This is a genomic window from Burkholderia sp. Bp8984 (assembly GCF_003853755.1).
Taxonomy (GTDB): Bacteria; Pseudomonadota; Gammaproteobacteria; order Burkholderiales; family Burkholderiaceae; genus Burkholderia.
Genome location: NZ_QTQN01000012.1, coordinates 1 through 115,343 on the forward strand (window position 1 = coordinate 1; position 115,343 = coordinate 115,343).

Sequence of the window (115,343 nt, forward strand, 5' to 3'; positions counted from 1 at the left end):
ACCACCGATTCCGGCAGCAGCGCGTCCGATCACGTCACCAATGTCGGCACGTTGAACCTGACCGGTGTCGAGACCGGTGCCACCGTCGAATATTCGACCGATGGCGGCCATACCTGGAACACCAGCTTCAATGCCGTCGAAGGCCTGAACGATGTGCAGGTCCGGCAAACCGATATCGCCGGCAACACGTCCGATCCGACTTCGTTCAGTTTCACGCTCGACACGTCGGCCGCCGCGCCCGGTGTCGCGCTCACCACCGACTCCGGCAGCAGCGCATCCGATCACGTCACCAACGTCGGCACGCTGAACCTCACCGGTGTCGAGACCGGCGCCACCGTCGAATACTCGATCGACGGCGGTCACACCTGGAACACCAGTTTCAGCGCGACCGAAGGCCTGAACGATGTGCAGGTCCGGCAGACCGATATCGCCGGCAACACGTCCGATTCGACGTCGTTCAGCTTCACGCTCGACACGTCGGCCGCCGCACCGGGCGTTGCCCTCACCACCGATTCCGGCAGCAGCGCGTCCGATCACGTCACCAATGTCGGCACGTTGAACCTCACCGACATCGAAACTGGCGCGACCGTCGAATATTCGATCGACGGCGGTCATACCTGGAACACCAGCTTCAGCGCGACCGAAGGCGTGAACGACGTACAGGTTCGGCAAACCGATATCGCCGGCAACACGTCCGACCCGACGTCGTTCAACTTCACGCTCGACACGTCGGCCGCCGCGCCCGGTGTTGCGCTCACCACCGATTCCGGCAGCAGCGCGTCCGATCACATCACCAATGTCGGCACGTTGAACCTGGCCGGTGTCGAGACCGGCGCCACTGTCGAATATTCGACCGATGGCGGTCATACCTGGAGCACCAGCTTCAGCGCGACCGAAGGCCTGAACGATGTGCAGGTCCGGCAGACCGATATCGCCGGCAACACGTCCGATCCCACGTCGTTCAGCTTCACGCTCGACACGTCGGCCGCCGCGCCCGGTGTCGCGCTCACCACCGATTCCGGCAGCAGCGCGTCCGATCACGTCACCAATGTCGGCACGTTGAACCTGACCGGTGTCGAGACCGGCGCGACCGTCGAATATTCGATCGACGGCGGCCATTCGTGGAGCACCAGTTTCACCGCCGTCGAAGGCGTGAGCGACGTACAGGTCCGGCAAACCGATATCGCCGGCAACACGTCCGACCCGACTTCGTTCAGCTTCACGCTCGACACCTCGGCGGCTGCGCCGGGCGTTGCGCTCGCCACCGATTCGGGCAGCAGCGCGTCCGATCACATCACCAATGTCGGCACGTTGAACCTCACCGGTGTCGAAACCGGCGCCACCGTCGAATATTCGATCGACGGCGGCCATACGTGGAACACGAGTTTCAGCGCGACCGAAGGCGTGAACGATGTGCAGGTCCGGCAAACCGACATCGCCGGCAACACGTCGGCGGCGACTTCGTTCAGCTTTACGCTCGATACGTCGGCTGCCGCGCCGAGCGTTGCGCTCACCACCGATTCCGGCAGCAGCGCGTCCGACCACATTACCAATGTCGGCACGTTGAACCTCACCGGCATCGAAACCGGCGCCACGGTGCAGTACAGCGTCGATAACGGCGCGCACTGGAACACCAGCTTCAGCGCCGTCGAAGGCACGAACAACGTGCAGGTTCGCCAGATTGACGTCGCCGGCAATACGTCGGCCGCGACATCGTTCAGCTTCACGCTCGATACGTCGGCTGCCGCGCCGGGCGTTGCCCTGACCACCGATTCCGGCAGCAGCGCTGTTGATCACATCACCAATGTCGGTACGTTGAACCTGACTGGCGTCGAAACCGGCGCCACCGTCGAATACTCGATCGACGGCGGCCATACGTGGAACACGAGTTTCAGCGCGACCGAAGGCGTGAACGATGTGCAGGTCCGGCAAACCGACATCGCCGGCAACACGTCGGCCGCGACATCGTTCAGCTTCACGCTCGATACCTCGGCTGCCGCCCCCGGCGTCGCGCTGACCACCGATTCCGGCAGCAGCGCGTCCGACCACATCACCAATGTCGGCACGTTGAACCTCACCGGCATCGAAACCGGCGCCACCGTGCAGTACAGCGTCGATAACGGTGCGCACTGGAGCACCAGCTTCGGTGCCCTGGAAGGCGCGAACAACGTGCAGGTCCGGCAGATCGACGTCGCGGGCAACACCTCGGCGGCGACGTCCTTCAGCTTCACGCTCGACACGTCGGCCGCCGCGCCCGGTGTGGCGCTCACCACCGATTCCGGCAGCAGCGCGTCCGATCACGTCACCAATGTCGGCACGTTGAACCTGACGGGTGTCGAGAATGGTGCCACCGTGCAGTACAGCGTCGACAACGGGGCGCACTGGAGCACCAGCTTCGGTGCCCTGGAAGGCGTGAACAACGTGCAGGTCCGCCAAATCGACGTGGCGGGCAATACGTCGGCCGCGACGTCGTTCGGCTTCACGCTCGACACGTCGGCCGCCGCGCCGGGCGTTGCCCTGACCACCGATTCCGGCAGCAGCGCGTCCGACCACATCACCAATGTCGGCACACTGAACCTGACCGGCATCGAAACCGGGGCCACCGTGCAGTACAGCGTCGACAACGGGGCGCACTGGAGCACCAGTTTCGGTGCCCTGGAAGGCACGAACAACGTGCAGGTTCGCCAGATTGACGTCGCAGGCAATACGTCGGCCGCGACGTCGTTCAGCTTCACGCTCGACACGTCGGCGGCTGCACCCGGTGTTGCCCTGACCACCGACTCCGGCAGCAGCGCGTCCGACCACATCACCAATGTCGGCACGTTGAACCTCACCGGCATCGAAACCGGCGCCACCGTGCAATACAGCGTCGACAACGGGGCGCACTGGAGCACCAGCTTCGGTGCCCTGGAAGGCGCGAACAACGTGCAGGTCCGGCAGGTCGACGTCGCGGGCAATACTTCGTCGGCGACGTCGTTCGGCTTCACGCTCGACACGTCGGCTGCCGCGCCGGGCGTGGCCCTCACCACCGACTCCGGCAGCAGCGCCTCCGACCACATCACCAATGTCGGCACGTTGAACCTCACCGGCATCGAAACCGGCGCCACCGTGCAGTACAGCGTCGATAACGGTGCGCACTGGAGCACCAGCTTCAGCGCCGTCGAAGGCACGAACAACGTGCAGGTCCGCCAGATCGACGTCGCGGGTAATACGTCGGCCGCGACGTCGTTCAGCTTCACGCTCGACACGTCGGCGGCTGCACCCGGTGTTGCCCTGACCACCGACTCCGGCAGCAGCGCCTCCGACCACATCACCAATGTCGGCACGTTGAACCTCACCGGCATCGAAACCGGCGCCACCGTGCAGTACAGCGTCGACAACGGCGCGCACTGGAGCACCAGCTTCAACGCCATCGAAGGCACGAACAACGTGCAGGTCCGCCAGATCGACGTGGCCGGCAATACCTCGTCGGCGACGTCGTTCAATTTCACGCTCGACACGTCGACCGCCGCACCCGGTGTTGCCCTGACCACCGATTCCGGCAGCAGCGCGTCCGACCACATCACCAACGTCGGCACGTTGAACCTCACCGGCATCGAAACCGGCGCCACCGTGCAGTACAGCATCGACAACGGCGCGCACTGGAACACCAGCTTCAACGCCATCGAAGGCACGAATAACGTGCAGGTCCGGCAGGTCGACGTCGCGGGCAATACTTCGTCGGCGACGTCGTTCGGCTTCACGCTCGACACGTCGGCTGCCGCGCCGGGCGTGGCCCTCACCACCGACTCGGGCAGCAGCGCCTCCGACCACATCACCAACGTCGGCACGTTGAACCTGTCCGGTGTCGAATCCGGCGCCACCGTGCAATACAGCGTCGACAACGGTGCGCACTGGAGCACCAGCTTCGGCGCCCTGCAAGGTACGAACAACGTGCAGGTCCGCCAGATCGACGTCGCGGGCAACACCTCGTCGGCGACGTCCTTCAGCTTCACGCTCGACACATCGGCCGCGGCGCCCGGCGTGGCCCTGACCACCGATTCCGGCAGCAGCCCATCCGACCACATCACCAACGTCGGCACGCTGAACCTCACCGGCATCGAAACCGGTGCCACCGTGCAGTACAGCATCGACAACGGCGCGCACTGGAACACCAGCTTCAGCGCCGTCGAAGGCACGAACAACGTGCAGGTCCGCCAGATCGACGTGGCAGGCAACATCTCGAACGCGACCAGCTTCAATTTCACGCTCGACACCACCGCCCCGTCCACGCTGTCGTGGCAATACAGCGGGAACACGCTCACAGCCAACACCGACACGTCGAACGTCTGGAAAGTGACGGTCCACGACAACACCACCAACGCCGACTACAGCGCAACGCAACAAAGCGCCGGTACCTGGGCCTTCACGCAACAGAGCCTCAACCTCAACAAGGACTCCCTCACCGTGACCGAGTGGGACACGGCAGGCAACACGCGATCCTCGACGCACACGGCGCCCGCCGGCGTCGCCGGATCCGAGATCAATCTGGCGCTGGCCGATCCGTCCGGCCATGCGTCCGACCTCGCGGTGACGATCGCCGGCATCCCGTCCGGCTGGACGCTGAACGCCGGCACCAACCTCGGCAACGGCGCATGGCTCGTCCCGACGAACGATCTCGGCGCACTCACCGTCACGCCGCCCGCGTCCTTCACGGGCGCCACGGTGCTCACCGTGACCGAAACCTGGACCGCCGCGGACGGCAGCCACCAGGCCGTCACGGTCGCCGACAACGTCGAAGCGTTCGCGGCCAACGCGCCGATCTTCGCGTGGTCCGGCGACGATCAGCTCACGGGATCCGCCGGCCACGACCTGTTCGTGTTCGCGCAGCCGATCGGCAACGACACGCTGCACAATCTCGACCTCGCCGCCGACAAGATCGACCTCGTCGGATTCACCGGCATCACGAGCTTCAGCGACGTCCAGGCCCACATGACGGACGACGCCAACGGCAACGCGGTGATTGCACTGGGCGACGGCGCGACCATCACGGTGGCGGGCGTTCACGCCACCGACCTCACCAGCGACAATTTCGTGTTCGACCAAGAGGCGGTCACGACCAACGCCGGCGTCATGACGGTCAACGACGGCGCGATGCTTCCCGTCGGCGGCACGATCGACAACACGGGCACGATCGCGCTCGGATCGACGGGCGACCTGACCCGGTTCGAGGTGCTGGTCAGGAGCGCGACGCTGGAAGGCGGCGGTCACGTGACGCTGTCGGACGACAGCCACAACGTCATCTTCGGCAGCACGCCGGACGCGACGCTCGTCAACGTCGACAACACGATCGCCGGGGCCGGCCAGCTCGGCGCCGGCCAGCTGACGCTCGTCAACGAAGGGACGATCGTCGCCAGCGGCGCCAACGCGCTCGTGATCGACACGGGCGCCCACGCCGTCGTCAATACGGGCACGCTCGAGGCAACCGGCAGCGGCGGCCTCGTGCTCGACAGCGCCGTAGCGAACACGGGCAACCTGTGGGCCAACAACGGCAACCTGACGATCCACGGCGACGTGACGGGCGCCGGCAGCGCGACGATCAGCGGCACCGCGACCCTGGAGTTCGGCGGCGCGTCCGCGGAAAACACGACGTTCGCCGACGGCGCCGCCGGTACGCTCAAGCTGGACCAGTCCGCCGGCTTCACCGGCACGGTCAGCGGCTTCGGCGCGGCCGATACGCTCGATCTCGCGGATGTCCTGTTCAACGACCACACGACGCTCAGCTTCACGGCCAACGACACCGGAACGGGCGGCACGCTGACCGTCAGCGACGGCGCCCACACGGCGCAGGTTGCGCTGCAGGGCAACCTGTCGGCCGGCGGCTTTCAGCTTTCGCACGATCAAGGCAGCGGCACCGTCGTCACTTACACCCCGCCGCCGCTGCCCCACGTCCAGGAGGTCTAGCCGGCCGGAACGCCCCGCGAGCGACGCGTGCACGCGCGATCGAATGCAGCACGCCGTCGCTCGCGGCGGCAGGTCCGACGCATCCTGCGCAGCGCACCGACGCGAATATCTTCACGGGAAATCCGTCGAATGGACTAAGCTGCCAGAAGGCGCAACGTGATTCCGGCGAGCTGCGCCGGCCGCATGATTCCGAGCATCGCGAAATATCCGATCGTGCCTGAGCCGTGCTGCTTGCTGGCAGCCGTCAGGCGACAGGCGACAGGCGACAGGAAACCGAGTCGATGAACCGAAACTACCCGCTGCTAGCCGTGCTCGCACTCGCGTCGGCGCTTGCCGCCGCCTCGTCGCTCGCCGCCGCGCAAAGTCTCCAGGAAGCAGTCGAGCAAGCGATCAGAACCAACCCCGAAGTCCGCGCCACCACGTATAACCGCGAAGCGGCCGATCAGGGCCTGAAGCAGGCGCGGGCCGGCTACTGGCCGCGCGTGGACGTCGACGCGTCGATCGGCAAGGAGCAGCGCGACGATGTGGAGACCCGCCTGCTCGGCCTGAACCGGACCACGTTCACGCATCGCAATGCCAACGTGACGTTGTCGCAGATGCTGTTCGACGGCTTCGCGGTCAGGAGCGAAGTGGCGCGTCAGCAGGCGCGCATCGACTCGTCCGCCAATCGCGTCGCCTCCACGTCCGAGGACGTGGCGCTGCGCGTGGTGGGCGCCTATCTCGAGGTGCTGCGCCGCCGGGAGACGACGGCCGCCGCCGAGGACAACCTCGAATCCCATCGCCGGATCCACGACCAGATCAAGCTGCGCAGCGACCGCGGCGTCGGGCGCCGCGCCGACCTTTACCAGGCGGAAAGCCGGCTGGCGCTGGCCCAGGACAACTTGCGCACCGAGCAAAGCAGCCTGAAGGATGCCGAAGTGGCTTACGCCCGTCTCGTAGGCTCGGCCCCGGATGCGCTCGTCAAGCCGGTGGCGCCGGAAGGCGCGCTGCCGCCGACCGAACGCCTCGCGCTGGACGCGGCGCTGGCGAACCACCCGTCGCTCGCCGGCGCCGAGGCGGACGTGGCCCAGGCACGCGCCCGGTACGACGGCGCCAAGGCCGCGCTGTGGCCGCGCCTCGACCTGGAGCTCAGCGCGAGCCACGACCGCGACGGCGTGCTCGGCCCGACCAACGACCGCCGCGTGATGCTGCGTCTTCGCTACAACCTGTTCCAAGGGGGCGCCGACAAGGCGCGCATCGGCGAAGCGCACGCGCAGATCCGCGAAGCGGAAGAGGAACGCAATCGCACGCGCCTCGAGATCCAGGAAAGCGTTTCGCATGCGTACAACGCGTACCTCACCGCGCGCGACCGGATGGTCGTGCTCAAGCAGTACGTCGATTCCAGTGCGGCGACGCGCGAAGCGTACATGCTGCAGTTCGGCATCGGACAGCGCTCGCTGCTCGATCTGCTCAATGCCGAGAACGAGTATTACAGCGCGCGCATCGATTACATCGGCGGCCAGTATGCGGAAGCCGCGAGCGCCTACCGGGTGTTCGCCGGCATGGGACAGTTGCTCGATACGCTGCACGTCGGGCGGCCGGCCGAGGCGTGGGGAGCCGGCAGCGCGCGGCCGGCGGTCGCCTTCAATCGCGGCGCCCAGGACACCGGGAAATGACACTCGCCCGGGCGGCGCGGCTGACTGGACCCGGCGCGCTCATGGGGGATGAACACGGGAAGCGCAATTTTCTATCATAAGCCTTGAAGTTATGAAATCTATTGTGCTTATGCTTAAGGTGCCATAAGCAGACCTACTGCTTGAAATCCCGAGAACGAAACGCCTGATCGAATTGCCAGGCTCGCTGCACCTCGTCGCTGTGCAGGTAGGTGGACGTCGTCGAGATCGAGCCGTGCTGCCGGTTGTCGCGCACCATGATCAGCTCAGCACCACGCGCCAGCGCGTGCGACGCGTGGGTGTGCCGCATCCAGTGCGGGCTCGCGCGGCGCAGCTTTTCGGCGGTCGCCGGCCGATCGTCCTGGATTGCATCGGCCACCAGCATGAAGAACCGTCGCAGCACGCGCCAGAGCCGTCTGGGTTCGATGCCCGCGCCATCCTCGTCAAGGCTCGCAACGAGCGGCGTCGCCGGGTCCCAGCGTGCGAGCGTGATCGGCAGCCCGCGCTGCACGAGATATTGATCCAGCGCGGTTCGAGCGAGTGACGGTAGCGCCATCTTGCCGAGCTTGCCATCCTTGCCAAGCACGTGCAGCCAGTGATCGCCGTGCTCGTCCCGGCGGATGTCGCCGAGCGTCGCGCCGACCAGCTCGCTCGCGCGCAGGCCGGTCGCATAGCCGAAGTCCAGCAGGAAGCGGAGGCGCTGCACGGCCGGCAGGCTCCAGCCGTACGACCATTCGAGGCCCTCGGCAAGTGCGCGGATCAACAACCACTCGCCCTCGGAGAATCCCCGTGACCACGATGACGATGCGCGAGCCGGACCGATTCAAGGTCATTCAGGATGTATCCCATCGCCATAGACTATTTGAAATTTTTATTCAAATTGATGCAATTGCACCTCCGAATATAATTGACTCCATAAGCGAGAAAAGCGTGACTGCGCCAGATATGCCGGCATCTCCGAATAGACGAAGAACGGAGTCAGCCCATGGCGTACGCCCTGTCGATCACATTGCCGCAGAAACGTCGGCCCCGCCTGTGTCGCCGCCTCCAGCAAGCTGCGTAGCGGCATGCCCGCGGTCTCATTGAGCACGACGTGAAGAATCGGATAGAGTGCGTCACGCTCACGGCACTCGGTTTGGCGACATGCTTCGCAATACGCCTCCTAGCCTTCGTCGGTGTGGTCGATCGGTGCAGGAACGGCCGCGCGGACGTGCGCGGAGACGACGTCATAGAGACATTTCCGATTGCCCTCCAGCACCGCGAGATTCTTACGCCGAAACGCATCTTCGATCAGCGCGCGTTCGGCGTCGTCGATTGTCCGGAAGCCCGCGTAATCTTTATCGCCCCAGGCTTCAGCGTAGTCCCAGTCATACAGTGACCGGATATCGTTCAGTCTCTGCCCTTCGACGACATAGCACACGAGCGTCAGACACATGTCCATGACGAACAGCCTCTGATTCAACGCGTCCATGATCCTTGCCGGCATTCTGTCGACGAGGTACTCCAGCGACTCCGCGTTTGCGCGCCGGTAGACGCGCACCGCCCGGCTCGCCACGTCCGGTGCGGCGGCCCGGTCATTTAACGGTCCTGCCACGGTCAACAGTTTGACCAGTGACCAGGTCGTCACGGCGGCATAACCCGGATGAAAAGCCACGATTGAAGCGCGATCGCCATAGCCAAATCGCGCGAGCACGTCGAGGTACTGTTCGAGCCGCTCCAAGGTGCGCACGCACGCATCAAGCGATTGATTCAATACTGGTTTATCCGGTGTTCAAGCGAAAGGCGATCCCGTTCGCGCGCCCGGGCATGCTTATTTCCGTCGACTCAAGTTGTCGGATTTGATCAAGAATCCGGCGCAGATTGCGCTTCCGGTTTCCACTAGACTTAATCGCATATAGGTAACGATCCGTAATACAGCGGCGAGACATGCGAACCCATGGGAAGCGCACGTCTGAATGAAACGATTGCCCGCGGACGTGTACCGCACGGCGTCGGCCCGATCGCCGGACGCATGAGCATGGGGTGAAAGTCGGTCTAATTATAAGTTATACGAATGAAATGATATTGACGACACCCGGTGCCGATTGCGGTCGCCGGGCTTGATTGCGCGAGCGAGTCGCTTCGGGGAACGGTCCACGCGGCAGGACGCGGTGGGCGCGCCAAATCGCTAACGGGCGCGCGATGTTGGGGGGGCGTTGCCATGTGTCGATCACGGTGCCATGTGTCGATCACGGTCCCATGTGATCGGCGCGCGACAGCGATCGGAGTTATGCATACCAGTGCGTCGCGGGTGATGCGGGCACTTCGCCGTTCCGCGGGACGGGGTTGGGTAGAGGATCGAGAGGGATCTTCGATCGCATCGTCGCCGCATGAGCGTTCACGGCCACGAGCGATGCCAGTGCCGCGGCGGTGCATGTCGACGTTCGGCGATGTCGGATGCCACACACGATACGAACAATCAAGTACACGACCGATGACGATCAAGCTACGTGCGAACGCGACCACGAACAAGCCGGCGGCCATTGCCCTGGGGGCAGCGGTGGCATTTTCCCTGCCGGCTGGTGCGGCGGGCACGCCCGTGCTGACATCGCTGGGGCAGTCCGGCGGGCTATTGATTCCATACGGATTCACGCTGCCTGAAGGAACATTCGAGGGGCAATACAACAACTACATCGATCCACGGTTCGGGAAGCAGACGACGAGTTCGGACATCGTCTGGGGCGCGATCGGCCTGTTTCCGCACGTGGAGATATCCGGCGGTCTGGCGAACTATCCAGGCGACGTACGCACGACGGTGCCGGGCTACGACCACATCGTGCTTCGACATCTGATGGCGAACGCAAAGGTCTCGATTCCGAAGGTCTTCACGTACCAGCCGGACATCGCGATCGGCATCAATGACGTTGGCGGGCAAACGCATTACTTCCGGTCCACCTACGGTGTCGTATCGCAAGTGCTCGGGCCCGCGACGCTGACGGTCGGCTACGGGCACGGCGACCGGCTCGACGGGGTGTTCGGCGGCGCCGAGCTTCGGCTGTGGCACACGGGCCTGTCGCTGCTGGCGGAGCACGATTCGAAAACGCCCTATGCGGGCATCCGCTTCCAATCGCCGCCGATCAAGTGGCTGGCCGACGCGAGCCTCGTGGGCACCGTGATGCGCTCGCTCAGGCATACGGACGGGATCGCGCCGCGCACGTCGTTCTCGATCGGCGTGCAGATTCCGCTCGGCAGGCGGTTCGATGCCGCGCGCTGCGGCGACGGCTTGTGTAGCGACGCGCCGGTTGTCGCGGCAGGCACATCGGCGCCGGACGACACGCTGCGCCCTGCGGCCGCGCTCGCGCCGCTCAGCGCATTCACGCGGATCGAGCCTGCCACGCCTGCGGCGGCGGATGCGTCACGCGACGATCGAGTCATGCCGTCGCTTCACACGCCGCCGGATCTCGTTCGGACCGCCGCGCCGGCAGTCGACGCGGCGCCGGACCCGGCGGCGCTCGACAGGATCGTGCGCGCGCTGACGGACGCCGGACTCGAGCGCGTGCGCGCCGGCATGGCGGGCGCGGATCTCGTCGTCGAATATGAAAACCACCGCTACAACCAGAACGAGGCGGACGCGCTGGGCATCGCGCTCGGCGCGGCGGCGGAGTACGCGCCGAAGGGCGTCGAGACCGTGCGCATCGTAATCAAGAAGGCGAACGAGCCGGTGGGCGAGGTGAGCGTCGATCGGGCGGACTACGCGCGCTTCGTCGCGGGTGGCGCGTCGACCGCCGCCGGCGCGTCGCTGTCGATGCGCACGCGGCCGACGCACAACGCTGATTCGATTGCGTGGGTAGGCAACGCCCGCGCGCACGGGCTCGTACGGATCCAGATCGCGCCGGTCACGCACTACCTCTACGGCACTGAGTACGGCAACTTCGACTACTCCGTGGGCGCGAAGATCCAGGGCTTCGTGCCGCTGTGGCGCGGCGCGGAACTGTATTCGAGCGTGATCGTGCCGATTGCGAACAGCAAGAACATGGACTACGGCCGCGTCTACGACCAATACCGCTTGCGCGGCGGGCTGTCGACCGTTGCGCTCGTGCAGAGCTTCTGGATTGCGCCGCGCGTTTTCAACGTGACCGCGCTCGGCAAGTTCGACCTCCAGTACCTGGGCGTCGAGAACGAGACGACCGCGTTCGTACCGGGCCGTCCCGACGTGGTGCGGCTGAAGCTCGCCTATCTGCATCACGAGCCGGGCAAGGATGCGCTGCCGGCGGAGAAGAACGCGCTGCTCACGTACCGGTGGGTCGAGCCCGCATGGAAGATGTGGATCGAGGCGGGCGTCGCGCGCTATGTCGGTGGCGACAAGGGCCCGCTGATCACGTTGACGCGCTGGTTCGACGACGTGTCGTTCAGCGTGCAGGGATGGCATAGCGGCCACGGCTCGTTCGTCGGCGCGTCGGTCAGTTTCCCGTTGACGCCGCGCCAGGGCATGAAGCCGGGGATCGTGCAGATCAACGGGCCCGAGCAGTTCTCGCTCAATTTCCGCACGCGTGTCGGATCGTCGAACTATCTCGCGCAAGACGGCGCCGAGAATCTCGACTTTGCCTACAACGCGCAACAGTTCCTGCTCAACCAGGGGCGCTTCAGCGCCGAGTACTTCGCGACGCAGCTTTACCGGATGCGCGATGCCTACAAGCGCTACGCGCATTCCGCCGGCGTGGCGCCGCCCGCGACGGAGGCGGCGCTGCCGGCTGACGGCGTGCAGCCGTCGACCGCGCGCGAGGCAAGCATTCAATGATCGAGGGACCGGAGAGTCCTCGGGAAAATCGGGTTGATCTAACGGAGAAAATCAATGAAGACCATGAAGAAAGCGGCACTGAGGGCATTGCAAGTCGGCACGTTTGCGCTCGCGGGTACGCTCGCGGCCTGTGGCGGAGGTGACGACAGTCCGAGCACGACGCCTTCGAATGCGTCGTCGGCCACGATCAACGGCACGGCCGCGACCGGCGCAGCGATGGCGAACGCGGCGATCACGATCGTGTGCGCGACCGGCAACGGTTCGGGCACGGCCGACGCGAACGGCGCTTTCTCGGTCACGTTTGTGCTCGCGGGGCCGTGCGCGATCACCGGCACGAACGGGACGACCACGCTGCACTCGTTCGCGAGCGGCGGCGGCACGTTCAACGTGACGCCGTTGACCGAACTGCTGCTGGCCTATCTGGCGGGGCAACTGGGCACGGACCTGAACGGGCTGCTGTCGGGCCTCGCGTCCAATCCGACGTATCAAAGCGCGTTGACGAACCCCGCTGTCGTTGCGGCTGCGGCGAATGGGGTTGCCCAGACCATCAAGAACGAAACCGGCGTCACGCTGTCGACGTCCGCGTTCCTGACGACGCCGTTCAAGCCAGGCCAGGCCGGCCAGGATTCGGACCTCGAAGCGCTGAAATCGAAGGGTGCGCTCGGAGGAAACGGCCAGCCGTCTGCGACGTTGCTCGGCAAGGTGGGTGACGCCGGCAAGGCAGCTGGCAAGCCCACCGGCGGCACCGGCGGCAGCGGCAACCCGGCGTAACGGCGAGCGAAGCCGCGCGCGGCGCCGTGCGCGGATTCACACCCGGCGCGTTGCCCGCCACGCGGTTCGATGTCGAACGCGCGCCCGGGCAACCGTGCCTTGGCGGCTGATATGACGCCCCGTGTCAATCGGGTTCGTTTTTTCAGTTTTCGAAGGCACGTTGCCTGAATTTCCCGAGGGCGACGTAGCAGCAAATCTCGCCGGGCATGCCGCCTGCCGACTTGTTCCGGCCAGCGAAGTGAGTTCGAGGGTGAAAGACGAAATTGCCTCAGCGCTCAAGAAAGGGCCTGAGCTTGTCTGCACGGCTGGGATGCATCAGCTTGCGCATCGCCTTGCTCTCAATCTGACGGATCCGCTCGCGGGTCACGTCGAACTGCTTGCCGACCTCTTCAAGCGTGTGATCGGAGTTTGTGTCGAGCCCGAATCGCATCCGCAGAACCTTGGCCTCGCGCGGCGACAACCCGGCGAGTGCTTCGTCGATCGCCGCGCGCATGTTCGCGTGAATCGCCGCCTCAGCCGGTGAACTCGCCGAGACATCCTCGATCATGTCGCCGAGTGTTGCATCGGCGTCGTCACCCACCGGGGTTTCGAGCGAGACAGGTTGCTTGGCGATCTTGAGGATACCGAGCACTTTCTCCTCGGACATCTCCATGCGCTTTGCCAGCACTGCGGGATGCGCTTCCTGCCCTGTCTGTTGCAAGATTTCGCGCGATATCCGATTCAGCTTGTTGATCGTCTCGATCATGTGGACCGGCACGCGAATGGTCCGCGCCTGATCGGCGAGCGCACGCGTGACAGCCTGCCGGACCCACCAGGTCGCGTAGGTCGAGAACTTCCAGCCGCGCCGGTATTCGAACTTGTCCACGGCCTTCATCAGGCCGATATTGCCCTCCTGGATCAAATCCAGGAACTGCATGCCGCGGTTCACGTATTTCTTGGCGATTGAAATGACAAGACGAAGGTTCGCCTCGATCATCTCGCGCTTGGCCTGCCGCATTTTCAGTTCCGCGGCACTCATCTGGCGGTTGATCTGCTTGAGCTGCTGGAGCGGCAACGAGACCCGGGACTCGATGTCGACGAGTTTCTGCTGCGCCGCCTGAATCGCCGGCTGATGCCGCTCGAGCGCCGCGCCAAACTGCTGCGAGGTCGCCGCCGCCCGGGTCGTCCATTCAAGATCGGTCTCGTGGCCCGGGAACGAGTCGACAAACGCGTCGCGCGGCATGCCGCAACGGTCGACAGCAATCGCCAGGATACTGCGCTCGATCGCGCGAACCTCAGTCACTTGCCCATGGACAATTGCGCACAGGCGGTCGATGGTCTTGGCGGTAAAGCGGATCGGCGCGAGCTCACACTGGATCGCGATGCGCACTTGCGCAGCGGCTGCGGAACGGGCACCGCCAGTGACAGGCACATCCGGCAACTGCTCGAACAGTGCACGCACGCGTGCGAAAATCGCAAGACTGTCGTTCGTGAGTTCTTCGAGGCGCGCCGCGTTCGCCTTCTCCGAATCCCCGGCATCCGTTTCGACGTCGTCTTCGTCCGAATCATCGTCGGCGGCGAGTGCTTCCGCATCCTCTTCTTGGGACTCCGGCGTCATTTCGCTTTCATCGGCGTCGACACTGATGCCATCGACCAGTTCGTCGATGCGGAGTTCGCCTGCCACGATGCGGTCGACATCGGCAAGAATCGTGGACACGATCGACGGACACGCGGCAATCGCTTGAATCATGTCCTGTAGACCATCTTCGATCCGTTTCGCGACCTCGATTTCACCGGCGCGGGTCAGCAGTTCGCTGGCCCCCATCTCACGCATGTACATCCGAACCGGATCCGTGGTGCGGCCGAATTCGGAATCGACGGTCGATAGCGCAGCTTCCGCCTCCTCGTCCGCCTGATCGTCGGATGCCACGGCCGGCGCAGCGTCGGTGAGCAGGAGCGCTTCGGCGTCCGGCGCTTGTTCGTACACGGCCACGCCCATGTCGCTGAACGTGCTGACGATGGTGTCCATCGCCGCCGTTTGAGCAAAGTTGTCGGGCAGGTGATCGTTGATGTCCGCGTGGGTGAGATAGCCGCGCTCGCGACCGAGCGCGATCAACGCGCGCATCTGGTGCTGGCGCTCCTCATTCTGGCGTGCCAGTGACGCGATGTCCGTCGGCGTCAGGGCCTGTGGCTTTCCCTTTGACACACGGCGGCCGGCTTTTGCCGTGGCCGTGATTTCAGGGGATGTGGAATCGTTCCGATCAGAAATTGCCAATACATGCTCCTCGACAGATGAGCCGACGATCGTCGCGAGCATGACGCCAGAATGGGTTGCCTGCCGGGATGCGAACGGAATCGTGATACGCAAAGATGGTCGAGGCCGGGACGCCTCGCTCGAAATCCGTATGCGCAGCTTGTGGGGGGCGTGAATGATACCGGAAAGTATTGTGCGGCACAACACGGGGCCCTTGGATTTCCATGCACTTTACCGGTGTAGCCCGCTATAGCTGCGATTAAGGGGGTAGCAGTCGCCTCCCCCAACCGCCCCTGCACAGGAACGAGTTCGGTCACCTTGCCCCTGCAAGGATGAGCGGCGATACGTCGATGGCGAGGTTGAAATTGACGTTTAGAGAAAACTCATCTGCCGAGGATCCCGCTCCGGCATCTTGACCGACAGCACATCTTTCGCGGCTCTACGCATTCGTGCAATTAGCGGTACGCCGACACCGTCAATCGTGAGCCCGAAGCCATACGCTTCGATGTCGACTCGCTTAAGCTTAGGAATGGGTTCCCACATCGGCTTCCAACCGTGCGTCGCGGTACGAGCGAGCAACCGACGCCTCGAAGGTTGGTTAGCAGACCACCATCAAGCACTTATGATCGGCCAACTGGCGGTATGGCAAAAAGTCGCTCGTCCCACACGACCGGTTGTGGATCCGTCACGATGATCCGCGCGGTGTCAGGATGCGCCAGATTCACGAGCACGTTGAACTCTGCACGGACGACGACGGAAGGGACGATCAGGAGTGCTGTACGCGATTCTGCCATCCATTCGTCGCCGAACTGCCGTGCTGCCTGCAGTGCCGCCGCACCCCATTCTCTCGGCAACGTTTCTGCCGTATGGCGTTCGACGCTGACGTCGTCGGGAACGGTTGCTTCGACCCATCCGTGGGTTTTCGGCACCTTGCCGATGCGTGCATGCACGAGCACCTCGAGCATCGCACCCGCGAAGGTCGACGCCGCGTAGATGACAGGCCGGCCCGGACTATTAAAGCGGCCACCGACCAGCATCGCGCCGGTGCCGCTCCAGATCGTGTGTCGCGTGTCACCGATGCGAAACAACTTCATGCCGGTAGCCCGTAGAACAGTTTCCAGAGCAACTCTTCAACCCTGCGCGCACCGAGCTCGGTCAGCGCGACGTCGAGCGGCGCCCGTCCCTCAAGTTCAGGATGTGGCGTCGACAAAAATTCCCGCGCGTCCTCTTCGTCGTTCCAGACGTAGGTGGTCGTTGCAACGATCCGGGCCAGACGCTCCGTCTTCTCCGATTCGTCTTGCGTTAGTCGATCGCGGCGGCGCTTGTAGGTCGCTTCGGGGATGATGCGGGCGAGCAGCGCGCGCCGAGCATCGGCGCCTTGCGTCGCGTGTTCGACGCCCGCGCGCAGCGCGGACTTCGGCAGACCGCCGCGCACAAGCGCTTCCAGCTCCGCCAGCGTATGCGGGAGCGGCCGCAGCCCCATGACCGCAGCCACGGCCTCAGGGGTAACGAGTAACATGGCGACTCCCATTCAGTATCATTTGATACTTCATTCTAGCGCAAATGATACCGCCCGCAAGGCGTTCTTGAAAGTTGAGACGCGGAGACGCCTCGCAAGCCGACTGTCGATGTTTGGTGGATCCTTGTGCAGCGTTAGAATAGCGCCCCTTCTCATGGGAGACGACAATGTCCTGGTTCGTTTATGAAGTGCCCGAATACCACGAAGACGCTGCGCGCATCGAACCCTTCAGCGAGCTGCGTAGCCGTGTGCTGAAAGTCGGTGGCCCGGCCATGGCTGACGACCTGGAAAGCGTTCGCGAGAACGCCGCAGCGACAGCGGACACGCCCGAGCGGCCCCTGCGGACGCCGGAGAATCCGCAGGTCTTTCCGATTCCCTACGCCGACTCCATGATCCTGGTCGGGTTCATCTTCGATCTGAAGCGAGAATTCCGGCAACTGGTCGTGTCGCCCGTGGAAATGCCCTGGTTGAACGACGCGTAAACGGTGGTGCGACCGGAAGTCGACGGGAGAGTGACTGCTGTTCCGGGGCCGGGTCCGACTATTCACTGCACGCTTTCGGATACACATGCGTGGAGTGGGACCCGCGCCAACGCTTATGCGCCCTCCTTCACCGCTGCTTACCACACAGGCTTCGCGAAGTCGCCGAAGAACGATTTCAATGCGCATCGGCCGTTGCGGGATGACGAGCATCTGGACACAGTGTTGACCTGGCGTGAAATACGCCGGGTATCAAAATCGCCGGCAGTGCTGCGCGATCGAGTGCTTTACTTGCTGGATGACACACCGGTAAACCGGAAGCTGATTCACCGCACCGGCTGCCGTCGCTCTTCCTCGCGCGCGTCGGATGCATGATGAAACTCCCGGGAAAGACTCGATGAGGGCGCACCGAAGGTGCGCCGCCGGCACGCCCGTGCGTGCGATGTACTGCCCGACACGTTCATTCTCACGATCGCGGCGCGCACGGCGCCGACCGGTAGATGACGCATTCGAAATCCGCGGCCGCTTCCTTCGGGCCGCGGATGGCAGTTGAAAATCGGGCTCAGTGATGCTCGTACGGCTGCTCCGTATCGAGCGACGCGAGCGATTGCGCGGTCGTCTCTGCGGCGACGCTCGGCCGTGCAGCCACCGATTGCGATGGCTGCGCGGCGATCTTCGCTTCCGCGGCCTGGATGTCGGCGGGATAGTAAGGATCGCTACCGACCGGCTTATAGCCGGCCTTCTCGACCCGCACGAGATCGGCGCGCACGTCGGCCCGCGTGACCGCATGGTCGGTGGTTTGCGCAAATGCGAAGACCGGTGCGCTCAGCGCACAGGACAGCAGGACCGCACGAATCAGGTTGTTCATGATGTTCACCTCTCAAGATGGCATGTTCGCGTCCGCAGATCAGGCCGGACATCCGCTCCGCATCGATGTGATGAAGAGTTGTGTCCATTCTGCGATTCGCGCGCTTTCCGGAAGGTGAGGCTTCGATTACGGTCTTGTCATCTGATCGCGGCCGCATGTCGGTCACGGGCCGGCCCGTCCGGTCGGACACTGCGCACCTGCGCGCCAGCACAGATAACGGTTTCGTAATCCTCGGGTCAGGGTCGGGTCAACGCCGCGCCGGCAGACTGCACGCTCGCCGCATCGCACGCGGCATCCATGCCCTGCTTCGAGGAGCACCATCATGTGGATCGTCCGGCTGGCGTTACGCAGGCCCTACACGTTCGTCGTACTCGCACTGCTGATCTTCATCGCGGGACCGCTTGCGCTGCTGCGCACGCCAACCGACATTTTCCCGAGCATCGACATTCCGGTCGTCAGCATCGTCTGGTCATACAACGGCTTCTCCGCGGAGGACATGGCCAAGCGGATCACGTCGAACTACGAGCGCGCGCTCACGTCCGACGTCGACGACATCGAGCACATCGAGTCGCAGTCGCTGAACGGCGTGTCGGTCGTGAAGATCTTCTTCCACCCGGGCGCCGACATCAATCGCGCGATCGCGGAAGCCGCGAGCAACGCCGCGTCGATCCTGCGCATCCTGCCGCCCGGCACGTTGCCGCCGAACATCATCACGTACAACGCGTCGACGGTGCCGATCCTGCAGCTCGGGCTGTCGAGCGACACGCTCGCCGAGCAGCAGCTGTACGACCTCGGCAACAGCTTCATCCGCACGCAGCTCGCGACCGTCCAGGGCGCGGCGGTCCCGCTGCCGTTCGGCGGCAAGATCCGCCAGATCGTCGTCGACCTCGATACGCGCGCGCTGCAGGCGAAGGGGCTCGCGCCGATCGACGTCGTGAACGCGATCAACGCGCAGAACCTGATCCTGCCCGGCGGCACCGCGAAGATCGGCACGCACGAATACAACGTGCAGATGAACGGCAGCACGCAGACGGTCGCCGCGCTGAACGACCTGCCGGTGAAGACGATCGGCGGCAATGTCGTGTACGTGCGCGACGTCGCGCACGTTCGCGACGGCTACGCACCGCAGACCAACATCGTGCGGGTGGACGGCAAGCGCGCGGCGCTGCTGACGGTCGAGAAGACCGGCAGCGCGTCGACGCTGACGATCATCGACCAGGTGAAGGCGATGTTGCCGAAGATCGCGGCCGGGCTGCCGAAGGCGCTGCACATTTCGCCGCTTGATGATCAGTCGGTGTTCGTGAAGGCGGCGGTCCAGGGCGTCGTGCGCGAGGCGCTGATCGCCGCGTGCCTGACCGCGCTGATGATCCTGCTGTTCCTCGGCAGCTGGCGCGCGACGCTGATCATCGCGATCACGATCCCGCTCGCGGTGCTCACGTCGCTGCTCGCGCTGTCCGCGCTCGGCCAGACCATCAACATCATGACGCTCGGCGGGCTCGCACTCGCGGTCGGGATCCTCGTGGACGACGCGACCGTCGCGATCGAGAACATCACGCATCATCTCGAGCTCGGCGCGCCGCTCGAGGACGCGATCCTGACCGGTTCGGGAGAAATCGCGGTGCCGACCTTCGTGTCGACGCTGTCGATCTGCATCGTGTTCGTGCCGATGTTCCTGCTCACGGGCGTCGTGCGCTATCTGTTCGTGCCGCTGGCCGAGGCCGTGATCTTCGCGATGATCGCGTCGTACTTCTTCTCGCGCACGCTGGTGCCGACCCTCGCGATGGCGCTGATGCGCGCAAAAGGAAACGGCCGGCCGCCGCGCGGCGTATTCGCGCCGCTCGTGCATTTGGCGCGTTTCCAGGCTGCGTTCGAGCATCGCTTCGAGGCCGTGCGGCTGCGCTATCGCACGCTGCTCGCGGCGGCGATCGCGCGGCGCCGCCGCTTCGCGGCCGCGTTCCTGCTCGCATGCGTCGCGTCGACGGGCCTCTACGCGTTCGCCGGGCAGGACTTCTTCCCGTCGGTCGACACCGGCGAGATCCGCCTGCACCTGCGAGCACCGACCGGCACGCGGATCGAGGAAACCGCGCGGCTGACCGACGAGGTCGAAGCGAAGATCCGCAGCGTGATTCCGGCGGGCGAACTCGCTGGCGTGATCGACAACATCGGCGTGCCGGTGAGCGGGATCAACCTCACGTACGATTCGTCGGATCCGATCGGCACCGAGGATGCCGACGTGCTGGTCACGCTGAAGCCGAATCACGCGTCGACCGCCGCATACGTCGCCAGGCTGCGCAACGTGCTCGCGCAGTCGTTCCCCGGCGTGACGTTCGCGTTCCTGCCGGCCGACATCGTCAGCCAGATCCTCAACTTCGGGCTGCCCGCGCCAATCGACATCCAGATCGTCGGCAACAAGCTCGACCAGAACCGCGCGGTCGCGAATACGCTGCTCGCGAAGCTGCGCGGCGTGCGCGGGCTCGTCGACGCGCGTATCCAGCAACCCGGCGACGAACCGGCGATCGACGTGAACGTCGACCGCACGAAGGCGATCCAGGCCGGCCTCGAACAGCGTGACGTCGCGCAAAATCTGCTGATCGCGCTGTCCGGCAGTTCGCAGACGACGCCGAACTTCTGGCTCGATCCGCGCAACGGCGTCAGCTACCCGGTGCTCGTGCAGACGCCGCAATACACGGTGAATTCGCTGCAGTCGCTCGCGAACGTGCCGCTGCCCGCCGGCACCGCGCGCCCGCCGCAGACGCCGGCCGGCGGCCCGGCCGCGGGCGCGCCCGCGCAGAACCTGCTCGGCGCGCTCGGCACGTTCTCGCGCTCGACGCAGCAGGCCGTGGTGTCGCACTACAACGTGCAGCCGGTGCTCGACATCTTCGCGTCGGTGCAGGGGCGCGATCTCGGCGGCGTCACGGCCGACGTGACGAAGCTCGTCGACGCCGCGCGCGCGCAGCTGCCGCCCGGCTCGTCGATCGTGCTGCGCGGCCAGGTGCAGGCGATGCACGAGTCGTTCGCGGGCCTGCTCGGCGGCCTGGTACTCGCGATCTCGCTGGTCTACCTGCTGATGGTCGTCAATTTCCAGTCGTGGCTCGATCCGCTCGTGATCGTCGGCGGGCTGCCGGCATCGCTCGCCGGCATCGCGTGGATGCTGTTCGTCACGCGCACCACGCTGTCGGTGCCCGCGCTGACCGGCACGATCCTGTGCATCGGCATCGCGACCGCGAACAGCATTCTCGTCGTGAACGCGGCGCGCGAGCTGCTCGCGGGCGGCGCGTCGCCGTGGCAGGCGGCGCTCGACGCCGGCTTCAGCCGCTTCCGGCCCGTCGTGATGACCGCGCTCGCGATGCTGATCGGCATGTTGCCGATGGCGCTCGGCCTCGGCGACGGCGGCGAGCAGAACGCGCCGCTCGGCCGCGCGGTGATCGGCGGCCTCGCGTTCGGCACGTGCTCGACGCTGCTGTTCGTCCCGGTGCTGTTCGGCTTCGTCCACGCATGGCTCGCGCGGCGCCGCGACGCCTTGGCCACGCGGCGCACGCAGCACGCGCCCGACACGCCGGCGCTGCGTTGAGCTCGGACGGCCGCCCCTTCTCATCATCCTTCGATTCGCCCGACCCCGGACCCATCATGAACGACTCGATCGAACCCGTCGCCCCGCCGCCCGCCGCCGAGGCGGCCACAGCAGCCACCGCCGTGACGTCCGCCGCGCGCGGCGCCGCGCCCGACACCCCGCCGGCCCGCCGCGGCCGCAAGCTGGCCGTGCCCGTCGCGGCCGTCGCGCTGGCCGCCGCGCTGCTCGCGCTCGGCATCGTGCCGCGTATCGATGCACGCGCCGCGCAGCGTGCACAGGTTGCCGCGCAACAGGCGCTGCCGGTGTCGGTCATCGTGCCCGGCACGGCGCCGGCCGACCAGACGCTGACGTTGCCCGGTTCGGTGGCGCCCTATGCGGACGCATCGATCTACGCGCGCACGAGTGGCTACATCGCGCACTGGAGCGTCGATCTCGGCACGCACGTGAAGGCCGGCCAGACGCTCGCGCAGATCTCGGCGCCCGATCTCGACGCGCAGTTGCGCCAGGCGCGCGCCGACGAAGCGAGCGCGCAGGCGAACTACGACTACGCGAAATCGACCGCGCAGCGCTGGCAGGACATGCTGAAAACGCAGTCGGTCTCGCAGCAGGACACCGACACGAAGGTCGCGGACATGAACGCGAAGCGCGCGATGCTCGCGTCCGCGCAGGCGAACGTCGCGCACCTTGCCGAACTCGTGTCGTACGAGTCCGTCACCGCGCCGTTCGACGGCGTGATCACCGCGCGCGGCGTCGACGTCGGCACGCTGGTCACCGCGGGCGGCACGCCGGGCAGCCCGGGCCTGTCCGGGGAACTGTTCCATCTCGAACAGACGGACACGCTGCGCGTGTTCGTCGACGTGCCGCAGGACAGCGCGACCGGCGTATCGACCGGCACCTCCGTCTACCTGACGACGCAGCAGTATCCGGGGCGACGCTTTGCCGCGCGTGTCGCGCGCACCGCGGGCGCGATCGATCCCGTCACGCGCACGCTGCGCGTCGAGATCGACGTCGACAACCGCGACGGCGCGCTGATGCCCGGTGCGTATGCGCAGGCGCATCTCGTCGTGCCGAGCGCGGCGCCGGCGCTCGACCTGCCGGTCAGTGCGCTGTTGTTCCGCCCGAACGGCGTGACGGTCGCCACCGTCGGTACGAACGGGCGAACCGTGCTGAAGACCGTGCAGATCGGGCGCGATTTCGGCACGCGCGTGGAGATCGTCGCGGGGCTCGCGGCGACGGATCGCGTGATCGACAACCCGGGCGATGCGATCACGGCCGGCGAAGCCGTGAAGATCGTGTCGACCGTGCGCGCCGCGGCTCCGGTGGCCGCTTCGTCCCCTTCGTCCCCTTCATCCGCGCAGGTCGCGCAAACAGGGGTGGCGGCCATTGCCCGCGACGTGCCGCCGCTGCGCGCGGCCGGCACCGCGCCGGCCGCGTCGACGCCCGCTCCGGCGCCCGCCCGCGGCTGACCCATCGATGACGACTCACGAGATACCTGCCATGCGCCTTCCTCACCCGCTCCCGTTCGCCCGCCACGCCGTCGCGCTCGGCGCCGTCGCGGCATTGGCCACGTTGACCGCGTGCTCGACGTTGCCACCCTATTCACCGCCCGCCGTCGCGGTCCCCGCGCACTACGCGGGCGCACCGGCCGCGCAGGCCGGCTGGCACGTCGCGATGCCGGCCGATGCGGCCGCGCGCGGTGCGTGGTGGACCGTGTTCGGCGACGCCGACCTGAACGCGCTCGAAGCGCGCGTCGACGTGTCGAACCAGACAGTGAAAAAAGCCGTCGCCGATCTGCAACAGGCACGCGCGATGGTCGACTACCAGCACGCCGGGTTTCTGCCGACGATCACGGCGGGCGCCGCGCAGAGCCGCGCGCGCGTGTCGCAGAACCGGCTCGGCTCGTCGCTCGCCGGCAAGACGACGCCCGACTATCAGGCCGGCGTCGCCGCGAGCTGGGAACCCGACGTGTTCGGCCGCGTGCGCGACGCGGTGACGGGCGCGCAGGCGAACGCCGCGGCGAGCACGGCCGACCTGCAGGCCGTGAAGCTGTCGGTCACGGCGGAACTCGCAACCGATTATTTCGCGCTGCGCTCGCTCGACACGCAGAAGCAGTTGCTCGATGACACGGTGCGTGCATACGCGAACGCGCTGACGCTGCTCAGGCAGCAGCTCGCGGCCGGTGCGATCGATGCGTCGGCGGTCGCGCAAGCCGAGACGCAACTCGAATCGACGCGCACGCAGGACACCGACATCGACGCGTCGCGTGCGCAGTTGCAGCACGCAATCGCGACGCTCGTCGGCGAAAGCGCGTCGACGTTCGCGCTGCCGCCGCGCGTGCAGGCGTTCCGTGTGCCGGCCATTCCGGCCGGCGTGCCGTCGGAACTGCTCGAACGGCGACCCGACGTCGCGGCGGCCGAGCGCCGTGTGGCGGCCGCGAACGCGCAGATCGGCGAGGCGCGCGCCGCGTTCTTTCCCGATCTCGTGCTGTCGGCGAGCGCAGGGCTCGAGAGTTCGTTCTTCGCGCCGTGGCTCGCCGCGCCGAGCCTGTTCTGGTCGCTCGGCCCGCAACTCGCTGGCACGCTGTTCGACGGCGGTCGCCGCAGCGCGTCGCTGCGCGGCGCGCATGCGCAGTACGACGGCGCGGTCGCAGATTACCGGCAGACCGTACTCGTCGCGTTCCAGCAGGTCGAGGATCAGTTGTCGACGCTCGATGCGCTCGCGTCCGAAGCCGGCAGCCAGCAGCGCGCGACCGACGCGGCCGACCTGTCGCTGCGGCTGACGACGAATCGCTTCAACGCCGGCGCCGTCAGCTATCTGGACGTGGTGACCGCGCAGACGATCGCACTGACGAACCAGCGCACGGCCGATCAGATCGACGCGCGCCGGATGGAGGCCGCGGTCGGGTTGCTGAAGGCGCTGGGTGGCGGCTGGCAAGCGAGCACGGATGAGGAATCGAACACCGGCACGCACGAACGCCCGGTCGCCGCGTTACCCGACTCCGCGGTCACGCAGCCGACGGCCGGTTGAACGTGAGCACGAAGCGCGTGCCGCGCGCGTCGCTTTCGACCTGCGCGGTGCCGCCATGCAGCTCCATCACCGAGCGCACGATCGCGAGGCCGAGCCCGGCCGTGCCGCCCGGCGCCCCGCCGCTGCGGGCGGGATCGCCGCGCACGAACCGGTCGAAGATCCGCGGCAGCAGCGCGGAATCGATCGGCTCGCCCGGATTCGCGACGACGACGCGCACCGCGTCGGCGGCGTCATCGACACTCAGCGTAATGACGCCGCCGGCGGGCGTGTAACGCAGCGCGTTCGCGAGCAGGTTGCCGACGGCGCGACGAAACAGCTCGACGTCGGCGGTCAGTTGCCCCCGCCCTTCGACGCGCAACGTCGAGCCCGCTTCGTCCGCGAGCCCCTCGAAATACTCCGCGATGCGCTCGAGTTCGTCGTGCACGTCGAACGCGCGCTGTCGCGTGACGAAGCTCGGATGCTCGGCGCGCGCGAGAAACAGCACGTTCTCGATCATCCGCGCGAGACGATCGTATTCCTCGAGATTCGATTCGAGCAGTGCCTGATACTCGTCGGCCGCACGCGGCCGCGCGAGCGCGACTTCAGTGGCGCCGCGCATGTTGTTCAACGGCGTGCGCAGGTCGTGCGCGAGATCGGCGCTGAATTGCGACAGGTGCGCGAATGCCTGCTGCAGGCGGCCGAGCATCGCGTTCTGCGCATCGACGAGCGCGCGCAGCTCGCTCGGTGCACGCGACGCGTCGAGCCGCGTGTCGAGCTTGTCGACGGTGATCCGGCCGGTGTTGTCGACGATCTCGCGCAGCGGCGCGAGCGCCGTGCGGATCAGCCAGTAGCCGAGCAGCAGCGCGAACAGCGCGCCGAGCCCGCCGGCGATCTCGAGCCGGTCGCGGTAGCCGTCGAGCAGGTCGGCGCGGTCGTGCATGTTGCGCGCGATCGCGATGCGGATCGGCGTGCGGTCGCCGAGCGCGGCCTCGATCACGACGCCACGCATCGGCGTGCCGTTGTCGGCCGTCCACGTGACGAGCCGCTCGGCCGTGATCCGCTCGTCCGCCGGAACCGGCGCCGCATGCGGCGCGAACAGCTGTGCGTCGGCCACCGGAACCGACGCGGCGGCAGGCGCATCGTCGAGCGCGGCGAGCCGCACGTTGTGGCGCACGAGCACGTCGCCGCGCGCATCGACGGCGGCCATCGACAGCGCCTCGTTGCCGAGCACCTGGCTCGTCAAGCGCTCGGCATGCGTGCGGACTGCATCGAGCGACTCGAGCTCGCCCGCGAGCCGGCGCGTGTGGCGCGCGGCCAGCACGATGTCGAGGTCGTCCTGCGTGTTCACCTGCCGTTCGAGGCCCGCATACACGTATGCGCCGACCAGCGCGAACGCGGCGAGCGTGGTCGCGGCGAACGCGAGCGCGAGCGTCGCGGCAAGCGAGCGTGGCCGCGTCATGCGTCGTCCTTCGGTTCGAGCACGTAGCCGACGCCGCGCACGGTATGGATCAGCTTGACCGGAAACGCGTCGTCGATCTTCGCGCGCAGGCGCCGGATCGCGACCTCGACGACGTTGGTGTCGCTGTCGAAATTCATGTCCCATACGTACGATGCGATCTGCGTGCGGCTCAGCACCTCGCCCTGCCGGCGCGCGAGCAGCTGCAGCAGCGAGAATTCGCGCGGCGTGAGGTCGATGCGCGTGGCGCCGCGCTTCACGCGGCGGCGCACCACGTCGATTTCCAGATCGCCGACCGCCAGATGTTCGGTCTCGCGCGGCGGCCCGCGACGCGCGAGCGTGCGGATGCGGGCAAGCAGCTCGACGAACGCGAACGGCTTCACGAGGTAGTCGTCGGCGCCGAGTTCGAGGCCGTGCACGCGATCCTGCACGTCGTCGCGCGCGGTCAGGAACAGCACCGGCGTCGTATGCGTGTCGCGCAGCCGCTTGAGCACGCCCCAGCCGTCGAGCACGGGCAGCATCACGTCGAGCACGATCACGTCGTAACGCTCTTCCTGCGCGAGCGTCAGCCCTTCGCCGCCGTCCTTCGCGAGATCGACGCTGAAGCCCGATTCCTCGAGCCCCTTCTTCAGGTATGCGCCCGTCTTCGGTTCGTCTTCGACTATCAGGATACGCATGGCCGGCTCCGTCGCTTTCGTGATGACATCCGGCGATGTTACCGGCAAACGGCGACAAGGGATCGCTGCGTGCGGGCGCAAGCGCCTTTGATTACAAAACGGTAATCGGGCGGTCAGCGTAGCGTGCGGTTGCGAAGCCGTGCACGGCGGAGTCGGTAACCTGCATAAACCCTCCGCCACATCGCCATTCCAGCCGCTAGAGCGTCGCCTTCCTCTGCGTAAATCTAAGGACCAGATAACGGTATGAGAATTTCTTGGTTCTTGGATGCGTTCCACATCCCGAAAATACCAGCTCCCGACAACCGGGCGCGCGATGCGCCGCCCCGCGTCGCTCAAACAACGTTCCTCTTTCCCATGTTCAGCAGATCGTTTCGCACTACGTCGGGCCACGCGCTGTGCGTCGCCGCCCTCCTTTCCGTTTTTTCCGGCGTCGCCCGCGCGGACAGCACGCTCGATCGCATCCATCAACGTCACACGATCACGATCGGCGTGATCCTGTCGGGCCCGCCGTTCGGCTCGCTCGATCCCGCGACGCAAAAGCCGGTCGGCTTCAACGTCGATCTGGCGAACGACGTCGCGAAACGACTCGGTGTCGACGTCGAGCTGACACCGGTTCAGCCGTCGAACCGCGTGCAGTTCCTGCAGCAGGGCAAGGTCGACGCGCTGATCGCCAACATGGAGCTGACGACGGAGCGCGCGGAGATACTGTCGTATGCGCCGACGCCGTTCGAATCCATCGGCGGCGCGCTGATCGCGCGCAAGGACAGCGGTATCAAGTCCTGGGCCGACTTGCGCGGCAAGCCGGTCTGCGTGTCGCAAGGCAGCAACTACACGAAGCCGCTCGCGACGGAATACGGCGCGCAGGTGAAGGCCTTCCGCGGCCAGCCGGAATCGCTGCTCGCACTTCGCGGCAACAACTGCGTGGCCGCCGTGCACGTCGCGCCGACGTTGCGCATGCTCGTCGCGCGCAACCCCGACTGGAAGGACTACACGACGCCGCTGTCGACCGACCTGATTCCGTCGCCGGCGGTGATCTGGGTCCGCAAGGGCGAGACCGACACGCAGGGCGCGCTCGACCGGATCGTTCAGGATTGGCACCGCAGCGGCTGGCTGCTCGACGTCGAGCGCAAGAACGGCATGACGCCGTCGCAAGCCGTGCTCGACCTGCACGCGAAGCTCAAGGCGCAGCGCACATGACGGTGGCCGCCGCCGTCGATGCGCTCCGCAAGCTCGGCCTCGATTACAGCTTCGTGCTCGCCCCGGACGAACGCGCGTCGTTCGTGCACGGGATGGGCGTGACGCTCGAACTGTCGATCGCGACCGTGGTCGGCAGCCTCGCCTGCGGCGTCGTGCTCGCCGCGCTGCTGGTGTCGCCGCGCGGGGCGCTCGCGCGCCCCGCGCGCGCATTCGTCGAGGTCACCCGCAACACGCCGACGCTCGTGCAATTGTTCTGTGCATTCCTCGTCGTCAACATGCTGATCAGCGCCGCACTGCGCAATCTGGGCGGCAATCCGCTGACGCCGTTCATCTGGAGCGTCATCGTGATCTCGCTGCACAAGGGCGCGTTCCATGCGGAAGCGCTGCGCGCCGGCCTCGAAGCGGTACCGCGCGCAACGCTCGAGGCCGCGCAGTCGCTCGGCTACAGCCGCCGCCAGCGGCTCTGGCACGTGCAGCTGCCGCTCGCGATACGCTTCGCGCTGCCCGCGCTCGTCAACAACCTGGTCGACCTCGTGAAGATGACGACGGTCGCCTCGGCGATCGCCGTCGGCGACGTCACCTATGCGTCGATCATGATCTGGACGCAACGCGACAATGTGCTCGAGTTGATGATCCTGATCCTGCTCTTCTTCGGCGCGCTCACGTTCACGGTCAACCTCGCGGGACGTTGGCTGGAACACCGCCTGAGGATACCCGGCTATGGCCATTGACATGCACGCGCAGCCCGCGCGCCTCGTGCGATGGCGCGCCGTCGCGGCAACCGTGGCCGCGCTGGCCGTCGTCGCGCTGGCCGTCGCGGGCCGCCGTCACCCGACCCTCGTCGCGCTCGCCACATGGCTGCCGGCGCTCGGCAAGGCGATGCTGGTCAACATCGGCATCAGCGCGATCGCGATCGGCACGCTCGCCGGCCTCGTACTCGGCCCGCTGACGCTGTCGCGGCTCGGCATCGCGCGCGTGCTGGCGCGCGCGTACGTGCAGTTGTTCCGCAACGCGCCGCTGCTCGTGCTGATCTATTTTTCGACCTACGTGTTCCCGTTCGAAATCAGGTTCGGCCATGCGTCGCTGCCGTTTCCGGACTGGTTCAAGGTAACGCTCGGCCTCGCGCTGCCCGCGAGCGCGAATTTCGCGGAAATCTTCCGCGGCGCGATCCAGTCGATTCCGCACGCGCAGTGGGACGCCGCACGCTCGCTCGCGTTCAGCCGCGCGCAAGTGTTCCGCTGGATCATCCTGCCGCAATGCGTACGCCGCATGCTGCCGCCGTGGATGAACCTGTATGCGAGCATCGCGATGGCCACCGCGCTCGCGTCGCTGGTCGGCGTGCACGACCTGCTCGACACCGCACAGGTCGCGAGCAACACCGTCGCGCGAGCCGACTTCACCGTCGTCGTCTATTTCACGGTACTCGGCCTGTTTTTCGCGTACTGCTACCCGATCGCCCGTTTCACCCGCCTTCTCGAAAGACGTCATGCATTCCACTGAAACTCCGCGCGGCGCGGACGAGCCGCTCGTCCGCCTGCGCGACGTGCACCTGTCCTACGGCACGACGCCCGTGCTGCGCGGCATCGATCTCGACGTGCACCGCGGCCAGGCCGTGTCCATCATCGGCCCGTCCGGCTCCGGCAAATCGACGATCCTGCGTTGCATCACCGGGCTGTTGCGGCCGCAGCGCGGCCTGATCGAGGTCGATGGCACGCGCGTCGACCTGCTCGCATCGGAGCGCGACGAAATCGCACTGCGCAAGCGGGTCGGCTTCGTGTTCCAGCAATACAACCTGTTTCCGCACCTGAGCGTGCTCGACAACCTCGTCGTCGCCCCGGTCCGGATTCTCGGCCGCGATCGCAACGATGCGGTGCGCACCGCACACGCGCTGCTCGAACGCGTGCGTCTCGCGGACAAGGCGCACGCCTACCCCGGCGAGCTGTCGGGCGGCCAGCAGCAGCGCGTCGCGATCGCCCGCGCGCTCGCGATGCAGCCCGACCTGATCCTGTTCGACGAAGTGACGTCCGCGCTCGATCCGGAAACCGTCGGCGACGTGCTGTCGGTGATTCGCGATCTCGTGCGCGACGGCATGACCTGCGTGCTCGTCACGCACGAGATGCGCTTCGCCGAGGAAATCAGCGACGTCGTCTATTTCACCGAGGCGGGCGTGATCGTCGAGCACGGGTCGGCCACGCAGCTGTTCCGCGCGCCGCAAAGCCCGCGCACGCGGGCCTTCCTCGCGCATGCGCTCGGCCCGGCCGGCAGCCCGCACGCAAGCCGCGACAGCGCGCCGGTCGCACTCGACCTGACGCGCTTCGCGGTCTGACTCAACGCGCTGCGTAGCGGCTCGGCGGGCGCGCGAGCCCGAGATGGTCGCGCAGCGTCGTGCCCTCGTATTCGGTGCGGAACAGGCCGCGCCGTTGCAGTTCCGGCACGACATGCGCGACGAAATCGTCGAGTCCGCCCGGGAAATACGGCGGCATGATGTTGAAGCCGTCCGCGGCGCCGCCGTCGAACCATTCCTCGAGCGCGTCGGCGACCTGCGTCGGCGTGCCCCACACGATCCGGTGCCCGCGCGCGCCGGCGACGAGATAGTAGAGTTCGCGCAGCGTGAGGTTCTCGCGGCGCGCGAGATCGGTGAGCAGCTTCGCGCGGCTCTTCAGCTGATCGGATTCGGGCAGGTCGGGCAGCGGGCCGTCGAGCGGATACTTCGACACGTCGTGGCCGAGACGGTCGGACAGCAGCGTCAGCGCGCCCGACGTATCCGTCCATTGCTGGAGCTGCGCATACTTGTCCTTGGCCTCCTGCTCGGTGCGGCCGATCACCGGAAATACGCCCGGCATCACGGCAAGCGCGTCCTCGGCACGGCCGTATGCCGCGAGCCGCCCCTTCAGGTCGCGATAGAAGGCCTGCGCTTCCTCGAGCGTCTGCTGCGCGGTGAACACGACTTCCGCGGTGCGCGCGGCAAGCTCCTGGCCGGGGCCCGACGAGCCGGCCTGAATCACGACCGGATGGCCCTGCGGCGGGCGCGACGCGTTGAGCGGCCCCTTCACGTTGAAGAAGCGCCCGGCGTGATCGAGCGTGTGCACCTTCGCCGGGTCGAAATACACGCCGCGCGCCTTGTCCCTGACGAGCGCGTCGTCGTCCCAGCTGTCCCACAGCCCCTTCACGACATCGACGAATTCGCCGGCCATCTCGTAGCGCTGCGCGTGATCCGGATGATTGCCGCGCGTGAAATTCGCGGCGGTGCGGTCATACGAAGTCGTCACGACGTTCCATGCCGCGCGGCCGCCGCTCAGGTGGTCGAGCGATGCGAACACGCGCGCGATATGGTAAGGCTCGCTGTACGTCGTGGACGCGGTCGCCGCAAGGCCGATGTGCCGCGTATGCATCGCGAGCGCCGACAGCAGGCTCAGCGGCTCGAAGCGCATCGCCATCGACGGATGCGCGTCGGGGCCGCTCGTCAAGCCGTCGGCCAGGAAGACCATGTCGAACTTCGCGCGCTCGGCGGTCTGCACGACGCGGCGCAGCAGATCGAAGTTCTCGCTGCCGGATTCGGCATCGGGATGGCGCCAGCCGGCGACGTGGTGTCCTGCGCCCTGGAGGAACAACCCGAGGCGCATCTGGCGGCGGGAAGGTGTGCTGCGTTCGGTGCTCATGATTGAAGCGACGTAAAGGTGTGGAAAAGTCGGGCAAGATCGGCCGTGCTTCGCATCGTATCGATCAGTTCCGGGACGAACGCGAGTGCGGGATCGTGGGCGGTCGCGTCCGCGAACTTCGCGGCAAGGTCGTCGGCACCGACGAGGCGTTCGGTGCGTTGCCGCAGCGTGTCGCCGTTGCGCAGCGCAATCTCGACGACCGAGAAGCGCGTCGCGGGATCGGTCGACGCGCGCGGCGCCGCGGCATCGTGGCGCCGCGTCACGCGTGCGGCGAGCGCGATCAGGTCGTCGCGCACGGGCACGTCGGCGAACGTCGCGACGCCGGGCGGCCCGTCCGTCAGTGCGGCGGCCACCGCGTATTCCACGCTGAAGCGCGCTTCGAGGCCGGTGGCCGGCAGTCGGTCCGACAGCGGCGTGTCGCCGCCCGGCGGGAACGTGATCACGATGCCCTCGATGTCCGCCGGCGCGATGCGGTGGCGCTCGCGCAGATCGAGCGCGGCCTGCACGGCGTAATGGGTTGCCGTGCAGCACGGCCACGGCTTGAAGTACAGGCCGGGCGACACGATCTGCCACGGCGCGCCCCAGTCGGCCAGCACGCGCGCCGGCTGCGACGCGCCGCCGCCGAACACGGCGAAGAATCCTTCCGGGCCGTCGAGTGCGCCCGGTGCGCCGGTCAATCCGGCCTCGGCGAGCGCCACGGCGAACAGCCCGGCGCGCGCGGCAAGGCCCGCGTGCAACGGCTTGATCTCGCTGCCGAACTGCAGGCGCAGCCCGGCCGATTGCGTCGCGGCGATGCCGAGCGCGTTTTCGGTGGCCGCCGCATCGAGCCCGACCAGACGCGCCGCGGCGGCGGCCGCGCCGAGCGTGCCGAGCGTCGCGGTGTTGTGGAAACCGAGTTCGTAGTGGCGGCTGCCGAGCGCGAGACCGACCCGCGCCATCGTCTCGACGCCGACGACGTAGGCGTCGAGCAGTTCGAGCGCGCTGCGTGCGCGCACCTGCGCGAGCGCGAGCAACGCCGGCAGCAGCACGGTGCCGGGATGGCCGCGCACGCTGCTGTGCACGTCGTCGTAATCGAGCGCATGGCCTGCATAGCCGTTGAGCAGCGCGGCATGTTGCGGCGACGCCGGTATCGCGCTGCCGATCACCGCTGCGGCGCCGGCCGAATCCCGACCGCACGCCGCCAGCAGCTTGCGGTAACCGTTGTCGCGAGCGCCGGCGAACGCGGCGGCAAGGAAGTCGAGCAGGCCGCGCCGCGCGGCAGCGATGGCGGGCGGATTGCGCGCGGGCTCGGCGCACGCGATCGCTGCGGCCAGCCGGCGCGTGACGTCGCCGGCCGTGCCGTCGGGATTCAAGTGGGGAGACATGTCAGCCGTTGGAAAGTCGCGAAATGCCGCAACGGGCGGCGCAACCGGGAACCTTCCGGTTCCTGCTCGCATGGGAGCGTTGGATACTAGCGAAGCATCCTTGCGTGCCCAACCAAGTATTCGAGCTTTCGATATCGCGTATTCAGCGTTGCTTGAACGGAGGTCGGTGAGTTCGCTCCCATGAGCGGTTCCCGGTAAACACTGCCGTCGTGTGAGCGAGTTTTCGGCGGACTGACCCGGGCCCGGGCCCACAAAACTGCCGCGGTTGAAAGTGAAAAATTCTGGCATGGCGTTTTTATCAACGACTGGACCGCTGCCGAATTGATGCTAGAATTGATGCATAAAGGCATCAAAGGATGCATCATGCGTACTACTGTTACCGTCGACGACGCGCTCTATGCGCGCGCACTCGAACTCGCCGAGCCGGGCACGTCGCCGGCCGACCTGTTCCGGGCTGCACTCGAAACGTTCGTGCGTGTCCAGGCTGGACAACGCCTAGCCGCGCTTGGCGGTCGCGCCCCGGACATGCCGGATGTGCCACGCCGTAACCCGGAGGCGGCTACCCGATGAGCGTTCTGATCGACACATCGGTCTGGGTCGAGCATTTCCGGCGACCGCTACCAGCGCTTGTCCAGCTGCTGCGTGTCGATGACGTCTTGACGCATCCATTGGTGATACTCGAGCTGACGTGCGGGACGCCCCCCGAACCGCGGGCCCGAACGCTGGGAGATCTCGCGTTATTGCGCCAAACGCGGCTCGCGACGCCAGCCGAAGTAGCGGACTGGATCGAGCGGGAACGGCTGTATGGGCGCGGATGCGGCGCAGTGGATTGCACGCTGCTGGCGTCGGTGCTGTTGACCCCGAGCACGTGGCTCTGGACGCGCGATCGGCGGCTCGCCCAACTGGCGGAGCAATTCGGGGTTCATTACTTACCGCCTGACCTGCATTGAGCGAAGCCAGTGCCTATGGCTTCCAGTTCGATGTCTCCCACGTCAGGCTCTATTGCCGCTTCTTGAGTCGCTCCTTCGCATCGCCGAATGATGCCTGTGTCTTGCCGACGATCTGTTCGGCCTTGCCCGTCAATCTGTCCGTTGGATTTCCCACGACCTTGCCAACCAGCTCCTTCAGTTTGCCCTTTGCTTCCCTGAGGCGGCCCTTTACCTGATCTTTGTTCATGAGTTGCTCCTTGAAACTGACGGATGCGGGAACTGCGAATGCCCGTCCGGCACGCTGAGCGAATCGCGATGGAAACGTCGGTGCAGGCACGGCGCTTGCGTCGGCTGAAGCGTTCGCGCTTGTGGCCAGCGAGTTGACGGTCGAAGGCCGGACGCTCGCCAGGCTCGCGCGTCGGAAGCGGGTGGCGGAGGCAAGGCAGGCTGTGGCCACTCGTTGCCAATCTTGCGGAGGAAGCATGAATATCGTCACTAGCGCCGGCCCGCTGGTTTCGCTGATCGCCGGCATTCTCATCCTCGTGGTACCGCGCCTGCTGAATTACATCGTTGCGCTCTACCTGATCATCATCGGGCTGCTCGGTCTGTTCGGCGGACGTATCCATTGAATTGACATGAGCACGAGATAGCCGGTTACGGACGCGCATCAGTCCATCGTGACGCCATGCTTGCGTTCACGGCGGCGGACACCGCCAGCGCAATGAGCAACACCTATGCCGTCTGCATATGGATGAGTGAGCGGGAGAACGACGACCTCGCGCGTCCTTCCTCGATGCTATGATTCGCCGCCTCTGCGCCGGCGGCCTGGTGCGGAGAACCGTGATGCCGACAAGTGCGCACGTCTTCTCGCAAGGCCGCGCAGGGGCCGGCCCTTCGGATCGAAGCGAATTCGACCCGACATCGGCATGGCAGGAACGGGGGATTTTCACGCCCCTCGATCGCAAATTCGATTCCCCGTGGTCAGACTTTTCCCCGTTTCCCTCCATTTCGTTTCAATCCGATGTAAGTGTTCCTTTGTCGGATCGCAACCGAAATGACGAGTGCGCCGTATACCTTGTCCGCGTGTGCGTACGCTTCGCATCATCATGCTCTGCACTCCTTCCCCTTAAGCGTCGCACTGTGCCTCGAAGCGATTGCATGTCAAATCCGCAGCGACGATGACGTCGTGCGTGCGGCCACCGGATCGGTGCTGGCTACGAAGCAACGCGGGGGCGTGGTTGAAATGGCAACGAAGCGCCGCCGCTCCGTATGGGAACGAAACGTGCGCGTTCTCGGGTATTGAATGGAGGACAGCGCTATGAAGCCCATGACCATTGCAAACCGCCGAATTCTGGCGACACTCGTGGCAGGCGGCGCGCTCGTCGCGGCCGGCACGGCCTTCGCGCAAACCTACGTCGTACCGCCACCGAGGTACGAGGAGCCCGCCCCGGCGCCGGGTGTGTCGGTCACGATTGGCATGCACGGCGACCGCTACTGGGACGGCCATCGTTACTGGGAGCACGAGGCGTGGATGCATCGTCATCCACGTGAACGTGATCCGTGGCGCGAACACGAGCACGAGCATGAACACATGCACGAACACGAGTATCGTGAATAGTGAAGACGGGCCACCGGAAACTGCGGAGACCTCCCCGGCTTGACACGCTCGTTGCTTGCGCACGGACTTGCCTGATCGCTTCGGACCATTTCAGTCCTGGTTCGTGCGCACGGCGATTCGCCGTCCACCGCGTTCGCTGAACGACCTGCCGAAGGTCGAGCAACCGGCGCGCGCGGTCGGCATGCACGAAAGCGCCTGTCTCGCGCGTTTCGCGGGCAACCTCGGACCGACGATATTCGAGTCTCCGCGGTACGAGCGCCTGCGAATCGCGCGGTTTCAGCCGGATTGGATCCGACGTCGCCCGCCGTTGCGGCACGCACTCACGACGATCGCGTGAAGTAACGCTGTGCCAGGGCGACCCAGTAGCGAACGCCAGCCGGAATGATGTCGTCGTTGAAATCGTACGTCGGGTGATGCAGCGCCGGCGCGGCCGCTCCCGCCGGCGCATTGCCGATCAGCACGTACGCGCCCGGGCGCTCCTCCAGCATGAAGCCGAAGTCTTCGGACGTCATGTTCGGCGGCACGTCGGGGTGAAGGCGTTCGTCGCCGAACGTGTCGCGAATCACCGCTTCGCAGAGTGCGGTCTCGGCCGGCGTGTTGACCGTCGCCGGATAGTACTGAAAGAACTCGATGTCGACGTGCGCACCATAAGCCGCGGCCAGCCCTTCGCACACGAGCCGGACGTCGCGCTGCAACTGTTGCTGCAGTGCCGACGACAGCGTGCGGATCGTCCCGCGCAACTCGGCGCTGTCCGGAATGACGTTGTCCGTCGTGCCCGCATGGAACATGCAGACGGAAATGACGGCTGGGTCCACCGGATCCTTGTGCCGCGCTGCAATGGTCTGACACTGCAGCACCATCGAACAGGCGAGCGGCACGGGGTCGATGCCCAGGTGCGGCTGCGCCGCATGCGCGCCCTTGCCCGTCACCGTGATCCTGAAGCGGCATCCGGCCGCCATGATGGCGCCGGTGCGCAACCCGAACTGCCCGGCCGGCAAACCGGGCCAGTTGTGCATGCCGAACACGGCTTCCGTCGGACATTGCTCGAACAGCCCGTCGTCGATCATCTTGCGCGCGCCCGCGCCGCCCTCTTCCCCGGGCTGAAACACGAAATGCACGGTGCCCGGCAACTGCGGCAGGTCTTTCAGGATGCGCGCGGCGCCGAGCAGCATGACGGTATGCCCGTCATGCCCGCACGCATGCATGACGCCTTGCGCGCCCGATGCGTGCGCGAAGTCGTTGGCCTCCTGGATCGGCAACGCATCCAGGTCCGCGCGGAGCACGATTCCGCGGCCCGGGTCCGCACCCGGCAGGCTCGCGACGACGCCCGTGCCGCCCAGCCCGCGCGACACCGCATAGCCGAGATCTTCAAGCTCGCGGGCGACGACGTCGGCCGTCCTGTATTCCTCGAACCGCAACTCGGGATGCGCATGCAGGTCGCGACGCAAGGTCGCCCAGTGTGCGCAATGGGCTTTCAGGGACATCTCGGGGAGGTCGGGGTTATCCAATGTCGGCACCTTCGGAAAGTAGACGGCTTCCATTCTGTACTGCGGCCGCGCTCGCGCGCTGCGGCTGCGTCAATCGCCAAAACCCACGATCGACTTGACCTCCATGTACTCCTCCATCCCTTCGATCCCGTACTCGCGGCCGTTGCCCGACTGCTTGTACCCGCCGAACGGCGCCTGAGGATCCCATGCCGGGTAGTTCAGATGGACCTGACCCGAGCGCAGGCGCGCGGCCACCGCGCGCACGCGTTCCTTGTCGGTGCCCTGCACATGTGCGCCGAGCCCATAGACCGTGTCGTTCGCGATGGCGACGGCCTCGTCGACGGTATCGTAAGGCAGGATCGCGAGGACCGGACCGAAGATCTCCTGCTGCGCGATCGTCATGTCGGTGTGGACGTCGGAAAACACGGTTGGCTGCGCATAAAAGCCGCGGTCGAATCCCGCCGGCCGCCCGGGGCCGCCGGCGATCAGTTTCGCCCGTTCGTCGAGGCCCGCGTCGATCATCTGCGCGACCCGGCCGAACTGCGCGCGATTGGCCAGCGGACCATGCGTCGTCGTGTCGGCGAACGGATCGCCGACGACCAGCTGCTGCGTTGCCGCGACGGCCAGCGCCTCGACGCGGCCCAGCACGCTGCGCGGCACGATCATCCGGGTCGGCGCGCTGCACGACTGGCCCATGTTGCGGAACGCGGCGGCGACGCCCGGCGCGATGGCGCGCGACAGGTCCGCATCGGGCAATACGATGTTCGGCGACTTGCCGCCAAGTTCCTGCGCGACGCGCTTGACGGTCGGCGCCGCGGCCTGCGCGACCAGCACGCCGGCACGCGTCGAGCCGGTGATCGATACCATGTCGACCTCCGGGTGCGACGCGAGCGCCGCGCCCACTTCGGTTCCGCTGCCGCTCACCAGGTTGAACACGCCGGCGGGCACGCCCGCATCGGCGATCACTTCGGCAAACAGCAACGCGCTGAGCGGCGACAGCTCGCTGGGTTTCAACACCACCGTGCAGCCTGCCGCGAGCGCCGGGCCGACCTTCGCCGTGATTTGATAGATCGGCCAGTTCCACGGTGTGATCAGCGCGCAGACGCCGATCGGCTCGCGCACGATCGCGGTCGTCCCGCGCAGTGTTTGGAACGGATAACTGGCCAGATTGTCGCGCGCGACCCGGATATGTTCGGCCGCGAGCGGCACATGGGCGCCGCGCGCGTAATTGATCGGCGCGCCCATTTCCATCGCGAGCGCGAGCGCGAACCGTTCGGCACGCTCCAGCATCAACGCGTGAACGCGGTCGAGCAGTGCGGCGCGTTGCTGCGGCGAAGTCGCGGCCCAGCGCTCGAAAGCGTTGCGCGCGGCCTGCACCGCGCGGTCGGCGTCGCGTGCATTGCCGAGCGGGATCTCGCACAGCGTGTCTTCGGTGGACGGGCTGACGACCGCGAACCGGTCGCCGCCGTCAGGCAAGACCCAGTCGCCGTCGATGAAGAAGCGCTCCAGCCTGCCGGCTTCCATCAGGTGACGAACCGGTGAATCGATGGGTGAATGCATTGCGGGGTGTCCTTGAATCGATACCATGCGCCGGCGAACGGCGGAAGCCCGGAGGCCGCCACCGTCGTCCGCGAGACGGCCTCACACTAGAAATCGGCAACCTTGCCCCAGGCGGAATCGGCGAACCGGCCCGGCTGATACGGTACCGGGTCCACGATCGGCGGCGCCCCGGTGGCGAGATCCGCGATCAGGTGACCGGCGCCGGGGCCGATGCCGAAACCGTGTCCGGAAAAGCCCGCCGCCAGGATCAATCCCGGCACGCCCGGCACTTCGCCGATACCCGGGACGCCGTCCGGCGTGCTGTCGACGTACCCGGCCCATGCGTGCGTGATCGTGGCTTCGCGCAGTTCGGGCAGCAGTTCGACGGCACGACGATAGGTTTCGGTGACGGTCGGCATGTCGGGCTTCGGATCGAGGATGCGCACCGCCTCCATCGGGGTCGGCGCATCGAGCCGCCACCGCTTGAGCGTTTCGTGGCCGCCGCGCATGCCCTCGAGGCCGCCCGGCAGCAGATTGCGCCAGCGCTTCGCGAACATCGGCACGAACTGCGGGGCGAACCGCAGGAACTGCGGCGTCACGTCCACGCGCGCGCGGCCGCTGATGGCGAGTGCGTAGCGTCCGTCGTCGCGGCGCGTGACGGACACGCCGGAGGTGTACAGCGCATCCGGCAAGCGCTGTTCGACGGGCGACACGCTCAGGATCGACTGACGGATCGACGCCTGCGGAAAGCGGATGCCGAGCTGGCGGCAGAACGACGACGCCCACGCGCCGCCGGCGAGCACGACCGTCTTCGTCCTGATGACGCCGGCCTCGGTGACCACGCCGCCGACGCGCCCGCCCTCGAGTTCGATCCCGCGCGCAGCACAGTGCTGGTGGACGCTGCCGCCCAGCTTCATCAGTGCTGCCGCCACGGCCGGCGCGGCCTTGCCCGGGTCGGCCGTGCCGTCGGTCGGCGAGAACACGCCGCCCTTCCACTGCCGGCCCGTCACGCGCCCGCGCTCGCCGGCCTGCTTGCTGTCGAGCATGTACGTCGTCACGCCCGCGGTCTTCGCGAAGTCGCCCCAGCTGGCCCAGCGGGACAGCTCGGCCTCGTCATTGCTCAGATACAGCAGCCCGCAGCGATGAAAGCCCGTGTCTTCGCCGGATTCGGCGGCGAATCGTTCCCACAGGTCGATGCTCTTGCTCGCCATCGGCAATTCGCGCGCGTCGCGGTTCTGCTGCCGGCACCAGCCCCAGTTGCGGCTCGACTGCTCGGCGCCGATGCGGCCCTTCTCGACCAGCGCGACCGACATGCCGCGCCGGGCGAGGTAGTACGCGGTAAAGACGCCGATGATGCCGCCGCCGATCACGACGACGTCGGCCGAGGCCGGCAGCGTGGGCGAGGTTTCGATAAGGCGCAGCGGAGGGGACATGGTCAGTCTCGTTCGGTAGATACGTGGACGTTCTGCACGACGTAGAATTTCGCCACGCGCTCGCTGCTTTCCCACCCGATCGACGCGCCGCGCGGCACGAACAGCGCGTCGCCGGCGCCGAGCGACAGCACGCTGCCGTCGGGCGCCGCGAACCGGACGCTGCCGGCCAGCAGGAGCATGAACTCGTTCACGCGATGCGGGCGAACGATCCGGTGATACGGCGTCGAATCCCACGTGCCCGCGCAGTACGCGGCGCCGTCGTCGACGAACACGTTGTCGCTGCGGCATTGCGGCGCGGGGCCGAGCAGGACCTCCGGCGGCAGCGTCGCGGACGGCTTGAAGTCGGCGTCGGCGCGCAGCGCGAACACGCCGCGCTTCGTCGGTGTCGCGCACGCGGCCGCGCAGAACGTGAACAGCACGCGCGATGCCGCGGTGACGCGCAGCGCCGTGCCGCCGCCGATCACGGCCCCTTCTCCCGGGCCCAGCACGAGCGGTGCGGCGCCGGCCGCTTCGAGCGTCAGCTCGCCTTCGATGATCGCGATGGTTTCGATGTGCGGAAAGCTCGCCACGTCGAGTTCGCCGGCGAAGGCGATACGTCCGGCGGCCATCGCGTCGGGCCCTTCCCAGGCGATCTCCCGATGGCGCGCGAACGGATCGTTCGCGCCGAACGCCTGCTGGCGAAACGCGGTTGACGAAGGTGCGCCGTCGGCACGGTGCAACACGAAAGCTGCGGTCATTTCTGCTCCTGTGCAGTGCGCGGCGGCCGGGTTGAAAACCGTCGCGCGATATCGGAAATGGTCGTTCGCCGGCGCGCTCGCCGGCCATCCGTCAGGCGTGCCCGTCGCCGTTGCGCCTACGCGGCGTGACACGACGCTGCGCGGCGCTCGGTGTGCGGGCGCATCGAAGACGGTCGCGCAGGCGTGCCCGGCCGCGCGACCACGTAATCGCGCGGCGTGATCCCGAGTACCCGCCGGAAATGCCGGCACAGGTGGCTCTGATCGAAGAAGCCGACCTCGGTCGCGACGACCGAAGGCGCGAGGCCGGCGCGCAGCAAGTCCTGCGCACGCCGCACGCGCACGAGGCACAGATACCGGTGCGGCGACAACCCGACTTCGCCGCGAAAGCGTGCGGTGAAACGCGACACGCTCAATCCGGCCACCGCCGCGAGCGTGTCGAGGTTCAGCGGCTGCTCGAACGACGCATCGATCGTGCGCAGCACGTCGCCGATCGCCGGCGATACGGGCTGCGGAACACGCGGTGCGCGAGGCGTCGCGCCTTCGTCCGCGTCGTGGAACGGAGTGACCATGCTCGCCGTCCTCATGCGGCCGCCTGCGCGTCAGCGCGCGGCGCGGCGCCGGGCGCGCCCGGCCCGGCCATCGTGTCCCCGCCGGTCCCGTCGCGGCGGCCGTTGCCGGCGGCGAGCGGGCAAACGAATCGTGCGGTCATATCCAATCCTCCGGGGGCAGTCGCTTCAGTGCAGGAAATCCTGGATCCGGTAATACGCGCCGACGATCGGCAGAAACCACGCGTGCCCGAAATGGCCGGGCATCGCCGGCCATTCGAGGTCGCGCCACGGATTCGACGCGGCGGCGCCGTACAGCACGTCGGCCATCACGCGGCCCATGTGCACCGACATCTGCACGCCGTGGCCGCTGTAGCCCATCGAGTAATAGAGCCCGTCGTGCTGGCCCGCGCGCGGCAGCCGGTCGGCGGTGATGTCCACCAGCCCGCCCCAGCAGTAATCGAGCCGCACCTTGGCCAGTTCCGGGAAATACCCGGCCATGCCGGCGCGCAGGATGTCGCCGCTTTTCGCGTCGGAGCGCGGGCTCGACATCGCGAAGCGCGCGCGGCCGCCGAACAGCAGCCGGTTGTCGGGCGTCACGCGGAAGTAATTGCCGATCTGGCGCGACGTCACGTAGGCGCGGCGCTGCGGGAACAGCCGGTTCAACTGTGCGTCGGGCAGCGGCTCGGTCACGACGATGAAGCTGCCGACCGGCGCGATGCGCCGCCGGAACCAGCCGAACGGGCCGTGCTGCGATGCGCCGGTCGCGACCAGCACGCGATCGGCGACGATCCTGCCGCGCGTGCAGGTGATCGCGTGGCGCTCGCCGTCGAGCCGCTCGAGCTGCGTGACGGCCGCATGCTCGTACACGCGTGCGCCGGCGCGCACGGCTGCCTGCGCAAGCCCGACGCCGAACTTGCCCATGTGCATCTGCGCGCCGTTGCGCTGCAGGAGTCCGCCGTAGAAACCGTCGGAAGCGACTTCGTCGCGAATCCGCGCTGGCTCGATCAGTTCGATGTCCGGATCGACATCGCGGCGCAACGCGTCGAAGGTCTTTTCGAGCCCCGCGAAATGCTGCGGCTTCGCGGCGAGCTTCAGCTTGCCCGCCCGCCGGAAATCGCAGTCGATCGCGTGCTCGACGACGATCGTCTCGACGCTCTTCACCGCGCTTTCGTACGCGCGATAGAACTGCTTCGCCGGCTCCGCGCCGATGCGCGCGGCCAGCGACGCGTAATCCTGTGCGACGCCCGTATTGCACTGGCCGCCGTTGCGGCCGGACGCTTCGCCCGCAACCTGCGCGGCTTCGAGCACGACCACCGATACGCCGCGCTGCGCGAGCGCCAGCGCCGCCGACAGGCCGGTGAAGCCGCCGCCGATCACGACCACGTCGGCGCGCCCTTCGACGGGCCCTTCGCAGCCGGCGCGAAACGCGGGGCGGGTATCCAGCCAGTACGATTCGAATTTCATCGGATTCTTCTCGAGCATGTCGGCGACGACGATCGGCGGCCGTTCATGGGAAATCATTTAATCACCATCAAAAACCGCAGTTGCCGCGTATTCGCGCGCGGCACGCGCACAAAGCGCCGTTTTGCGCGACCGCCGCAGCAGACTATGCGGTGCGCCGTTCGCCGCTTCACTTGCCACGTCGCGCGCGGCAAACTTCCGGCGTGTCGCGCGCTACAGCTGCACCGGCTGCTCGGGCGCGGCACCCTCCGGCGCCGGTTCCGCCTGGAAGCGCGCGAGGTCTTCCTCGCTGCGATGGCACAGCACCTGCGCGCCGTTGCCGAGCGTGCGCAGCGCCGGCGCCGTCCGGTTGCAGACGCCGTCCACGCGCATCGCGCAGCGCGACAGGAACGGACACAGCTCGGCCTCGTTCTCGCGCTCGCCGATCGGCACCAGCGGCCGGTGGCAACGCTCGGCCGCATCGTCGAGCCAGCCCGCGCGCAGCTCCGGCGCGGACGACACCAGCAGATGCGAATACGGGTGATAAGGCGGCGCGCACAGCGCGTCGCGGCTACCGGTTTCGACACGGCGGCCCGCGTACAGCACGACGATGTCGTCGCTGATCGCGCGCACCTTCGCGATGTCGTGCGTGATGAACACGTACGACACGCCGAGCTTCGCCTGCAGGTCGCGCAGCAGATCCATGATCGCGGCACCGACGACCGTATCGAGTGCCGACGTGACTTCGTCGCACAGGATCAGGTCGGGCTCGGCCGCGAGCGCGCGCGCGAGGTTCACGCGCTGCTTCTGCCCGCCGGACAGCTCGCCGGTACGCCGCGAGGCCACCGCGGGCGGCAGCCGCACGAGTTCGAGCAGCTCGGCGACGCGCTGCCGCGCACGCGCGCCCTTGATCCCGTGGTAAAACGCGAGCGGCCGCGCGAGCGTGCGCTCGACGGTATGCACCGGGTTGAGCGCGGTATCGGCGTTCTGGAACACGATCTGCACGCGGCGGTGCTGCTCCTTCGTGCGCTTGGCGATATCGAGCGCGAGCGGCTCGCCGTCGAGCAGAATCTTCCCGGCCGCCGCCGGGACCAGGCCCGCGATCACCTTGGCGAGCGTCGTCTTGCCCGAGCCCGATTCGCCGATCACGCCGACCGTCTGCCCGCGCCCGATGCGCAGGTCGACTTCGTGCAGGATCAGCTTCGCGGGCCAGCCCTTTGCCGTCCGGCCGCCGTAACCGGCGACCGCACCGCGCACGTCGAGCAGCGGCGCCGGTTCGGCCGGCGCCGGTTTCTCGTCGCGTTGCGCATCGTTCGGCGTGACGGCCGCGATCAGGCTCTGCGTGTACGGGTGCGCCGGCGCATGCAGGATCTGCTCGGTCGCGCCCGCTTCGCGGATCACGCCGTCGCTCAGCACGACGATCCGGTCGGCCATCTGCGCGACCACCGCCAGATCGTGCGACACGTACACCGCGCTCATCCCGCAGCGCCGGATCACGCTCTTGAACGCCTGCAGCACGTCGATCTGCGTGGTCACGTCGAGCGCGGTGGTCGGCTCGTCGAGGATCACGAGCTCCGGATCGGTGATCAGCGCCATCGCGGCCATCAGCCGCTGCAACTGGCCGCCCGACACCTGGTGCGGATAACGCTTGCCGATCGTCTCGGGCTCCGGCAGCGCGAGTGCGCGGAACAGTTCGACCGCCTTCGCCTGCGCGTCGCGCTTCGTCATCGTCTTGTGGATCAGCGCGCTCTCGATCACCTGGTCGAGAATCGTGCGCGACGGATTGAACGCGGCGGCCGCGCTCTGTGCGATGTACGCGACCTTCCGACCGCGCAGCGCGGTCAGGCCTTGCGCGGACAGCGTGCAGACGTCCGTGCCGCCGATCTTCACCGAGCCGCCGGCGATCCGGCAGCCGGTGCGCGCATGGCCCATCAGCGACAGCGCGATCGTCGTCTTGCCGGAGCCCGATTCGCCGATCAGCGCGAGCACCTCGCCGCGCCCGATCTCGAAGTCGACGCCGTGGACGATCGTCGTTTCCTCGCCGCCCGGCCGGCCGCCGACCACGCGCAGCCCGCGCACCTCGACGAGCGGAGTCGATTCATCTCGCATCAGTGTTCTCCCGCGGCCGCGGCCGCGCCCTTGCGGCGGCCGCGATGCGGCAGGCCGTCGATCAACAGGTTGACGCCCACCGTCAGGATCGCGATCGCGACCGCAGGCATGATCGCGACGGCCGAGCCGTCGCCGAGGCTCGCGATGTTCTCGCGCACGAGCGAGCCGAGGTCCGCGTACGGCGGCTGCACGCCGAGCCCGAGAAAGCTCAGGCCGCTCAGCAGCAGCACGACGAACGTGAAGCGCAGCCCGGTATCGGCGAGCATCGGATGGATCATGTTCGGCAGCATCTCGACGCACGCGATGTACAGCGCGCTCTCGCCGCGCGCCCGCGCCACCTGCACGAATTCGAGCGTGCTGATGTTGACCGCCAGCGCGCGCGCGATCCGGTACGAGCCCGGCATGTAGCTGACCGCGGCGGTGAGGACCAGCAGCGGCAGCGACGAGCCGAAGGCCGCGACGAACATCAGCGCGAACATCTTCGAAGGAATCGACGTGAGCGCATCGAGCAGCCGGCTCATCGTCTCGTCGACCGCGCGGCCCGACACGGTCGCGAGCAGCCCGAGCGTCGTGCCGGTCAGCGCGGCGAGCAGCACGGCCGCGAGCGCGAGCAGCACGGTCAGCCGCGTGCCGTACAGGATCCGGCTCAGCATGTCGCGGCCGAGGAAGTCGGCGCCGAACGGCAGCTTCGCGCTGAACGGCGCGAACACGTCCGGCGTGACGATCGCGCCGACGTCGTGCGGCGCGAGCAGCGGCGCGAACACCGCGATGAACAGCATCAGGCCGACCATCGACAGGCCGATGCGGCCGCCGGTCGTCAGTCTGATGCGCGCGGCGCGGCGCTTGCGCGGCTGGTCGGGGGACGGCGCGGCGGGCGGCGTCGCGCCTCCCGACGGCGAGCGCGGTTCGCCTGACGGCGGCAGCGCGGTGCTGCGATGAACGGGTTCGGTCGGGTGCATGGTCGGCATCTCGGAAGGTGGGCGGGACGCTCAGGTCCGCAATCTCGGGTTCGACACGATCGAGCAGAGGTCGGCGAACAGCACGAGCGTCAGGTAGGCGACGCAGAAGATCAGCGTGCAGGCCTGGACCAGCGGGAAATCGCGATTGCCGACCGCATCGACCATCAGGCTCGCGAGGCCCGGATAGTTGAAGATCGTCTCGACGACGATCACGCCGCCGAGCAGGTACGACAGGCTCAGCGCGATCGCATTGGCGATCGGCCCGATCGCGTTCGGCAGCGCATGGCGCAGCACGACGCGCGCGGGGCTCGCGCCCTTGAGCACGGCCATCTCGACATACGACGCGCTCAACTGCTCGATCACCGCGGCGCGCGTCATCCGCGCCATCTGCGCGATCACGACCGCGCACAGCGTCAGCACCGGCATCGCGTACGCGCGCAGGAAATCGTGCAGGCTCTCGATCGGGCCGCTGTACGACAGCGCGGACAGCCAGTGCAGCTTCACGGCGAGCACGAGCACGGCGACCGTCGCGATCAGGAACTCCGGCGTCGCGACGAGCGCCAGCGTGCCGAGGCTGATCACGCGGTCGACCACCGACTCGCGCTTGACCGCCGCGAGGATGCCGAGCAGCAGCGCGATCGGCACCGACACGGCGGTCGTGATCGCCGCGAGCGCGAGCGACTTCGGCAGGCGCCCGCCGATCATCGCCGACACCGGCATGTCGCCGGACAGCGAACGGCCGAAATCGCCGTGCAGCAGCCCGGTGAGCCAGTTCAGATAGCGCACGTGGGCCGGCATGTCGAGGCCGAACTGCTGGCGCAGCGCGGCGACCGTCTCGGGCGTCGCCGACTGGCCGAGCGCGGCCTGCGCGGCATCGCCCGGCAGCAGGTTCGTGATCGTGAAGATGATCGCGGACACGATCAGCAGCGTCAGCGCGGTGACCGCGATGCGCCGGCCGATCAGTCCAAGCAGGATTCGATTCATGAAACTTCACTCCCGTAGAGGCCGCGTGCGGCCGGCGCGGCAATCCGCACCGGCCGCACGGCGGCGGCACGCGCAGGCGTCAGGCGTTCCACCACACGTGCTCGGCGAACATGAAGCCCATCATCCCGCCGGTCGGGATCGAGCCGAGGCCCGCGAGCCGCTTGTCGTAGCCGTCGAGGAAGCTGATGAAGGCCGGGATGCCGACCCTGCACTGCTGCGCGACGAGCACCTGCATGTCGCCGTACATCTGCTTGCGCTTCGCGTCGTCGGTTTCCGAGCGCGCGGCGAGCAGCAGCTGGTCGAACTTCGGGTTCTTCCAGCCCGACTCGTTCCACGGCGCGTCCGACTTGAAGAACTGCGTGAACAGCACGTCGGCGCTCGAACGCGGGTTGATGTTGCCGAAGCCGAGCGGATGCTTCATCCAGTGATTCGACCAGTAGCCGTCCGCCGACACGCGGTTCACCTGCAGGTTCAGCCCGATCTTCTGGCCGGCCTGCTGCAGCAGCACGGCCATCTCGATCGACCCGTTCGCGTCGGAGGTCGCATAGATCGGCGGCAGCGCGGCGCCCAGCGCGCCCGCCTTCTGGAACAGGAACTTCGCCTTGTCCGGATCGTACGGCCGCTGCGGCAGCGACGCGTTGAAGTAGCGATGCCCCGGCGGGATCGGCTGGTCGTTGCCGATCACCGCGTAGCCGCGGAACACCGCCGAGCGGATCTGCTCGCGATTGAACAGGTACTTCATCCCTTCGACGAAATCGGGGTTCGCGACGATCGGGTTGTCGCTGCGCATGATCAGGTCGGTATAGAGCCCCGACTTGGTTTCCTGCAGCGCATAGCCCGGCGTCGACGCGACCCGCTGCGTCGAGCGCGGATCGATCGCGTTGATCAGGTGCACGTCGCCCGACAGCAGCGCGTTCAGGCGCGCGGCGCTGTCGCTGATGCCGATCAGCTCGATCTCGTCGAGGTACGGCATCCCCGGCTTGAAGTAGCTGTCGTTGCGCACGCCGACGGTCGACACGCCCGGCTTGAACGACTTCAGCTTGTACGGGCCGCAACCGATGCCGGTGCTGAAATCGGTCGTGCCGTCCTTGACGATCACGAGTTGCGGCGTCGCGAGGATCACCGGCAGATCGGCATTCGCGCTCGCGAGTACGAGCGTGACCTCGTCCGGGCCGCTCGCCTTTGCGTCGGCGAACTGATCGGCGAGCGGCTTGACCTTCGACGCGGTGGCCGCGTTCTTGTGGCGCATCAGCGAGTACACCACGTCGGCCGGCGTGACCGGTTTCCCGTCGTGGAACGTGACGCCCTTGCGCAGCTTGATGATCCACGTCTTCGCGTCGGTCGTCTGCAACGACTGGGCGAGATTCATCTGCGGCGTCAGGCTCGCATCGAGCTGCGTGAGGCCACTGTAGAACATGAAGAAACGAATGTAGTCGGCGCCCGTCGAGCCCTTGGCCGGGTCGAGCGTATCGGCCGTCGAGCCCGATTCGTTCGCAACCCGAATCTTGCCGCCGCGCTTGGGCGCGGGTGCCGCAAACGCAGTCCCGGGTTGCATCAGCAGCCCGCCGGCGCCGGCGGCCATCATGCCGCTCGCCGCCATGACCCGCATCATGTCGCGGCGCGTGAAGCCGCCCTTGCTGCCGTTGTCGATATCGTCGCTCATCCGAACTGCTCCTGACTGTGGAAAGTGGGTCCTGGGGTCCAGCGTGGTTCGAGAATTCCGTCGTGCCCGTGTGCTGGTCGCGGGCGCGACGTCGTGCGCATTGAGTTCATTTAAGCATCGCCAAAATGCGGGTTATCGCGATTCGGGGCGGCTGCACGATACGATTCGACCGTTTTGGACCGCCCGCGCAGCATGATTTGCTGCGTGACCACGCGTACCGCCATCGGCTCGATGCCGCGTCGCGACCACTGCGCGATACGGGCGCGACGAAGGAAATCGTAAAGTGATACGCGCGGCAGATTGCGCCGACAAAATTGGCCGCGCGGCATCCGAAACGCGTTCGACACTCGCAAACCGCATGTTTGTGTGGAATGCGCGCTCGCGGCCCGGGGCGACCGGAACGTCGCGCGCATCGGACGGAGGGCGCCGGCCGCGAGGACGCCCGGCGCATGAAAGGTCAGGAGATTGCCGCGACGTCGAAGCGGCTTTGCCGGACGACGGGCGGACAACAGGGATGCGGCCGGATGATCCGACGCCGGGCGCGAACCCGTGACGGGCCGTCAAGCCGCGACTCCCCGCTGCGACGCGGTCGGAGCCGGCAGGTTGGTGAGCACCACGCCGAACACTTGCCGGCGTGGCGTCAGGAAAACGAGGTGATGGCGTTGCCGGCGGGTGCGCACGCGGCGGTCAGCGGTCGGGCGGTCAGCGGTCAGCGGTCAGCGGTCGGGCGGTCAGGCGGTCAGGCGGTCGGGCAGTCAGACGTCGAGCAATCAGGCAGCCGGGCAGTCGGGCAGTCACGCAGTCACGCAGTCACGCAGTCACGCAGTCAGAGTCAGACAGTCAGACAGTCGAGCAATCAAGCCGTCAGCCTGAACACCGACACGGCGGCCCTCAACCGTGCCGCCTGTTCATCCAGCGAGGACGCGGCCGCGGCGGCCTGCTCCACCAGCGCGGCATTCTGCTGGGTCACTTCGTCCATCTGCGCGACCGCCAGGCCGATCTGTTCGATGCCGGTGCTTTGCTCGGCGGATGCCGCGGTAATCTCGCCCATGATGTCGGCGACCCGGTCGATCGACCGGACGATCTCCGTCATGCGCGCGCCGGCCGTCTCGACGAGCCGGCTGCCGCTGCCGACCCGCTCGACCGACGCCTCGATCAATCCCTTGATGTCTTTCGCGGCCGCCGCGCTGCGTTGCGCGAGCGAGCGGACCTCCGCGGCCACGACCGCGAACCCGCGCCCTTCCTCGCCGGCCCGCGCGGCTTCGACCGCGGCATTGAGCGCGAGAATGTTGGTCTGGAACGCGATGCTCTCGATCACGACGGTAATGTCGGCGATCCGCACCGATCCGTCCGAAATCTGCCGCATCGTTTCGACGACTTCCCGCACGGCGGCGCCGCCGAGTTCGGTCGCCTCCTTCGCGTGGGTCACGAGCGCGTTCGCCTGACGCGCATTGTCGGCATTCTGTTTGACCGTCGACGTGATCTGCTCCATGCTGGCGGCCGTTTGCTGCAGCGACGCGGCCTGTTCCTCCGTGCGCTGGGACAGGTCCAGGTTGCCTTGCGCGATCTCGCCGGTGCCGACGGCGATCGAGCGGGTCGTGGTCTGGATGTCGGCGATGGTTTCGGTGAGTCGCGCCTTCATGTCGCCGAGCGCGACGAGCAGGCTGCCCGGCGCGGCGTGCGCCGTATCGAACTGCACGTCCAGTTCGCCGGCGGCGATGCGGGCCGCGATCCCGGCCGCCTGCGCGGGCTCGCCGCCCAGCGTCCGCCGGACGCTGCGCAACACCCCCCACGCGATCGCCGCGAGCGCCGCGGCGATGACGAGCGTGATGGCGCCGAGCACCTGCGCGAGCCGCGCAAACGCCGCGTTGATGTCGTCGTAGAAGAATCCGGTGCCGATCCACCAGTCCCAGTCCGGAACGGCGACCACGCCCTGCAGTTTCGGCTCCACGTCCGCGTCCGGGCTGCGCTTGATCAGCACGTCGACGAGCGCGAAATGCGCCTGGGCCATTCCGGCGCGGTACGCCTCGCTGTCGGTCAGGCCGCTGGTCGTGCGGTTGCCCTTCGCGCGGGTGCCGATGAACTTCGCGTTCGGATGCACGAGGTTGACGCCGTCGGACGTCGTCACCCAGTAGTAGCTCTTCGAATTCGCATTGAGCGCGGACAACGCGGCCTTGGCCTGCTGCTGGGCCTGCTCCCGGGTGAGCGTTCCGCTCGCCTGCATCGCGCGATACGAGTCGACCAGATGCTCGGCTTTGGTCAGCAGGATGACGATCTCGTCACGCCGGCTGTCGATCAGCGCGTCGCGCAGCGTGTGCAGCGACATCGCGGCGAGCAATGCAACGCCGAGCAGCGCCGCGACGACGAGCATCAGCAGTTTCGTGGACAACTTCATGCGGGGGGCCTCGCGATATTAACCGTTCGGTACATATATCGGCTCGGACGGCCCCGCCTTGAATGGCGCCGTATCGGTAATTACCCTCGGTTCGTGCGGTGAGCGGACGCGTAAAGCGGCAAGGCCGTCGCGCCCCTCTTCGCCGTGCCGACAGGCCTGCCCGGCACGGCCGCGCGCGCAGGGCGCGCAGCCGCCCGCCGGCGCGGCGGCGGCGCTTACAGCCCGAGCTGCGTCGCGAGGTGACCGATGTCCGACACCTCGTAATAGTTGTAGAACGGCGTGCCCGGCTCGTGCCCGCGATTGACGAACGCCTTGTGCTTGATGCCGAGATCCTCGGCCGTCATCAGGTCGTAGCGCAGGCTCGACGACACGTGCAGCACGTCCTCGGGCTTGCAGCCGAGCTTGCCGAACATGTATTCGAAGCCCTGCATGCGCGGCTTGTACGACTGCGCCTGCTGCGCGGTGAACACCGCATGGAACGGCGCGCCGAGCTTGTCGACGTTGCTCATGATCTGCTCGTCCATGGCGTTCGACAGGATCACGAGCTTGTACTTCTGCGCGAGCCGCGACAGGCCGGCCGGCACGTCCGGATGCGGGCCCCACGTCGGCACCGTATGATAGAAGCGCTCGGCCTCGGCTTCGTCGAACGGCGTGCCGATGCGCGCACAGGTGCGCCGGATCGCGTTGACGACGACGTCGCGGTACGGCTTCCACGCCCCGAGCACCTCGTCGAGCCGATAGGCGGCGAACGCGCGCACGAAATCCTCCATCGCGACCGGCGACAGCCGGTCCGCGTAGATCTCGCGCGCCAGGTCCGCCATCTGGAAGCGGGTCAGCGTGCCGTAGCAGTCGAACGTGATGAACTTCGGTTCAAATTGGATCATGGTGAGGTCCTGTCGGTATGAAACCCCGGCAGGGCCGGGGACGGGCTGGGTTCAACGCAATTGAATCAGGGCAAAAAATCCGTCGCGCATCGTTCGACGCCGGTCGAAACGCAGATTCGCCGCGTGTTGCAGGCCGCGGGCAGCACGATCTGCGGCACGGCCGCGCGCGGCGCCGCGGGCCACCCCGGCAGGCTTCGCACAACCGCAGCGCGCCAACCGCCCGGCGGGCCCGGCGCGGCTCGCCCGGGCGGCGCCGCTGCAGTTCCATCGTAGTGTCATTCCCACAGCAGAAGCTGTCGGATTGGCGTGCCGCGCCGGCATGAAGCGCGCGTTCGCGCGCGCCGATCGCGCCGGTTTGCGTCGATCTCGCCCGGCCGCCCGCCGTCGCCGGAAAACAGGCGAATCGTCCTATCCGCGCCGCGGTGTCGCTGGCAGAGTCGATATGTCATTCCTACCCATCCGGAGTCCGGCGTGTCCGATCTCAACCCTTCCAGCACGCTCATCTATCGTCCGTTCGCCGACACCGACCTGCCCGCCGCGCATCGTCTGTCGGAAGCGGTCAAGTGGCCGCACCGTCTCGACGACTGGCGCTTCGCGCTCCAGCTCGGCCACGGCTTCGTCGCCGAAGACGAAGGCGGCATCGTCGGCACCGCGCTCGGCTGGCGCTTCGGCGACGCGCACGCATCGCTCGGCATGGTGATCGTGTCGCCCGAGCGCCAGAGCCGCGGCATCGGCCGAGAACTGCTCGCGCGCGTCGTCGACAGCCTCGGCGCACGCACGATCTTCCTGCATGCGACGCCGTCCGGCGAACCGCTCTACGTGAAATTCGGCTTCGAGGCGATCGGCACGATCGACCAGCACCAGGGTGCCGCGTTCCAGCCGCCGCTGATCTCGCTGCCGCCGGGCGAGCGCCTGCGCCCGCTCGGCACCAACGACGGCCCGCGCCTCGCGGCGCTCGCCTCGCGCGCGGCAGGCTATCCGCGCGACGCGGTGATCGATGCGCTGCTCGGCGTCGCGAACGGGATCGCGCTCGATCGCGACGGCGAACTGCTCGGCTTCGCGCTGTTCCGCCGCTTCGGCCGCGGCCACGTGATCGGCCCGGTGGTCGCGCCCGACGCGCTGCGCGCGCAGGCGCTGATCAGCCACTGGCTCGCGCTGCACGAAGGGATGTTCGTGCGGCTCGACGTGCCGGGCGACAGCGGGCTGTCGGACTGGCTGCAGGGGCTCGGGCTGCCGCGCGTCGACACGGTCGTCGCGATGGCGCGCGGCGCGGCGCCCGCGCGCGACCCGGCGCTGCGCGCGTTCGCGATCGTGAACCAGGCGCTCGGCTGAGCGGCACGCGCGATGAGCTTTCTCTACAAGGCCGACCCGGTGCGCGGCGCGCAATGGGCGCAGCGCTTCGCGCAACAGGCGCCCGACCTCCCGTTCCGGATCTGGCCGGACCTCGGCGACCCTGAAACCGTCCGCTATCTCGCCGCCTGGCAGCCGCCCGACGATCCGGCCGCGCTGCTGCCGAATCTCGAGGTCGTGTTCTCCGTCGGCGCCGGCATCGACCAGTTCGACCTGTCGCGCGTGCCCGCGCACATCCCGGTCGTGCGGATGATCGAGCCGGGCATCGTCGAAGGGATGGTCGAGTACGTAACGCAGGCGGTGCTGACGATCCACCGCGACCTGTTCGACTACGCGACGCAGCAGCGCGCGCAGGTGTGGCGCGAGCGGCCGGTGCGCGCGGCCGCGTCGCGGCGCGTCGGCGTGCTCGGGCTCGGCACGCTCGGCCAGGCCGTGCTCGACACGCTGCGGCGCTTCGGCTTCCCGTGCGCCGGCTGGAGCCGCACGCCGCGCACGCTCGACGGCATCGACTGCTACGCGGGCGACGCGGCACTCGACGCGTTCCTCGCCCGCACCGACATCCTGATCTGCCTGCTCCCGCTCACCGACGGCACGCGCGGGCTGCTCGGCGCGCGCGTGTTCGACGCGCTGCCGGCCGGCGCGTCGCTCGTGCAGGTCGGGCGCGGCCCGCAGCTCGACGAGGCCGCGTTGCTCGCGGCGCTCGCGAGCGGCCGGCTCGACAGCGCGATCCTCGACGTGACGGACCCCGAGCCGTTGCCGGCCGGCCACCCGTTCTGGACGCACGCGCGTATCCGGATCACGCCGCACATCGCGAGCGCGACGCGGCCCGATACCGCGGTCGACGCCGTGCTCGCGAACCTCGCGCGCCACCGCGCGGGCCAGCCGATGATCGGCGTCGTCGATCGCGCGCGCGGCTACTGACGCGCGCGCCCGGCCCGGCGGGGCGCGCAGCAGAAAATGCCGAAGCGTCCCGTGCAAACACCGTTTTCATACGTTTCAGGGCGCAAATTGAAGACACGTGCGGATTTCTCGCCCGGTAGCATGAACTCACGCTGACACCCGACGAGAGTCCCTCCCCGCCATGAACCAAGCCGCGCTGATCGAAGCCGATCGTCAACACCTGATCCACCCCGTCGTCAACTACCGCGTGCACGAGGCGCGCGGCGTCACCGTGCTCGACTCCGCGAGCGGCGTGTTCCTGCGCGACGCCGACGGCCATACGCTGCTCGATGCGTTCTCGGGCCTGTGGTGCGTGAACGTCGGCTACGGCCGCGACAGCATCGTGAAGGCCGCCGCCGACCAGATGGCGAAGCTGCCCTACGCGACCGGCTATTTCCATTTCGGCTCGCAACCGGCGATCGAGCTGGCCGAGCGGCTCGCCGCGCTCGCGCCGCCTTCGCTGAACCGCGTGTACTTCACGCTCGGCGGCTCGGACGCGGTCGACTCCGCGGTGCGCTTCATCACGCACTATTTCAACGCGACCGGCCGCCCGTCGAAGAAGCACATGATCGCGCTCGAACGCGGCTATCACGGCTCGTCGTCGATCGGCGCAGGCCTGACTGCGCTGCCGGCGTTCCACCGTCATTTCGACCTGCCGCGCGCGGACCAGCACCACATCCCGTCGCCCTACCCGTACCGCCATCCGCTCGGCGACGATCCGCAGGCGCTGATCGCCGCGTCGGTCGCCGCGCTTGAAGCGAAAGTCGCCGAACTCGGCGCGGACAACGTCGCCGCGTTCTTCTGCGAACCGGTGCAGGGTTCCGGCGGCGTGATCGTGCCGCCGGCCGGCTGGCTGAAGGCGATGCGCGACGCGTGCCGGCGCCTCGGCATCCTGTTCGTCGCCGACGAGGTGATCACCGGCTTCGGCCGCACGGGGCCGCTGTTCGCGTGCGAGACCGAACAGGTCGACCCGGACCTGATGACCGTCGCGAAGGGCCTGACCGCCGGCTACGCGCCGATGGGCGCGGTGCTGATGTCCGACGAAATCTACGAAGGCATCGCGGGCAGCCGCGCGGAGTCTGCCGCGGTCGGTCACGGGCATACGTATTCCGCGCATCCGGTCAGCGCGGCGATCGGCCTCGAGGTGCTGAAGCTCTATCACGAAGGCGGGCTGCTCGCGAACGGCCAGGCGCTGGCGCCGCGCTTCGCGGCGGGGCTCGATGCGCTGCGCGCGCATCCGCTCGTCGGCGACGCGCGTTCGGCCGGCCTGCTCGGCGCGCTCGAGCTGGTAGCCGACAAGGCGCACAAGACGCGCTTCGACCCGGCGCTGAACGTGCCGGACAAGATCGCGGCGGCCGCGTACGCGAACGGCGTGGTGTTTCGCGCGTTCGGCGACGGCGTGCTCGGTTTCGCGCCGGCGCTGAGCTTCACCGCGGGCGAGTTCGACCTGATGTTCGAACGCGTGCGCAAGACGCTCGACGACGTGCTGGCCGACCCGGGCGTGCAGCGCGCGCTCGACGTCGCGCACGCGCAGCCGGCCTGACGGGCCGAGGGAAAGCCGGGCTTGTGGCGGCCATCGTTCGACTCTAAAGTAACCGGACATTCCATTTTTTCCCCTCTCACGTAACCATGACGGACAGCAAGCTGGATCGCATCGACCTGCGCATCCTCTCCCAGTTGCAGAAGCGCGGCCGCATGACCAACGTCGAGCTGGCCGATGCGGTCGGGCTGTCGCCGAGCCCGTGCCTGATCCGCGTGAAGCGGCTCGAGAAGGCCGGCTACATCGGCGGCTACGGCGCGCACATCCAGCTCGAGAAGCTCGGCGACGTGCAGGTCGTGTTCACCGAGGTCACGCTGGCCGACCACCGGCGCGAGGACTTCGACCGCTTCGTCGCGGCGATCCGCAACGTCGACGAGATCGTCGAATGCCACCTCGCGAGCGGCGGCTACGACTATCTGCTGAAGTTCATCACGCGCAGCGTGAGCCATTACCAGACGATCGTCGAAGGGCTGCTCGAGCAGAACATCGGCATCGAGAAGTATTTCAGTTACGTGATCATCAAGTCGCCGTTCGTCAAACGGCACTACCCGCTCGAATCGCTGTTCGGCGAACGGCACTGACCGCGGCACGCGGCACCCTTGAACGCGGCAGCCCGCTGTCCGCGCGGGGTCGTCGCGCGCCGGCGTCGCCGCCGAACCGCCTCACCCAAGGACCTGTCATGCCGCTTACGCTGTCCCGCACCGAACTCGTTCGCACCGCCAACCTGATCGACGGCGCCTGGCGCGACGCGCTCGACGGCCGTCGCTTCGACGTCACCGATCCGGCGACGCTCGACCTCGTTGCCCACGCACCCGACAGCGGCGCCGCCGACGCGCGCGCCGCGACCGACGCGGCCGCACGCGCGCTGCCCGGCTGGCGCGCGACGCCCGCGCGCGAACGCGCCGCGATCCTGCGTGCGTGGCACGCGGCGATCGTCGCGCACACCGACGATCTCGCGAAGCTGATGTCGCGCGAACAGGGCAAGCCGCTCGCCGAAGCGCGCGGCGAAGTCGCCTATGGCGCGTCGTACGTGCAGTGGTTCGCCGAGGAAGCGACGCGCACGTATGGCGACCTGATTCCGCAGCAGCAGCGCGGCAAGCGGTTGAGTGCGGTGAAGGAGCCGATCGGCATCGTCGCCGCGATCACGCCGTGGAATTTCCCGCTCGCGATGATCGCGCGCAAGATCGCGCCCGCGCTCGCGGCCGGCTGCACGGTCGTCGCGAAGCCGGCGGAGGACACGCCGCTCACCGCGCTCGCGCTGGCCTTCCTCGCGCAGGAAGCCGGCGTGCCGCCCGGCGTGCTGAACCTGATCGCCGCGTCGCGCGAACGCGGCATCGACGCGGTGGCCGACTGGCTCGCCGACGGCCGCGTGCGCAAGATCACGTTCACCGGCTCGACGCCCGTCGGCAAGCTGCTCGCACGCGAGTCGGCCGCGACGCTGAAGAAGCTGTCGCTGGAGCTCGGCGGCAATGCGCCGTTCATCGTGTTCGACGATGCCGAACTCGACGCCGCGGTCGACGGGCTGATGGCCGCCAAGTTCCGCAACGGCGGCCAGACCTGCGTGTCGCCGAACCGCGTGTACGTGCAGGCCGGCGTCTACGAGGCCTTCGCCGCGAAGCTCGCCGCGCGCGTTGCCGCGCTGAAGGTTGCGCCTGCAACCGACCCGGCCGCGCAGATCGGCCCGATGATCAACGCGCGCGCGGTCGACAAGATCGCGCGCCATGTCGGCGACGCGATCGAGCGCGGCGCGCGCGTGCTGACGGGCGGCACGCGCCTGACCGAACTCGGGCCGCACTACTACGCGCCGACGGTGCTCGCCGACGCCACCGCCGACATGCAGCTGACCTGCGAGGAAACCTTCGGCCCGGTCGCCGCGCTGTTCCGGTTCGATACCGAGGACGAGGCCGTCGATGCCGCGAACGACACGCCGTTCGGGCTTGCCGCGTATTTCTACACGCAGGACGTGCGGCGCATCGCGCGCGTGTCGGCGCGGCTCGAAACCGGCATCGTCGGGATCAACGAAGGCGCGCTCGCGAGCGAGGCCGCACCGTTCGGCGGCGTGAAGGAATCGGGCTACGGCCGCGAAGGTTCGCGCTACGGCCTCGACGACTACCTGTCGATCAAGTACCTGTGCCAGGGCGGGCTCGACTGATCCCGCGCCGGCGCGTGCAGCCGCCCGGCGTCGCCGCGGCTGCATGCCCGTTGCGCGGTGCGCCGCTGCCGCACACGTTTGCGGCGCCGGGTGCGGCGATCGCGGCGCGAATCGGCCTCGATTTCCGGGCATACTTGCCGTTAACCCGGATTTGACCCGCGCCGCTGCAGATGCAGCGAGCTTCCCGCACGAGCGCCAGCCATGCCTGCACCCACTTCGATCGAGAAAATTGCCGACTGGGCCGGCCGCAATTACTTGATCGTCGGCGTGCTGGGCACGCTGATGTCGCTGGCGGCGCTCGGCATCAGCGCGGCCACGCTGTGGGCCGCACGCAGCGAAGTGGTCGAACATGCGCACGAGACGTCGCGCAACGTCGCCGCCGTCCTGGTCAGCGAGATCGGGCGCACCGTCGAAACGTCCAACAATGCGCTCGTCGCACTCGCCGCCAACCTCCGCAACCCCGCGGTCGCGCGCATCGACACCGGGCTGCGTCACGACGTGCTGTTCGAGCGCACGACCGCGCAATACATGACCGGCATGGGCGTGACGAACCGCGACGGCCGGCAGATCGACGGATGCTGCGGCCCGCACCACAACTGGGATTTCAGCGATCGCGACTACTTCAAGGTCCATCGCGATGCGCACAACGTCGGCCTCTACGTGTCCGAGGCGTATAGCGCGCGTTCGCGCGGCGGCACGAGATCCATCGCGCTGTCGCGGCGCATCGAACGGCCGGATCACTCGTTCGACGGAATCGTGGTGGTCGCGATCGACCTCGCCTACTTCGATCACCTGCTGTCGCGCCTGAACGTCGGACCGCACGGCGTCAGCGCGATCCTGCGCGCGGACGGCACGATCCTCGCGAGAAACCCGCCGTTGAGCGATCAGCAGATCAGCCGGCTGCGCCGCACGAAGTCGTTCGTGCAGATGCTGAGCCGCGACTCGGGCTTCTATGCGGCGCGCTCGAGCATCGACGGCGTCGCGCGGCTCTATACGTACCAGCACGTGCCCGGCACGCCGTTGATCGCGGTCGTGGCCCCGGCCGAGGGCGACGTGCTGGCCGGCATCACGCGCCTGACGTGGACGGTCGGCGTGTCGGCGTCCGTCATCGGCGCGCTGTTCTGCGCGGTGGTGTGGCTGCTCGCGTTCGCGCTGCGCGACAACCTGCGCAAGCAGACGCTGCTCACCGACCAGACGCGCACCGATCCGCTGACGGGCCTGCACAACCGGCGCGCGCTCGATGCGGCGCTCGCCGACGAATGGGAGCGGCTGCAGCGCGGCAGCGGCGGCAGCGGCGGCAGCCTGTCGGTGCTGTTCATCGACGCCGACCACTTCAAGCAATACAACGACCGCTACGGCCATGCGCAAGGCGACACGGCGCTGCGCTTTCTCGCCGAATGCATCCGCGCGAACGTGCGGCGGCGCGGCGACATCGCTGCACGCTACGGCGGCGAGGAATTCGTCGCGGTGCTGCCCGATACGGACGAAAGCGGCGCCGCGGAAGTCGCGGAAGCGATCCGGTGCGCCGTCGAACACAGCCGGCTCGACGGCTTCGATGCAACGATTCCGCCGTTCACGGTCAGCATCGGCTGCGCGACCGGCCATCGCGCGCACCCGCGGACCGTGCATGCGCTGTCGCATCAGGCGGACCTCGCGCTCTATGCGGCCAAGCGGCACGGCAGAAACCGCGTGTGCCGCGCCGACGCGGAATCGGCCGCCGAGGCGGCGTGATCGCGCCGGTTGCGGTCGCCGTTCCGGGGAACACCAGTCCGGCCGGACGCACGCATGGCCGGCGCGTTGCGATGCGCCGCCGATGGCCCGCTCGCCTCGTCCATCACGTTCAGTATCACGAATTCACCAAATAGTGAGCATTCGCGCGCTTCGACCGCGCCCCGCAACAAATCCTTAACGGCTGCGTCACGATCGCCCACGACAATCCGCCATCTTCAACACACCGGATGGAGTTTTGCATGTTTGCGTCACGAAGCCGTTTCCCGCTGCACGTCGCAGCGCTGTCGAGTGCGATCGTTCTCGCCGCGTGCGGCGGCGGCGACGATGTCGCGTCGACCACCCCGACCAGCGCGGCCATGCCGGCGCCGCCGGCCGACCCCGGCTTCGTCGACAGCGCACCCGTGCCGAGCGTGCCGGCCTTCGTCGACAACATCGCGACCAACCAGCGCGGCGACGCGCGTTATGCGACGCTGTCGACCAACGCCGCGGTACGCGTGGTGAGCCGCTTCCTCGACCTGTGGCAGCCGTCGACGATGCTCGTCGACGCAGGCGTGACCGCGGCCGCGAACGGCGCGTTCCCGGCGATCTCGCCGTCGACCTGCTCGGGCCTGCCCGGCAGCGGCACGCCGTGCGGCACGATCCTGAACGACACGGTGCTGGCGGCCAATGTTCAATACGTGATCAACGCAACGACCGCGCGCACGCAACAGCAGGCCGATGCCGCCTACTTCGACGACCGGCGCGGCAAGGGCTACAGCGTGACCGACGGCATGGGCCCGCTCACCGACGCGTGGCGCACGGCCGCGCAGCAGACGACCAGCATCACCAGCGTGCCCGCCGACGCCACCACGGTGCTGTACAACGACAGCGGCAACAACGTCGGCGTCGGCAGCAGCGCCAACGCGAACTTCGGGAAAGTCGTCGACCTGCTCAACGAAATGGGCAACAACGCGTCGACCGAACCGTCGAAGCGCTTCTACAAGTACGCACGGCCGTACCGCTGGAGCGCGAGCGTGGTCGTCGCGCCGACGCTCGTGCCGGCGGAAAGCACGACGCCCGCGACCGACGGCGGCTTCATCAGCGGCCACACGGCCGAAGCGATGCGCGACGCGATGACGATGGCGTGGCTCGTGCCGGAGCGCTTCCAGGAGATGGTCAGCCGCGGCCTCGAACTGGGCGAGAACCGGATCCTCGCCGGCATGCACTCGCCGCTCGACGTGATCGGCGGCCGCATGCTCGCGCTGGCCATCAGCGCGGCGAACCTCACCGCGTACGCGAGCGACGCGCAGGCCGCGTACGGTCAGGCTCACCAGGCGCTTCAGCAACTCACGGGGACGACCGGCGCGACCTTCGCCGCGTTCGCGCATTCGGGCACGACGGCCACCGACCGGTTCGCCGATTACGCGACCAACAAGGCCGCTTTCACGCGCCGCATGACGTTCGGCTTCGGCGCGATCGAATCGACCAATGCACCGGCCGTCGTGCCGAAGGGCGCGGAGGTGCTGCTGCAGACGCGCTTTCCGTACCTGAGCGCCGACCAGCGGCGCGTCGTGCTGAAGACCACCGAAGTGCAGTCCGGCTATCCGGTGATGGACGATGCGGAAGGCTGGGGCCGCCTGAACCTGTTCGCCGCGGGCGACGGCTACGGCGCGTTCAACGGCAACGTGATCGTGTCGATGGATGCGTCGCAGGGCGGGCTCAATGCGGCCGACCAGTGGCGCAACGACATCGCGGGCGCGGGCAAGCTGACGCTGCAAGGCACCGGCACGCTGACGCTGGCGGGCGACAACCGCTATACGGGCGGCACGCAGGTCAGCGGCGGCACGCTCGCCGCGGCATCGGCAAGCGCGTTCGGCACCGGCGACGTGTACGTCGGCGCCGGCGGCAGCGTGAAGATCGCGGCAAGCGCACCCGTCACGATCGCGACGCGCTACACCCAGCTCGACGACACGACGCTCGAACTCGACATCGACGGCAACGGCGGCGGACGCCTGCGCGTGGGCGGCCCGCTCACCGTCGCCGGCGGCACGCTGCACGTGAAGTTCGTGAACGGCTATGCGCCGAAGGCCGGCGACACGATCGCGCTGATCGACGGCGCGGCGGCTTCCGCGAAGTTCTCGACGGTGACGGTCGACGGGTTCAAGGCGACGCCGGTTTATACGGCGACGGGGGTGTCGGTCAGGTTGTCGGCATCGTAATCGGCATCGGCCATCGATTCTTGCGACGGCGCCGCCCGTGGGCGGCGTCGGCGGCTACCGCTTCGTCGCGATGACCTGGAACAACGGCAGCGTCCGCGATACGGTGCCGGGCAAACGCGATCCGTTCGCACCGTCGTTCACGTCGGACATCGGTGCGGACGCGACGCTTCATTACCCATTCGAGCGCGCGCGCTGAACGACCTGTTCGATCGCGCCACCTCCGTCAGTTCCTGCGACAGCCCGTGGGTCACGCCGGGCGCACCGCGTAGCCTGTTTGCGTCGATCGCCTACGCGTTCCAGTTCGATTCGGTTTCCCGTCAGCGGCCAATCGCCGTTCTGCTTCGAAGGTCTCGCTTCTCGGTCGTCTGGGTCCGAGTGCATGTGTCCACGCGGACACTCAGCATGAGCTTTCGCACAGATAATGACAAATTTCACATACTTTTCGCGCAGCAGATTCGCTAGGATCATTTCCCTGCTTTTCCGATTCATATTCTCTCGCAGGGAATGGCGAAAAATGAAGAAACCTGTCCGACACGCAATCATGGCATTTGCGCTTTTGATAAATGCGCAGCTTTCGAACGCGCAAGCCATTGCGGCTGACACGCCGCAATCCAATGGCGCTCTGCCCGTGACGCTACCTCAACCGGATTACGCTTCGCAGCGCGTGAAGGTCGGTTTGTCGAGCGCAGAAACGACGCTCGTCCTTCCGTGGTTCGTGGAGGAACTGATCGCGACAATCAACGCCAGCCATTCACTGAATGAAGCAGCCAGTGATTATGCAGGGCGTTTAAAGCGTGGTCTTTAATCGATAGTCCGTTACTGAACCCAACGGTAACCAGACGCCAGAACGCCCGCTGCGCCGCATCGGGCATTTTCTGTTTCAGTGCGTACGACGGACATCCGTCATATTTTGAATTGTCGACGGAGCCTATAAGCCATTAACCGTCGGCACGCTTGCCCGGCGTTGATGCCGGCACCTTTTCATCAGGAGGTAGCGCATGAACCGCATACCGGACGATTCGACCGCGTTCCGGATCGGTGCTCGTCGCGTTCGAACGATGCAGCTGGACGGCGGCATCCTGGCCGCACAGGTGGGTAGCGAACCGCCCGCGGTCATCGTACTGAACGGCGGACAAGCCTTCGTCTCGAAGACGACCAAGCGCCGGCTGCGGCGCGACCTGCTCCGCGTCGCCGGCATCTTGCCGCCCGACACGCCATTCGTCCTGCTCGGGTATCCTGACAAGCCCGGTGCGCAATACCGGATCGCCGACATCGTCGAGCATCTCGCGCGCGGCATCGCCGCGCGTTGGCAGTGCACGACGCTCATCGGCATCTCGTTCGGCGGCGTCGTGGCGGCGCGCCTCGCGGCCGCCCACCCGGAACGCGTCTCGCGACTCGGGCTGGTGTCGAGCGCGCATCGCCTCGCCCCGAACGGCTGCCGGCTCATCGAGCAGCAAATCGTGCATACGACCCGCTCCGATTTCGTCCGTCTGCTCGAAACGATGTCCGGATGCTTCCGCGCCAACTGGCGCAACATGCTCCTGCGCGCGGCGCTGTTCAGTCGACGCCGCCACGTCGCGTCGTCGGTCAACGAACGACACGTCATTGTCCGCACGCTGCGCGCCTTGCGTGACGATGCGCGCGACGATTCGCCGTGGCCGCGGCGGATCCGCGCGGATACGTTGATCGTCGGCGGCGCCGACGACCCGATCTTCGCCGACGCGGCGCTCGAAACTTCCGCGTGGGTGCCGTCGGTGACCCATCATGCGCTGCCAGGCGAAGGGCACATGGTGATGATCGAGCGCCGGAAGCAGGTTGCGCGACTCGTTCGGAACTGGCTCGCCGCGCGATCCTGATGTTCGTGTCCGACGTAGACGGCTGCGCACGATCGATCCGGTGAGATCCGCGACGCTGTGCCACTGCCCCGTGGACAGGCGTGTGCGCAAATTGCCGTTGGCCCCTCACCGGATTTTCAAAAAAGGCGCCTCGGACTTCCCGTTTCGTAGCCTTCCATGTCCGCCGCGCGGGCCAGAACGACGTCGAGGATCGCATGCGTAAGCGCCCAATCGGGCTGGCGCCGGCCGACGTCACGGCAGCGTCGTAACGCGATTCGACCACTACGCAGGCGCCTCGCCCGCGGCCCGGGCACGACGCGGCCGCACCGGGTACGAAATATGCGCACATCCCGGATTGCCGGTTGCCCGGCAAATGTTGCAACGCAGGCAACCGGCGTCATGACCCACAATTACAGGAGAAAAGTGATGACCCTGCTTATCTACCTGCTCGGATGGATCGTTTTCATCGCCGGCGTGGCATGGGGCCTGATGACGCTGCATGTGTCGCAGCACATCATCGAGATCGTCGCCGTCATTCTGTTCGGCATCGCTGTGATCACGGGCGCGACGCGCGCGCGCCATCGCGACCGCACGTAGTCGCGGAACGGGCGCCGGATTCCGCTGCATTCAGGCATCGCGCAGGTCAACGGCCCGTCGCCGGACGCCCGCGCGGGGTTATCCGTATTACCCGCGGCGGCGCGTCGTGCCGGCGCCGCCGCGGGCGTGCGTCGATTTCATCGAGGCGCAGGCGCGGTAGAACGCCGCCTCAGCGCCGGTTCGAGCGCGACACCACGTCGATCCACACGGCCAGCACCAGCACCGCGCCCTTGACGATCATCTGCCAGTACGCGTCGACGTCGAGCATCGACATCCCGTTGTCGAGGCTCGCCATCACGAGCGCGCCGATCAGCGCGCCGTAGACGGTGCCCGACCCGCCGCGCATCGACGTGCCGCCGATGAAGCACGCGGCGATCGCGTCGAGCTCGCCCATCGTGCCGGCCGACGGCGAGCCGGCCGCGAGCCGCGCGGTGTTGACGATGCCCGCGAACGCGCACATCAGCCCCATCAGCGCGAAGATCGCGAGCTTCACGCGATCGGTGTCGACGCCCGACAGCCGCGTCGCCTCCAGGTTCGAACCCACTGCATAGATGCGCCGGCCGAACACGGTCTGCGTCGCGATCCACGAGAACGCGCCGAGCAGCGCGAGCAGCAGCAGCACCGGCACCGGGATGCCGCCGTAGCGGTCGAGCGTCGCGACGAACGCGAACAGCACGGCCCCGGCGCCGACGACCTTCGCGACGTCCTGCCACAGCGGCGCGACGGCGAGCCGGTAGCGGTGCCGCGTGGCGCGCTGCCGCAGCACCAGCAGCGCGACGAGCGCGAACAGCAGCACCGCGAGGCCGTCGCCGGCCGCGCGCGGCAGATAGCCCTGGCCGATGAACACGAAGCCGTCGGACACCGGCGCGATCGTCGAGCCGCCCGTCACGCCGAGCAGGATCCCGCGGAACGCGAGCATCCCGCCCAGCCCGACGATGAACGACGGCACGCGCCGGTAGGTCGACCACCAGCCGTTGAACAGCCCGACCAGCACGCCGAGCGCGAGCACCGCCGGCACCGTCACGGCGACCGGCCAGTGCCGATTGACGTCGAGGATCGCCGCGACACCACCGAGCAGCCCGAGCAGCGAGCCGACCGACAGGTCGATCTCGCCCGCGATGATCACGAACACCATGCCGCACGCGAGCATCCCGGTGATCGACATCTGCCGCAGCAGGTTCGACACGTTGCGCGGCGTGACGAACGCGCCGTCGGTCAGCACCGAGAAGAACACCCAGATCGCCGCGACCGCGAACAGCAGCGCGAGGACCTTGTAGCGCACGAACACCTGGCGCAGCGGATGGCCGTGCGTGCGACGCGCGTCGGCGCCCGGCGGCACGGCGGGGGAAGAAGAAAGTTCGGTATTCATGACGCACTCGCTGCAATGGGTTCGGACGGCTGCCGCGCGGGCTTCAGCGCGGCGCCGAGGATCTGTTCCTGCGTGAGACCGTCGTTGACGAAATCGCCGCGCAGCTCGCCTTCGCCGATCACCAGCACACGATCGGCGAGCCCGAGTACTTCCGGCAGCTCCGACGACACGACGATCAGCGCGACGCCGCGTTTCGCGAGCGCGAAGATCAGCCGGTAGATCTCGGCCTTCGCGCCGACGTCGACGCCGCGCGTCGGTTCGTCGAGGATCAGCACCTGCGGGTCGGCCAGCAGCATCCGCGCGAGCACGGCCTTCTGCTGGTTGCCGCCGGACAGGCTCGCGATCGGCAGGAACGGGTGTGCCGCGCGCACCGACAGCCGCTGCATCTCGGTGTGGATCGCATCGAGCTCGGCGGCCGCGTCGATCCGCCCGCGCGCGGCGAAACGACGCAGCACCGACAGCGTGATGTTGTGGCCGACCCCGAGTTGCGGCACGATCCCGTGGCGCTTGCGATCCTCCGGCACCATCGCGATGCCCGCGCGGATCGCATCGGCCGGCGAGCGGATCGCGAGCGGCTGGCCGTTCATCCGCACGGTCGCCGTGCTCGCCCCCGGATACGCGCCGAAGATCGCCTGCATCAACTCGGTGCGACCCGCGCCGACGAGCCCGGCGACGCCGAGGATCTCGCCGCGCCGCACGCTGAACGACACGTCGTCCACGCGCTTGCGGCGCGGGTTCGCCACGTCGTGACAGGTCACGTTGCGCGCCTCCAGCACGACGTCGCCGATCTCGTGCGGCTCGCGCGGATACAGGTTGCGGATCTCGCGGCCGACCATCATCGCGATGATCCGGTCGGTGGTCAGCGCACGCATCGGCTCGGTCGCGACATGGCGGCCGTCGCGGATCACGGTCACCGTGTCGCACACTGCGTCGACTTCGTCGAGCTTGTGCGAGATGTATACGCACGCGACGCCGCGGCGCTTCAGGTCGCGCACGATGTCGAGCAGGATGCGCGTCTCGGCGGCACTCAGCGACGACGACGGCTCGTCGAGGATCAGCAGCTTCGCGCGCTTGTTCAGCGCCTTCGCGATCTCGATCAGCTGCTGATGGCCGCCGCCGTAGTTCATCACCGGCTGCGCGACGTTGATCGCGTCGATCCGCAGCTCGCGCAGCAGCGCTTCCGAACGCCGCACCATCTCCGCATAGTGCATGCGCCCGCCGGGCAGCGTGATCTCGTTGCCGAGGAAGATGTTCTCGGCGACCGACAGCTCGGGCACCAGCATCAGTTCCTGGTGGATGATCACGATGCCCGCGCGTTCGGTGTCGCGCACGCCGGACGCAACGAGCGGCGCGCCTTCCCAGCGGATCTCGCCGTCCCACGTGCCGTGCGGGTAGACGCCCGACAGCACTTTCATCAGCGTCGACTTGCCGGCGCCGTTCTCGCCGCACAGGCCGACGCACTCGCCGGGGCGCACGGTCAGGTCGATGCCGTCGAGCGCCTTCACGCCGTCGAATGCCTTGACGATGCCGCGCATCGTCAGCAAGGGTTCGGTCATACGTTCATTGCCTCGCAGTGCGCACGCGGCCGGACCATGTGCGGCCGCACCTCGCCGGCCGCGTGCATCATGCCCATCGAGCGGTTACTGGCTCGCGAGCTGGGCCTGGGTGTAGAAGCCGTCCTTCACGACGACGTCGACGTTGCGCTTCGTCAGGAGCGTCGGCTGCAGCAGCACCGTGTCGACCTTCATCTTGCCGTTGTCGTATTGCGCGTTGAACGCGGGCTTCGTACCCTTCGCGAGATCGACCGCGAGCTTCGCGGCTTCGCTCGCGATCAGCTTCAGCGGCTTGTAGACGGTCATCGTCTGCGTGCCGGCGATCACGCGCTTGACGGCCGCGAGGTCCGCATCCTGCCCGGACACCGGCACCTTGCCGGCCAGATGCTGCGCGGCGAGCGCCTGGATCGCGCCACCCGCGGTGCCGTCGTTCGACGCGACGATTGCATCGATCTTGTTGTTGTTCGCGGTCAGCGCATCCTCGACGATCCGCAGCGCGGTCGATGCGCTCCACTCCGGCACCCACTGCTGGCCGACGACCTTGATGTCGCCGCGGTCGATCGCCGGCTTCAGCACCTTCAGCTGGCCCTCACGCAGCATCTTCGCGTTGTTGTCGGTCGGCGCGCCGCCGAGCAGGAAATAATTGCCCTTCGGCTTCGCGTCGAACACGCCCTGCGCCTGCAGCTCGCCGACCTTCTGGTTGTCGAACGAGATGTACGCGTCGACGTCCGCGTCGAGGATCAGGCGGTCGTACGACACGACCTTGATGCCGGCCTTGCGCGCTTCGGCGACGACGTTGCCGAGCGTCTTCGAATTGAACGGCACGATCACGATCACGTCGACGCCGCGCGAGATCAGGTTCTCGATCTGCGAGATCTGCCGCGCCTCGCTCGCGTCGGCCGACTGTACGGATACCTTGGCACCGAGCTTCGTCGCGGCCGCGACGAAATAATCGCGATCGCGCGACCAGCGCTCGACGCGCAGGTCGTCGATGCAGAAACCGATCTCGGGCTTGTCCTTGCTCGCATGCGCGAGCGGCGCGCCCAGCGCGAACATCGCCAGCGCAGCGGCGCCGGCAAGCGAACTCAATACGGTACGACGCGTCACGGATTTCATTGTCTCCACTCCTTGTTATCGAACTTGTCGAACAACCTCACGAACATCGGGCGGGCGCAGCCATGCGCCGCCCGCATCGAGTCCTCGCAACGCGCGGCATCGTGCGATGCGAACCGCGCTCGCCATCCGCGCGTCACGCACCCGTCGCGAACACCGGTTCGAGCGCGCGATAAAGCCCACGAAACGTCGGCCGCCGCATGTCGCGATACCACGCGTGCCGCGCGAGATCGGGCTCGCGCACCGCGACGACCGGCGGTTGCGGGCACACGTCGCCGAGCGGCGTATCCGGTTCGAGCGCGAGGCGAGCAAGGCGCGCGGCACCGAGCGCCGGACCGACCTCGCCACCCGCGCGCAGCGTCAGCGCGCGTCCGCTCAGGTCGGCGAGCATCTGCGTCCAGTAAGCACTGCGCGAGCCGCCGCCGATCACCGTGATGCCGGCGGGCTCGAGCCCGGCCGCATGCAGCGCGTCGATGCCGTCGAGCAGCGCGAAGCCGACGCCTTCGAGCGTCGCGTTCGCGAGATCCGCACGCTGCGTATCGGGCGTCATCCCATAAAAGACGCCCTTCGCATTCACGTCGTTGTGCGGCGTGCGCTCGCCGCTCAGGTAAGGCAGGAACCACGGGCGGCTCGCGCGCGCGTTCGCCTCGGCATCGGCGAGCAGCGCCGCGACGTCGTCGTAACCGGTCAGTTGCGCGGTGAAGTCGATGCAGCCGGCCGCGTTCAGCATCACCGACATCAGGTGCCACGTATCGGGCAACGCGTGACAGAAGCTGTGCACCGCCGATTCGGGGTTGGCGCGAAACCCGTCCGACACCGCGAAATACACGCCCGACGTGCCGAGCGACAGCAGTGCATCGCCGGGCCGCACGATCCCCACGCCGACCGCGCCGGCCGCGTTGTCGCCGCCGCCGGCCACGACCGGAATCTCGCGCAGCCCGAGTGCGCGCGCGACGGCCGGCAGCAGCGTGCCCGTCACGCGGTTGCCCTCGAACACCGCCGGCATCTGCGCGCGCGACAGCCCGCACGCGCCGAGCAGCGTGTCGTCGTAGTCGCGCTTCGCGACGTCGAGCCACAGCGTGCCGGCGGCATCCGACGGATCGGTTGCGAACGCACCGGTCAGCCGGTAGCGCAGATAATCCTTCGGCAGCAGCACGTGCGCGATGCGTGCGAACACATCGGGCTCGTGCCGGCGCATCCACAGCAGCTTCGGTGCGGTGAAGCCCGGCATCGCGACGTTGCCTGCCACCGTGCGCAGCGCGGGTGCGAGCCGCTCGAGTTCCGCGCACTCCGCATCCGCGCGGCCGTCGTTCCACAGGATCGCGGGGCGCAGTACGTCGCCATGCGCGTCGAGCAGCGTCGCGCCGTGCATCTGGCCGGTGAGCCCGAGTGCGGCGATGCCGCGCGGATCGATGCCGCCCGCGCGGGCTTCGGCGACGACCGCGGCGAGCGCGCCGCAGGCGGCGTCCCACCAGTCGTGCGGCGCCTGTTCCGACCAGCGCGGCCGCGGCCGGCTCACCGTCAACGGGTGGCTCGCGCTCGCCCGCACCGCACCGTCGCGGTCGAGCAGCACCGCCTTCACGCCCGACGTGCCGAGATCGAGTCCGAGATACATGGCGTCAGCGCAGCCCGTAGATGGCCTGGTTCACGATGTTCTCGAGCCGCTCCTGCGCGCCGCTCGCGTGCCGCGGGTCCACGCCGCGCGCGAGCGCGTCGTCCGCGAGCGACTGCAGCGTGTAACCGCCCGACAGGATCTTGCGGCCGAACGCGTCGTCCCACTGCGCGTAGCGCTGCCGGCGCAGCGCGTCGAGCCGGTCGTTCTCGACCAGCACCGCCGCGCGCTCGAGCGCGAGCGCGAGCACGTCGATCGCGCCGACATGGCCGTAGAACAGGTCTTCCGGATCGACGCTCTGGCGCCGCACCTTCGCGTCGAAGTTCATCCCGCCGGTCGTGAAGCCGCCGTGGCGCAGGATCTCGTAGAACGCGAGCGTCAGCTCCTCGACGCTGTTCGGGAACTGGTCGGTGTCCCAGCCGTTCTGCGGATCGCCGCGGTTCGCGTCGACGCTGCCGAACACGCCGAGCGCGAACGCATTCGCGATCTCGTGATGGAACGAATGACCGGCGAGCGTCGCGTGGTTCGCCTCGATGTTCACGCGGATCTCGTTCTGCAGTCCATACTGCACGAGAAAGCCGTGCACGGTCGCGACGTCGTAGTCGTACTGGTGCTTGGTCGGCTCCTGCGGCTTCGGCTCGATCAGCAGCGCGCCCGTGAAGCCGATCCGGTGCTTGTGCTCGACCACCATCGACAGGAAGCGCGCGAACTGCTCGCGCTCGCGCTTCAGGTCGGTATTGAGCAGCGTCTCGTAGCCTTCCCGGCCGCCCCACAGCACGTAGTTCTCGCCGCCGAGCCGGTGCGTCGCGTCGAGCGCATGGCACACCTGGGTCGCGGCCCACGCGAATACGTCCGGGTTCGGGTTCGTCGCGGCGCCCGCCGCGAAGCGCGGGTGCGAGAACAGGTTCGCGGTGCCCCACAGCAGCCGCACGCCGCTCGCCTGCTGGCGCTCGCCGAGATAGTCGACCATCCGCGCGAAGTTGGCCGCGTATTCGCGCAGGGTGTCGCCTTCCGGCGCGACGTCGGTGTCGTGGAACGTATAGAAAGGCGTGCCGAGCTTCGTGAAGAACTCGAATGCCGCGTCCGCCTTCATGCGCGCACGTTCGAGCGCGTCGCCCGGCTGCTGCCATGGCCGCTGGAACGCGCCCTGCCCGAAGATGTCGTGCCCCGGCCACACGAATGTATGCCAGTAGCAGACGGCAATCCGCAGATGCTCGGCGAGCGTCTTGCCGAGCACGCGCTTCTCGGCGTCGTAATGGCGGTAAGCCAGCGGGTTGTCCGACTGCGGACCTTCGTAGCGAATCGCGGGAATGTGTTCGAAATACGACATGGCGTCTCCGTGCAGGGTCTTGTTGCGGCGCAACGCGCGTCGCGACGACGACGCACGCGGCCGAATCCGGTTGGCTGGATCGTGCCCGCGCGCCTGCCGGCCGGCAATTGCGAAATTGCGCAGCATGCTTAACGTTTCTTGCCAGCCGCTGCGCGCGGTGCGCGTTCCGGCCTACAATCGCCGGACACCAGAGCATCGCGCGGCACCGTCCGCGCGCCCCGGAGACAACGGCAAGACGCCCGAGCGGCGCCCGCCCCGAGACCGACATGACCCGCGCCTCTTCCGCCCAGACACCGCACCGCATCGCGCTGCTGTTCAACGCGAACAAGGTCTACGACCGCGAGATCATCAGCGGCATCGGCCAGTACCTGCACACGACGCGCGTCGTGTGGGACCTGTTCCTCGAGGACGACTTCCGCTGCCGGCTCGCCGGCATCGAACGCTTCGACGGCGACGGCATCATCGCGGACTTCGACGATCCGGCCGTCGCCGACGCGCTCGCCGGCTCGCCGCTGCCGATCGTCGCGGTCGGCTCGTCGTACGAGGATCCCGCGCAGTATCCGCACGGCGTCCCATATATTGCGACGGACAACCCGAAGCTCGTGTCGCTCGCCTATACGCACCTGATCGGCGCGGGGCTCGCGCATTTCGCGATGTACAGCCTGCCGGTCGCGCAGGAGAACCGCTGGGCGCAGCAGCGCGAGCTCGCGTTCGATCGCCTCGCGCGCGCCGACGGGCTCGACGCGCCGATCTACCGCGGCCTGTCGACGAGCGCGTCGGGCTGGAATCACGCGATCGAGCAGCTGATCGGCTGGCTGCATGCGCTACCGAAGCCCGTCGGCGTGATCGCGGTCACCGATGCGCGCGCGCGGCATCTGCTGCAGGCGTGCCTGATCGCCGGCATCGCGGTGCCGGAACAGGTCGCGATCATCGGCATCGACAACGATCCGCTCACGCGCACGCTGACGCGCATTCCGCTGTCGTCGGTGATCCAGGGCACCGAGGAAATGGGCCGCACCGCCGCGCACCTGCTGCACCGGATGCTGCGCGGCGCGCGTTTTCCCGGACAGCGCATCCTCGTGCCGCCGGTCGGCATCAACGTGCTCGAATCGACACGCCACCAGCCGCTCGCGAGCCCGCACGTGATGCGCGCGCGGCATTTCATCCGGCAGTACGCGTGCCAGGGGATCAAGACCGAACAGGTCGCCGACTATGTCGGCGTGTCGCGCTCGCTGCTCGAAGAGCACTTCCGGCGCGAACTGCAGCGCACCGTGCACCAGGAAATCCTGCGTCACAAGCTCGAGGCCGCGCAGGCGCTGCTCGCGAGCCGCAACGCGTCGAGCGCGGAAGTCGCGATCCGCTGCGGCTTCACGTCGTTGCAATACATGTACGCGGTATTCCGCCGCGAACTCGGCTGCACCCCGCGCGAATACCAGGAGCGCACCGCGCCCGCCCACTGAATTCACCGCTCACGAGCGAACCCACTCATGCATATCGACACCGACTCTCCCCGCCCGGCATCCGACGCGGGCCGCATTCCGTCCGAACCGTGGGGCACGCTGCCCGGCGGCGATCCGGTGCGGCGCTACACGCTGCGCAACGCGCACGGGATGCGCGTCGTCGTCAGCGATCTCGGCGCGACCGTCGTGTCGTGGCTCGCCCCCGACCGCACCGGGCGCTTCGCCGATATCGTGCTGGCGCACGACACGCCGGCCGACTACGTCGAATCGGGCGCCTACCTCGGCGCGACGGTCGGCCGCTGGGCGAACCGGATCGCGAATGCGCGCTTCGCGCTCGACGGCGTCGACCACACACTCGACCGCAACGAGAACGGCAACCTGCTGCACGGCGGCGCGAGCGGCTTTCACCGCGCGCGCTGGGACGTGGTCGACGACCGTGGCGGGCTGACGCTGCGGCTCGATTCGCCGGAAGGCGATGCGGGATTTCCAGGCAACGTGACGGTGCAGGTGCGTTATACGCTCGACGACGACGGCACGCTGACGATCGACTACGCGGGCGTGACCGATGCGCCGACGCCGCTGAACCTGACCAATCACAGCTACTTCAACCTGAGCGGGCGCGCGGGCAGCGACGTGCGCGGCCATCTGCTGCAGATCGACGCCGACGCGTTCGTCGAAGTGGACGATGCGCTGATCCCGACCGGCACCGCCGACGTGACGGGTAGCGCGTTCGATTTCCGGCAGAGCGCGCCGATCGGCGCGCGCCTCGACTGGCCGCATGCGCAGCTCACGCGCGGGCGCGGCTTCGACCATTGTTATGTGCTGCGCGAGCCTGGGCGCGGCGTGCGGCCCGTCGCATCGATCTACGATCCGGAAAGCGGCCGGGAGCTTGCCGTGTCGACGGACCAGCGCGGGCTGCAGCTCTATACGGGCAACTATCTGGACGGCGTGCGCGTGAGCGGCGGCGTGGCGTGCCGGCGGCACGCGGCGCTGTGCGTCGAAGCCGGGTGCTTTCCGAACCAGGTCAACATGGACGCGTTGCGCGACGAAACCATCCTTCGTCCGGGCCGGACCTATCGCCAGACGACGCGGTATCGGGTCGGCGTTCGCGGGTAGCGGTAGCGGACACGTCGGGCCGGGTCGGGTCGCATGCGAACGCGCCAGTCCGCAAACTGCCATGTACACCGGTCGGCATGCCCCCTCCGAAACCACTGGGTCAATCACGTCAACCGGGATACCGAATCCGTCCAGGCAGCGGCCGCCTGAGGTTTATCGTTTATCCGCCGCGATGCGGTCCCAGAGGATCCGGATCCGTCGCTGAACATGGCGCGAGACTCGCCGGCTGGCGCGTCGCGCGAAAGCATCGCCAGCACGCAAACCTGTGTCAGACTCCCATGTGCGATCGAGCGTCCGTGCGCAGTCGGCCGGCGCCGGATTTCATTCAACTCTTGCGGGTTCCTTACGGATGTCTGAAGAATACGAAGTTCATGGCCCTCACGACCATGCGGTGGAACATCATGCGGCTCACGGCGGCGATCAAGGTACGTCGCGCATCGCCGTGCTGACGGCCGTGCTTGCCTGCTTCGGTGCGATATCGGCCTACCAGAGCGGTGCCGACGAAAGCCTCGCGCTGCTCTACAAGAATGACGCCGCGATCCGGAAAACCGAGGCTGCGAACCAGTGGGCCTACTATCAGGCGAAGGGCAACAAGCAGAACCTCGCCGAACTCGGCGCGGCGTTGAGCCCGGAATCGTCGCCGCAGCGAAAGCGGTTCGAGGCGGACGCCGCACGATACCGCGCCGACAAGGAACCGATCCGGGCGCAAGCCGAGGCGCTCGAAAAGGAAGTCGAGAAGAACAACGCGGCCAGCGAGGCGCGGATGCACCGACACCATCGGTGGTCGCAGGCGACGACCGTCATCCAGATCTCGATCGCGCTGGCGGCGATCACGATCCTCACGCGCCGTTCATGGATGCAGGGCCTTTCGATTGGCGTGGCCGCAATCGGCATCGTGATCGCGGGCTTGGCGTTCTTCGGGGTTTGATTGACGGCGAGGCCGTCGCAGCCCGGTCATATCTCGACAGATTCGCCACGAACGGCACCTGAGAAAAAGCACGGCTCTGCACCGGGCGCAACATCGATCCGCCTGTCTCTCCTCTCCGTCCCCACGCCCGTCGCCAGATAGTAGGCAACGCACGCGTTCTTTGCGTTGGCATCGGCGGCTGCGCTACGCTCGATCCGGCCTCGTATCGAGGCCGAAATTTAAGCGCTTAAACCGATGGAGCCCGCGATCCTGCGATCGATCGACCGGGCCCGATACTGGAGGATGACGATGAACAGACGATCGATGTTGCGCTGGAGTGTCTCGACCGCGGCGCTCGCATGCGTCGACCTGGCCGGCGCGTTGCCGGCCGTCGCGCAAGGCGTCGCGCGCGCCGCAGGCAGCGCGGGTATCCCGTTCGCGATGGGCGCCGACGTGTCGACGCTGCCGGAACTCGAGGCGCACGGTGCACGGTACTTCGACCGCGGGCAGCCGCGCGACTGCCTGAAGATCCTGCATGCGCATGGCGTCGATTCGATCCGCATCAAGGTATGGAACGATCCCGGCAATCCGGATTTCTTCCCCGCGAACCAGAGCGATGCGGCAGGCTACAACGACGCGGCCCATGTCGTGGCGCTCGCGAAGCGCGCGGCCGCGCTCGGCATGCGCATCCTGATCGACTTCCACTACAGCGACTGGTGGGCCGACCCCGGCAAGCAATACCCGCCGCATGCATGGGCCGGCAAGAATCTCGCCGATACGTGCGCACTGCTGTCCGCCTATACGACCGACGTGCTGCGCCAGCTTCAGCGCGCCGGCGTGCGGCCCGAGTGGGTGCAGATCGGCAACGAGATCACGGGCGGCATGCTGTGGCCGCTCGGCCGCTACGACCAGTGGGATAACCTCGCGCAATTGCTGAAGACGGGCCACGATGCGGTGAAGGCCGTCGATCCGCGCATCAAGGTGATGCTGCACATCGACAGCGGCGGCGACAACGCGAAAAGCCGCTGGTGGTTCGACAGCGCGACGCAACGCGGTGTCGCGTTCGACGTGATCGGCCTGTCGTATTACCCGCAGTGGCAAGGCGCGCTCGACGACTTGCGCACCAACGCGAACGATCTCGCCGTGCGCTACGACAAGGAGCTGATCGTCGTCGAGACCGCGTATCCGTGGACCACCAGCGACGGCGACTCGGAGCCGAATGCGATGACGAACACCGGCTCGACCGCGTTCCCGCCGTCGCCGGCCGGCCAGGCGCAGTTCCTCGCGGCGGTCGTCGATATCGTAAAGGGCGTGCCGGGCAATCGCGGCAAGGGCGTGTTCTGGTGGGAGCCGGAATGGATCCCGACGCCGGGTGTCGGCTGGAAGCTGGGCGCGGGCGATCAGTGGGACAACAATACGCTGTTCGACTTCCACGGCAATGCGCTGGCGTCGCTCGACGCGTATCGCAAGCGTTGACGCTTCACGGCATCGCCGATTCACCGCACCGGCGCATCGTGCGTCAGTGCGGTAGGTTGAAGCGGTGTCGTGCGGGCGGTGTGGTGTCGCTTGTGTCGCTTGTGTCGCTTGTGTCGCTTGTGTCGCTTGTGTCGCTTGTGTCGCTTGTGTCGCTTGTGTCGCTCATACCGCTCGCTGCGCCGTTCCGCTCGCACCGCCCCGCTCGCCGCGCGCATCCAGCGCGAGCAGCACGCACGCCACGAGTGCGAGCCCGCAGCACCCCGCGAATGTCGCGCGATAGCCGAACAGGTCGACGCACGCCCCCGACAGCACACCCGACGCGATCGAGCCGACGCGCGCGGTGCTGAAGAACATCGCGGTCGCGGTGCCGGGGCGCGTGGGCATCAGGTCGCATACGCGCGTCATCCCGAGGCACGACGTGATCGCGACCACGCAAGCGCTCAACAACTGCAGCGGCAGGATCAGGTCGACTCGCGTCACTGTCGCGAGCCCGATGAAATACGCCGCATGCACGACCGCGCACGCGGTCAGCCAGCGTGCCTTGTCGAGCCGCGTCGACCGGATGCCGAGCCACAGCATCATCGGAATCTCGAGCAACGCGGCCAGGCCCAGCGCAGCCGACACGTTCGCCGGCGTGCCGCCAAGGCCGCGCACGATGTACAGCGGCAGCACGATCATCGTCGCGTTCGCGACGAGCCCCATTAGCGTCAGCGCGACGAGGGTCCGCAGCACGCGTGCGCGCGGCGCGACGACGACCGACGCAGCATCGCCCGACGGCGCCGGAGCGTGGTCGACCGCGCGCACGTGAACGGCGGCTGGACGCCGCGCAGGCTCCGGAATCCGAGCGACGATCGCCGCGCACGCGACGAAGCCCGCCGAAGCCGCGAGAAAGAGCCCGGTGAAACCCGTCTGCGCGAGGATCAGCGCGCCGAGCGCGGGCCCGAACACCCACGCGACCGACAGCATCGTGCGCAGCGCGGCCGACGCGAGCTCGCGCTGTGCGTCGTCATCGACCGGCAGCACCGCGCGCGCGAACGAGAAGATCTGCGACAACGACACGGCCCCCGCGCCGAGCAGGATCGTGCCGGCCGCGATCACCGGCCCGTGCGCGCGCAGCACGCACAGCAGCGCGAAGCCGAGCGCGGCAGCGGCGAGCGATACGACGAGCAACGGCCGGTGGCGGTCGCGGCGATCGGACCAGCGTCCGGCCCACGTGCTGGCGACGACACCGCTCGCCGCGATCAGCGTCATGAATACGCCGGCCAGTGACGGCGACATTGCTGCCGCCTGCACGCCGAACAGCGACAGGTACGGCGCCGTAAACGACATCGCGACGCCTAGCATCAGCGCCGCCGCGGACAGCGGCACGAAATGCGCGATCCCGGCGAGGCGCGCGAACTGCAATCGCAGCGGCGGCAACGACTGCATCGCGTCAGTCCGGCTCGACCCATGCGGCGACGTCGACCGCGCCGAGTTCGCGGCCGCCGAGCACGAAACGCGCACCGTCCGGCGCGGGCAGCGTGCACGTTGCGTCGCCGTAGTTGAACGCGAATACGACGCGCCCGCGCCGGCGCAAGCGCACGCCGTCCGGCAATGCACGCACCGGCAGTCCGGCGTCGCGCGCGCAGCGGCCGACGATCGCACGCAACAGCGTGCGATCGAAGCAGGCGGTCGCCATCGTCACGCGGCCGCGCCGCACGAGTGCGGGCACGCCGTCGTCGCAGGCCGCGAGCACGTCGACACCGGTGATCGATTCCATATCGACGTGATCGCGCCATTTCAGCGCGTGGCCGTCGATGCCGTCGAACGCGACGCGCGGGGCGAGCGACGGCCGCAGCGATTCGACCTGGCCGATCCGCACCGGCAGCACGTCACGCAGCTTGCCGGGTGCGAGGCCCGGCGCGATGGCGAATGCCGCCGTACGCGAACCCGTGCGCGGCCCGAACAGCCAGTGCGCATCGCCACGCGCGGCCTGCTCGACGATGCGATCCGTGACGACCGGCAGCGTCGGCGCGACGACGAACGCATAACGCGACACGTCCGCACCGGCCGCGACGATATCGACGTCGAACCCGAGTTCGCGCAGCGCGCGATACCAGTCGAACGCATGTTGCTGATAGTCGAAGTCGGCGCCATGCGGCTGAATCCGGATCATCCAGTCCGCCTCGTAGTCGAACAGCAGCGCGACGCGCGCCGGAGGTTCCGAACCCGCGAAGCACCCGGGATCCAGCGCAGCCAGTTCACGCGCGACGCGCGCCACTTCATGACCGCCCGGCGACAGCCGGTCGTCCGGCGCGTTGAGCCCCGAATGCAGTTGCTCCTGCGCATGCGGATACTGCCGCCAGCGGAAATACGATACGAGCTCCGCGCCGTGCGCGAACGCTTCCCACGTCCATAGCCGCACGGCTCCGGCGTGCGGCACCGGGTTGTACGGCCCCCAGTTGACGGGCCCCGCCTGTTGCTCCATCACCCACATCCGGCCGTTGCCGACACCGCGATACAGGTCGTGCGAGAACGCCGACACGTCCGGGTGCCCGGTGCGGGCCCAGCGCCGCTTGTCGGATTCGTCGAGCGGCAGCACTTCGGTGCGCGGCACCGGGTAGCTGTCCCACGCGGCCACGTCGAGGCCGCCGCGCGCGAACGCGTAGTGATCGAACTCGGTGAAAAAGCCCATGAAGTTGTGCAGCACGTCGCGGCCCGGTGCGTGCGGGCGGATCGCATCGACCTGCACGGCATGGAACCGCGCGACCTCATCCGACTGATAGCGGCGGAAGTCGAGCAGATGGGCGGGATTCGCATCGGTCGGCGTATGGCGCGGCAGTTCGATCTCGTCGAAGCCGCGATACTCCATGCTCCAGAACACGTTGCCCCACGCGCGGTTCAGCGCGCCGATATCGCCGTAGCGCACCGCGAGCCACGCGCGAAAACCTTCGAGCGCCGCACGCGTATAGCTCGGCAGCGTGTTGTGGCAGCCAAGCTCGTTGTCGGTCTGCCATGCGATCACCGCCGGATGCGCGCCGTAGCGCCGCGCCATCGCGTCCACGATGCGCACGCAGTGCTCGCGATACACGGGGCTCGCGATATCGTAGTGGCGACGCGAGCCGAACTGCCACACCGCGCCGTCCGCGCCGATCGGCAGGATCTCCGGATGGCGATCGACGAGCCATTTCGGCGGCGCGGCGGTCGGCGTGCCGAGCACGATCTTCAGCTGCTGGCCGGCGAGCGTGTCGATCGCCTCGTCGAGCCACGCCCAGTCGTAGCGGCCGGGTTCCGGCTCCATCCGGCTCCACGCGAATTCGGCGATCCGCACGCGGGTCAGGCCCAGTTCGGCCATCCGCCGCGCATCGCGCTCCCATTGTTCGCGCGGCCAGTGTTCGGGGTAATAGCAAACGCCGAGATGCATCGTGGATTCCTTGCAGATGAAAGAGGATGGGACGGGTCAGCCCTTGGTCGCGCCGAACGTGAGCCCGGTGACGAAGTGCTTCTGCATCGCGAAGAACATCAGGACCGACGGCAGCGCCGCGAGCACCGAGCCGGCCGACACGATGTTCCAGGCGGTCGTCCACTGCCCCTTGAGCGCGGCGACGCCGACGGTGATCGGCGCCGCGTCGTCGCCTTGCGTGAGGCACAGCGCCCAGAAGTAGTCGTTCCACACGAACGTAAATACGAGGATCGCGAGCGCCGCGAGCGCCGGCCGCACGAGCGGCAGCACGACGCGCCAGTAGATCGCCCATTCGGACGCGCCTTCGACGCGCGCGGCCTCGATCAGCTCGAACGGCAACTCGCGGATGAAGTTGCGCAGGAACAGCGTGCAGAAGCCGGTCTGGAACGCGGTATGGAACAGCACGAGCGCCCACACGGTGTTGTACAGGCCGACGCCGAGCATGATCTGCCGCACCGGGATCATCAGGATCTGGATCGGCACGAAGTTGCCGGCCACGAACAGCCCGAGCAGCACGAGATTGCCGCGGAACCGGTAGTTCGCGAGCGCGTGCCCCGCGAGCGACGCGAGCAGGATCGATGCCGCGACCGACGGCACCGTGATCAGGATGCTGTTCGCGAAGTAATGCAGCATCGGCGTCTGCGTGAGCGCGGTGCCGTAGTTGTCGAGCAGCGCGAACTGCTTCGGCCAGTCCCAGTAATGGCCGGCCATGATCTCGTCGGTCGAGCGGATCGACGTGACGAGCACCGCGAGCAGCGGCACGAGCCACAGCGCGAGTGCGCACGGCAGCGACAGGCGGTACAGCAGGCGGGCGGGACGTCCCCAGCGGGACACGGGCATCGGATACATGTTGGTGATCCTTAGGATTCGACGCGCACCAGCTTGCGCAGCTGCCACACGATATAGACGAGCATGATCGCGAACAGCACGACCGCGATCGCGGCCGAATAGCCTTCGCGGTAGTACTTGATCGCCTGGTCGACCATGAAGTACGCGAGCACGGTCGAGCTGTCGAACGGGCCGCCTCCCGTCATCACGGAGATCAGGTCGAAGCTGCGCAGCGCGCCGATCACGGTCAGCACCACCGCCATGAAGGTCGCCGGCCGCAATTGCGGCAGGATCACGTGCCACAGCAGCGTGAAGCCGCGCGCGCCTTCCATCCGCGCCGCTTCGACGATCTCGCCGTTGATGCCGGTGAGCCCGGTCAGGTAGAGGATCATGCAGAATGGAATCTGCGGCCAGAGCGCGGCGACGATCACGCCGTAGGTCGCATAGCGCGGATCGCCGAGCACCGGGATCCCGTGTCCGACGATCAGCTTCAGCAGCCCGAACGTCGGATCGTAGAACCACGAGAACACCAGGCCGACGACGACGCCGGGCAACACGAACGGTGCGAAGAACAGCGACTTCACGAGCCGGATGCCGAACACGTTCTGGTTCAGGTACAGCGCGAGCGCGAAGCCGAGCGGCGGCGCGGCGAGGAACAGCGCGAGCCACAGCACGTTGTTCTTCAGCGCGACGTAGAACGTATCGGACTGCAGCAGCTCGCGATAGTTGTCGAGCCCGGCATACGTCATCGGCGTCATCCCGTCCCAGTGATGGAAGCTCAGCCAGATGCTGCTGACGATCGGATACAGCACGAACACGGTGAAGAGCGCGAATCCCGGCAGCACGAACCACAGGGCCGCGCGGTTGCGCCGGCGCGCGAGCGACGCGCGCGCATGCCGCTGCGGGCCGGCTTCGCGGCGCGCGGCGCTTTCGGACAGGCTGGTTGACATGAGGTGACCTTCTGCGAACGGTGGCAACGAAGGACCGGACCGGCATGCGCCGGCCCGGCCGCATGGCGCGCTACTTCCGGTAGATCCGCTTGCGGGCCTGATCGAGGCGCTGCAGGATCGCGTCGAGCTGCGTCGGGTCCGACAGGAACTGCTGCATCGCCTTCATCCCCTCGTCCGCCATTTCCTTCGTCATGTCGCGGTCGTAGAACTGCGCGATGCCGCCGGGCGTCGTCGCGAGCGTGCGAAAGCCGATCTTCGAGATCGGGTCCTGCGGCTCGGGCGCCTTGTTGTTCGACGGCAGTTGTCCCATTCCCTTCGCGAACTCGCCGCTGACGGCCGGTTGCCCCATGAACGCGAGGAAGCGGCGCGCGTCCGTCTTGTTGTGCGCCTTCGCCGGCACGATCAGCACGTTGACCGGGCCGTCCTCCGCAAGCGGCACCGACGCGTCGATCACCGGGAAGCGGAAGAAGCCGATCGGATTGCGCGCCGCACTCAGCAGGCCCGCCGAATACCAGGTGCCCATCAGCGTCATCGCGGCCTGGCCGTTGACGACCAGCGGGCTGAGCGAATCGACGTCGTAGGACAGCGCGTTGTCGATGAAATACTTGTCGTCGATCAGCTTCTTCCAGGCCGCGTATACGGCGCGCACGCGCGGATCGGTATACGCGACGTCGCCGGCCATCAGTTTCTGGTGAAATGCGTAGCCGTTGATCCGCAGGTCGAGGTAGTCGAACCACGCGGCCAGCGTCCACGCATCGCGCGCGGCCACCGCGACCGGCGCGATGCCCGCCGCCTTCAGCTTGCGGCACGCGTCGAGAAACTGCGCCCAGTCGGCCGGCTCGCCGTGAATGCCGGCCTTCTCGAACAGGTCCTTGCGGTAGAACAACCCATACGCGTCGTAGCCGAGCGGCAAACTATAGAGCTTGCCGCCGTAGGTCGACGACTGCTTCACGGCCGCATACGTGTCGTTCCAGCCGTTCTTCTGCCAGTCCGCGCTCAGGTCCTCGATCAGCCCGCGCTTCGCGAAGTACGCGAGCCGTTCGCCGTTGTTCCAGCTCAGCACGTCGGGCGGATCGGTCGCGAGCCAGCCCGACATCTGCACCTTGTACGCCTCCTCGCCGACGTAGCTGACCTTCAGGTCGATATCCGGATTCGCCTTGTGGAACTGGTCGAACGCCGCCTGCCACGTCGCACGCTGGTTGCCGCGCGCGGCGACGTTCACCTTCAGCGTGCCCGCATCGGCCGTCCCCGCGGCGCATGCCGCGGCAGTCGTCAGGGCAAGCAGCAATCGGCTCGCACGAAGTCTCATCGTTGTCTCCTGGTATTGGTGTGATGGGTGCCGCGTCGCGCGCGGCGGGTCGGCAGTGCGCCGCTACGCGAACGCCGCTTCGGCGTGGACGGCCGGCAACGCGATACCGGCCTCGTCGAACAGGTGGCAGCACGACGGCGACACGCGGAATGCATGCCGCTCGCCGCGCCGCAACGCGGCCTGGCCCAGCAGTTTCGCGAGCAGCGGCACGCCGCCGGGCTGGTCGAGATGCACGTACGCGGCTTCGCCGAGCTGCTCGACGAGTACGACGTCACGCACGATCGCCGGCAAGTCGGCATCGCCCGCCGTGGCGACCGTCAGATGCTCGGGACGAATCCCGAGCGTCACGCGCGCGCCGCTGCCGACGTGGCGCGGCAACGGCCGATCGCGCAGCGTCAGCGTTTCGCCGGTTCCATCCAGGCGCAGCCGGCAGCCATGCGCATCGCTCGCTTCGACGACCGCCGGCAGGAAGTTCATCCGCGGCGAGCCGATGAAGCCCGCGACGAAGCGGTTGGCCGGCCGGTGATACAGATCGAGCGGCGCACCGGCCTGTGCGATGCTGCCGAAGCGCGCGACATCGTCGCCCGCGTGCAGCAGCACGATCCGGTCGGCCAGCGTCATCGCCTCGATCTGGTCGTGCGTCACGTAGACGGAGCTCGATTGCGTGAAGCGTGCGTGCAGGCGGGCAATCTCGACGCGTGTCTGGCCGCGCAGCGTCGCGTCGAGATTCGACAGCGGCTCATCGAACAGGAACACGCGCGGCTCGCGCACGATCGCGCGGCCGATCGCGACGCGCTGCCGCTGGCCGCCCGACAACGCCTTCGGCTTGCGATCGAGCAGCGCGTCGAGCTGCAGCACGCGCGCGGCTTCGGTCACGCGGCGGCGGATTTCATCCTTCGGCGTGCCGGCGATGCGCAGGCCGAAGCCGATGTTGTCGAACACGGTCATGTGCGGAAACAGCGCATAGCTCTGGAACACCATCGCGACGCCGCGCTCGGCAGGCGGCGTGTCGTTCATGCGTGCACAGCCGATCCGCAGTTCGCCTTCGGTCACGTCCTCGAGCCCGGCGATCATCCGCAACAGCGTGGACTTGCCGCACCCCGACGGACCGAGAAACACGCAGAACTCGTGCGACGCGATCTCGAGGTTCACGTCGCGCAGCACCGGCGCATGGTCGCCGTAGCGCTTCGAGACGTCCTTCAATGAAATGCCGGTCATCGCGCTCTCCTCTTCCGGTCAGGCGTTTCGGATCGAAAAATTTAATCGCTTAAATTTCAGTAGTGCAGTTCGCCCGGTTCGCCGTACCATGTCGTCTCCTTGATCTGATGTGCCGAGAAATTAGCGTATCGCCTGTCCTTGTGCAACTAGTGGGACGCACTCCCAGAATATGAGCAGACACTCCCCCGCTTCGCTTCCGTCGCGCCTCTTCTCCCGACCACCTGCACGCCGCGCATGGTGACGCTCGCGCAAGTCGCGCAGCGCGCGAACGTCACTGCTGCGACCGTCTCGAACGTGCTGCGCAATCCGCAGAAGGTGAAGCCGGCGACCGTCGAACGCGTGATGGCCGCGATCCGCGAACTCGGCTATCGGCCGAACCTGACCGCGCGCGCGCTGGCCGAGGGCCGCACGTCGACGCTCGCGCTGATGCTGTCGAACATCACGAACCCGTTCTATCCGGAGTTCGTGCTGGCCGCGGAGCGCGAGGCGCGCAAGCGCGGCCATTACCTGCTGGTGTCGAATACCGACGACGATCCGGCCATCACGCGCAACTACCTCGAGCGGATCGCGGGGACGCTCGCCGCCGGCGCGATCGTGATGAACACCGACCTCGCCGAAGCCGAGCTGGCCGACATCGCACGCCACGGTGCGTCGATCGTGCTGTGCATGTGGGAGCACGTGCATGCGTCGCGCACGCTGCCGTGCGTGACGGTCGATTTCGCGGCGGCGGGGGCGCTGGCGGCCACGCACCTGTCCGGGCTGCGGCATCGCGCGTTCGGCGCGCTCGTCGGCAGGGGATCGGGCGGCCCGCAGTCGGTGCGGCTGCGCGGCTTCGCCGACGAACTCGCGGCACGCGGCCATCCGGCGGACGCGTTGACGACCGTGTCGGCGCACGATTCGATCGAAGGCGGCTACGAAGCGGCTGCTGCGTTACTGAGGGCGCAGCCCGGCCTCACCGCGCTGTTCGCGACCAACGACCTGATGGCGATTGGCGCGATGCAGGCGGCCGCCGATCTCGGCCTGCGCGTGCCGGCCGATCTGTCGGTGATCGGCATGACCGATATCCAGCTCGCGCACCAGTTCCGCCCCGCGCTGACGACGGTGCGGTTTCCGACGTCGCATATCGCCGCGCGGGCGATCGCGCTGACGCTCGACATGATCGACGGGATCGAACCGGCTGCCGCCGTGCATACGATCGGGGCGCCGGAGCTTGTCGTGCGGGAGTCGACGGGGGCGGCGCGGGGGTGATGGGCAGAGGCCGGCGCGGTGAAGCAAATGCTGGTGTCACTCGGACGCGGGTCGACTATCGGTCCTCGTCGGCGTCGTCTCCTGACGCAGCGAAGCGAGTAGCGGATCACGCTCACTTTTTCAGAACTGCGCCGCGACCTGAAAACCGATCGTCACGCATGCCGCAGGAAACCCGGACGGCTTGCAGATCGGCGTGCCGGCAAACAGGTCGTAACCGTAGGCGCCCAGTCGGGTCGCGATGCTGTCCTTCACGCCGATCACCGCGCTCGCCAGTTGCGTGCCGACGAGCGTGACTGGCTGTGGGCCCCACACGCGGCCGTAATCGACGCCCGCATAGACCGCCTGCCCGGTTTGACCGATCGGCGCCTGCAGTTCGTTGCGCCAGTAGAAGCCACGGGAGGTGGCCAGCATCGTCTCCCCGTCGAATCCGCGTACGGTGTAACGGCTGCCGATCGTCAGGTCGTCGATGTAGTACAGCGTATTGCCCGTGTACTGACCGTGGAACGTCGTCACGTAGCGGAGCGGTCCGTACGCCGAAGGCGGCGTCACCGCGCCGCCCCGCGTCGCGATTCCGTCAGAACTTATGCCGGATCCCCGCATGCACCATCAACTGCTTCGACGTCGACGAAAGATCGGCCGCCCCCGGGATAAGCGCCTGATCGAGCGACGAGCCGGTCGTGTCGCCGGCAACCCGCTGGTACGCGCCCATCAGGTAGACGTCGGTGCGCTTCGACAGGTTGTAGTCGGCCATCAGCCCGATCGAATGGATCTTCGGTTTCGCACTGCCGGTGGTCGCTTCATAACGCACGGTCGTATACACATACTGCGCGCCCACGAAGAACGCCGGCGTGAACTGGCATTTACCGTTCACTTCGAAGTTCTGATACTTGATCGCCGTGACCGTGCCGCCCGCGAGCGGCCCGGTGACGGGTTCGATCGTCTCGTCGCCGAACAGGTAGCCGACGTTCGCGGTCGGCCGCGTGACGTTGCTGTTGGTATACGCGAACCCGATCGTCGCGGGCCCTGCCGTGTAATTGACGCCCGCCCCGAAAATCCGCAGCCGCGCCGACGCGAAGTTCGCATCAGCGCCGACCGACCCCGAGCCCGCGATCGCACCGCCGGCCGTCGCGCCCGGGTTGTCCGCGTTCAGGAACGCCGCGCCGACGAGCAGGCCGCCCTGCTCGTACTGCGCACCGACACTCCACTGCCGGTTGTTCGCGAACCCGGTGCCGTTGCTGAAGCTGTACGTGCCGCCGAACGAGAAGCCGGCAAAATCCGGGCTCGCGTACTTGACCGTGTTGTTCACGCGGAACGTGTTGCCGGTGTTGTCGTTGTCGAGCGGATGCGAGAACGGATAAGTGCCCCAGCTGCCGTTCGCGGTCGTCGGCGCGAGATAGTCGACGACCGAGTCGTATTGCCGGCCGAGCGTGAGCGTGCCGAAGCGCGTGCTGCCGAGCCCGACGTAAGCCTGCCGCCCGAACATGCGGCCGCCCTGCGCGAGCGTGCCGCTGTTCACGTTGACGCCGCTCTCGATCTGGAACAGCGCGCTGTAGCCGCCGCCGAGATCCTCAGTGCCCTTCAGCCCCCAGCGGCTGCCCTGCGCGAAGCCGCTCGCCATCTGCCAATCACCGTGGCCGCCGACGTTGTTCGTATAGTCGATGCCCGCATCGATCAACCCGTACAACGTGACGCTGCTTTGCGCGAACGCCGGTGCCGCGCACAGTGCCGGCATCGCGACGAAAAACAATCTCCAGTTCATTCGTTTTCCTTATTGATATCGTTATCCCAACCCTTGCGATACGGGTCGGCGCTGCTTACTTCGTGCCGTAGATGTCGAAGTCGAAGTACTTGCGGTTGATCCGCTGATACGTACCGTTCGCGAGAATCGTCGCCAGCGCGCGGTTGAATGCATCGCGCAGCTCGGTGTCCTGCTTGCGCAGCCCGAGGCCGTCGCCCTGTCCGAAGTACTTCGCATCGTCGATCGCCGCGCCGACGAACATGAAATCCTTGCCCTGCGGCTTCTTCAGGAAGCCGTCGCTGGCCGCGATCGACGCCTGGAACGCCGCGTCGAGCCGCCCGCTCACGAGATCGGCATAGACCTGGTCCTGGTTCTGGTACGACTCGATCTGCACGCCGGCCGGCTGCCAGTTCGCGATCGCATAGTCGGCCTGCGCGGAACCCTGCTCGACGCCGACCCGCTTGCCCTTCAGCGACGCGGCCGTCGGCAGCAGCGGCGAACCCTTGCGCGCGACCAGCCGCGCCGGCGCGTTCGAGATCCGGTTCGTGAACGCGATCTGCTGCATGCGCTTCGGCGTGATCGTCATCGACGACGCGATCACGTCGAACTTGCGCGCGAGCAGCCCCGGAATCATCCCGTCGAAACTCGACTCGACCCACACGCAGCGCGCGCGCAGCTCCGCGCACAACGCGTTCGTGATGTCGATCCCGAAGCCGGTCAGCGTGCCGTCGGGCTGCTTGTATTCGAGCGGCGGATAGGTGGGATCGACCGCGAGGCGGATCTCCTTGCCCGTCCAGTCGCCCGCATGCGCGGCGCCTGCCACCGTCGTTGCCGTCAGCGCCACCGCGAGCGCCGCCATCCATTGTTTCATTGCCAGTCTCCTTGTTGCCGTCGTTGAAGGTAAATCGGATCGGTCCGGCCGCGCGTCACGCGAGGTAGCGCTCGGCGAGCGCGATCCAGTAGCTCGCGCCCGTCGCGAGGCACGCGTCGTTGAAATCGTAGCCGGGGTTGTGCAGCCCGCAGCCTGCCGCGCCGCCGCCGTTGCCGATCGACAGGTAGCTGCCCGGGCACGCGTCGAGCATGAACGCGAAATCCTCGCTCGCCGCGATCGGCCGCAGACGCGGAATCAGCGCATCGTCGCCGCCCCATTCGCGCGCGACATCGCGCGCGAACGCCGTTTCCACCGCGTGATTCACGAGCACCGGATAACCGTGGCGATAGTCGATCTCGGCCGTCGCGCCATAGCTGTCGGCCTGGCCGTGCACGATCGCGCGAATGCGCCGTTCGAGCAGCGCGCGCACGTCCGGCGACAGCGCCCGCACGCTCAGTTCGAGATCCGCATGCGGCGGAATCACGTTCGATGCGGTGCCCGCGTGGATCGAGCCGGTCGTGACGATCGCCAGTTCCTGCGGATTGACGTTGCGCGACACGACCGTCTGCAGCGCCATCACGATCGACGCGCAGACGACCACCGGATCGATCGTCGTGTGCGGCGCCGCGCCGTGGCCGCCGCGCCCGGTCACGCGAACGCGTACCTCGTCGGCCGACGCCATCGCCGGGCCGTCGCAGAAGCCGAGCACGCCGGCCGGCAGGCCCGGCACGTTGTGCATCGCGAACACGGCATCGCACGGAAACTGCGTAAACAGTCCGTCGTCGAGCATCCGCTTCGCGCCGCCGAGCCCTTCCTCCGCCGGCTGGAAAATCAGGTTCAGCGTGCCGCTGAAGCGCCCGCGCTGCGCGATGCAACGGGCGGCGGCGAGCAGCATCGCCGTATGGCCGTCGTGGCCGCACGCGTGCATCACGCCGTCGTGCCGGCTCGCATGCGGCAGCCCGGTCGTCTCGCGGATCGGCAGCGCATCCATGTCCGCACGCAGCCCGAGCCGCTTCCCGGCGCCGCGCGTGAGCGTGCCGACCACGCCGGTGCCGCCGAGGCCGCGCGTGACCCGATAACCCCATGTTGTCAGGCAATCGGCGACGAGCCCGCTCGTCGCGTGTTCGTCGAAACCGAGTTCCGGATGGGCATGCAGCCGGCGGCGCAGCGCGATCATCTCCGTCTCGATGGCCGTCATTTCAGGCGGAATGCGTACTCGATCCAACCCCGTTACTCCTTTCCAGGTGCCGCGTGGCGACTGCCGGAGTGGCAGGTCGTGAGCGAGATCGTAGGCAGCGAAAAAGCCGGCGAACAGCCGCAGTTTCGTTATGATGACAACCTTTCGTTGTCGGCTATCACACCCTTTTGCACCCTTTCACACCATGAGCACGATCAAGCTGCATCAGTTGCAGGCGCTCGTCGCGAGCGCGGAGGCCGGGAGCATCCGCGGCGCGGCGCGCACGCTCGGGCTGTCGCAGGCGGCCGTCACGCGTGCGTTGCGCGAGCTGGAGGCCAGCGAGCGCCTGCCGCTGCTGGTGCGCGCGCCGGAAGGCATCGGCTTCACCGAATACGGGAAGACCCTGCTCACGCACGCGAAACTCGTGCTCAAGCAGCTCGAGCATGCGCAAAGCGATCTCGAACGGATGCGCGGGCGCGTCGAGGGGCGGCTGAGCGTCGGCGTCACGCCGTGGCTGACGATGACCTTCCTCGCGGAAACCGTGCTGCAGTTTCGCGAGCGGATGCCCGACGTGCGCCTCGAACTGTACGAAGCGCTGATGGCCGTCGCGCAACCGCTGCTGCGCGACGGCAGCATGGATTTCGCGCTCGGCCACGTGCAGGCCGGCAGCGGCGCGCAGGAGTTCGCGTTCGAGCCGCTGCTGCGCTACGAGACGTCGGTGATGGTGCGCGCCGGGCATCCGCGCGAGCGTGCGACGTCGGTGCACGACCTGCTCGATTGCGAATGGGTGCTGAATTCGTCGGCCGACGGCCAGGCCGCGCTCGTCGACTACCTGTTCACGCGGCACGGCGCGCAGATCGACGAACGGCGCATCGTGCGCGCGCAGTCGGTCGCGATGCTGCAGACGATGCTCGAGCAGGCCGGCATGTGCACGTGGTGCCCGACGATCCTCGCAGCGGTGCCGCCGTTCGGCGAGCGGATGCGCGTGCTGTCGCTGAAGGAGACCTTCGAGCCGAGCGAACTCGGCGTCGTCACGCGCCGCAGCAGCACGCTGAGCGACGCCGCGCGCTGCTTCATCGATTGCCTGCTGCAGGTGATCCGGCGGCATGCGCGCTCGGCGCGCAAGGACGATCTCGCGCTGTTCCGCACGCTCTCGCTGTTGATCTGACGCCGATCGCGCGCCGGCATCGGGAACCCCGCCGGTGGAGGCCCTGCGACATCCGGGCACGACCGGGTATACCTCCGGCACCGCATTGTTCTATACTGCCCCCCAGTATCCGGAAACCACGATCCCATGCCGCATTCCCCCGCAGAGAAAAAACGCGTCCTGACCCGCGTGCGCCGTGTCCGCGGGCAGCTGAATGCGCTCGAGCAGGCGCTCGAGGAAGGCGCCGACTGTGGTCCGGTACTGCAGCAGCTGGCGGCGATCCGCGGCGCGATCAACGGCGTGATGGCCGGCGTGCTCGAAAGCCATCTGCGCGAGGAATTCACCCAGCTCGCGGAGGCCCCGCGGCCTGCTTCCGAATCGATCGACGATATCGTGACCCTCGTCCGGTCCTACCTGCGTTGACCGGCGCAGGATCGTCGACGCTCCGCTCCATTCGATGATTTTTTCAACAGGATTGTCATGAAATCACGTGCCGCAGTTGCGTTTGAAGCGGGTAAGCCGCTCCAGATCGTCGAAATCGACGTCGAACCGCCCCGCAAGGGCGAAGTGCTCGTCAAGATCACCCATACAGGTGTCTGTCATACCGACGCGTTCACGCTGTCGGGCGACGACCCCGAAGGCCTCTTCCCCGCCGTGCTGGGTCATGAAGGCGCGGGCATCGTGGTGGAAGTCGGCGAAGGCGTGACCAGCGTCAAACCCGGCGACCACGTCATTCCGCTCTACACCGCCGAATGCGGCGAGTGCCTGTTCTGCAAGAGCGGCAAGACCAACCTGTGCGTGTCGGTGCGCGCCACCCAGGGCAAGGGCGTGATGCCCGACGGCACCACGCGGTTCAGCTACAACGGCCAGCCGGTCTATCACTACATGGGCTGCTCGACGTTCAGCGAATACACCGTCGTCGCCGAAGTGTCGCTCGCGAAGATCAACCCGGACGCGAACCCCGAGCAGGTCTGCCTGCTGGGCTGCGGCGTCACGACGGGCCTCGGCGCGGTGAAGAACACGGCGAAGGTGCAGGAAGGCGACACCGTGGCCGTGTTCGGCCTCGGCGGCATCGGCCTCGCGGTGATCCAGGGCGCCAAGCTCGCGAAGGCCGGCCGCATCATCGCGATCGACACCAACCCCGGCAAGTTCGACCTCGCACGCGTGTTCGGCGCGACCGACTGCGTGAACCCGAAGGATCACGAAAAGCCCATCCAGCAGGTGATCGTCGAAATGACCGGCTGGGGCGTCGACCACAGCTTCGAGTGCATCGGCAACGTCAACGTGATGCGCGCCGCGCTCGAATGCGCGCACCGCGGCTGGGGCCAGTCGGTGGTCATCGGCGTCGCCGGCGCCGGCCAGGAAATCTCGACGCGCCCGTTCCAGCTCGTCACCGGTCGCCGCTGGCTGGGCACGGCATTCGGCGGCGTCAAGGGCCGCTCCGAACTGCCGGGCATGGTCGAGGAAGCGATGGCCGGCACGATCCAGCTGGCACCGTTCGTCACGCACACGAAGCCGCTCACCGGCATCAACGAAGCGTTCGACCTGATGCACGAAGGCAAGTCCATCCGGACCGTCGTGCATTTCTGAACCACACGCGAGGAGGCCGGTTGCCGCAACCGGCCCGTTGCGCGCGTGCGCCGGCAAGCCACGTCGCTTGGCCGGCGCGACGCATGCTCCGAACCCCATCCTCCGTCCAGCCGGTAACGATCACCGTTGCGTGATCCGTCGCCCGGCGCGCGACTCGGCTTTCGACCGCGAGCCTGTGTCGCGGCTGCCCCGTCAGCACCGCACGCGCCGCATCCGGAGCGTAGCCGACGGCGATTCCCCGAACGCGCGCTTGTAGTCGATCGCGAACCGTCCGAGGTGCGCGAAGCCCCATTTCAGCGCGATGTCCGTCACCGACGCGAGCCCGGGCGTCGCATCGTCGAGCAGTTCATCGCGCACACGTTGCATCCGCAACTGGCGCACGAATGCCATCGGCGTGATGCCGTGGCGATTGCGGAAGCCGGCGAACAGCGTGCTCGGGCTGACGCCCGCGAGTTCGGCGAGCCGTTCGATCGTCAGCGGCTCGTCGAGATGCGCGCGGATGTATTCCTCGACGCGCCGCACGTAGAACGGCGCGAGCGGCGCCGGCGCGTGGCGCGTGCCGTTGCGCGCGGTGTTCGGGTGGCCGTACAGCAACAGGTTGAGCAGCGTCGATTCGAGTTGCTCGAACGCGAGCGGATGGCGCAGCGGATGCCCGTCCGTCGCGATCGCGTCGGCCAGCATCGGCAGCATCTGCGCGAGGCACGCGCCCTGCTGCGACGACAGGCTGAATTCCGGCTCGAACTCCACCGGCGCGCGCCGCTCGTCGCCGAAATGCCGCTGCGCATGCCGCTCCATCACCTCGCGCTCGATCCGCAGGATCACTTGCGGGCACGCCTCGCCCCACCGCATCCTGAGCGACAGCGTCGGCGACAGCAGCGACGCGGTGTCGGGCGACGACACGAAGCGCGTCGCGCCGCACTCGATCTCGGCGTCGCCGCGCAGCGGCATCTGCAACAGATAGAAGTGCTCGAGCGGCCCCGGTTCGATGGACACCTCGCCACCGTAGTCGAGCAGATTCAGCGACAGGTTGCCCCAGCGAGCATGGTGCATGCGGCTGTGCAGCGCGCGCGAATCGCCGGTCAGCGTGAGCCGATGCGGCTTGAACACGTCCGCTACCCGCGCGCGCACCTCGTCGAGGTCATCCGACTGCAGCAGCAGCGTGTCGTGATTGAAACAGGCGGCGTCACCCAGCCAGCCCGCTCCGGAAAATTGCCCCATCGAAGTTCTCCCGTCGTGCTCGATCGCACTTGCGCTGTGCACGCGTTCCCGATTCCGGGGAATCCCGTCGCACGATCCGGATAGCGGCCGGAGTATCCGGACAGTCCGCCTCGCTACACTACGCAAGCCCTGCGCACCCGATGCAAGAAGCGGACCGTTCGCGCATCGTAGAAAACTGTGCGGCGCTTCCGCATCCGCACAAACCCGCAGAGCGCCGTGCCCGGCCCCGCTGCGGCGGGCCGGTCCGCAGGTTTCCGGAATTCGCGGATACCGGTCGAAGAAAGCGGATAGAAGCGCGCGTTTCGTCCGCCAATACTGGGCCCATGCCAGTCACGAACAGAATGGAGAGACACATGCAAGGACGACACATCGAGATCCCGTCGCCGGACGGCGGCGCGTTTCGCGCGTACCTGAGCACGCCGGCCGGCGGCACGGGGCCGGGCATCGTGCTGTGCCACGAGATCTTCGGCGCGAACGCGACGATGCGCGACGTGGCCGATTACTACGCCGAAGAAGGCTACACGGTGCTCGTGCCTGACCTGTTCTGGCGCCAGGCGCCCGGCATCGAACTCGGTTACACCGCCGCCGACTTCGAGCGTGCGATGGCGCTGTACCGCGAATACGACGAAAACAAGGGCGTCGAGGACATCGCCGCCGCGCTGGCCGTGCTCACGCAACGGCCGGAATGCACGGGCCAGGCCGGCGTGCTCGGCTACTGCCTCGGCGGCAAGCTCGCGTATCTCGCCGCGTGCCGCCTGCCGGAGGTGGCCGCCGCGGTCAGCTATTACGGCGTGGGCATCGAACACGCGCTCGACGAGGCCGCTCATCTGCGCGGCCGGCTCGTGCTGCAGATCCCCGCGCAAGACCGCTTCTGTCCGCCCGACGCGCAGCAACGCATCGCCGCGGCGCTCGCGGGGCGCGACGGCGTGGAAGTGTATGTCTACCCGGACGTCGATCATGCGTTTGCACGCGTCGGCGGCGATCATTTCGACAAGGCGGCCGCGGTGATGGCGCATCAGCGCGCGATCGCCGCGTTCCGCGCGGCGCTCGGCCCGCGCTACGACCTGTCCGCGCTGTGGGAAGAACATCTCCGGCACGAATTCGACACGCGCAACGTCGACGCGACGATGGACACGATGGTCGCGCAGCCTTACGTGAACCATATTCCGACACTGACGGGCGGCGTCGGCTACGACGAACTCAAGCGCTTCTACACGCATCACTTCGTGCATGCGAACCCGCCGGACACCACGATCACGCCGATCTCGCGCACGATCGGCGCGAGCCAGATCGTCGACGAACTGCTGTTCTGCTTCACGCACACGACCGAGATCGACTGGATGCTGCCCGGCGTCGCGCCGACCGGCAAGCGCGTCGAGATCCCGCTCGTCGCGATCGTCAAGTTCCGCGGTGACAAGCTGTATCACGAGCACATCTATTGGGACCAGGCGAGCGTGCTCGTGCAGATCGGCCTGCTCGACGCGGCCGGGCTGCCCGTCGCCGGTGTCGAAACGGCGCGCAAGCTGCTCGACGAAACCTTGCCGTCCAACGGCCTGATGCAGCGCTGGCGCGACAGCGCGTAATCGACGGATACCCGGGCGGCACGTCGAACGCGCGCCGCCTGCGCTCAATCATTCCAGGAGACTCCCCATGACTGCCCTTGCTGGCAAAGTCGCGATCGTCACCGGCGGCGCCACGCTGATCGGCGCCGCCGTCGCGCAGGACCTGAGCCACGCCGGCGCGTGCGTCGCGATCCTCGATCTCGACGCGGAGAACGGCGCGCGCGTCGCCGACACGCTCGGCGAACGCGGCACGTTCATCGCGACCGACATCACCGACGACCGCGCGATCGAACGCGCGGTATCGGCCGTCGCCGAACGCTTCGGCTCGATCGACCTGCTGATCAACCTCGCGTGCAGCTACGTCGACAACGGCATCCAGGCCACGCGCAACGACTGGCTCGCGGCGATGGACGTCAACGTCGTCTCGGCCGCGATGCTCGTGAAGGCCGTGCACCCTTACCTGACCCGGCGCGGCGGCGGCGCGATCGTGAACTTCAGCTCGATCTCCGCGCAATGCGCGCAGACCGGCCGCTGGCTCTATCCGACATCCAAGGCCGCGATGCGCCAGCTCACGCGCAGCATGGCGATGGATCTCGCCGCCGACCGGATTCGCGTCAACTCGGTGTCGCCGGGATGGACGTGGTCGCGCGTGATAGACGAGCTCACGCACGGCGACCGCGCGAAAACCGATCGCGTGGCCGCGCCATTTCATCTGCTCGGGCGCGTGGGCGATCCGTCGGAAGTCGCGCAGGTCGTCACGTTCCTGTGCAGCGATGCGGCGAGCTTCGTGACGGGCGCCGACTACGCGGTGGACGGCGGCTACTCCGCGATGGGCCCCGAGCAGGCGGTGCCGGCGATTCCGCGGCTGGCCGAATAACCGCCGGCCGTTCCTTCCCGCCCACATTCCACTCCATTTAATTCGTCATGCAAAGGATTGCATCATGAAACGCATCGCTATCGTCGGCGCCGGCCAGGCCGGCCTGCAACTCGCCTTCACGCTGCTCGACCACGGCTATCACGTCACGCTCGCGACCAATCGCGACGCGCAACAGATTCGCGCCGGCAAGGTCATGTCGAGCCAGTGCATGTTCCATACCGCACTGCAGATCGAACGCGATCTCGGCCTGAACGCCTGGGAAGAAGCGTGCCCGTCCATCGACGGCATCGGCATCGCGGTGCCGCATCCGCAAGGCAACGGTCGCAAGGCGATCGACTGGTCGTCGCGGCTGACCCGCTACGCGCAATCGGTCGACCAGCGCGTGAAGATGGCCGACTGGCTCGACGCGATCCGGCGCCGCGGTGCCGACGTGCGCATCTGCGACGTCGGCGTGCCGGAGCTCGAGGCGCTCGCACGCAGCCACGATCTCGTGCTGCTCGCGGCCGGCAAGGGCGAAATCGTGAACCTGCTCGGCCGCGACGACGCACGCAGCGCGTTCGAGCGCCCGCAACGCGCGCTGGCCCTCACCTACGTGACGGGCATGACGCCTAGCGAGCCGTATTCGCGCGTGCGCTTCAACCTGCTGCCCGGGATCGGCGAATACTTCGTGTTTCCGGCGCTGACCACGACGGGCCCGTGCGAAATCATGGTGTTCGAAGGGATCCCCGGCGGCCCGCTCGACTGCTGGGCCGACGTGAAGACGCCCGAGCAGCATCTCGACCGCAGCCTGTCGTTCCTGCAGCAGTACGTGCCGTGGGAATTCGAGCGCTGCCGCGACGTTGCGCTGACCGATCCGAACGGCACGCTGTCCGGGCGCTTCACGCCGACCGTGCGCAAGCCGTTCTTCCGCCTGCCGTCGGGCCGCACCGTGTTCGGCATGGCCGATGCGGTGGTCGTCAACGATCCGATCACCGGCCAGGGTTCGAACAATGCGGCGAAATGCGCGAAGGTGTACGGCGACGCGATCCTCGCACGCGAAGCCGAGCCGTTCGACGAAGCCTGGATGCACGACACGTTCGAACGCTACTGGGCCTACGCACAGCACGTCGTGCGCTGGACCAACTCGCTGCTCACGCCGCCGCCGCCGCACATCCTCGAGCTGCTCGGCGCCGCCGGCCAGCTGCCGTCGCTCGCCGCGACGATCGTCGACGGCTTCGACGATCCGCGCCGGTTCGCGCCGTGGTGGTTCGAGCCGACGGCCTGCGCCGCGCTGATCCGCGAACACGCCGCACGTTCGGAGTAAGCGACATGAACGCCACCGCTTCCGGCAATCCGGGCCTCGACCCGCAGCAATTGCGCGCCGCATTCGGGCAGTTTCCGACCGGCGTCACCGTGATCACCACGCGCGCGCCGGACGGGCGCAAGGTCGGCCTCACCGCCAATTCGTTCTCGTCGCTGTCGCTCGACCCGCCGCTCGTGCTGTGGAGCCTGCGCAAGGTCGCGCCGAGCCGTCCGGATTTCGTCGCGGCCACGCACTTCGCGATCAATATCCTCGCGCACGACCAGATCGAACTGTCGCGCCGTTTCGCGACGCCGAGCGCCGACAAGTTCGACGGCGTGCCGCACGTGGATGCCGATGCGGGCGGTGTGCCCTGTCTCGACGGCGCAAGCGCGCGTTTCGTGTGCCGCCATGTCGGCCATTACGAAGGCGGCGACCACCTGCTGTTCATCGGCCAGATCGAGGCATTCGATGCGTTCGGCCATGCACCGCTCGTGTTCCATGCGGGCCAGTATCGCGCGATCTCGGCACACCCCGATCTTTCTCGTGCCGCTTGATTAGTTATACAAACAAATATTCAGGAGGTGGTGATGATGAATTGCGGCTCTCGCCTGCTTGCGATCGCAGGCCTCGTGTGCTTCGGCCTGACCGGGCACGTGCCGGCGCATGCGACCGACCTGCCATCGGTCAACCTGGGGATGACCAGCTTCCTCGACGGGATGCCGCCGGCCGGCGCCGGCTGGTACGGCACGCAGTATCTCGAGTACTACACGGCCGGACGCGTCAACGACAATGCCGGCAACAAGGTCGGGCTGCCGAAGCAGGACATCGACCTGTTCGCGGGGCTGAGCCAGCTCGTCTACCAGTCGCCGCTGGCGTTCGGCGGCATGCATCCGGGGCTCGACGTGATCCTGCCGTGGGTGGCGTCCGTGCACACGAACGACGGAATCGGCAACGTCGCGCTGAATTCGCGGGCCGGGTTCGGCGACCTGCTGATCGGCCCGTTCATCCAGTTCGATCCGGTGATGGGCCCGCAGGGGCCGCGCTTCGCGCAGCGGGTGGAATTCCAGTTCATCGCGCCGACCGGCGCATACGACCCGGCGCGGGCAATCAATCCGGGCAGCCATTTCTGGTCGTTCGATCCGTACTGGGCCGCGACGTTCTGGCTCACGCCGAAGTGGACCGTGTCGTGGCGCCTGCACTATCTGTGGAATGCGACCAATCACGAGCCGGCGACCGCGCTCGGCCCCGACGTGACGTCGACGCAAGCCGGCCAGGTCGTTCATGCGAACTTCGCGACCGAGTACGAAGTGCGGCCCGGGCTGCGGTTGGGGCTCAACGGCTACTGGCTGCGCCAGACCACCGACATGAAAGTGAACGGGCAGGATGTGACCGGCACACGGGAAGCCGTGCTCGCGATCGGGCCCGGTGCGATGGTCAGTTTCTCGCCGCAGGATCACCTGCTGTTCAACGCGTACTTCGAGGTCCTTGCGCGCAACCGGCCGCAGGGTTCGCGGATGGTGTTGCGGTACGTGCATCATTTTCAGTGACGCGCAAACCAGGCCGGCTTGGCCGGCCGATATCGTATGACGAATGCATCGCGCACCTTCGGAGCCCGGTTGCGTGTCCTATAGTTTCGGGGATGCAAGGAGACCACTTAAACACAACAAGGAAGGGAACACGCGATGGCGACCTCTGCTCCTCCCCGGCTTTTCCCGCGCGCCGCGCAGCGGCTGGTGCATCACCTGGCGACGGTTGCACCGGCGCTGGCCGTCGGCATCGCCGTTTCCGCCTGCGGCGGCGACAGCTCGCTGAACAGCGACGAGCCTGCCTACGCCACCCAGGCGCGCCCGCAGATCAATGCGCTGCTCGCGAGCACGATGACGCCCGGCGCGGTCGTCTACGTGCAGTCGCCGCAAGGCAACTGGCTCGCGTCGTTCGGCACGGCCGTGCGCGGCACGAACTCGCCGATCCCGACGAACGCGCACTTTCGCATCGGCAGCGTGACGAAGACGTGGACGGGCACCGTGATCCTGCAACTCGTGCAGGAAGGCAGGCTGCGCCTGACCGATCATGTCAGCCAGTACGTCGCGAACGTGCCGAACGGCGACACGATCACGATCGAGCAGTTGCTGACGATGCGCAGCGGTCTCTACAACTACTCGACCAGCCTTGCGTTCAACCAGTCGCTCGACACGCAGCCGGACAAGGTGTGGACCATCGACGAACTGCTGGGTATCGCGGAGAACCAGCCCGTCTATTTCGCGCCGGGCACGGATTTTCGCTACTCGAACACGAATACGGTGCTGCTCGGCCTGATCATCGAGCAGCGCACCGGCATGAGCGCCGCCGATGCGATCCGGACGCGGCTGTTCGCGCCGCTCGGGCTGACCGAGACATCGCTGCCGCCGCAAGACAACACGGCGCTCCCCGCGCCGGCGCCGCGCGGTTATCAATGGGGCACCAACGTGGAGACGATCGACGGCGACGCGCTGTCTCCCGCGCGCCAGGCCGCCGCGAAGAACGGCACGCTGCAGCCGGCCGACGTGACGACGGTCAATACGTCGTGGGCATGGACGGCCGGCTCCGGCATCTCGACCGCGGCCGAACTGGGTGCGTACGTGCAGCGGATGGTCGGCGGCGGCTACCTGAATGCGGACCTGCAGGCGCAACGCCTCGCGAGCTGCACGCCGATCGATCCGTCGAATCCGGCGTCGGCGAGCTACTGCATGGGGCTCGCGAAGTTCGGCACGTACTACGGGCACACCGGGGAAATACCGGGTTTCAATACGTTCGCGGGCTACGATCCGGCAACGAAGACGACGATCGTCACGTGGGCGAACACGGCGTCCGGCCCGGACGGACGCGCACCGGCCAACGAGATCGCACGGATCATCATGGGCGAGCTCAGCAAGGCGGCCGATGTGCCGAGCGAGGGGCGGCCTTGAGGGTTAGCCGTAGGGGGCCACCCGCGCGGGCAGTGGACTACGGCTGCGTCCATGGCCGACCATGGGTCCGGGTTGCGTTGACGCCGCTATGATCGACCTGTCTCGCGGCGCCGCCCGGGGGGAGAAGGAGCCTCCCATGAAGACGATGACCGTGCCGGCCGGCGACGCCGGGCCGACACGCACATCCGGTTCGCGCGGCCCCCCGCCGCCGCTTACTGCCCGATGCTGGTGAAGGTCGGCAGCAGCACGCGATACACGTGAATCATCGCCGGCCCGAGCAACACGCACATCAGCGCCGGGAAGATGAAGAAGATGAGCGGAAACAGCAGCTTCAGCGCGATCTTCGCGGCCCGCTCCTCGGCGCGCATCCGCCGCCGCGTGCGCAGCATGTCCGAGAGCACGCGCAGCGATTCCGCGATGCTCGTGCCGAAGCGATCGGCCTGGATCAGCATCGCGCAGAACGATTCGATGTCCTCGACGCCGGTCCGCAGCGCCAGGTTGCGCAGCGCGGTATCCTTCGTGAACCCGGAACGCATCTCGAGCAGCAGCAAGTCGAGTTCGCCCGCGACCACTTCGCTGCGAAAGCGCAGCTCCTCGCTCACCCTCATCAGCGCCGCATCGAGCCCGAGCCCTGCTTCGACGCATACGGTCAGCAAGTCGAGCGCATCCGGGAAGTCCTCGAAGATCACCTGCTGACGCTTCGCGATCCGGCGCCGGAGGATCACGTTCGGCACGTAGTAGCCGATCCCGGCGAGCGCCACGAGGAGGAACGACAGCAGCATGCGTTGACCCGCGAGGCGGGTCGTGGCGAGCGCCAGCAGCGCAGCGCCCGGCAGCGCCAGCGCGAGTACCGTCTTCGCCGCGAAGTAAAGCGCGCCCGCGTTCGCATCGCGCCAGCCGGCATTCATCAGCCGGATCCGCAGCGGCGAGTTCTCCCAGCCCTCCTGCGGCAGCGACAGCCGGGAAATCGGTTTCGACAGTTCGACGAGTTTCGCGACCCAGTGCGATGTTTGCCCGCCGCCGTCGTTCGCACCGGTGCCGATGCCCACGCTCGCTCCGCTCGCCTGCTGGATCCGGCGCTCCATGTTGCGCGGCGCGAACAGCAGCATCGCGACCAGCACGCCGCCGGCGACGAAAAGGAACAAGCCGGCCAGCATCACGGTATGTACTACGCTCAGGTTTTGCATGACAGCCTCGATTCGGTTCGTGAAGCCCGGGACACGCGTCAGACGCGAATGCGGATGATGCGGCGAATCCACAGCAGGCCGAATACCATCGACCCGAGCATCACGCCAACCATCTTGATGCCGGCCGGATCCTCCCAGAGCACCGACAGGAACTCGCGGTTCAACACCGCCATCATGCCCGCGGTACCGAACGGCAGCAGGCCAAGGATCCAGGCCGACAACCGCCCTTCCGCGGACAGCACGCGGACCTTGTCGAACAGCTTGAAGCGTTCGCGCACCAGCGACGCGATGCTGTCGAGCAGTTCGGCCAGGTTGCCACCGGTCTCGCGCTGGATCAGCACCGCGATCACGAAGTAGCGCAGGTCATGGGCCGGCACGCGCGTGGCGAGGTTCACCAGCGCATCGTGCAGCGATACGCCGTAATTGATCTCGTCGAACGTGATCCTGAATTCACTGCCCATCGGATCGGGAAACTCCTCGCCGACCATCCCGAGCGCGCTCGTAAACGAGTGGCCGGAGCGTAGCGCGCGCGCGATCATGTCGCAGACATCCGGCAGCTGGCGCTCGAGCTTGAGCATCCGCCGGTTGCGATGCCGCATCACGTACATTACCGGGATGCATACGGTCAGCAGCGCAATCGGCACCACGATGATCAGCGGCAACACGGTCAGGGTCAGGGCCAGCATCGTCGCCACCGGGAATGCGGCGCAGAGCGTGACCAGTTTCGCGACCGTCCAGTCGAGCCCGGACTGCTGCAGCAGGAGGTCCAGCGACTGCACGCGCGGCATGCGCAACAACAGCCGGTCGAACGGCTTCGACTCGTCGAGCATCCGCTTCTTGAGAATCGACAGCCGCTCCTGCTGCACGCTGCCGCCGGCCGACATCGCGCGCAGGCGCGATTCGATCCGGCGCGCCGCGGCACCGTGGCGCGTGTTCCACCATTGATAGACGCCCTCGATCGCGAGCACGACCGCGACGAAGGTCAGAATCACAAAACCGTAAAAGATCGAGTCCATGAGGCCTCCCCGGAATCAGACGACCGCGCGTCGTCACTTCGTCTCGTAACGCTGCGCCGGGTCGTACAGCGAATCCGGCAGGTTGATGCCGAACGCCTGCAGCCGCTCGGCGAACTTCGGCCGCACGCCGGTCGCGCAGAAGTGTCCGCGCACCGTGCCGTCGCGATCCATGCCGGTGCGCTTGAACGTGAAGATCTCCTGCATGTTGATGATGTCGCCCTCCATCCCGGTCAGCTCCTGGATGCTGACGATCTTGCGCTTGCCGTCGGTGAGCCGGGTGGCCTGAACCACCACCGAGATCGCCGACGCGATCTGCTGGCGCATCGTCTTCGGCGGCAGCGTCAGGCCGCCGACGCTGATCATGTTCTCGAGCCGCGTGAGCGCATCGCGCGGCGTGTTGGCGTGGATCGTCGCGAGCGAGCCTTCGTGGCCGGTGTTCATCGCATTGAGCATGTCGAGCGCTTCCGCGCCGCGCACTTCGCCGAGAATGATCCGGTCCGGCCGCATCCGCAGCGCATTGCGCACGAGCGTGCGTTGCGTGATCTCGCCCTTGCCCTCGATGTTCGGCGGCCGCGTTTCGAGCCGCAGCACATGCGGCTGCTGCAGTTGCAGCTCGGCCGCATCCTCGATCGTCACGATCCGTTCCGAACGCGGAATGAAGCCCGACAGGATGTTGAGCAGCGTCGTCTTGCCGCTGCCGGTGCCGCCCGACACGAGCACGTTCACTTTCGCCTGGGCCAGCGCATCGAGCAGTTCCGCCATCGGCGGCGTTAGGCTCTGGTAACTCACGAGGTCGTCCATCTTCAGCGGGTTGACCGCGAAGCGCCGGATCGACATCAGCGGCCCGTCGATCGCCGACGGCGGAATGATCGCGTTCACGCGCGAGCCGTCCGGCAGACGCGCATCGACCATCGGAGTCGATTCGTCGATGCGGCGCCCGACCCGCGACACGATCTTCTCGATCACCTTCATCAGGTGCGCGTCGTCGTAGAACGTCACGTCGGTCAGCTCGAGCTGGCCGGCACGCTCGACGTAGACCTGCCGGTACGTGTTCACGAGGATGTCGGAGATGCCGGGGTCGCGCAGCAGCGCCTCGAGCGGGCCGAAACCGAACATCTCGTCGTACACGTCGATCGCGAGCTGGCGCCGCTCGATGTCGTTCGCGAGCAGGCGCTCCTCGTCGAGGATGCGCGAGATCAGCGCCGAGATTTCCTGCCGGACCTGTTCCTGCGGCAGGCGCGACAGACGCTCCAGCTCGACGCGTTCGAGCACCGCCAGGTGAATTTCGCGGCGCAGCTTCTGGTAGGCGTTGCGTACCGACGAATGCGTCGCACCTGCCGGTTCGGTGCCCGCCGCCTGCGGCTGCGTCCGGTACAAGGACATCTGTTCGCGCAATGACATGATGGTTTCCCCGCAAGATTCACATGGACTTGAGCTTCGGCGTGGCCTTGCGGCCGAACAGCCGGGACATCAACGGTTCGCTGCTGGACGTGCCGTGCCTGGTGCGCACGTCCCCTTCGACGATCTGCTTCGCACACGCCTGCAACGCACGCGTGACCGCCGCGCCGCGCGCGACGCGCGAGGCCGGATGCCCCTGGTCGAGCGCTTCGCGCACGGTGTCGGCGTCGTCGGGTATCGTGCTGCTGGCGTGCAGGCCGAGCACTTCCTCGAGCGCGGCACGAGACCGCTCGCTCGCTCGCGTCATCCGGTTCACCACCAGCCGCAACTGGTCGGTCGGGTAGCCGAGCGACACGAGAATCTCCAGCAACCGGCGGCCCGCGCGCACGTGCGGCATCGTGGGCTGCAGCACGAGCTGGATCTGGTCGCTGCGATCCAGCGCGATCATCGACAGCGGATTGATGCTGACGCCGATGTCGAAGATCACGAAGTCGTAACGCGGCGCCGCGACGCCGAGGATCCATTCGAGCGCGTCCTCGCGCATCTCCGCGGCCTTCACCGGGTCGCCCGCGCCGGCGAGCACGTGAAACGTCGACGTCACGTGCGCGACGCTCGCGTCGAGAAACGCGCCGTCGAGCCGTTCGATCTGCGCGCACAGCTGCGGCAGCGTCGACGGCGGCGTCTCGTCGCTGACGAGGAACGCGGCATCCGCGAACTGCTGGTTCAGATCGACCAGCAGCACGCGGCGCTTGTGGCCTTCGGCGATCTCGTACGCGACGTTGCTCGCGGCGAAGCTCGTACCCGCGCCTCCCTTGCACGACATGAACGACACGAAGCGCGTATCGTCGCTGTCGCGCCGCGTGCTTTGCGCGGCCGCGCGTTCGAGCGCGCGGGCGAGCGCCGCGGGGTCGATCGGCCACTGCAGCACGTCGCGCGCGCCGGCGCGCATCGCGTCCAGCAGCACGTGCGGCGCCGCATCCGCGGTCACCAGGATACCGGTCAGGCCCGGGTGCAGCCGGCAGATCCGCTCGAGCGCCGACAGCTCGGCCGCGTCTGTCGTCGCGCCGTCGATCAGCAGGATGTCGAACGAATCGAGCCCGTCGGTTCGATGCTCGATCTGGGACGGCCGTCCGTGCGCGCGCGTCACGCGATAGTGTCCGCTCTCGGTGACCAGGCGCGCGATCTGCGTGAGCCGGGCGGTATCGTCGGCAGCTACGAGGATATTGATCATGACTGTGCCTCGTCGGTTCGATTATTGACAGGCCGTGCCGCCCGTCGACGAATTCAGGCTTTCCCGCGACAGCGTCGTGGTGAACGACGGCATCGTGATCGAGACGTTCGCGATCGGAATCATCGTTCTGACCGTCACGTTGGTGATGCTGACCGTCACGAACGAGCAGGAGCTCACGTCGCAGCCCGACGGCGTGTAGCTCACCGACACGTTCGCGTTCGACAGCATCGGCATCAGCGACTTCACGCGCTTCACGACGCCGGCGGCGTTCACGTCGCAGACGATCGCCGTGCGTGCGCCGAGCCGGATCGCCTCGGTCGCGGTGTTCCAGTAGAACAGCACGCGCCCGAATTCGAACACGCCGATCAGCAGCATGATCAGGATCGATGCGATCAGCGCGAACTCGACGATCGTCGCGCCGCGTTGAGTGCGCCGGCGCAACAGCGGAAAGGGGCGCGCGTTCATGACACTTGCCTCATCACGGTGACGATGTTGCCGAAGGTGATCGAGGACAGCCCCGGGTAGGCCGGAATCGGCTGGTACTGGTAGCCCTTCACCTTCACCTCGACGACGTTGATGCTGCCGGTCGCCGTGCCGCTTGCCGCATTGTTGGTCGAGTCGTACGTCGGCAGGTTCGCGAACTGCGGCGGGTCGGACGCATCGGCGCAATCGGTCGAATGCGCGGCGTCGCAGACGATCACCATCGACGTCGTGAGCCCCGGCACCAACTCGGTGCCGGCGGAGCCGCATGTGGTGCTGCCGTACACGACCAGGCACTGCGCCTCCGCGAGCGGATACGCGCTGTCGGTCGGCAGAAAGACCGACAGGTAGCGCGCCGCGTTGCGCGTCGCCTTGGTGAGGGTCTCGTACTGGTAGATCGCGCGGCCGAACTCGGCCACGCCGGTCGCGAGCACGATCATCGGCATCAGCACGAGCGCGAATTCGACCGCGGCGACACCGCGCATGCGTGACCGGCGAATCGGGAGCCTTTTCATGATCGCGTCTCCACTATTGAACGAGCATCGGCACCTTGATGCCGGCCGAACTTCCGGTACCCGGCAAGCCGTGCGTCGCGCAGGGCGTCGTGCCGGATGCCGTCGAGCCGAGGTATTCGAGGTGTGCCGTCACCCCGCCGCTGCCCGGGCTGAACGGCAGCGGATCGAGCATCAGCACGCAGTCCCACTGCGTGACGTGAAGCTTGCTGCTGCTTCCCGACAGCGTCGAGCAATCGCCTTCGGGGGCGAGCGCGAGCCGGCGGTCGCCGCCGAACGTCTGGTAATTGCTCGCCGTCGCCGTCCCGTTGGTCGAGATGCCGCTGCCGGTGGGCGGTGCGCCGTCGCCCTGGTAGGACTTGAAGCTGGCGCGGTCGAGCACGAACTGCGTGTATGCGTCGCCGACGATGCCCGCGGTTCCCGGCGGCCCGTAGTTGGGGCCGACGTACGCGTAGCCGGTGAAGTCCGGCTGGCCGCTCGAGCCGTTGGCGCCGTTCGTGTAGATCCCGAAGCGGGTGTTCCAGGCACGCAGCGACGCGGACTTCAGGCCCGTCGACCCGAGGTCGGGCGGCGACGTGATGTTGCAGCTATTGCCGGACAGTTCGCTGGCGATGGTCGTCTCGTTCGTCGAACCGTCGAGCGCCGCCCAGCCGAAGTTGCCGGGCCCGTAAGTCGACGACGAGCCGGACGGCGACGAGATCCAGTCACCGACCTTGTAGGGCGCGGCGGCAGCCGCACGGCACACGAACACCGGAATCGCGCAGGCCGTCTGCCCGGCGCCGACCGTCGCGATCGCGCTCGCCGCGACCTGGGCCGCGTTCGCGACCTGCACGCCGGGAATCGTGTTGAGCACCTCGATGAACCAGTGCGCGATGTTGCTCAACTGCGCGGTGCACTTCACGTACTTGATGTTCGCCGGCGTCGTAACCGCCGTCTTGGTCAGGAACGGATTGGTCAGCGAATCGCTGAACGTGACGTTCGAATCCGTCTGCATCTGTACCGCGTTCTGCTGAAAGAACGCGAAATTCGAGTGGCCGGCGGCGATGCCGTCCGCTTCCGAAACCTGCAGGCTGATGGCCGATGTAAGGTCGCGCGCAGCGGACAGCGCGCATGCGTCGGCGCTGTTCTGCAGTTCGCTGCGCGTGACGTACAGCTTGCCGAGGTCCAGCGCGAGACCGACGAACCCGATCATCACCGCCAGTGCGAGACCGACGATGATCGCGACGGCGCCTTGCTGGCGATGCATACCGCGACGCGTGAGTTTCGGATGACGAGCTGCGCTGGACATGGCGTTCTCCCTGAGCTTGCCTGTGTGTTACTGCGCCGACTTGCCGATCCCGATTACGAAGGCATTGGCTTTCGGCTCGGGCTGCTTGAACGACTTGTCGTAGTTGTCGAGTGCGGACGCGGCGGCGCTGCCGTTGACCCCCGGGTTCGATGCCGCGTGTTCGGCGGCATGCGGATCGATGATCTGGGCTTGCGTGACGGCGCGGACCGAATCGCCGAAGCGGGTGTCCCACACCGGCGTCGACGACATGCAGCCGGCGAGCGCGAACGCGAGCGGGACGGCGAGCGCCGCGCGGCGCACGAATACGAGGTAGGCGGATTTCATGAGCTTCCCCTTGAATGGCTTCAACGATCGGTGGACTGGGGTTCCGTGCCCGCCCGCGCGATCTGCGCGTGCGCGGCGGCCGGCAAGCCGTGCTTCGAACGCGGCGCGGGTTTTGCCGGCGCGGCGGAGCCGGCGGCCGCGAGACGCGCGGCAGCCGCTTCGATGCGCGCGATCCGCGCCGCGGTAGCCGCGGTGGCCGCTTCGGCCTGCGGCTGCGACTGCTGTTGCGGCTGCGACTGTGGTTGCTCTTGCGGCTGCGCGGCCGGCGCCGGTTCGGCGCTCACCGTCCCAGCCGCGTCGGCAGCCGCGGCCTTCTGCGGCTCCGCCGGCACCGGCGCCGGTGCATCGGCGGGCTGCGGCGCACGCGGTGCGGGCAGTGCGGCGGCCGGTGCGGCCGGCTCAGCCGATTGCGGCGCGGGAGCAGGTGCGGGAGCCGGCGTCTGCGGTGCATCCATCGCGCCGCTCGCCGGTTGTGCGCCCGCCCGGCGGACACCCTTGCGGCCTTCCATGTTGCCGGTCGCATACACGTCGGCTTCGTTCGGCTTCGAGAAGCTGTCGGTCGGCAGCGGCACGTCGGCGGTCTGCAGCGGCCTCACCAGGTGCGGCGTGATCACGAAGATCAGTTCGGTGCGATCCTGCTGGAACGACGTGCTGCGGAACAGCGCGCCGAGCACCGGTACTTCACCGACACCCGGGATCGCCTTCAGCGCACCGGTCCCGTTGTCCTTGATCAGCCCGCCGATCGCGAACGACTCGCCGTCGCCCATCTGGACCGTCGTCGACGCGCGCCGCGTCGTGATCAGCGGCAGGATCGACGTGCCGCCGATGTTGGACGCGCTCAGCGTCACGCCCGTCTGCGACAGTTCGGACACTTCCGGCGCGACCTTCAGGCTGATCCTGCCGTTCCCGAGCACCGTCGGCGTGAACTTCAGCGCGACGCCGAATTCCTCTTCCTGCAGCGTGATCGACGACGTGCCATTGCCGCTGCTTTGCGGCACCGGGATGAAGATCCTGCCGCCGGCGAGGAACGTCGCCTCCTGGCCGCTGATCGTCACGAGATTCGGCTCCGCGAGGATCTTGACGAGGTTGTCGGTGTTCTGCACATCGGCCGCGATGCTGAACGGCCTGTTGTTCGCCTTGTTGAACACCGCGCCGCTTGCGACGCCCGCGAGCAGGTTGCTGACGAGCGCGCCGCTCCACGAGCCGAAGCCGCCCTGGATGTTGAACGCGCTGCCCATCTGGTTGATCAGCGTCTTCGACACTTCGGCGACCTTCACCTCGAGCATCACCTGCTGCGGCGACGTGACGGCCAGCATGTTCAGCACGCCGGCGCCCTTGCCGCCGCCGTCGCCGGCGCTGTCGCTGTACGCACGGGCGATCTGCACCGCCTGCTGCGCGGCCTGCGAGTTCGATACGTTGCCTGCCAGCACGATCGTGCCGGCGGCGGTCGATACGTGGATGTCGTGTTCGTTCGGCATCAGCTGCATCAGCGACGCCTGCAGGCCGCCGGCGTCCGCGCCGACCGCCACGTCGATCACGCGGCACGCACCGCTGCGCCCCTGCACGATCATGTTGGTCGTGCCGACCGACAGCCCGAGGATGTACAGCGTCTGCGGCGACACCATCGTCGCCTGCGCGACGGCCGGGTTGCCGATGGTCCGGTTGCGGACCGGCTCCGGCATCGGCACCAGCAGCGACTTGCCGAGCGGCACGCTGACGCTGGTCGACTCGCGTACCGCGCCCACGCAGTTCGGCCCGCGCAGCGGCCCCGGCGCCGCGGCGGGCGCGGCGGCCGGAGTCGGCGTCATGCTGATCGTCATCTGCATCGGCCCCTTGGCGGCCGCCGCCGGCGCGGCTGCACCGCCCTTCATCAGCGCGGCCGATTCGGCGGCTTCCTGGGCCAGTGCGCTGTATACGGTCAGCGTTCCGGCACAGAGGATCGCGGCCATCATCGCGCCCCGTGCGATACGCGTGCGCACCGGGCCGGTACCTGAATGTTGCGGATTGATCTTCATTTCGTCTGATCCCCCGAGTGACCGGCGAGGCGCCGGTTGTCGACTTTCAAGGCCGCCGTGCCCTGACGGCGGCCGATCTGGTTAATGTGGTTATTTGCACGTGTTCTACGAATTCAGAAACATTCGACGCTGCCGTGTACCCCGGTCAGCACGCCGACGCAATCGCGGCGTGCTCCCGGTGCCGCATGGGATGCGACACGCACGCGCACGGTCTTCACCGGCGCGGGTGCGGGCGCTTCGGGTACCGGTGCCTTGCCGAGCAGCGTGAGCTTGGTCGCGCCGTCGGTGGTCAGCGTCTTCTGGTCGACCTGGTTGCGCAGCACGAGCGACAGCGTGCCGACGCTACGCGCGAGGTCGAGGCGCTCGGCCTGGTCGGGCGTGACTTCGAGCGTCACCGCGTTGACGACCTTCGGTGCGGTGTCGTCGCGGCTGACCTGCTGCGCCACGGCCAGCACGAGGATGTGCTCGAGCACGATCTTGGAGATGCTCTGCCCGTCGGTCTTGCCTTGCTGTTCCTGCGTGTTGACGATCACGTCGACGTAGTTGCCCGGCAGCGCGAAGCCCGCGACGCCGACCACATCGTTCACCCGCACGGTAATCGCGCGGCTGCCGTCGGCGATCACCGCGGACAGCCCGCCCTTCGTGCCGACCGGCGCGAGCTTCGACTCGATCACCGGCTCGCCGCGGGCGAGGCTCGTGCGCACGACGCGCCCTTCGAGTTCCTTCGTGTCGGTGAACGCGCCGGTCGGCACGCTGCCCGACGGCCAGCTCACCATATGGATCTGGTTCGGCCCGAGCGGCTCGCCCAGGTTCAGGTCGGTGGTCGCCACCGCGACCGACGTGATCGAGCTGCTGGAGGTATTCATCAACCAGCGGGACGCGAACACGACCGCGGCAAGCCCCGCGACCATCGCGACGATCAGCATCATGAGCGCTCGACTGTTTTTCATGGCAATGCTCCTCAACGAATCGTGAAAGAAACGGCTCAACCGGTTACGTGCGTGCGACCGCCGTGGTCGGCAGGCGGCAGATACACGCCGTCGCGCTCGGGCGCCGTGCCGAAATAGCTGGCCCATGCGTCGTGCAGCGCGTCGTGCGTCACTTCGAGCGGATCGCCGCGATACCGCGCGCCGGCGGCGACGAGGCGCAGCAGATCCATCGGGAAGCATGCGAGATAGGCCTTGCCGGTCGGCAGGTGCAGCCGGTGCAGCAGATAGTCGAATGCGTCCTGCGTCGATACCAGGCCGAGCGACGCACATGCGGCGTCGAACACCGCGCGGTAGTGGTCGATCGACAATGCGCCGACGTGAAGCTTGGAACCGAGCCGGCGCAGGAACGCGTCGTCGGCGAACTGCTCCGGCGCCAGGTTGCTCGAGAACACCGGCCAGACGTCGAACGGCAGCACGAAGCGGTTGCCGGACTCGAGCGTCAGGAAATCGACGCCGCGATCGAGCGGGCGCAGCCAGCGGTTGAGCAGGTCGCGCGGCTCGACACGCTGGCGGCCGAGATCGTCGACGATGTACATGCCCATGTTCGCCTTCATGTGCGGCGGCGCCTGGTAGAAGCCCGCCGCGTCATCGCGGCGCAGGTCGAGCTCGTCGAGCGTCAGCTCGCCGCCGGACATCACGACCGGCCGCTCGCACAGGCGCCAGCGGCGATCGACCGATTGGCCGTCCGCTTGCGCTGCCGCATCGACATGCACGAGCGGGTCGTAGATCTGGATCACTTCGCCGGCGGCGCAAATGGCGTACGGCACCGGCACGTGGCCGCCCATCAGCGCGCCGAGCCGCTCCGCGAGGAACGTCTTGCCGCTGCCGGCCGGGCCGTAGATCAGAAGCGGACGGCCGGAGTTCAGCGCGGCGGCCGCCGAATCGAGGATCGCCGTATCCATGACGACGCCGTCGAAGACGGCCCACACGTCGTTCTGGGCCACGCGCAGCTTGCGCACCGAATGGGTGGACACGCAGTCGAGATACGCGTCGAGCGTCACCGGCGCAGGGCCGCTGTAGCTGCTGCGCGCGCGCTCTTCGAGCGCGGCCAGGCGGCCTGCCTCGGTCAGGCGGAACGTCACGTCGAGGTCCGTCTTGCCGCGATGGGTCAGTTCGACCAGATGCTCGCGCACCAGGAACGCGAAGATGTCGTCGAGCACGGCGAGCGGGAGACAGTGACGCTCGATCAGGTCGCCGTAGGACGGGCGGCCGAGCACCAGCGTCGACTTCAGCACGAGCCCTGCGATGAACGCCTGGCTCAGTCCGGTTTCCTCGAGCGAGCGCGGCGCCGCCGGCAGTTGCGCGCCCGGCTTCGCGTGCGCCTCCCGCATGGGCAACGGAAGCGGCAGGTGTGCAACCTGCGCGTCGCGTCTCGGTTCGGTGGGATTCGTGTTCATGTTCGGTCCATCCTCGTTGCAGGTTCGGCGCGCTACGCGCACGATACGAACAGCATGCCCAGCGTGCCGGCGGCAATCGCCACGCCATACGGCAACGCACCGACCGACGCGAACTCCACGGGGCCGTCGGTTGCCCCTGCACGCGCCCCGGACGCGCGACGCGCGATCAGCGCCACGACGTTCGCCCACATCTGGCGCACGCGTCCGCGCAGCAGCGCGAAACCGATCGCGCCGATCCCGCCGGCCAGAAAGGCGGCCAGCACGATGTAGAACGTCATCTGGGCGCCGACCCACGCGCCGATCGCGAGCATCAGCTTCACGTCGCCTGCAGCCATCCCGCGCAGCAGATAGAACGGCAGCAGCAGGCCGAAGCCGGTCGCGGCGCCGGCAAGCCATGCGAGCGCACCCGCCTGGACGCCGTGCAGCGCGCACTGGGCAATCAGCGCACCGGCCAGCCCGATCACGACGAGCCGGTTCGGGATGCGTCGGCTCGTGATGTCCGTGCTGGCCGCGACGACGACGAGCAGCGTCACGCACAACGGGACCGGGTAAGGCAGCGCAGCAGGCAACATGGCGAACCTCGACGGGATGTAATGATCAGGATCACTGACCCAGTGCGGTATTGACCGCCGCGGTCACGATCGACGCGATCGCGTTGTACATGTCTTCAAGCGAACCCTTCAGTACGACCACGCTTCCCAGCACGATGGTGGCGAATACTGCCGCGATCAGCGCATATTCGATCGACGTCACCCCCTGCTCGTCGGCGATCCATCGCGATACCGCTACCGCACATCCCCTGGTCCGCATGACGACCTCCGATTCGGTTGATCAAGAGAGCGGGGGAGACTCGAGCAGTGCACCGGCCGAGTCATCCGCCGTTCGGTTCATTCGACATCCGTTGGTTGGGTGTCCGGCCCTGATCGAGCGACGGGATGACGACGAACGGGCCGGACTCACCGTTCGCCGCCCCGCCATTCAGATGGCCGCGTTGAGGTCGTCTGCGATCGTGTTGAACACGGTCTTGAGATCGTTTCCGACCAGCGTCAATGCTGCAACGAGGCCGACTGCGATCAGCGCGGCGATCAGGCCGTATTCGATGGCCGTCACACCTTGCTCGTCTTGGACGAAACCGCGGACTTTCTGGATGAACGTGGACATGGCTAATCTCCTTTCGCACTACTATTGAAATCCCGTTGTCGGGTATCGACGCGGGGAGCTGGCACTACCGGCACAACGGCACAACAAATGGATTCGGATGCGGCGCTCAGCGACGGACACGGCAGGGTACGAGCCTGGCCGGGCGAACGATTGTCGGTGGGCTGATGCGTGCGATATCCATGCGCGCTGCGATCTGGCGAATGGTGCGATCGAGCAGAGCGAGAACGGCGCAACGACCGCCCCGTGCATGGATACGGATTGAACGGATGACGCAAGCGCGTCGATGCTGCTGCGGATATGCTTCGCGGCATGCGAGCCGCGACGTGCTCTGGTCTTTCATTTTTATTCCCCAAATGCTGTCATGTGATTCTTGTTGCGCGGACGATGCCGTCGCCTATTCGCTCGGTCGACGTTTCCGGCGGTTTTCACGGCCTGGGCGGCGTATTCCCCGACGCGCCCCCGATCCGTTGCTTTCCGCAGGTGATTGAGTCCGGTCTTGTCAGCCTGTTGCTTCAACCGGTCGTACATCACGTCGTCGACTTTCGTGCGGACCTTGACGCAAAGAGCAGGCCAGCCAGAAGGAAATCCAGACGCAGCAAGGGTTCCGGCGATCCCCCCGTCGGTCGTGTTTCGGCGCGCTGCACAAAATGTTTCAGATTTGATATACGCACGCAGGCCGGCCCGGGATGCCGGCGGGGCGCCGCCGTGCTGTGCAAGGGCACCCAAAAATTTTCTCGGGATTTTCCCGAATCCATGCAGGCCGTCGCCGGACACGAATTCCGCACACCGCCGGACCGGCGAAAAACCCGGAATGTTTCAAGCGAGAAACATCATTTGCGCCGCTACGGTTTTCTCAGACGTGAAAACCCGGTTTTCCGCGCTGTCGCTGCCGAATCGATATCTCACGATTCAGCCCGCGGTTTGCGTCACGCGATTTTTTCTCCAACAATGCATTCACCGGACAGCGCCATCGAACGCGATTCGATCCGGATACACAGCAACACAAAAAGGCTGCGGCAGAGAAGCAGCCTTCACCGCAAACGGGGCATCATGTACACAGCCAATCGTGGAGTGCGCTATCGCGCCAAACGCTGTGCTCAGTGGCTGACAGCCGACCGGATCATTCCGTACAGCTGCATCATGCTGATGCTGTGTGTTGGATTCCTGATCACCTGGGGCTTCGTGACGGATGCCTTCACGTCACAGACCACCGCACGGCCGGGTGTCGACTTCTCCGTCTTCTGGACCGCGTCGCAGCTCGTGCTGCAAGGCCATGCCGCCGCGATCTACGATCCGGTCCTCTTCTCCCATGCCGAGGTCGCGCAATTCGGTGCCTACATTGGCCACCAGTCGCTGCCATGGCTTTATCCGCCGACGATGCTGCTGTTCATCGCGCCGGTCGCCCTCGTGCCTTTCCTGCCCGCGTATTTCCTCTTTTTTGCGGGCAGTCTTTTATGCTATGCGTACGCAGTCCTGCGACTGTCGGGTCTGCGTGCGCACCTGCCCGCTCCGCGCGCCGCCGCGCTCGTCGTGCTCGCCTACTCGGGCGTGTTCGCGTCCGTCCTGTACGGGCAGAACAGCATCCTGACCGCCGGCATCGCCGCATTCGCGCTGCATTTCCTCGGCCGACGCCCGATCGTCGCCGGCGTGCTGATCGGGCTGCTCGCCATCAAGCCGCAGCTGGCGGTGGTGTTTCCGTTCGTGCTGGTCGCGACCCGCTCGTGGCGCACCTTCGCGTCGGCAGCGATCACCACGGTGCTGCTCACCGTGGCCGGCATTGCGCTGACCGGCACCAGCTCCCTGCAGGGCCTGGCTCAGGCGATGTCGATCGTGCGCGGCATGCATTTCACCCTTCCTGCCTACTGGTTCGTTTCGCCCACGACGTTCGCGGCGCTGCGGCTTGCGGGCGCATCGATTCCGGTCTCGCTCGCCGCCCAGGCCGCCGTCGGGCTGCTCGCAATCGCCGCCGCCGTCCAGGTGTGGCGTCGCACCGCCGACATTCGGCTGCGCGGCGCGGCGCTGGTGATCGCCACGCTGTTGACGACCCCCTATCTTTGGCATTACGAACTCGCGTGGCTCGGCATCGCGTTCATCTGCGTGATCGCCCACGGGCTCGACGAAGGCTGGCTGCCGGGCGACCAGATCGTGATCGTGCTCGCGTGGCTGCTGCCCATATTCGAGATATTCAACCGGATCACGAAGCTGCCGCAGATCGGCCCGGTCGTGCTGCTCGCCGTCCTGTTCGTCGTCGTGCGGCGCTCGACCCTTGCATCGGGGAATGCGTGATGAGATCGCCGCGCTCCCTTCTGCACGGCGATTCGGTGCTCGACGCACACCCGGAACTGCCGATCGCCGGCCCGCGCCGGTTCCCGCATTGGCTCAATCGCGATCGGGTACGCCTCTATGCGGCAGCGGTACTGCTGACCGAGTTGCTGTTCCTCTGCGTCTACCTCGCACGCGTGCACGGGTCGCATACGTCCGTGCCCGGGCCGCTCGCGCAGGATCTCGCGCCGATCTGGAGCGCTGCACGGCTCGCCGCGCACGGTCATGCGATCGACGCGTGGCATTTCCCGTCGCTCTTCGCGATCGAGAAACTCGCGATTCCGACGATGAACGCCGCGGACGGCTCGCTGCCGTGGCTCTATCCGCCGACCATGCTGCTGTTCGTGCTACCGCTCGGCTGGCTGCCGTACATGTTCGCGCTCGTGCTGTGGATCGGCGTCACCTACGTGCTGTTCGCGGTGACGATCCGCGCGACCGTGCAGCGC

At 67.4% G+C, this 115,343-nt stretch carries 94 protein-coding genes and 3 pseudogenes (1 of these 97 running past the window's edge); 44 read left to right on the top strand and 53 right to left on the bottom strand.

Going from position 1 to position 115,343, the window contains the following annotated elements:
* Both DID98_RS14495 and DID98_RS14500 read left to right on the top strand, forming a co-directional pair.
* A partial coding sequence (locus DID98_RS14495; RefSeq protein WP_260428076.1) for an Ig-like domain-containing protein occupies window positions 1-5,943 on the top strand: 5,943 nt, incomplete at its 5' end.
* A 281-nt stretch (window positions 5,944-6,224) separates the two neighbouring features.
* On the top strand, window positions 6,225-7,598 hold the full coding sequence (locus DID98_RS14500; RefSeq protein WP_124570992.1) for a TolC family outer membrane protein: 1,374 nt from the start codon (window positions 6,225-6,227) through the stop codon (window positions 7,596-7,598).
* Window positions 7,599-7,731: 133 nt separating this feature from the next.
* On the opposite strand, the pseudogene DID98_RS14505 reads toward DID98_RS14500, so the two are convergent.
* Both DID98_RS14505 and DID98_RS14510 read right to left on the bottom strand, forming a co-directional pair.
* Window positions 7,732-8,388 (bottom strand): annotated as a pseudogene (locus tag DID98_RS14505) (tyrosine-type recombinase/integrase); the annotation flags it as partial.
* A 369-nt stretch (window positions 8,389-8,757) separates the two neighbouring features.
* Window positions 8,758-9,348, bottom strand: coding sequence for a hypothetical protein (locus DID98_RS14510; protein ID WP_124570941.1), 591 nt, complete (start codon window positions 9,346-9,348; stop codon window positions 8,758-8,760).
* Between the two features lie 468 nt (window positions 9,349-9,816).
* Here DID98_RS14510 and DID98_RS14515 point away from each other — a divergent pair, with 468 nt between their 5' ends.
* Together DID98_RS14515 and DID98_RS14520 are read left to right on the top strand one after the other, a co-directional pair.
* Entirely contained in the window at window positions 9,817-12,372 is a 2,556-nt protein-coding gene (locus DID98_RS14515) for a YjbH domain-containing protein (protein ID WP_311767931.1), read from the top strand.
* Window positions 12,373-12,426: 54 nt separating this feature from the next.
* Window positions 12,427-13,143 carry a carboxypeptidase regulatory-like domain-containing protein gene (locus DID98_RS14520; RefSeq protein ID WP_124519842.1) on the top strand — a complete coding sequence of 239 codons (717 nt, stop codon included), beginning with the start codon at window positions 12,427-12,429 and terminating at the stop codon, window positions 13,141-13,143.
* 268 nt (window positions 13,144-13,411) lie between these two features.
* Here the strand turns inward: DID98_RS14520 and rpoD are convergent, their stop codons facing one another.
* The 3 genes from rpoD to DID98_RS14535 form a co-directional block, all read right to left on the bottom strand.
* A complete protein-coding gene (gene rpoD, locus DID98_RS14525) occupies window positions 13,412-15,439 on the bottom strand; it encodes an RNA polymerase sigma factor RpoD (protein WP_260428077.1) in 2,028 nt (675 codons plus the stop codon).
* Window positions 15,440-15,996: 557 nt separating this feature from the next.
* Window positions 15,997-16,470 carry an RES family NAD+ phosphorylase gene (locus tag DID98_RS14530; RefSeq protein WP_124570942.1) on the bottom strand — a complete coding sequence of 158 codons (474 nt, stop codon included), beginning with the start codon at window positions 16,468-16,470 and terminating at the stop codon, window positions 15,997-15,999.
* Window positions 16,467-16,895 carry an antitoxin Xre/MbcA/ParS toxin-binding domain-containing protein gene (locus DID98_RS14535; RefSeq protein WP_124519844.1) on the bottom strand — a complete coding sequence of 143 codons (429 nt, stop codon included), beginning with the start codon at window positions 16,893-16,895 and terminating at the stop codon, window positions 16,467-16,469. The genes DID98_RS14530 and DID98_RS14535 overlap by 4 nt, the downstream gene beginning before the upstream one ends.
* Window positions 16,896-17,062: 167 nt before the next feature.
* On the opposite strand from DID98_RS14535, the gene DID98_RS14540 reads away from it, so the two are divergent.
* Window positions 17,063-17,377 carry a helicase gene (locus DID98_RS14540; RefSeq protein WP_124529501.1) on the top strand — a complete coding sequence of 105 codons (315 nt, stop codon included), beginning with the start codon at window positions 17,063-17,065 and terminating at the stop codon, window positions 17,375-17,377.
* Window positions 17,378-17,482: 105 nt separating this feature from the next.
* Window positions 17,483-17,707, top strand: a pseudogene (locus DID98_RS36285) (ISNCY family transposase); the annotation flags it as partial.
* A gap of 229 nt (window positions 17,708-17,936) precedes the next feature.
* Here DID98_RS36285 and DID98_RS14550 read toward each other — a convergent pair.
* The gene (locus tag DID98_RS14550; RefSeq protein WP_124519845.1) at window positions 17,937-18,242 is read right to left on the bottom strand and encodes a DUF4148 domain-containing protein; all 306 of its coding nucleotides are present in this window, start codon (window positions 18,240-18,242) and stop codon (window positions 17,937-17,939) included.
* 322 nt (window positions 18,243-18,564) lie between these two features.
* Between DID98_RS14550 and DID98_RS14555 the strand changes: the two genes are divergently transcribed.
* The 3 genes from DID98_RS14555 to DID98_RS14565 are packed head-to-tail and all read left to right on the top strand — an operon-like array spanning window position 18,565 to window position 24,840.
* Complete coding sequence (locus tag DID98_RS14555) at window positions 18,565-21,813, top strand: efflux RND transporter permease subunit (protein WP_124570943.1); 3,249 nt, start codon at window positions 18,565-18,567, stop codon at window positions 21,811-21,813.
* A gap of 56 nt (window positions 21,814-21,869) precedes the next feature.
* Window positions 21,870-23,279: an efflux RND transporter periplasmic adaptor subunit gene (locus tag DID98_RS14560; RefSeq protein ID WP_124570944.1), complete on the top strand. Its 1,410-nt coding sequence runs from the start codon at window positions 21,870-21,872 to the stop codon at window positions 23,277-23,279.
* 31 nt (window positions 23,280-23,310) lie between these two features.
* The gene (locus DID98_RS14565; RefSeq protein ID WP_124570945.1) at window positions 23,311-24,840 is read left to right on the top strand and encodes an efflux transporter outer membrane subunit; all 1,530 of its coding nucleotides are present in this window, start codon (window positions 23,311-23,313) and stop codon (window positions 24,838-24,840) included.
* On the opposite strand, the gene DID98_RS14570 is transcribed toward DID98_RS14565, so the two are convergent.
* Together DID98_RS14570 and DID98_RS14575 are read right to left on the bottom strand one after the other, a co-directional pair.
* Window positions 24,818-26,278: a heavy metal sensor histidine kinase gene (locus DID98_RS14570; RefSeq protein WP_124570946.1), complete on the bottom strand. Its 1,461-nt coding sequence runs from the start codon at window positions 26,276-26,278 to the stop codon at window positions 24,818-24,820. The genes DID98_RS14565 and DID98_RS14570 overlap by 23 nt on opposite strands.
* Window positions 26,275-26,952 (bottom strand): heavy metal response regulator transcription factor, encoded by a 678-nt coding sequence (locus tag DID98_RS14575; protein ID WP_027786146.1) that lies wholly within the window; start codon window positions 26,950-26,952, stop codon window positions 26,275-26,277. Before DID98_RS14575 ends, DID98_RS14570 begins: the two co-directional genes overlap by 4 nt.
* Before the next feature lie 354 nt (window positions 26,953-27,306).
* Between DID98_RS14575 and DID98_RS14580 the strand changes: the two genes are divergently transcribed.
* Genes DID98_RS14580 through DID98_RS14595 form a run of 4 tightly spaced genes read left to right on the top strand, consistent with a single transcriptional unit; the run spans window position 27,307 to window position 30,475 of the window.
* Entirely contained in the window at window positions 27,307-28,149 is an 843-nt protein-coding gene (locus DID98_RS14580; RefSeq protein WP_044844255.1) for a transporter substrate-binding domain-containing protein, read from the top strand.
* Entirely contained in the window at window positions 28,146-28,880 is a 735-nt protein-coding gene (locus DID98_RS14585; RefSeq protein ID WP_124570947.1) for an amino acid ABC transporter permease, read from the top strand. Before DID98_RS14580 ends, DID98_RS14585 begins: the two co-directional genes overlap by 4 nt.
* Window positions 28,870-29,649: an amino acid ABC transporter permease gene (locus DID98_RS14590; RefSeq protein WP_124570948.1), complete on the top strand. Its 780-nt coding sequence runs from the start codon at window positions 28,870-28,872 to the stop codon at window positions 29,647-29,649. Before DID98_RS14585 ends, DID98_RS14590 begins: the two co-directional genes overlap by 11 nt.
* Entirely contained in the window at window positions 29,636-30,475 is an 840-nt protein-coding gene (locus DID98_RS14595; RefSeq protein WP_124570949.1) for an amino acid ABC transporter ATP-binding protein, read from the top strand. The genes DID98_RS14590 and DID98_RS14595 overlap by 14 nt, the downstream gene beginning before the upstream one ends.
* Window position 30,476: 1 nt before the next feature.
* Here DID98_RS14595 and DID98_RS14600 read toward each other — a convergent pair whose 3' ends face one another.
* A complete protein-coding gene (locus DID98_RS14600) occupies window positions 30,477-31,808 on the bottom strand; it encodes an LLM class flavin-dependent oxidoreductase (RefSeq protein ID WP_124487263.1) in 1,332 nt (443 codons plus the stop codon).
* A complete protein-coding gene (locus DID98_RS14605) occupies window positions 31,805-33,172 on the bottom strand; it encodes an MmgE/PrpD family protein (RefSeq protein ID WP_124570950.1) in 1,368 nt (455 codons plus the stop codon). The genes DID98_RS14600 and DID98_RS14605 overlap by 4 nt, the downstream gene beginning before the upstream one ends.
* A gap of 363 nt (window positions 33,173-33,535) precedes the next feature.
* Between DID98_RS14605 and DID98_RS14610 the strand changes: the two genes are divergently transcribed.
* Together DID98_RS14610 and DID98_RS14615 are read left to right on the top strand one after the other, a co-directional pair.
* The gene (locus DID98_RS14610; protein ID WP_044844336.1) at window positions 33,536-33,742 is read left to right on the top strand and encodes a type II toxin-antitoxin system VapB family antitoxin; all 207 of its coding nucleotides are present in this window, start codon (window positions 33,536-33,538) and stop codon (window positions 33,740-33,742) included.
* Window positions 33,739-34,122 carry a type II toxin-antitoxin system VapC family toxin gene (locus tag DID98_RS14615; protein WP_124519855.1) on the top strand — a complete coding sequence of 128 codons (384 nt, stop codon included), beginning with the start codon at window positions 33,739-33,741 and terminating at the stop codon, window positions 34,120-34,122. The genes DID98_RS14610 and DID98_RS14615 overlap by 4 nt, the downstream gene beginning before the upstream one ends.
* Before the next feature lie 49 nt (window positions 34,123-34,171).
* On the opposite strand, the gene DID98_RS14620 is transcribed toward DID98_RS14615, so the two are convergent.
* Window positions 34,172-34,348, bottom strand: a complete 177-nt coding sequence (locus tag DID98_RS14620; RefSeq protein ID WP_124519856.1) for a CsbD family protein — start codon at window positions 34,346-34,348, stop codon at window positions 34,172-34,174.
* A gap of 235 nt (window positions 34,349-34,583) precedes the next feature.
* Here DID98_RS14620 and DID98_RS14625 point away from each other — a divergent pair, with 235 nt between their 5' ends.
* Together DID98_RS14625 and DID98_RS14630 are read left to right on the top strand one after the other, a co-directional pair.
* Window positions 34,584-34,730: a DUF3096 domain-containing protein gene (locus tag DID98_RS14625; protein ID WP_082088472.1), complete on the top strand. Its 147-nt coding sequence runs from the start codon at window positions 34,584-34,586 to the stop codon at window positions 34,728-34,730.
* Window positions 34,731-35,419: 689 nt separating this feature from the next.
* The gene (locus DID98_RS14630; RefSeq protein WP_044844263.1) at window positions 35,420-35,719 is read left to right on the top strand and encodes a hypothetical protein; all 300 of its coding nucleotides are present in this window, start codon (window positions 35,420-35,422) and stop codon (window positions 35,717-35,719) included.
* Window positions 35,720-36,039: 320 nt separating this feature from the next.
* On the opposite strand, the gene DID98_RS14635 is transcribed toward DID98_RS14630, so the two are convergent.
* From DID98_RS14635 to DID98_RS14695, 12 genes are all read right to left on the bottom strand, one after another.
* A complete protein-coding gene (locus DID98_RS14635) occupies window positions 36,040-37,203 on the bottom strand; it encodes a M20 aminoacylase family protein (protein WP_409362338.1) in 1,164 nt (387 codons plus the stop codon).
* A gap of 93 nt (window positions 37,204-37,296) precedes the next feature.
* Window positions 37,297-38,766 (bottom strand): aldehyde dehydrogenase family protein, encoded by a 1,470-nt coding sequence (locus tag DID98_RS14640; RefSeq protein WP_124570951.1) that lies wholly within the window; start codon window positions 38,764-38,766, stop codon window positions 37,297-37,299.
* 86 nt (window positions 38,767-38,852) lie between these two features.
* Entirely contained in the window at window positions 38,853-40,178 is a 1,326-nt protein-coding gene (locus DID98_RS14645) for an FAD-binding oxidoreductase (RefSeq protein ID WP_124487269.1), read from the bottom strand.
* A 2-nt stretch (window positions 40,179-40,180) separates the two neighbouring features.
* Window positions 40,181-40,915 (bottom strand): cupin domain-containing protein, encoded by a 735-nt coding sequence (locus tag DID98_RS14650; RefSeq protein ID WP_124519858.1) that lies wholly within the window; start codon window positions 40,913-40,915, stop codon window positions 40,181-40,183.
* A 116-nt stretch (window positions 40,916-41,031) separates the two neighbouring features.
* Entirely contained in the window at window positions 41,032-41,484 is a 453-nt protein-coding gene (locus DID98_RS14655) for a helix-turn-helix domain-containing protein (protein WP_124570952.1), read from the bottom strand.
* Between the two features lie 165 nt (window positions 41,485-41,649).
* Window positions 41,650-42,984 (bottom strand): FAD-binding oxidoreductase, encoded by a 1,335-nt coding sequence (locus tag DID98_RS14660; protein WP_185640852.1) that lies wholly within the window; start codon window positions 42,982-42,984, stop codon window positions 41,650-41,652.
* A 153-nt stretch (window positions 42,985-43,137) separates the two neighbouring features.
* On the bottom strand, window positions 43,138-45,012 hold the full coding sequence (locus tag DID98_RS14665; RefSeq protein WP_124570953.1) for an ABC transporter ATP-binding protein: 1,875 nt from the start codon (window positions 45,010-45,012) through the stop codon (window positions 43,138-43,140).
* Entirely contained in the window at window positions 45,012-45,971 is a 960-nt protein-coding gene (locus DID98_RS14670) for an ABC transporter permease (RefSeq protein WP_124519861.1), read from the bottom strand. The genes DID98_RS14665 and DID98_RS14670 overlap by 1 nt, the downstream gene beginning before the upstream one ends.
* A 30-nt stretch (window positions 45,972-46,001) precedes the next feature.
* Entirely contained in the window at window positions 46,002-46,955 is a 954-nt protein-coding gene (locus tag DID98_RS14675; protein WP_044844269.1) for an ABC transporter permease, read from the bottom strand.
* A gap of 79 nt (window positions 46,956-47,034) precedes the next feature.
* Entirely contained in the window at window positions 47,035-48,618 is a 1,584-nt protein-coding gene (locus DID98_RS14680; protein WP_124487275.1) for an ABC transporter substrate-binding protein, read from the bottom strand.
* Window positions 48,619-49,474: 856 nt separating this feature from the next.
* Window positions 49,475-51,013 (bottom strand): methyl-accepting chemotaxis protein, encoded by a 1,539-nt coding sequence (locus tag DID98_RS14690; protein ID WP_124487277.1) that lies wholly within the window; start codon window positions 51,011-51,013, stop codon window positions 49,475-49,477.
* A 215-nt stretch (window positions 51,014-51,228) separates the two neighbouring features.
* Window positions 51,229-51,897 carry a haloacid dehalogenase type II gene (locus DID98_RS14695; RefSeq protein ID WP_124570954.1) on the bottom strand — a complete coding sequence of 223 codons (669 nt, stop codon included), beginning with the start codon at window positions 51,895-51,897 and terminating at the stop codon, window positions 51,229-51,231.
* Window positions 51,898-52,368: 471 nt separating this feature from the next.
* On the opposite strand from DID98_RS14695, the gene DID98_RS14700 reads away from it, so the two are divergent.
* The 11 genes from DID98_RS14700 to DID98_RS35815 all read left to right on the top strand — a co-directional run bounded on the left by DID98_RS14700 (window position 52,369) and on the right by DID98_RS35815 (window position 64,239).
* Entirely contained in the window at window positions 52,369-53,229 is an 861-nt protein-coding gene (locus DID98_RS14700; protein ID WP_124570955.1) for a GNAT family N-acetyltransferase, read from the top strand.
* A 12-nt stretch (window positions 53,230-53,241) separates the two neighbouring features.
* Window positions 53,242-54,168, top strand: a complete 927-nt coding sequence (locus tag DID98_RS14705; protein WP_044844274.1) for a glyoxylate/hydroxypyruvate reductase A — start codon at window positions 53,242-53,244, stop codon at window positions 54,166-54,168.
* 160 nt (window positions 54,169-54,328) lie between these two features.
* Complete coding sequence (locus DID98_RS14710; protein WP_044844275.1) at window positions 54,329-55,729, top strand: aspartate aminotransferase family protein; 1,401 nt, start codon at window positions 54,329-54,331, stop codon at window positions 55,727-55,729.
* Window positions 55,730-55,815: 86 nt separating this feature from the next.
* The gene (locus DID98_RS14715; RefSeq protein WP_006749694.1) at window positions 55,816-56,307 is read left to right on the top strand and encodes an Lrp/AsnC family transcriptional regulator; all 492 of its coding nucleotides are present in this window, start codon (window positions 55,816-55,818) and stop codon (window positions 56,305-56,307) included.
* Between the two features lie 98 nt (window positions 56,308-56,405).
* Window positions 56,406-57,878 (top strand): NAD-dependent succinate-semialdehyde dehydrogenase, encoded by a 1,473-nt coding sequence (locus DID98_RS14720; RefSeq protein WP_124570956.1) that lies wholly within the window; start codon window positions 56,406-56,408, stop codon window positions 57,876-57,878.
* A 201-nt stretch (window positions 57,879-58,079) separates the two neighbouring features.
* On the top strand, window positions 58,080-59,609 hold the full coding sequence (locus DID98_RS14725; RefSeq protein WP_124570957.1) for a GGDEF domain-containing protein: 1,530 nt from the start codon (window positions 58,080-58,082) through the stop codon (window positions 59,607-59,609).
* A 239-nt stretch (window positions 59,610-59,848) separates the two neighbouring features.
* A complete protein-coding gene (locus DID98_RS14730; RefSeq protein ID WP_124570958.1) occupies window positions 59,849-61,807 on the top strand; it encodes a phosphatase PAP2 family protein in 1,959 nt (652 codons plus the stop codon).
* 37 nt (window positions 61,808-61,844) lie between these two features.
* Window positions 61,845-62,003, top strand: a complete 159-nt coding sequence (locus tag DID98_RS35810) for a hypothetical protein (protein WP_185640853.1) — start codon at window positions 61,845-61,847, stop codon at window positions 62,001-62,003.
* A 318-nt stretch (window positions 62,004-62,321) separates the two neighbouring features.
* Window positions 62,322-62,612 carry a hypothetical protein gene (locus tag DID98_RS14740; RefSeq protein ID WP_124570959.1) on the top strand — a complete coding sequence of 97 codons (291 nt, stop codon included), beginning with the start codon at window positions 62,322-62,324 and terminating at the stop codon, window positions 62,610-62,612.
* Window positions 62,613-62,805: 193 nt separating this feature from the next.
* Complete coding sequence (locus DID98_RS14745) at window positions 62,806-63,663, top strand: alpha/beta fold hydrolase (RefSeq protein ID WP_124570960.1); 858 nt, start codon at window positions 62,806-62,808, stop codon at window positions 63,661-63,663.
* Window positions 63,664-64,068: 405 nt separating this feature from the next.
* Window positions 64,069-64,239 (top strand): hypothetical protein, encoded by a 171-nt coding sequence (locus DID98_RS35815; protein ID WP_185640854.1) that lies wholly within the window; start codon window positions 64,069-64,071, stop codon window positions 64,237-64,239.
* Window positions 64,240-64,408: 169 nt separating this feature from the next.
* On the opposite strand, the gene DID98_RS14750 is transcribed toward DID98_RS35815, so the two are convergent.
* The 5 genes from DID98_RS14750 to xylA form a co-directional block, all read right to left on the bottom strand.
* Window positions 64,409-65,608: a sugar ABC transporter permease gene (locus DID98_RS14750; RefSeq protein WP_044844279.1), complete on the bottom strand. Its 1,200-nt coding sequence runs from the start codon at window positions 65,606-65,608 to the stop codon at window positions 64,409-64,411.
* Window positions 65,605-67,164, bottom strand: coding sequence for a D-xylose ABC transporter ATP-binding protein (gene xylG / locus DID98_RS14755; RefSeq protein WP_124570961.1), 1,560 nt, complete (start codon window positions 67,162-67,164; stop codon window positions 65,605-65,607). Before xylG ends, DID98_RS14750 begins: the two co-directional genes overlap by 4 nt.
* Window positions 67,165-67,248: 84 nt before the next feature.
* A complete protein-coding gene (gene xylF, locus DID98_RS14760) occupies window positions 67,249-68,277 on the bottom strand; it encodes a D-xylose ABC transporter substrate-binding protein (RefSeq protein ID WP_124487285.1) in 1,029 nt (342 codons plus the stop codon).
* A gap of 133 nt (window positions 68,278-68,410) precedes the next feature.
* Entirely contained in the window at window positions 68,411-69,889 is a 1,479-nt protein-coding gene (gene xylB, locus DID98_RS14765; protein WP_124570962.1) for a xylulokinase, read from the bottom strand.
* A gap of 4 nt (window positions 69,890-69,893) precedes the next feature.
* Window positions 69,894-71,216, bottom strand: coding sequence for a xylose isomerase (xylA, locus tag DID98_RS14770; RefSeq protein WP_124570963.1), 1,323 nt, complete (start codon window positions 71,214-71,216; stop codon window positions 69,894-69,896).
* 266 nt (window positions 71,217-71,482) lie between these two features.
* Here xylA and DID98_RS14780 point away from each other — a divergent pair, with 266 nt between their 5' ends.
* From DID98_RS14780 to DID98_RS14795, 4 genes are all read left to right on the top strand, one after another.
* On the top strand, window positions 71,483-72,676 hold the full coding sequence (locus DID98_RS14780) for a DNA-binding transcriptional regulator (protein ID WP_044844283.1): 1,194 nt from the start codon (window positions 71,483-71,485) through the stop codon (window positions 72,674-72,676).
* Window positions 72,677-72,703: 27 nt separating this feature from the next.
* The gene (locus DID98_RS14785; RefSeq protein WP_124487288.1) at window positions 72,704-73,792 is read left to right on the top strand and encodes an aldose epimerase family protein; all 1,089 of its coding nucleotides are present in this window, start codon (window positions 72,704-72,706) and stop codon (window positions 73,790-73,792) included.
* Between the two features lie 349 nt (window positions 73,793-74,141).
* Window positions 74,142-74,720: a DUF4337 domain-containing protein gene (locus DID98_RS14790; protein WP_124487374.1), complete on the top strand. Its 579-nt coding sequence runs from the start codon at window positions 74,142-74,144 to the stop codon at window positions 74,718-74,720.
* A gap of 288 nt (window positions 74,721-75,008) precedes the next feature.
* Window positions 75,009-76,175: an arabinogalactan endo-1,4-beta-galactosidase gene (locus tag DID98_RS14795; protein WP_124487289.1), complete on the top strand. Its 1,167-nt coding sequence runs from the start codon at window positions 75,009-75,011 to the stop codon at window positions 76,173-76,175.
* Window positions 76,176-76,337: 162 nt separating this feature from the next.
* Here the strand turns inward: DID98_RS14795 and DID98_RS14800 are convergent, their stop codons facing one another.
* The 6 genes from DID98_RS14800 to DID98_RS14825 all read right to left on the bottom strand — a co-directional run bounded on the left by DID98_RS14800 (window position 76,338) and on the right by DID98_RS14825 (window position 83,922).
* Complete coding sequence (locus DID98_RS14800; RefSeq protein ID WP_124487290.1) at window positions 76,338-77,603, bottom strand: sugar efflux transporter; 1,266 nt, start codon at window positions 77,601-77,603, stop codon at window positions 76,338-76,340.
* Window positions 77,604-77,607: 4 nt separating this feature from the next.
* Window positions 77,608-79,578, bottom strand: coding sequence for a beta-galactosidase (locus DID98_RS14805; protein ID WP_124487291.1), 1,971 nt, complete (start codon window positions 79,576-79,578; stop codon window positions 77,608-77,610).
* A gap of 36 nt (window positions 79,579-79,614) precedes the next feature.
* Window positions 79,615-80,466, bottom strand: a complete 852-nt coding sequence (locus tag DID98_RS14810; protein ID WP_124487292.1) for a carbohydrate ABC transporter permease — start codon at window positions 80,464-80,466, stop codon at window positions 79,615-79,617.
* Between the two features lie 11 nt (window positions 80,467-80,477).
* Entirely contained in the window at window positions 80,478-81,395 is a 918-nt protein-coding gene (locus DID98_RS14815) for a carbohydrate ABC transporter permease (RefSeq protein WP_124570964.1), read from the bottom strand.
* A gap of 70 nt (window positions 81,396-81,465) precedes the next feature.
* Window positions 81,466-82,704 carry an ABC transporter substrate-binding protein gene (locus tag DID98_RS14820; RefSeq protein ID WP_124570965.1) on the bottom strand — a complete coding sequence of 413 codons (1,239 nt, stop codon included), beginning with the start codon at window positions 82,702-82,704 and terminating at the stop codon, window positions 81,466-81,468.
* 63 nt (window positions 82,705-82,767) lie between these two features.
* On the bottom strand, window positions 82,768-83,922 hold the full coding sequence (locus tag DID98_RS14825) for an ABC transporter ATP-binding protein (RefSeq protein ID WP_124570966.1): 1,155 nt from the start codon (window positions 83,920-83,922) through the stop codon (window positions 82,768-82,770).
* 234 nt (window positions 83,923-84,156) lie between these two features.
* On the opposite strand from DID98_RS14825, the gene DID98_RS14830 reads away from it, so the two are divergent.
* Window positions 84,157-85,170, top strand: a complete 1,014-nt coding sequence (locus DID98_RS14830; protein WP_124570967.1) for a LacI family DNA-binding transcriptional regulator — start codon at window positions 84,157-84,159, stop codon at window positions 85,168-85,170.
* Window positions 85,171-85,290: 120 nt separating this feature from the next.
* On the opposite strand, the pseudogene DID98_RS14835 reads toward DID98_RS14830, so the two are convergent.
* From DID98_RS14835 to DID98_RS14850, 4 genes and pseudogenes are all read right to left on the bottom strand, one after another.
* Window positions 85,291-85,704, bottom strand: a pseudogene (locus tag DID98_RS14835) (ShlB/FhaC/HecB family hemolysin secretion/activation protein); the annotation flags it as partial.
* Window positions 85,705-85,744: 40 nt separating this feature from the next.
* Window positions 85,745-86,929: a porin gene (locus DID98_RS14840; protein WP_124570968.1), complete on the bottom strand. Its 1,185-nt coding sequence runs from the start codon at window positions 86,927-86,929 to the stop codon at window positions 85,745-85,747.
* 55 nt (window positions 86,930-86,984) lie between these two features.
* Window positions 86,985-87,779, bottom strand: coding sequence for an ABC transporter substrate-binding protein (locus tag DID98_RS14845; protein ID WP_124519884.1), 795 nt, complete (start codon window positions 87,777-87,779; stop codon window positions 86,985-86,987).
* A 55-nt stretch (window positions 87,780-87,834) separates the two neighbouring features.
* Window positions 87,835-89,004: a M20 aminoacylase family protein gene (locus DID98_RS14850; RefSeq protein WP_124570969.1), complete on the bottom strand. Its 1,170-nt coding sequence runs from the start codon at window positions 89,002-89,004 to the stop codon at window positions 87,835-87,837.
* Between the two features lie 157 nt (window positions 89,005-89,161).
* Here DID98_RS14850 and DID98_RS14855 point away from each other — a divergent pair, with 157 nt between their 5' ends.
* From DID98_RS14855 to DID98_RS14865, 3 genes are all read left to right on the top strand, one after another.
* The gene (locus DID98_RS14855) at window positions 89,162-90,124 is read left to right on the top strand and encodes a LysR substrate-binding domain-containing protein (RefSeq protein ID WP_124570970.1); all 963 of its coding nucleotides are present in this window, start codon (window positions 89,162-89,164) and stop codon (window positions 90,122-90,124) included.
* A gap of 126 nt (window positions 90,125-90,250) precedes the next feature.
* Complete coding sequence (gene frmR, locus DID98_RS14860; RefSeq protein ID WP_044844290.1) at window positions 90,251-90,526, top strand: formaldehyde-responsive transcriptional repressor FrmR; 276 nt, start codon at window positions 90,251-90,253, stop codon at window positions 90,524-90,526.
* A 57-nt stretch (window positions 90,527-90,583) separates the two neighbouring features.
* A complete protein-coding gene (locus DID98_RS14865) occupies window positions 90,584-91,693 on the top strand; it encodes an S-(hydroxymethyl)glutathione dehydrogenase/class III alcohol dehydrogenase (protein ID WP_124487304.1) in 1,110 nt (369 codons plus the stop codon).
* Window positions 91,694-91,885: 192 nt separating this feature from the next.
* Here the strand turns inward: DID98_RS14865 and DID98_RS14870 are convergent, their stop codons facing one another.
* Entirely contained in the window at window positions 91,886-92,911 is a 1,026-nt protein-coding gene (locus tag DID98_RS14870) for an AraC family transcriptional regulator (protein WP_124487305.1), read from the bottom strand.
* A 353-nt stretch (window positions 92,912-93,264) separates the two neighbouring features.
* On the opposite strand from DID98_RS14870, the gene DID98_RS14875 reads away from it, so the two are divergent.
* The 6 genes from DID98_RS14875 (at window position 93,265) to DID98_RS14900 (ending at window position 99,577) form a co-directional block, all read left to right on the top strand.
* Window positions 93,265-94,494: a dienelactone hydrolase family protein gene (locus DID98_RS14875; protein WP_124570971.1), complete on the top strand. Its 1,230-nt coding sequence runs from the start codon at window positions 93,265-93,267 to the stop codon at window positions 94,492-94,494.
* Between the two features lie 67 nt (window positions 94,495-94,561).
* A complete protein-coding gene (locus DID98_RS14880) occupies window positions 94,562-95,350 on the top strand; it encodes an SDR family oxidoreductase (protein WP_124570972.1) in 789 nt (262 codons plus the stop codon).
* Window positions 95,351-95,414: 64 nt separating this feature from the next.
* On the top strand, window positions 95,415-96,653 hold the full coding sequence (locus tag DID98_RS14885; RefSeq protein ID WP_124487308.1) for a styrene monooxygenase/indole monooxygenase family protein: 1,239 nt from the start codon (window positions 95,415-95,417) through the stop codon (window positions 96,651-96,653).
* A 5-nt stretch (window positions 96,654-96,658) separates the two neighbouring features.
* On the top strand, window positions 96,659-97,186 hold the full coding sequence (locus tag DID98_RS14890) for a flavin reductase family protein (RefSeq protein WP_124487309.1): 528 nt from the start codon (window positions 96,659-96,661) through the stop codon (window positions 97,184-97,186).
* Between the two features lie 33 nt (window positions 97,187-97,219).
* On the top strand, window positions 97,220-98,179 hold the full coding sequence (locus DID98_RS14895; RefSeq protein WP_124570973.1) for a transporter: 960 nt from the start codon (window positions 97,220-97,222) through the stop codon (window positions 98,177-98,179).
* Window positions 98,180-98,314: 135 nt separating this feature from the next.
* A complete protein-coding gene (locus DID98_RS14900; RefSeq protein ID WP_124570974.1) occupies window positions 98,315-99,577 on the top strand; it encodes a serine hydrolase in 1,263 nt (420 codons plus the stop codon).
* Between the two features lie 212 nt (window positions 99,578-99,789).
* Here the strand turns inward: DID98_RS14900 and DID98_RS14905 are convergent, their stop codons facing one another.
* The 14 genes from DID98_RS14905 to DID98_RS14970 form a co-directional block, all read right to left on the bottom strand.
* A complete protein-coding gene (locus DID98_RS14905) occupies window positions 99,790-100,764 on the bottom strand; it encodes a type II secretion system F family protein (protein WP_124487322.1) in 975 nt (324 codons plus the stop codon).
* Window positions 100,765-100,802: 38 nt separating this feature from the next.
* Window positions 100,803-101,780 (bottom strand): type II secretion system F family protein, encoded by a 978-nt coding sequence (locus DID98_RS14910; protein WP_124570975.1) that lies wholly within the window; start codon window positions 101,778-101,780, stop codon window positions 100,803-100,805.
* Between the two features lie 33 nt (window positions 101,781-101,813).
* Window positions 101,814-103,181 (bottom strand): CpaF family protein, encoded by a 1,368-nt coding sequence (locus DID98_RS14915; RefSeq protein ID WP_124487324.1) that lies wholly within the window; start codon window positions 103,179-103,181, stop codon window positions 101,814-101,816.
* Window positions 103,182-103,200: 19 nt separating this feature from the next.
* A complete protein-coding gene (locus tag DID98_RS14920) occupies window positions 103,201-104,409 on the bottom strand; it encodes an AAA family ATPase (protein ID WP_124487325.1) in 1,209 nt (402 codons plus the stop codon).
* 21 nt (window positions 104,410-104,430) lie between these two features.
* On the bottom strand, window positions 104,431-104,874 hold the full coding sequence (locus DID98_RS14925) for a TadE/TadG family type IV pilus assembly protein (protein WP_124487326.1): 444 nt from the start codon (window positions 104,872-104,874) through the stop codon (window positions 104,431-104,433).
* Complete coding sequence (locus DID98_RS14930) at window positions 104,871-105,404, bottom strand: TadE/TadG family type IV pilus assembly protein (protein WP_124487327.1); 534 nt, start codon at window positions 105,402-105,404, stop codon at window positions 104,871-104,873. The genes DID98_RS14925 and DID98_RS14930 overlap by 4 nt, the downstream gene beginning before the upstream one ends.
* Window positions 105,405-105,417: 13 nt before the next feature.
* Complete coding sequence (locus DID98_RS14935; RefSeq protein ID WP_124487328.1) at window positions 105,418-106,689, bottom strand: pilus assembly protein TadG-related protein; 1,272 nt, start codon at window positions 106,687-106,689, stop codon at window positions 105,418-105,420.
* Between the two features lie 27 nt (window positions 106,690-106,716).
* Window positions 106,717-107,013, bottom strand: coding sequence for a hypothetical protein (locus DID98_RS14940; RefSeq protein WP_124487329.1), 297 nt, complete (start codon window positions 107,011-107,013; stop codon window positions 106,717-106,719).
* 20 nt (window positions 107,014-107,033) lie between these two features.
* Window positions 107,034-109,028, bottom strand: coding sequence for a type II and III secretion system protein family protein (locus tag DID98_RS14945; protein WP_124487330.1), 1,995 nt, complete (start codon window positions 109,026-109,028; stop codon window positions 107,034-107,036).
* A 113-nt stretch (window positions 109,029-109,141) separates the two neighbouring features.
* Window positions 109,142-109,978, bottom strand: a complete 837-nt coding sequence (gene cpaB / locus DID98_RS14950; protein WP_044844306.1) for a Flp pilus assembly protein CpaB — start codon at window positions 109,976-109,978, stop codon at window positions 109,142-109,144.
* Between the two features lie 35 nt (window positions 109,979-110,013).
* Complete coding sequence (locus tag DID98_RS14955; RefSeq protein WP_124570976.1) at window positions 110,014-111,414, bottom strand: ATP-binding protein; 1,401 nt, start codon at window positions 111,412-111,414, stop codon at window positions 110,014-110,016.
* 32 nt (window positions 111,415-111,446) lie between these two features.
* Entirely contained in the window at window positions 111,447-111,986 is a 540-nt protein-coding gene (locus DID98_RS14960) for a prepilin peptidase (protein ID WP_124487332.1), read from the bottom strand.
* A gap of 31 nt (window positions 111,987-112,017) precedes the next feature.
* Complete coding sequence (locus DID98_RS14965; protein WP_044844309.1) at window positions 112,018-112,224, bottom strand: Flp family type IVb pilin; 207 nt, start codon at window positions 112,222-112,224, stop codon at window positions 112,018-112,020.
* Window positions 112,225-112,392: 168 nt separating this feature from the next.
* Window positions 112,393-112,575, bottom strand: coding sequence for a Flp family type IVb pilin (locus DID98_RS14970; protein WP_011880534.1), 183 nt, complete (start codon window positions 112,573-112,575; stop codon window positions 112,393-112,395).
* 1,050 nt (window positions 112,576-113,625) lie between these two features.
* Between DID98_RS14970 and DID98_RS14975 the strand changes: the two genes are divergently transcribed.
* Together DID98_RS14975 and DID98_RS14980 are read left to right on the top strand one after the other, a co-directional pair.
* Window positions 113,626-114,861 (top strand): glycosyltransferase family 87 protein, encoded by a 1,236-nt coding sequence (locus tag DID98_RS14975; protein ID WP_124570996.1) that lies wholly within the window; start codon window positions 113,626-113,628, stop codon window positions 114,859-114,861.
* A protein-coding gene (locus DID98_RS14980; protein ID WP_124487333.1) for a glycosyltransferase family 87 protein crosses the window boundary here: on the top strand, window positions 114,861-115,343 show its beginning. The gene runs 897 nt beyond the window's last position; the window shows 483 of its 1,380 coding nt (coding positions 1-483); the start codon lies at window positions 114,861-114,863; its stop codon lies off the right edge, out of view. The genes DID98_RS14975 and DID98_RS14980 overlap by 1 nt, the downstream gene beginning before the upstream one ends.

Coding starts and splice junctions, on each gene's coding strand:
- DID98_RS14500 (WP_124570992.1), top strand. CDS start 6,225: ATGAACCGAAACTACCCGCTGCTAGCCGTGCTCGCACTCGCGTCGGCG.
- DID98_RS14520 (WP_124519842.1), top strand. CDS start 12,427: ATGAAGACCATGAAGAAAGCGGCACTGAGGGCATTGCAAGTCGGCACG.
- rpoD (WP_260428077.1), bottom strand. CDS start 15,439: ATGCTCGCGACGATCGTCGGCTCATCTGTCGAGGAGCATGTATTGGCA.
- DID98_RS14530 (WP_124570942.1), bottom strand. CDS start 16,470: ATGAAGTTGTTTCGCATCGGTGACACGCGACACACGATCTGGAGCGGC.
- DID98_RS14535 (WP_124519844.1), bottom strand. CDS start 16,895: ATGTTACTCGTTACCCCTGAGGCCGTGGCTGCGGTCATGGGGCTGCGG.
- DID98_RS14540 (WP_124529501.1), top strand. CDS start 17,063: ATGTCCTGGTTCGTTTATGAAGTGCCCGAATACCACGAAGACGCTGCG.
- DID98_RS14550 (WP_124519845.1), bottom strand. CDS start 18,242: ATGAACAACCTGATTCGTGCGGTCCTGCTGTCCTGTGCGCTGAGCGCA.
- DID98_RS14555 (WP_124570943.1), top strand. CDS start 18,565: ATGTGGATCGTCCGGCTGGCGTTACGCAGGCCCTACACGTTCGTCGTA.
- DID98_RS14560 (WP_124570944.1), top strand. CDS start 21,870: ATGAACGACTCGATCGAACCCGTCGCCCCGCCGCCCGCCGCCGAGGCG.
- DID98_RS14565 (WP_124570945.1), top strand. CDS start 23,311: ATGCGCCTTCCTCACCCGCTCCCGTTCGCCCGCCACGCCGTCGCGCTC.
- DID98_RS14570 (WP_124570946.1), bottom strand. CDS start 26,278: ATGACGCGGCCACGCTCGCTTGCCGCGACGCTCGCGCTCGCGTTCGCC.
- DID98_RS14575 (WP_027786146.1), bottom strand. CDS start 26,952: ATGCGTATCCTGATAGTCGAAGACGAACCGAAGACGGGCGCATACCTG.
- DID98_RS14580 (WP_044844255.1), top strand. CDS start 27,307: ATGTTCAGCAGATCGTTTCGCACTACGTCGGGCCACGCGCTGTGCGTC.
- DID98_RS14585 (WP_124570947.1), top strand. CDS start 28,146: ATGACGGTGGCCGCCGCCGTCGATGCGCTCCGCAAGCTCGGCCTCGAT.
- DID98_RS14590 (WP_124570948.1), top strand. CDS start 28,870: ATGGCCATTGACATGCACGCGCAGCCCGCGCGCCTCGTGCGATGGCGC.
- DID98_RS14595 (WP_124570949.1), top strand. CDS start 29,636: ATGCATTCCACTGAAACTCCGCGCGGCGCGGACGAGCCGCTCGTCCGC.
- DID98_RS14600 (WP_124487263.1), bottom strand. CDS start 31,808: ATGAGCACCGAACGCAGCACACCTTCCCGCCGCCAGATGCGCCTCGGG.
- DID98_RS14605 (WP_124570950.1), bottom strand. CDS start 33,172: ATGTCTCCCCACTTGAATCCCGACGGCACGGCCGGCGACGTCACGCGC.
- DID98_RS14610 (WP_044844336.1), top strand. CDS start 33,536: ATGCGTACTACTGTTACCGTCGACGACGCGCTCTATGCGCGCGCACTC.
- DID98_RS14615 (WP_124519855.1), top strand. CDS start 33,739: ATGAGCGTTCTGATCGACACATCGGTCTGGGTCGAGCATTTCCGGCGA.
- DID98_RS14620 (WP_124519856.1), bottom strand. CDS start 34,348: ATGAACAAAGATCAGGTAAAGGGCCGCCTCAGGGAAGCAAAGGGCAAA.
- DID98_RS14625 (WP_082088472.1), top strand. CDS start 34,584: ATGAATATCGTCACTAGCGCCGGCCCGCTGGTTTCGCTGATCGCCGGC.
- DID98_RS14630 (WP_044844263.1), top strand. CDS start 35,420: ATGAAGCCCATGACCATTGCAAACCGCCGAATTCTGGCGACACTCGTG.
- DID98_RS14635 (WP_409362338.1), bottom strand. CDS start 37,203: ATGTCCCTGAAAGCCCATTGCGCACACTGGGCGACCTTGCGTCGCGAC.
- DID98_RS14640 (WP_124570951.1), bottom strand. CDS start 38,766: ATGCATTCACCCATCGATTCACCGGTTCGTCACCTGATGGAAGCCGGC.
- DID98_RS14645 (WP_124487269.1), bottom strand. CDS start 40,178: ATGTCCCCTCCGCTGCGCCTTATCGAAACCTCGCCCACGCTGCCGGCC.
- DID98_RS14650 (WP_124519858.1), bottom strand. CDS start 40,915: ATGACCGCAGCTTTCGTGTTGCACCGTGCCGACGGCGCACCTTCGTCA.
- DID98_RS14655 (WP_124570952.1), bottom strand. CDS start 41,484: ATGGTCACTCCGTTCCACGACGCGGACGAAGGCGCGACGCCTCGCGCA.
- DID98_RS14660 (WP_185640852.1), bottom strand. CDS start 42,984: ATGATTTCCCATGAACGGCCGCCGATCGTCGTCGCCGACATGCTCGAG.
- DID98_RS14665 (WP_124570953.1), bottom strand. CDS start 45,012: ATGCGAGATGAATCGACTCCGCTCGTCGAGGTGCGCGGGCTGCGCGTG.
- DID98_RS14670 (WP_124519861.1), bottom strand. CDS start 45,971: ATGCACCCGACCGAACCCGTTCATCGCAGCACCGCGCTGCCGCCGTCA.
- DID98_RS14675 (WP_044844269.1), bottom strand. CDS start 46,955: ATGAATCGAATCCTGCTTGGACTGATCGGCCGGCGCATCGCGGTCACC.
- DID98_RS14680 (WP_124487275.1), bottom strand. CDS start 48,618: ATGAGCGACGATATCGACAACGGCAGCAAGGGCGGCTTCACGCGCCGC.
- DID98_RS14690 (WP_124487277.1), bottom strand. CDS start 51,013: ATGAAGTTGTCCACGAAACTGCTGATGCTCGTCGTCGCGGCGCTGCTC.
- DID98_RS14695 (WP_124570954.1), bottom strand. CDS start 51,897: ATGATCCAATTTGAACCGAAGTTCATCACGTTCGACTGCTACGGCACG.
- DID98_RS14705 (WP_044844274.1), top strand. CDS start 53,242: ATGAGCTTTCTCTACAAGGCCGACCCGGTGCGCGGCGCGCAATGGGCG.
- DID98_RS14710 (WP_044844275.1), top strand. CDS start 54,329: ATGAACCAAGCCGCGCTGATCGAAGCCGATCGTCAACACCTGATCCAC.
- DID98_RS14715 (WP_006749694.1), top strand. CDS start 55,816: ATGACGGACAGCAAGCTGGATCGCATCGACCTGCGCATCCTCTCCCAG.
- DID98_RS14720 (WP_124570956.1), top strand. CDS start 56,406: ATGCCGCTTACGCTGTCCCGCACCGAACTCGTTCGCACCGCCAACCTG.
- DID98_RS14725 (WP_124570957.1), top strand. CDS start 58,080: ATGCCTGCACCCACTTCGATCGAGAAAATTGCCGACTGGGCCGGCCGC.
- DID98_RS14730 (WP_124570958.1), top strand. CDS start 59,849: ATGTTTGCGTCACGAAGCCGTTTCCCGCTGCACGTCGCAGCGCTGTCG.
- DID98_RS14740 (WP_124570959.1), top strand. CDS start 62,322: ATGAAGAAACCTGTCCGACACGCAATCATGGCATTTGCGCTTTTGATA.
- DID98_RS14745 (WP_124570960.1), top strand. CDS start 62,806: ATGAACCGCATACCGGACGATTCGACCGCGTTCCGGATCGGTGCTCGT.
- DID98_RS35815 (WP_185640854.1), top strand. CDS start 64,069: ATGACCCTGCTTATCTACCTGCTCGGATGGATCGTTTTCATCGCCGGC.
- DID98_RS14750 (WP_044844279.1), bottom strand. CDS start 65,608: ATGAATACCGAACTTTCTTCTTCCCCCGCCGTGCCGCCGGGCGCCGAC.
- xylG (WP_124570961.1), bottom strand. CDS start 67,164: ATGACCGAACCCTTGCTGACGATGCGCGGCATCGTCAAGGCATTCGAC.
- xylF (WP_124487285.1), bottom strand. CDS start 68,277: ATGAAATCCGTGACGCGTCGTACCGTATTGAGTTCGCTTGCCGGCGCC.
- xylB (WP_124570962.1), bottom strand. CDS start 69,889: ATGTATCTCGGACTCGATCTCGGCACGTCGGGCGTGAAGGCGGTGCTG.
- xylA (WP_124570963.1), bottom strand. CDS start 71,216: ATGTCGTATTTCGAACACATTCCCGCGATTCGCTACGAAGGTCCGCAG.
- DID98_RS14780 (WP_044844283.1), top strand. CDS start 71,483: ATGACCCGCGCCTCTTCCGCCCAGACACCGCACCGCATCGCGCTGCTG.
- DID98_RS14785 (WP_124487288.1), top strand. CDS start 72,704: ATGCATATCGACACCGACTCTCCCCGCCCGGCATCCGACGCGGGCCGC.
- DID98_RS14790 (WP_124487374.1), top strand. CDS start 74,142: ATGTCTGAAGAATACGAAGTTCATGGCCCTCACGACCATGCGGTGGAA.
- DID98_RS14795 (WP_124487289.1), top strand. CDS start 75,009: ATGAACAGACGATCGATGTTGCGCTGGAGTGTCTCGACCGCGGCGCTC.
- DID98_RS14800 (WP_124487290.1), bottom strand. CDS start 77,603: ATGCAGTCGTTGCCGCCGCTGCGATTGCAGTTCGCGCGCCTCGCCGGG.
- DID98_RS14805 (WP_124487291.1), bottom strand. CDS start 79,578: ATGCATCTCGGCGTTTGCTATTACCCCGAACACTGGCCGCGCGAACAA.
- DID98_RS14810 (WP_124487292.1), bottom strand. CDS start 80,466: ATGTATCCGATGCCCGTGTCCCGCTGGGGACGTCCCGCCCGCCTGCTG.
- DID98_RS14815 (WP_124570964.1), bottom strand. CDS start 81,395: ATGTCAACCAGCCTGTCCGAAAGCGCCGCGCGCCGCGAAGCCGGCCCG.
- DID98_RS14820 (WP_124570965.1), bottom strand. CDS start 82,704: ATGAGACTTCGTGCGAGCCGATTGCTGCTTGCCCTGACGACTGCCGCG.
- DID98_RS14825 (WP_124570966.1), bottom strand. CDS start 83,922: ATGACCGGCATTTCATTGAAGGACGTCTCGAAGCGCTACGGCGACCAT.
- DID98_RS14830 (WP_124570967.1), top strand. CDS start 84,157: ATGGTGACGCTCGCGCAAGTCGCGCAGCGCGCGAACGTCACTGCTGCG.
- DID98_RS14840 (WP_124570968.1), bottom strand. CDS start 86,929: ATGAACTGGAGATTGTTTTTCGTCGCGATGCCGGCACTGTGCGCGGCA.
- DID98_RS14845 (WP_124519884.1), bottom strand. CDS start 87,779: ATGAAACAATGGATGGCGGCGCTCGCGGTGGCGCTGACGGCAACGACG.
- DID98_RS14855 (WP_124570970.1), top strand. CDS start 89,162: ATGAGCACGATCAAGCTGCATCAGTTGCAGGCGCTCGTCGCGAGCGCG.
- frmR (WP_044844290.1), top strand. CDS start 90,251: ATGCCGCATTCCCCCGCAGAGAAAAAACGCGTCCTGACCCGCGTGCGC.
- DID98_RS14865 (WP_124487304.1), top strand. CDS start 90,584: ATGAAATCACGTGCCGCAGTTGCGTTTGAAGCGGGTAAGCCGCTCCAG.
- DID98_RS14870 (WP_124487305.1), bottom strand. CDS start 92,911: ATGGGGCAATTTTCCGGAGCGGGCTGGCTGGGTGACGCCGCCTGTTTC.
- DID98_RS14875 (WP_124570971.1), top strand. CDS start 93,265: ATGCAAGGACGACACATCGAGATCCCGTCGCCGGACGGCGGCGCGTTT.
- DID98_RS14880 (WP_124570972.1), top strand. CDS start 94,562: ATGACTGCCCTTGCTGGCAAAGTCGCGATCGTCACCGGCGGCGCCACG.
- DID98_RS14885 (WP_124487308.1), top strand. CDS start 95,415: ATGAAACGCATCGCTATCGTCGGCGCCGGCCAGGCCGGCCTGCAACTC.
- DID98_RS14890 (WP_124487309.1), top strand. CDS start 96,659: ATGAACGCCACCGCTTCCGGCAATCCGGGCCTCGACCCGCAGCAATTG.
- DID98_RS14895 (WP_124570973.1), top strand. CDS start 97,220: ATGATGAATTGCGGCTCTCGCCTGCTTGCGATCGCAGGCCTCGTGTGC.
- DID98_RS14900 (WP_124570974.1), top strand. CDS start 98,315: ATGGCGACCTCTGCTCCTCCCCGGCTTTTCCCGCGCGCCGCGCAGCGG.
- DID98_RS14905 (WP_124487322.1), bottom strand. CDS start 100,764: ATGCAAAACCTGAGCGTAGTACATACCGTGATGCTGGCCGGCTTGTTC.
- DID98_RS14910 (WP_124570975.1), bottom strand. CDS start 101,780: ATGGACTCGATCTTTTACGGTTTTGTGATTCTGACCTTCGTCGCGGTC.
- DID98_RS14915 (WP_124487324.1), bottom strand. CDS start 103,181: ATGTCATTGCGCGAACAGATGTCCTTGTACCGGACGCAGCCGCAGGCG.
- DID98_RS14920 (WP_124487325.1), bottom strand. CDS start 104,409: ATGATCAATATCCTCGTAGCTGCCGACGATACCGCCCGGCTCACGCAG.
- DID98_RS14925 (WP_124487326.1), bottom strand. CDS start 104,874: ATGAACGCGCGCCCCTTTCCGCTGTTGCGCCGGCGCACTCAACGCGGC.
- DID98_RS14930 (WP_124487327.1), bottom strand. CDS start 105,404: ATGAAAAGGCTCCCGATTCGCCGGTCACGCATGCGCGGTGTCGCCGCG.
- DID98_RS14935 (WP_124487328.1), bottom strand. CDS start 106,689: ATGTCCAGCGCAGCTCGTCATCCGAAACTCACGCGTCGCGGTATGCAT.
- DID98_RS14940 (WP_124487329.1), bottom strand. CDS start 107,013: ATGAAATCCGCCTACCTCGTATTCGTGCGCCGCGCGGCGCTCGCCGTC.
- DID98_RS14945 (WP_124487330.1), bottom strand. CDS start 109,028: ATGAAGATCAATCCGCAACATTCAGGTACCGGCCCGGTGCGCACGCGT.
- cpaB (WP_044844306.1), bottom strand. CDS start 109,978: ATGAAAAACAGTCGAGCGCTCATGATGCTGATCGTCGCGATGGTCGCG.
- DID98_RS14955 (WP_124570976.1), bottom strand. CDS start 111,414: ATGAACACGAATCCCACCGAACCGAGACGCGACGCGCAGGTTGCACAC.
- DID98_RS14960 (WP_124487332.1), bottom strand. CDS start 111,986: ATGTTGCCTGCTGCGCTGCCTTACCCGGTCCCGTTGTGCGTGACGCTG.
- DID98_RS14965 (WP_044844309.1), bottom strand. CDS start 112,224: ATGCGGACCAGGGGATGTGCGGTAGCGGTATCGCGATGGATCGCCGAC.
- DID98_RS14970 (WP_011880534.1), bottom strand. CDS start 112,575: ATGTCCACGTTCATCCAGAAAGTCCGCGGTTTCGTCCAAGACGAGCAA.
- DID98_RS14975 (WP_124570996.1), top strand. CDS start 113,626: ATGTACACAGCCAATCGTGGAGTGCGCTATCGCGCCAAACGCTGTGCT.